The following is a 115343-nucleotide window of genomic DNA, read 5'->3' as shown; positions in this document are numbered from 1 at the left end:
AACCGTTCAGGCATGGCCAGAGTTGAAATTGAACTGCCGGTGATTCTCCCCTCAGAACAAGAATTGCAGGAACATGAGAAATGGATCAAACAATTCGAAGAAAAACATGGAACTGCTTGCCTTTTCTCGAAATAAAATCTACATTTCCGAGCATGCTTTAGGTTAAAAACTACAGTTCTTCAGTTATAGTAAATACAAAGAGGTTCCGCAGCTTTAAGCGGAGCTCATATATAGATAATACTTCAGGAAAGGTGCAGATCCATGTCTTACCAAACCTCTATACATTTTGATCCAACAGCCTTACTGATAATAAAAAATGAGGTTGATAACTCGATCAAGTTAGTCGAATCAGCAGTAAGCACCTTGGTAGAAGATCAGACTTTACCTTTTGGCATTGATGATGCATTAAATCAGTTCGAACAATGTGCCCAAGTTCTGGCACTCATCGACATGTCCAGCCTGGCAAAAGTCGCTCATTATTCAGCAGAACTGATGCGCAAGATTATGGGGAACCCGGCACAGGTCAATACGCAGGACGTCATTGCCTTGAGTGAAGGGACCACCATGCTGAAACGCTATATCGAATTTATCTGCCTGCGTGAAGTAAAAATTCCACAGTTCCTGCTCGACACCCTGAACCGTCTGGAAATTGCGCTGGGTAAACCGCTCACCAGTGAAGGTCAGCATATTGAATCCCTGCTCGATCTGATCACGCCTGACTTTCAGTTACCACAAGCACCCGGTCTGGAAAAATCCAAATATGTTCAGCGCCTGTACAAGCTGTCCCTGAACAAGCTGCTCAAGCAGGAAGAAAGTGAACTGGATCTGCAGGCGATTAAACTGGTGGGGGCTTATCTGGCTGGGCTCGCTCAATCGCACACCAGCAAACAGTACTGGAATCTGGTTTTCGTTGCATTCAGCAATATTGATCACTTGCTGATTAATGAGCCACGTCTGCGCACTCTGGTGAGTATCGAGCGCAACATGGCACAATATTTTGGCGCGCCGGACAGCTTCAAGGCTTCACTTGCAGACCTGGCCAATGTCCTGAGTCTGTGTATCAGCCAGGAAGATGATACTGCACAACATATCCGCAGTCAGCTCAATATTGGTGAAGACCTGCTGACCGATATGCAGTTACAGGTCTTTAGTCGCCACCTGTATGGTCCAGACTTTGAAACCATGCATACCATTAGCGAACTGGTGACCACAGAAATGGCGCAGATTCGTAATGACATCGAGTTTAACTATCAGAACATGAGTCCTGAAAAAACTCAGGAATTGCAGACACAGCTCAATAATCTGGCCAACATCTTCAAGGTATTGAACCTGAATGAAGCCTATCATGACCTGAACCGTCAAGCTACTTCACTGAGCCAGACTGAAATCCTGAAAGATCCGGGTTTTGCCCAGCAGTTGATGAATGTGATTCTGTCTGCCATGAACTCGATTGGGGTACTAGAACGTCATCACACCTCGAGCCGTTTGCAGCTGCGCGTCAACAACATGAATATTTCTCTGGACCGCCTGGATGAAGCACATGCTGCTTTACTCACTGAAACCAAGGCCCTGATCGAGCTTTCCAGCCAGATTCTGAGCAACTATCTGCAAGATCAGGACTTGGCTGCACTCGAACCTGTGCCAGTACAATTCTGTGAAATTGGCGGGGCGATGCTGTTCCTGAATGCAGAACATGTTCGTACTGCATTCACCACCACTGCAGCATTCATCAAGAACCGTATTGATCTATCAATGGCATTAACGCCGGAAGAGATTCATCGTGCTCTGGATACTCTGGCGAGTGCCGACATGATGATTGATAACTTAAAGAACAAACAGCCTGTTTTACAGGCTATGTTTAAGGTAGCATTGGACAGTAGTGAAAAACTCAAAATAGTTGCCTAATGTCCAAATTATCACTTGCTTATATTTTTCAGCAGCAGCAACTGCTGGTCGATCAACATTTTCAGCTTCCACAGGTTGAAGCCCTCGCAAGTGATTTGTTACTCCACACGGGTGATCAAGTGATTGCCCGTGACCTGCTTCCCGATGAGCCGATTCCTGCAGGCTTGCAACTGGTACCCATCCGCCAGTTATTACAGTTCTGGAATACCCAGCAATTCGAACAGGCCAGCCGTGCGGTACAACTTTTAGAATGGCGCCGGAATCACAAATTTTGTAGTCATTGCGGTACGGCCACCGAAGCACATCCGCTTGAACATGCGATGCTCTGTCCATCCTGCAATTATCGTCAGTATCCACGGGTTCAGCCTTGTGTCATTACTGTCATTACCCGGGGTGAAGACGAAATTTTGCTGGCCAAAAACGCGCGTAATACCAAAAGCCAGATGTATGGCCTGATTGCCGGTTTTGTTGAAGTTGGCGAAACGCTGGAAGAGGCAGTACGTCGTGAAACGCTGGAAGAAGTCGGTTTAGAGCTCAAGAATATTCAGTATCTGGCTAGCCAGCCCTGGCCGTTTCCAAGCAATCTGATGATTGCCTTCAAGGCTGAATATGCCGCGGGTGAAATCGAATTACAGCAAGAAGAAATTAGCGATGCGCGATTCTTTAAATTCGATCAGCTGCCTGAAATTCCGTTCAAGGGCAGTATTGCCCATGCCATGATTATGCATGTGACTCAAGGTACGGCTGTCGCAGACGATACCAAGACCTGGCTCTAGCTCTTATTGAGCTCAAGTTTGGCTGAACCAATAAAAAAAGAATCCAAGGGAGATAATCTCCTGGATTCTTTTTTATGCCTTACTACTGGGTTAAATCCCGCTATCAGTCTCGAGATCTAAATGCATCCTCGAGTGCCCAAAGCACCTGCGCTTTGGTCTGGAAATAGCGACTGAACAAACTAGATAATGAACCTACGATTGTAATATGGCCAAGTTTCGGAATATGAATCAAATGGCTATGATTGCCCTTTTCTCGCAATACCCGATCTAGATCCTGACTATTAAAATGGCCAACGATGTTGTCCTTTTCGGCAATAAACAGATAATGTCGGGTTGGGCTATTTTTAACAAAATAATAAGGCATGACCTGCTGATATGGCACCGTCTGATCAAAAGCATCAGCACAAATCGGATCATTTTTATAATCAAAATGATAAGGCCCCGCCAGACCAATAATCGCACGGATTAGACTGTGGTCAATGCTGGCAGATTGCGGATGATACAGTGCAGACATGACATTGAATGCCCCAGCCGAATGTCCCATCAAAACCAGGTTTTCAGCACAGATATCTAACCGGCCGGCAGACTGCTGCAAGTGGTTCAATAATAAATGCAGATCATGAATATAGGCTGGGAAAATATGTTGTGGTGCCAGATGATAATTCATCACCACCACATCATAGCCTTCTTTGGCAAAGGCCTCACCAATGAACTGATAATCCTTTTTATCCCCATGCAACCACGCGCCGCCATGTACAAAAACAATCAGGGGGCGATGGGGCAAAGGCTGCTGGCTACGGAACAGATCAAAGCGTTGCCGTGATTTTAGACCATAAGCCAGCTGAGTTTCGATCGTGTAACCCTGTTTAGGCGTTAAACGATTCAACGCATAACTGCCAAAATCATAGAGTCTAAATGCTTTATAGCGTTGCTGGACTTCCAGAATCTGATTCGACAATTGGTTTTTAAAATGACCGACCTTATGGAGCATCGGTTGGTTCAACCGTATCAGGATCTATCGCAACCGGCGTCTGTTCGATACCGGGCTGTGCATAAGCAGGTGCTGCAAAGTTCTGACTGCTCAGATTTGAAGACTGTTCAACATTATCAATCAGGGTCACAATTTTGGTGACATTGCCCACTTGCTGCAATACCTGATTCAGGTCAGCAATTTCTGCGCTGTTCAAACGTCCCATCACATACAGGACGCCATCTTCAGTATGTACATGTACTTTACTGTCCGCAACCACAGTGGCTTTCATGATCAGGCCGCGAGTATTCGCTGTGACCGCAGTATCCTGCATGATGGTGCTATAGCTGATCTGGTTGCCTACAGTAATAAAATTATGTACCGCTTTGACATCGCTCATAGATTTGACATTGTCTTCTGCCAGCTGCTTGAGATGTGCATCGGGCACCTGACCGGTCAGCAAGACATTGCCATGAAAACTTTCAATATTGACCCGAGCCTGTTTGAAGCGCGAATCTAGTTTATAAAGATTAATTTTTGCAGTACGGACAATCGAGGAATCAATAAACACCTGCCCCAAGGTACGCGCCCCACTCTCAGTTCCTACAGGAGCCGTACCTGTGCCGCTAGAAATAAAACTGGCACAACCTGATAAACTTGCGACACACAGCATTGTTATTGCAATACGCTTAACCACTCAGCAAGACTCCTTCATTTTATTACGTCTTTTTCAATCTAATAATCTGTCTTTAAGCTCAGATCATGGCAACTCTGCTTGAACTTTACAATGATCTTGAGGCAAATATAAGCATCTTTAGACCTTATTTTATTCACAGATTAATAAACTCTTGATCAAAAGTAAAAGCATTTTCAATCCATTCCAGATCATAAGGGTATTGCGAAAAGTCATGCTGTAGGGTTTTTGCAAATTGCTGTTTAAAATCAAAACAAATCACGTCAAAACGATAGTAATAGTGTGCAAATTGTGGATTTTTCTGAATAAAGCACATTGCCGTCTTGAGCATCTTGCCCTGTTTTGCTTTCGACACCGACTCGATCGCTTGCGCATATCCGGTGTGTGCACGAGCTTTGACTTCAACAAAGATCAGCTCCTGTTCACGTACCAGAATCAGATCCAGTTCACCATAACGGCTGTGATAATTGGCTGTAAGCAATTGAAATCCCTGCTGCTGCATCAGTTGGGCGGCTTGCTGTTCTGCCCATGTACCTAATTGCTGTCGCATTATTCTCTTTCCCTGTTAGAGCAGCTTTACACCTGTGCCACTGTACTGAAAACATTGCGGAGTACGCTGGACACCGTGTTCAGTGATCTGAATCCGGCCGGTTCTGCCCTGAAATTCAATCGTTTGCAGCCGCGGCTGAGATAAATACTGCTGGGTGATGTGCCAGGCATCGCCGCCAAAAGCAATCAGGCGCTGATAAGACAGATTAACCGGTTCCTTGGCATAAGCTTGCAGCACATCCGGCCAATCCGCTAAGTAAAGCACTGGAACATCACAAAACTTGATCCCTTGTGGCAGCTTGTGCTGTTCGCTCATGGCATTGGCTACGGTATACATCCGTGAACGATTTAATTCAGGCATGACAGCCATCCATTCTGCATTGCCCAGAAACAATAATCCCTGCTTGGGCATTAAAAATCGTGGTGGTTTATCTACGATTTTAAATTTCAGATCACTCTGGCTCAGCAAGGACATCAACAACAGTTCATGCTCCGCTTCACTGCCCGGCTGGCGTAAAATCAGCAGTTGCCGAATCCCGTCTTTGAATAAAAGTGCTTTTAAGGCAGCGGCATCATCTTTCTTGGATAGACTGAACTGCCAGACATTGGGAGAGACATCAGCCACTTCATTCAGGCTGAGGGTACGTACTTTGGGTTTGCTGTGCAGCAGTTGTTCCACGTCGCTACGTGCCAATGGCCCCACCACCATTCTGGTCTTTTTATTGACATGCTGTTTAAGTAGCTGGGAGATATTTTTCTGATTGGCATTGACCCATTTCAGCGGAATCTTGTGTCCTGAAGCGGTATAGGCACTGAGAAAACCCTGTTTGATACTCGATGCAGCTCGCGCCAAAGGCCCGGATTCGGGTAGAATGATCAACACTTCTGCTTGAACGCTGCTGATGCAGCTGACTAAACACAAGCCTAATATTTTATTTTTCATCTTCCATTTTTTATTATTCAATTTATTCCACATGGAGAAACCTATGAGTGCTCAGTTATTTGTTGTTGCGACTCCAATCGGGCACTTAGATGATATTAGTTATCGTGCAATTCAGGTGTTGAAGTCGGTGAGTCTGATTGCTGCTGAGGATACACGAACTTCGGCACAGTTGCTTAAACACTTTAATATTCAAACACCTTTGACTGCATGTCATGAACATAATGAAAGCAACAAAATTGAGCAGCTGATCCAGCGTCTGCTCAATGGCGAAGATATGGCCCTGATCAGTGATGCTGGCACGCCCCTGATTAGCGATCCTGGTTTTAAATTTGTTCGGGCTGCTCAAGCGCATAATATCCGTGTTATTCCTGTGCCCGGTGCTTGTGCTGCGATTGCGGCCTTAAGTGCGGTCGGCTTGCCGAGTGACCGTTTCAGTTTTGAAGGCTTTCTGCCATCCAGACAAAGTCAGCGCCTGCTGAATCTGGAAAAACTCAAAGATGAAACCCAGACCTTAATTTTCTATGAAGCACCGCACCGGATTCTGGAATGCGTTAAAGATATGGCGAGCATATTTGGAGCAGACCGTCCTGTTGGCTTCGCGCGTGAAATTACCAAGACTTTTGAAACCATCAAGAAAATGACTTTAGGTGAACTGGTCGAATTCATTGCTAATGATCATAATCAGCAAAAAGGTGAAATTGTTCTGGTGATTGGCGGAGCAACCGAAGAAAAAGATCTGGATCAGGAAAAGCTGGATAAATTATTGAATCGCTTATTACAGGATCTGTCAGTCAAAGCAGCTTCACAACTGGCAGCAGATTTAACCGGTATCAAAAAGAAAGTGGCTTATCAACGTGCTTTAGAACTGACATCAGCCAACGATTAATATTCTAGCTATCTATCACTTTTATTTTTGCAAAAAAAACACCACAACTGATGTGGTGTTTTTTTATAAAGCCAAGTCAAGGAATGACTTATTCTTTAGCTACTGACTCATCTGCCGGTACTTCAACGATACGGCCGCCACTTGCGAGAAAAGCCGCAATTTCGTCTTCAAGTGCCTGACGCTTCTTTAACTTTGCAGTCACTGTCAAAGTTTCAGCTTCTGCAAGATCGTTATCATTGACGACCTCTGTACTCTCTGTTGCGCCTTTTTCAGCTGCTTTTGCTTCATCATCGTCAACGATTGAATCTTCAACGTCGTCGTCATAATCATTCATGTCTGTCATTTGCATCTCCCCCAAAATGAGCGCTCGCTTTGTATTTAAAGCCAGGTGTCGAATTAAGTGAAATTTAGCAATCTATGTGGCATTCGCCTAGTACCAAATATTAAAAAATCGTATTTTTTTTAAACAAAATCGTTACTCTTTATGGATGTTTGTTTAAAAAATTTACATTTCAACGTTAAGCTGCATAGCGTGTGTCTTTAAGTAAACTCAGACCATTGGCCTGTGCCATAAATGCATCTTTTAACATTGGCTGATTTTCTACCTGTTTCAGACCGAAATTACGTGCCCAAACCATCGGGAAAAATGAAGTCGTTTCCATCCAGCCAATCGCAGACATGCTGTGCATCATGGCATCGTTTTGTCCTTTACGGCGGTGCTCATAACGCTTCAGGCTTTGCTCATGTGCCCAAACACCACGTGACTGATCATGCAGCAATACATCACAGAGCACGGCAGCATCCAGACAGCCAATATTCACCCCTTGACCTGCCAGCGGATGAATCACATGGGCAGCATCACCAATCAAAGCCAGACCATCTTGAACATAGTGTTGGGCGGCACGTGCTTTTAATGGAAAAGTCGCACGTGGTGTCGCTTGTACGACCTCACCGAGCATATGATGACTTTCACGGGTCAATAGCTGTGTAAAGTCAGCATCTGACAACCCTGCATATTCTTCAGCATAATCATCCGGCAAAGTCCAGACGATGGATTGCCAATGTCCCTGCTCTTCTTTTTTTAAGCTGGCCATCGGTAAAAAAGCCAGAGGGCCAGTTTCCAGAAAAATCTGGCGCGCCATATGCTGATGGGGCTGTACAGTTTGAATCGCACAGCTGATCCCGGCCTGTTTATAGTCCAGTACATCAATATCGATGAAAGCTTGCTCACGGACAAAGGAGTTGGCACCATCTGCACCAATCACCAGCTTGGTTTTAAGCTGTGTGCCATCGGCCAGATGAATGATCCAGACACCGACTCCGCGTTCTACCCGGCTGACTTTAACTTCGGTACGGTAATCCTGTACAGCGTCAAGCATCTTTTGCTGAATAGCCAGATTCAGGATACTCGGTTCCACCATCGAACCTAAGGCCTGTTCTACTGAGGGTATTTTTTCTGAAGGCTGGCCGAAATTAATATCACCATAGCCATTTTTATTCCAGACCTGCATACCGGTATAAGGCTGCTGACGTGCCAGTTTTTCCCATACACCGACTATTTTTAATAGGTGAATGGTTGCCTGACTCAGCGCCAAAACACGTGGATTCGCTACACCTAATGCCTTATCTGCATCTAAAATTGGGGCAGCGTCTAAAACTGTAGGCTGCACACCACCTTGCGCCAGCAGAAGTGCAGTCAGTCCACCAACCAGTCCACCGCCAATAATGACCACATCCAAGATTTCGTTATTTTGATTTAAGCTCATGCTTTTAATCCCATGGCATAATTCGCAACCAGGGGTTTAATGCCTGGAATATTTTCAAAGCAGATTAAGCCTGTGTTACGCATCAGTTTGAGGAATGGATTCTGGTTACTAAAACCGCGTACCACTGAATCACAGAATTTAATGACCCGCTGCTGATCTTTCAGGCGTGATTTTTCGTAGTCCTGTAGCATGGCTGCATCACCTAAATCAGCACCCTGCTCAAGCTGCTCTGCCAAATAGCGATTAAGCACATAAGCATCGCGCATACACAGGTTAAAGCCCTGTCCGGCTACAGGATGGATGGTATGTGCAGCATTGCCCATCAATACCACACGGCCAACGGCCTGTTTTTCTGCCAGGACTTGAGACAATGGGAAGCTAAAACGGCGACCGGTTTTCTGGAATTTTCCGGCACGATCGCCATAGGTCTCTTGCAAGGCATCAAGAAAATGCTGATCATTTTCATCGCCCAACCATTCACCTTCTGTGCCTTTTTTTATCGGCCAGACAACGGAACGGCGATATTCACCCGGCAATGGCAATAACGCCAAAGGGCCTAAATGACTGAAACGCTCAAAACCGACATGACCATGGGGCTTCGAGGTTTGTACTGTAGTCACGATCGCGACCTGATTATAATCGTGTTCTGAAGTACCAATGCCCAATGCTTTACGGCAGAAAGAATCACGACCGTCTGCGGCAATGACCAGTTTAGATTGTAAAGTCAGCTCAGACTCACCACGCTGCGCCTGAATATAAGCACAATCGGCATCTTGGGTCAGCGATGTGACTTGTACACCATCAATCAGTTCAATCAGCGGCTGTTGTTTCACTTGGGTCAGCAGCACACGGCCGAGCCAGGCATTTTCAATCACCTGACCGAAACTTTCGACTTTTTCCTGTTCTGCTTTTAGGCATGCCTTACCAAAGCTGCCTTGTTCGGTAATATTGACTTCCAGAATTGGTGTGGCATGTTGCTGTAGTGCATCCCAAAGGCCGAGTTCCTGATAGATCTGTACACTACGGCGCGACAAGGCACTGTTACGCGCATCAAAACTGGAATGATACGGGGCAAGATGTTCATCATCATAATCTGGATATTTGATGGCTTCCAAAAGTTTGACTGCAATATTGGTTTTCGCCAACATCAGTGCGAGGCTTAAGCCCACCATACCACCACCGACAATGATGACTTCTTGTTGCATGCTGTAATCCTTTCAATGTCGTATCTAAGTCAATAGATACTTATAATCATGATGGATTTTATATTAGCTCAAAAAAATTCTTTTTTATAATGAAATAGCGTGTCTCGCCTCTGATGTTTATTGTTTCCGGGTGGCCAACCAGCACAGAATTGCTCCAGCCGTAACCATTGCCACACCCTGCCAAAAACCAAAAGACAAAGACGTACTCAGCAATAATGCTGCAAATAAAGCAGATAACACCGGAGTAAAATAGGAAGCACCCGCCATTAATGTCATGTTTCCAGAAATAATTCCAATATTCCAGGCACCATATCCCAAACCTAAAGCTCCGGCTGCCATAATCAAAGTGACGGTATTATCATAAGTAAAATTAAGCGCTGCTCCATTCATCAGGAAATATTTGATCCAGAGCACAACCGCAGCAAGGGCAAAGAATATCGTGACCAAGTTTTTACCTTGAGAAGTTTTTACGGTCACGGAACAATATGCAGCCCACAAAACCGCTGCAGCAAAAGCTAAACCATAACTAAGAGGATTAGCTTTCAAATTGCTCCATATTTGTAAGAGATCAAAGCCGGTATCTCCGCCTAAAACCCAACAAATTCCAACCAAGGCCAATAGGCAACCAGGAAGAATTAAGAGATTGGCTTTAACGTTGTTAAAAATGATTGCAAATAATAAGGTAAAAGTCGGCCATAGATAATTAATCATCCCTACTTCAATGGCTTGCCGACTATTTTGAGCATAACCAATAGAAAGGGCAAAACATAATTCATAAGCAACAAATAAAAGACTTCCCCACCATAAATAAGGCTTTGGAATAGTAGAAAGCTTGGGTAGACTGATGGTAAAAAATAAAATAATGGATGCCATACTGTAAATCAGGGCAGCACCTGCGACCGCTCCAAAACTCTCACTGACACTACGAATTAAGCCAACATTCGTACTCCAGAAGATGACCGCAGAAAGACCAATTAAAGTCGCGACATTTCGATTAAATACCGGTAGAGCGTTTAAGAGCATGGGCTATTTACTCAGAATCAAAGATATTCAGATATATGCTTTTGTAGTTTTAAAGATTAATTTTTCGACTCATTCAGATCATGCAATGAATCAGAATGATAGTAAATAATGCAGACTTAAATTTTAGATAAGAACTGTAACTTTCAGCTAAATTTATAGTTTTGTATGACTAAAATTGGCACAACATTTATTTTTTTAAATCGTCGCTTAGCTTTTAAGGAGAACTAAGATCTACAGCTTGGAGGTAAAAAAATCATTTGTTTATGGACGTTTTTTCCTCATAACTCCGCTATTTTATGGCTATCCAAACACCCAAAATGCCGTCTCTGTCAGCCAGTCATCTAGCTCAAATCACCATAATAAAAACGGAGCCTCAGCTCCGTTTTATTGATAACTATTCCATCCACTCAAGCCGAATTTTAATTATTTAAAATCAACCTTGTAGGGATGTAAGTCATATAGATTAATCGTTGGCGTATTAACGCACCACTCGGCTATGCGGCTCAGTGTGATGCACTGTTTTTCCTAATTTCGTACCGGTATAGATCAGGTACAATGCCGACAAACCAACCAGTACATAAACAATTCGAGAAAGCGCAGTCATATCACCAAAGATTGTAGCAACCAAATTAAAGTCGAATGCACCAATTAAACCCCAATTGATGCCACCAATAATTGTTAAAGCGTAAGCAATCCAGTCAATCGTATTTAGTCTCATAAGTCTTCTCCTGCTGTTCTTTAAGTTTATTTAAGGATCAGAGAAAGTATGAGAAGCAAAGCGCATTTAATATGTAGCTTTGATGCTAAAAACCGATTTTCTGTGTTGAATTCCTGTCAATTTTTAAGCTGCAAATTTTAACTGGGTGAGTTTTATTTGACTTGTTCGTGATAAATGTAATTGAAATCTTTTTTACTATCGTTGCGCAATCTCTCAAAAGATCTGGCTTCAAATCTATTAGAGCAGTCATAAAAAAAGCCGATCTAAGGATCGGCTTTTCATGTCTCTAAAATTAAGCAGCCTGTGCTTTCGCCATTAATGCTTCAATGTCTTCTACCGTTTTCACGACTTTCGCGGTTAACACCAACGGGCCATTTGCAGTGGCCACGACATCATCTTCAATCCGGATGCCAATGCCACGCCATTTTGCATCCACAGTTTCATCATCAGGTGCAATATATACACCCGGCTCAACGGTGACCACCATGCCTTCTTCATACGGACGCCATTCACCATCGACCTTATACGCGCCAACATCATGCACATCCATACCAAGCCAGTGACCCGTGCCATGCATGTAGAACTGGCGGAAAGCTTCTTTTTCTATAATGTCGTCGATATCACCTTGCATCAAGCCAAGATCAAGCAGACCTTGCACCAGGATGCGCACAGCAACATTGTGCGGTTCTTTATAGGAGTTGCCAATTTGCACGGCATTGATCGCAGCGATTTGAGCATCCAGTACCACATTATACAAGGCTTTCTGTTCCGGACTGAATTTACCATTCACTGGAAAGGTACGGGTAATATCTGAAGCATAAAGCTGATATTCAGCCGCGGCATCAATCAGTACCAAATCACCATCTTTCAGTGCCTTATCATTTTCTACGTAGTGCAGGATGCAGGCATTTTCACCGCCACCGACAATACTGTTATAGGCCGGAACACCGCCATTCTTGCCGAAAATATAATTCAGCTCGGCTTCGAGTGCATATTCCATCATGCCCGGACGTACTGCTCGCATCGCTTGAGTATGTGCATCTGCCGAAATATCTGAAGCAATTTGCATCAGTTCAATTTCATTGTCATCTTTATGCAGACGCATTTCGTCAATAATACGATCCAGTTGAATCACTTGAGCAGGTGCAGACGTACCACGCCGGCTTTCACCACTTGCAGTCGCAATCCATTTCGCTACACGTGCATCAAAATCCGCGTTGTGGCCAATGCGATAAAATAACTGGTCTTTATTTTGTAATTTTTCCAGAATTCCTTCATCTAGCAGATCAATCGGATAGGCTTCATCTGCATCATAATCCTGCATCGCCCCATCAATCCCTGCACGATAGCCATTCCAGATTTCCATTTCCCGGTTACGTTCCCGGCAGAATAAACTATAGCTATAGCCTTCTTCTTCAGTGTCAAAGGTTTCAATCACAGCCACAGCTTCAGGTTCTGAAAATCCAGTTAAATAGAAGAAACTACTGTCTGCACGGTATTTATAATCTGCATCACGGTTACGCATCGCCACCGGACTGGTCGCGATAATCGCAATACTGCGTAAACCAATTTCCCCTGCGAGAATACTGCGACGTTCCTGAAAATCAGCTTGTGTTAATTTCTTCATTACACCTTACTTCTTGTCAATTCATGCTTTTATTGAAATTTTCTCTTGAAAACAGAACATATATTCTAATGAAACAGCAAAATATATGCCTGATTTCAAGCAGTGTGATGACATAGCTAACTATTTAGTTAGCTTGGACGTTTAGGCGAGAAAATTTCGACCACGCTTTGCGCCTCTGTAGCAGAAACCTGAGGCTGCACTTTTTGTGTCAATTGCTGCAAGAGTGGCGTTTCCTCAACCTCCACTTTCTTACGTCCCAAAGACAGGCTCACTGGAATCAGGCGCACAAATTCATACAATTCCTGATAGCTTTCTTCACCTTCGGCATCATCGTCTGAGTCTTCAAATTCAACCGCTGCAACATCTTGTAAATGTTCAATCAGTTCTACTTCGTCCTGACGAATATGACCAGAAGCCAGACCAAAACCTAACACCACGCCTGCGCACCAGTCCGCCAATGCCTGCACACGTTCTGAGAGCACATGCTCATCATCTGGAAGCAAAGGTAAATAATCCAGTTCATCTTCAGACAATGCATGGAAAACATCTTCAGCTTCGCCAGTCAACAGTTCTAATGCTTCGGCATCCAGTTCAGGCACATCCAGTGTTTCTAAAATCTGTAACCATTCTTCACTGCTCGGTGCCTGGGTGACACAAACAATCCCGGTCAGCAAACCATGCAGTTCACTCGGGCTAGAAATTTCCTCAATTGAAGAAAAATTGCGGTGCCATTCGGTCCAACCTGAAATATCGTCTTGCATTCGTTTATCCAATCTCTATACTGCTTATATATTACCTCTGTTTGCAACACTGTGCGACCTCGATATGTTAGAAGAATTACAGCGTCTACAAGTGCAGATTGGCGTGTTAAAAACGCGACTCGCACGGCTTGAAAGTGAGAATTCCAGTTTGCGCGAAGAGCAAGACTCTTCCATGGTGCAACATCAACAGCAAATTGAACAAAAGAACAGCGTGATTGCGCAAAAACAACAAGAAAATGAACACCTGACCGAACAGCTGACAGATTCTCGTGCCCAGTTTCAACTGCTCAATAATGATGCAACTGCACTGGCAGACCGTTATGGCCGTCTGGAAAAAAGCTGTACCGATCTGAAAAACCGTTTTCAGGAAATTCTGGCTGAACGAAATGAACTGCGGGTTTTGAAGGAAAAGATGCTGATCGAACAGCGTCAAGCCCAACAGGAAATTCAGCGCCTCAATCAGGAATCTGAGCGTTTAACCCAGAAAAATGAAAATGCCAAAGCCAAAGTTGAGGCGATTATTCAACGTCTGGCAATTCTCGGCACTGCGCAGGATCATCATGCACAAGAAATCCAACAACTGGCCCATCCGACTGAAGTAACTGAGGAAGCCTCATCATGAGTGAACAAATTGCAATTGATCTCAGAGTATTGGGGCATAGTTTCCGTTTGGCCTCTACTCCTGACAAGCAGGAAGAATTAGAGCGCGCGGCACAGTTATTGAATGATAAATACGATGAATTTCGTCGTAAAGCACCACGCATGGAACCCAGCAAGCTGATTATCATGGTGGCACTTGAGCTGATGCAGGAAGTCTTGAACATGAACAGATCACTTCAACAATATGCGCATTGCGAGCGTTTGTTACAAACCATTTTAGAAGAAGTTGAGGAACTAACAGAATAATCTCATATTCTGTTTAAACTTCGGCCATTTGGCTGAACTGTTTACAGTTCATGAACAGCATAGAGTTGCCACACCGACATTATCGTTTATAATTAACTTATCTCTGAGGTGTTCGCCAGCGGGTCTATATCCCTGCCGATACTTATATCTCCGGATGCGTTCTGCATATTTAGAGTGTATGCCTGCCTTCGTGCAGGAAACCCAGCAAGTATGCGTCGCGTCCACCTTGAACTCATCGGGTTCAGGGTAACGACATGCAGCGGCATCTTCGGAGTACTTTAATTTTTTGCTTAAAATATACTTATAATTCTCTTAAAATCCTTTCTAAACTTTCTCTCAGTTTTATATTTCAGTATTTATCTCGGTCATTTCTCAAAGTTCATTTTATTCATACCATTATCTGGTAGGCCTATAAAATGCTTAACAAGAAAATCGCTTTAACTTTCTTTTAAATACACATTGAATTTTCAAGTTATTTGATCTCGATCTAAAATAAACATGGCCCAGATTGCGGCAGGAATCCAGCCTAAAATTGAAATCTGCAGCATGAGACATATTGTTGCTTCAACCGGTTTGTGAATGGTCATAAATAAGGACCAGGGGAAAATAAAGGCAATCATCAACTTCATTTTAAATACCCTCTTGTGTTCGTGTTTGCAATTTTAATATCCAGTTTTTACTGGACTCTGTGTTCGCTCTTTTTAGTGTTATCAAAAAAAATATGCATGCTGTATCATTCTAAAAAACATCTCAAAAGCCTAATTCAGTTAGCTTAAATGCAGCTTAAAAATTATTTTAAATCAGCTTGGCGAACTTATATTTTCAGTTATCGTCTTGACGTTTTTATGAAAAAGACCTTGCTTTCACTCGCGCTGCCCAGCAGCTTTCACTCGACTGAAACCCCTCATCTTTGGGCTGTTTAGGTGAAAACTGATTGCTACTTGGCAGCCGTATTCAAGGGTGATACCCGCCAAATCACGTCACCGACATCATCAGCCACTAAAATAGCGCCTGCAGAATCTACGGTTACACCAACAGGGCGCCCAAATGCTTTGCCCTGCTCGCTTAAAAATCCGGTTAAGACATCTTGAGGCTGACCGAAAGGCTGGCCATTTTGAAAGGGAACAAAAATCACTTTATAGCCACTATGCGGTTTGCGGTTCCATGAGCCATGCTGGCCAATCAGTGCACCATTTCGATAATGAGGCATTAGATCTGCTGTATAAAAACTTAAGCCCAATGATGCTGTATGATTACCCAAAGCATAGTCTGGTGGAATTGCCCGTGCCACCCGTGCAGGGTTTTGCGGCTTGACCCGTGTATCTACATGTTGGCCATAATAACTATAGGGCCAGCCATAAAAAGCACCGTCTTTAACCGAGGTGAGATAATCTGGAACCAGATCATTGCCGAGCTCATCACGCTCATTGACTACCGTCCAGAGTTTGCCACTCTGTGGTTGCCAGTCCATACCATTCGGATTACGAAGTCCGGTTGCAAAAGGTCGTGCTTGAGTATTGGCCAGGTCAAATTCCATGATCAGTGCCCGACCTTCTTCTTGATCCAAGCCATTTTCAGCTACGTTACTGTTGGAACCTACCGTAATATAGAGTTTGCTGCCCGTAGGATCGGCAATGACATTTTTGGTCCAGTGATGGTTTAAACGACCCGCCGGTAAATCCAGTACTTTGGTGCCGGTTGCAGTAATTTGAGTAGCACCTGCTTGATAAGGAAAGCGCATCAGGGCATCAGTATTGGCCACATACAACATATTGCCGACCAGTACCATGCCAAATGGAGAGTTGAGATTCTGTAAAAATACAGTTTTTTGTTCAGCGACTCCATCACCATTATTGTCACGAAGCAGACTAATGCGGTTAGCACTCGGATGCGATGAGCCGGCTCGCTGCATTACCCATTTCATGATTTTGCCTTTAATTCCTTTGCTATCATCAGGCTTAGGTGGTGCATCGGTTTCGGCCACCAGCACATCACCATTTGGCAATACATAGAGCCAGCGCGGATGCTGCAACCCTTTGGCAAATGCCTGAACTTTTAAACCTGTAGCCGGAGTGGGTATTTTGCCCTCAGGCCAACCTTTGGCAGGTGCAATATTGACTGTAGGCAGCAAGCTGGATTTTGGTTTGGGTAACTGTGGCTGGGAACCATAACTGTCAGCAATTGGCGACTTGGATGGCATAGTACAAGCCGTCATCGCCAGCAGAAGTGCCAAGCCTGCACCAGGCAAAAAAAAGTGAACCGGCTGAATAGGCATTTTTATCTCTTGTTATTTTTTATCGTCATCGACTTACTTTAAAAAACAATTAGAGATGCCACTAGTGGCTTGATGTTTTTTCTGGTTATGAATTGGTTATCAGTTTTGAAGTAGATTTGTTTTTTTGTCGTAGCAGCATGATACACAAGAGCTAAAAGAATTCTGATCAGTCATTCGATTCAGGGATTGTTGTAGTTCATCCAAGCACAGCTCCGTTTTAAGGTTTCATATACTGTTCAAAATAAAAGCCCATCTTTTGATGAGCTTCTACGTGCAGATTAGACCTGAATGATCATAAACCTAGAGAATCTATGAATAAGAGAGTCGGATATTCGTCTGAAATACTTCAAAAACAATTAAGGGAAGTCCTCCAAACAGCTGGGTAAGATTGTGCTACACAGCCAGATCCACTGGAATGAAAGATAAGATCCGTGGCTCTCAACCACGAAATGCCGCTTCAATCGCGGAGATGTCAATTTTCTTCATGGTCATCATTGCATCAAAGGCGCGTTTGGCGGCGGCACGGTCAGAACTGGTCACTGCCTGAATAAGCACAATTGGTGTAATCTGCCAGGAAATGCCCCACTTGTCTTTACACCAGCCACACTCGCTTTCCTGACCGCCATTGCCAACAATTGCATTCCAGTATCGGTCGGTTTCTTCCTGATCTTCAGTTGCCACCTGAAATGAGAATGCTTCGTTATGCTGGAATGCCGGGCCACCATTTAGTCCAATGCAGCTAATACCCAGCACCCTAAAGTCAACGGTGATGACATCGCCTTCTTTTCCAGAAGGATAGTCTCCGGGTGCAAGGTTGATCGCGCCAATTGAGGAGTCAGGAAATGTCTCGGCATAAAATCGTGCAGCAGCTTCAGCGTCGTTATCATACCAGAGGCAGATGGTGTTCTTCGCAATATTCATCATGTTCAATCTCCATTGATTTAGGTCTTACGCGCTCTGCCTAGGCACAATGTGTTAGATCTATTGGGTTAATCAGAGATCTGATCCCTTATCTATAATTCACTCAAAAACACAAAAAATCGATTTTAGATTTGTACCTTTATTAATCAAAATCTGTTTCATGATCATCAAAATGATGACTTAAAAACGCATGCTTCACAGAAAATAAAAAAATTATGACATTTTAAGCAGCCAATAATTCAATGCCTTTAATTGACCAATTTTAATCAAGTTTTTAGAGATGAGATTCATTATGAAATTTGCTGAACTTAACCAAGTTGCTACCTCGTCATATGAGAATCAAGATCACAATTATTTTTTACTTTTCCCGAATTCCCACTTAGACTAGAGCACACTTTTGTCAGATCTGCTTTTGCCCTATGACCATTCAAGAATTAAGAAGATACCTGCGTAAAACACGTCGTCATCTTTCTAAATTTGAGCAAAGGCAAGCTGCACAAAAAGTTTTAAATCGCCTTATACGTAGCCCGCAATTTATTCATGCCAAGCACATCGGCATTTATCTGCATGCTTTTGGTGAGATTCATACCCACACCATTATTGAACGCTGCTTTAAACTGGGCAAACAGGTCTATCTGCCTGCGATTTGCGACATGAATCAACAGCTGGTCTGGATCCGAATCAGCCAGCATCAATATCGCAACAAGCGCTTTGCCTATCATCGGCTGGGAATGCGGGAGCCCATGACGACACGTGGTACTCATGTTTCTAAGCTGGATTTATTGATCATGCCGCTGCTGGCCTGTGATCATTCAGGGACACGCATTGGGATGGGTGGCGGTTTTTATGATCGAACCCTGGCTTCTGCGCCCGGGCTTCCATTCCGTCTGGGACTGGCGCATGACTTTCAACTGCTTAGCCAGTCCTTAAAACGGGAAAAATGGGACCAACCCTTGGATGCTCTTATTACCCCGACAGTTTTTTTAGCTTTCAAACGCTAATTTCTCAACTTCCCTGTTGTGAACTACTTTAAAATCACATAATTAGTCATTTTTCATACAATTTAATCTTAACGCCCCTTGTATTTTTTAAATTACCCATCACTATTAAAACATGGCAACACCGTTGTCACTCATTAGGAGTGCTCATGTCTGAAATTATTATGAATCAAGAAACCTTAGAGCCTCAGGTTCCAAGTGTACTACCCCTTTTGGCGCTGCGTGATGTGGTGGTTTATCCGCATATGCAAATTGCGCTGTTTGTCGGTCGTGAAAAATCGATCAATGCAGTTGATGTGGCTCGTAACAGTGACAATCTAGTATTTGTAGTTGCGCAAAAAGATTCGCTTACAGAAGAAATTGATCACGACAATTTATATCAATACGGTACTGTCGCGAAGATTGTGCAAGTTGTGAATCACGAAAATGATGAAAACTGTATCAAAGTCCTGATTGAAGGACTGCACCGTGCCAAACTGAAAACCATCATTGACGAAAATGAGTATCTGACAGCAGAACATGAACTCAGCCCAATGACCGTTACGGTGGATGAAGACACTCAAGCCGTGCGCTTGCAAGAATTACGTGCGCTTTTTGCTCAATATGCAGAAGCGAAACTTCGTAATGCGCGTGAACTGATCACCGCAGCCAACAAAATTGAAGACCTGTTACAGTTATTATTCTTCGTGGCGACCCGTGTTCCATTGAATATTGATGTCAAACAAAAATTCCTGGAACATGATGAATTCGAAGCGCATTTAACTGAGCTGATGACTTATCTATTGCAACAATCTGAAGAACAGCAGATTGAGCAAACCCTGCATGACTCTGTTAAACGTCAGATGGAAAAGAACCAGCGCGAATACTTCCTGAATGAAAAAATGAAAGTCATTCAGCGTGAGCTTTCCGACATGAACGGCGGCGCGGAAGATGATGTCGCTGAAATTGAAAAACGTCTTGCTGAAGCAGATCTGCCTGAGCATGTACGCAAGAAAGCTGAAAACGAATTCCGTAAACTCAAAGCGATGCAGCCTGCCTCAAGTGAAGCAGCAGTTGTTCGCAACTATCTGGAAGTGATTCTGGATACACCGTGGAATAAAGCCAGCAAAGTCAGCATTAACCTGAACAAAGCACAGGAAATTCTGGATGCAGACCACTATGGTCTGGACGATGTCAAAGATCGTATTGTGGAATATCTTGCGGTTCAGTCGCGTGTGAAAAAATTGCGTGGCCCAATTCTATGTTTAGTCGGTCCTCCGGGTGTTGGTAAAACCTCACTGGGTGAGTCGATTGCTAAAGCAACTGGTCGTGAATTTGTGCGTATGGCCCTTGGTGGTGTACGTGACGAAGCCGAGATTCGTGGTCATCGTCGTACCTATATCGGTGCGATGCCAGGTAAAATCGTGCAGTCATTGACTAAAGTTGGGGTGAAAAACCCGTTGTTCCTGCTCGATGAAATCGACAAGATGGCGCAAGATTACCGTGGTGATCCGGCGTCTGCGATGCTCGAAGTCCTCGATCCATCACAGAACAACAAGTTCAGTGATCACTACCTGGATCTGGATCTAGATCTGTCTGAAGTAATGTTTATCTGTACCGCAAACAGCATGAACATTCCTGAAGCCTTGCTGGATCGTATGGAAGTGATTCGTCTTCCGGGTTATACCGAAGAAGAAAAAGTCAATATTGCAGATCGTTATCTGGTACCAAAAGCCATTAAAAATAATGGCCTGCGTGCTAAAGAATTAACTGTGCATGAAGAAGCGATTCGTGACATCGTGCGCCGTTATACCCGTGAAGCCGGTGTACGTAGCCTTGAGCGTGAAGTATCCAAAATTGCACGTAAAGTGGTCAAAGAAGCGGTGAGCAAAAAAGCCAAAAACCTTCAAATTGAAGTGACAGCAGGCAATCTTCCAGATTACTTGGGCGCACATAAATTTGACTATGGTATGGCGGAAGAAGAAGCACAAATCGGCCGTGTCAATGGTCTGGCCTGGACTTCGGTGGGTGGCGAATTGCTGACCATTGAGGTTGCAGCCGTTCCAGGTAAAGGCAAGTTCATTACCACCGGTTCTCTTGGCGATGTCATGAAAGAATCGATTACTGCTGCCATGACTGTGGTGCGTACCCGTGCAGATGAGCTTGGCATCGAAGCGTCCCGCTTTGAAGAAACCGATGTGCACGTGCATTTACCGGAAGGTGCGACACCGAAAGATGGTCCATCCGCAGGTTTGGCATTGACCACTGCATTGGTATCTGCATTTACCGGGATTCCGATTCGTCCGGATATCGCGATGACAGGTGAAACCAGTCTGGGTGGTCGTGCATTACGTATTGGCGGTTTGAAAGAGAAACTTCTTGCAGCCCATCGTGGTGGCATCAAGCTGGTCTTCATTCCACAGGAAAACGTACGTGATTTGGCGGAAATTCCTGAAAATGTAAAAGATGGTTTAGAGATTAAAGCCGTGAAATCGATTGATGAGATTTTACCGCTGGCCCTCATCTCTTTGCCAAAAGCCTTGGTGAAAGCCCCGATTGTAAAAACCAAAGAAGAAGCGAAAGCAGCCCGTCATTAAGATGAGCTGATTTGCCAAAACCCTGCTCCGGCAGGGTTTTTTATTGTGTAAAGAAATTGTTTAAGGTTGCAAGGCCATCGCTACCAGCCCATCAATCACATAGGTCATCTTTTTCAGATCCAGTTTATCCAAGGTGTCCAGCTCAGTATTATAATAAGGGTTACGATAATGCGCCGTATCAGTAATTAACATGGTCGAATAATTGAATTTGGCATAATTCAGATAACCAGAAAAATTCATGTCCTGAGCAAAAGTTGGACTGATAAAACGTTGACATTCCAGACGGTTAAGACTTTGCATGGCAGTACAATAATCTCCGGTCATTCCGGTCGAGGCCAAATGACCAATCGCGGCAATAAAGTTCCCATGATCTGGATAAATCCATTTCAACCCCACCGGATAAGTCTGCACCAGATTTTCATCAAAATAGCCAATTGAATCCAGAATCACCACACCTTTCAGCTTCTGCTTTTTTTTCTTGAGCGACTTGGCATGAATATAGCTGCCCATATGTTCTGTCTTGAAAAAAGGCGGCTCTTCCAAGGTATAAAAAGCAAATTCGATCTCATGTTTGAGCTTGGATTTTTGCAAGGCCAATAATCTTGCGGTTTCCAGTAAACCTGCCACTCCCGAGGCATTATTGTCAGCACCATATCGATCACTAAAGACATCATAATGCGTGCCCATGACCATTTTGGTTTTGGCCTGAGCATTTAAATGGCAAATGACATTTCGATAGCTTAGGCTATTAACTACATAGACCTGAAACTGACAGGGAATGCCAAAACGCTGCATCTGTCCTTTAATCCATGCAGACACTCGATTCAGTTCTTTAACATTCTTGTAATTTCGAAATTCATCGACACTCATGATCTGGCTGAAAAATAATTCCAGATGAGAAATTTGAGCGCGTGTGTTGGTATTGGCAGCACTGAAACTTGAGCCGATTAGACCGGTGACCAACAGCAGCAAAGTACAACATCCTTTTATGATGACCTTAGTCCGCATTTATTATTATCCATTCCTTTATCAAGCGGAGACTTGAACTCAGGACATTAAAGCAGCACTAAATCCTTCATTTCAATTTCAATTTGTTTCCTGACTCAACTTCGTGTTGTTTGATCGTTATAATGAAGTATCCAATTATTGATCTGTCTGTATGAAAATCCGTATCCTGACCATTGGTCAAAAAATGCCAGCATGGGTGCTGACTGGTTTTGAAGATTATTTCAAACGTATTCAGCCCTTTGTACAGACCCAGATTATTGAACTGCCCATGGCCAAGCGCGGCAAAAATGATTCTGAAGCGGATATCCTGAAATATCGAAATATTGAGGGTGACAGCATTTTAAATGCACTCAAGCAGAACGAAATTCTGATCGCGCTAGAAGTGGGTGGACGTGAGTTCAGTACCGAAAAACTGGCTGAAACCATGAAAGGCTGGATGCTGGAAGGCAATGATGTGGTACTGGCGATTGGCGGGCCAGATGGTCATTCGGAAGCAGTACGTAAAGCTGCTGCATGGCATTGGTCCCTGTCTAAGCTCACACTCCCCCATCCCATGGTTCGGGTGATGCTGATTGAACAACTGTACCGTGCAATGACCATTAACCATAATCATCCCTACCATCGTGCAGGTTAATGACGTTGCTGAAGCGTTCTTTTTATGCAACGTTTTGTTGAATAATTCCCCCTGCTTTTTTCGTTATTTTTAATGCATTATTGAGACATCTTCCAGATGTGGTTTGACTTATGAACTTACAAACGTTGCCCGGCTTATTTATTTCTCATGGCTCTCCTATGCTGGCGCTGAATCCTGAGCAAGTGGGTCCTGCCTTGCATCGTTTAAGCGAAAACCTGCCACGCCCGGAAGCGATTATTATCATGTCAGCGCACTGGGAAAGTGAGGCACTGGAAGTCAGTAGCGGTATTCGACCAGAGACCTGGCATGATTTCCGTGGTTTCCCGCCAGAGCTGTATCAATTACGCTATCCTGCACCGGGAAATCCTGAACTGGCCGAGCAGATCTTGGGTTTGCTGGCCAATGCCGGTTTTGCCGCACATGCCAATAGTACTCGTCCACGTGATCATGGCGTGTGGATGCCGCTGCTGCATATGTATCCGGATGCGGATATTCCAGTGGTTGAAATTTCCTTGCCCATGTCGATGAGTGCCGATGAAATCTATAAAATTGGTCAAAGTCTGGCACCGCTACGTGAGCAGCAAATCCTGCTGATTGGTTCAGGCAGTATCACGCATAACCTACGTGAACTGTCTTGGGATGGAACGGCGGCTGATGTACCGGTATGGGCATCAGATTTCCGCAATTTTGTCGTCCATAAACTGGCCCATAGCGATTATGATGCGATACTGGACTGGTCCAATATTCCACACATGGCGCGTAATCATCCAACACTGGAGCATTTTGCCCCGATCTTCTTTGCGATGGGGACCGGAAGCCGTTTTAGTCTGGTACATAGCAGTTTTAGCATGGGTTCTCTGGGCATGGATGTTTACCGCTTCGATTAATCTTGATTGAAAACTTAAAATTTTAACTTTTAAATTTGGATACATTTTGCAACCAAAATCTGCGATATGTATCCATATCTTTTAGAAATGCATCCGTTATCATTTCAATTCTTTGTTCTTTATTATAAATCCATGAAATTAAAATTTATTGTACTGGCATTATTACCTTTAACTTTTGCAGCCTGTCAGTCGGGTGATATCCAGCAGGCTGGAGATCGTACAGTGGCTACCCTACAACAAAAAAGTGCAAATCAGCTTCTTTCTGCCTACCACTGGCAACTAGATCGCGGGCTGGAACGGCCAATCGTGCTCAGTTTCGATGCTCAAGGCCGCCTGAGTGCCGTGACGGGCTGTAATGGACTCAGTACAAACTGGTCAGTGAAAGATAATATTATCAGCACCAGCGAAGTCATAGGAACCGAAATGGCCTGCGATACCGCACTGATGCAACAGGAACGCTTTGTCAGCCAGCTTTTACAAAAACGTGCAATTCCTTTTGCGCTCAATACCACGAACCTTGACCAGCCGACCCTAACGCTTTCCGCTGCCGATGGTCAAAAATATGAATTTACCGGGAAAATGACTCCGGAAACCAGATATCAGGGGCAAGCTGAAACAATTTTTCTGGAAATTTCCCCAGATACCAAATCATGTACCGGTGTGGCTCAGCAAAGCTGCTTGCAAGTTAAACAGGTTAAATATGATCAAAACGGTCTGAAGACCCAGGTCGATAAGGACTGGACATTATTCTATGACCAGATTGAAGGTTTTCAGCATTCACCGAATGAACGCCAGATTATTCGGCTAAAACGTTTTGAAATTAAGAACCCTGCGGCAGATCAATCTAAATATGCTTATATTTATGACATGGCAGTCGAGCGCGAAGCCGTGAAAGGTTCATTATAAAATATCTATCCATAAAAAAACCGAGGCTATGGCCTCGGTTTTTTTAAAGCGACACTCAATCAGACTTAGAATACGCCTTGAGCAAGCATTGCATCAGCCACTTTTACGAAGCCTGCAATGTTGGCACCGTCTACATAGTTCACAGTACCGTCTTCTTTGGTACCGAATTTTACGCAGTTACGGTGAATTTCTTTCATGATCGCATGTAAACGCTCATCAACTTCCTCAAAGGTCCAGCCTAAACGCAATGCATTTTGCGACATTTCCAGACCAGAAGTGGCAACACCACCTGCATTTGATGCTTTACCTGGCGCATAAAGCGTTTTCGCTTCAATGAATTTCTCTACAGCAGCCAAGGTTGAAGGCATGTTTGCACCTTCAGCGACACAGATCACGCCATTTGCGAGAAGCTTTTCAGCATCCTCCGCATCCAGTTCGTTTTGAGTCGCGCATGGCAGTGCGATATCACATGGAATACCCCAAGGACGTTGTCCTTCCAGATATTCAAAACCATGTTTAGAGGCAAATTCTGAAATACGACCCCGTTTTACGTTTTTAAGTTCCATCACTTCAGCAAGCAATGCTTCAGTGAAACCGTCTTTGACGTGAACCGTACCCGCAGAGTCAGAAAGTGAAACCACTTTCGCGCCCAGATACAACGCTTTGTCAGCAGCATATTGCGCAACGTTACCAGAACCTGAAATTGCGACAACTTTGTCTTTGAAGCTTTCGCCACGAGACTTGAGCATTTCCTCAGCGAAATACACAGTACCGTAACCCGTTGCTTCCGGACGCGCCAATGAACCACCGAAGGTTAAACCTTTACCGGTGAATACACATGCAGTGTCGTTACTTAATTTTTTCATCATGCCGGCCATATAGCCCACTTCACGACCGCCCACACCAATATCACCTGCAGGGATATCTGTGTTCGCACCCAGGTGACGATATAGCTCGATCATTAAAGCTTGGCAGAAACGCATGATTTCGCCTTCTGATTTGCCTTTAGGGTCAAAATCAGAACCGCCTTTACCACCACCCATAGGAAGTGTGGTTAAAGCATTTTTAAATGTTTGCTCAAAGCCTAAGAATTTTAGGATTGAAAGATTCACTGAAGGGTGGAAACGCATACCACCTTTAAATGGACCGATCGCTGAGTTGTATTGTACGCGGAACGCGCGGTTTACCTGAGTTTGACCTTGGTCATCTACCCAAGAAACTCGGAACTGGATCGCACGTTCTGGCTCAACTAGACGTTCTAGCAAACCATGTGCTGCGTATTGTGGATTCTTTTGAATGAATGGCCACAAACTGGTCATCACTTCTTCGACAGCTTGAAGAAATTCTGGTTGGTGTGCATCACGTGATTTTACGTAATCTAGGAACTCATTAAGTGTGTTGTATTTCAACGCTTAATCCTCAGCAGAAAATGGATCAAAATTGGTCAAATTTACAATCAATGTTAAATTTTGGCGCAAAATATTAAATATCTTTTGTAACTAATCTACAATACTTTTTTTGAAAATACTTTAAAATTAATTTGATAACAAATATTTATATTGATTATGAATATTTTTTCTATGTCAGGAAATGCCAATTGAATCAAGGCTTAGATTCAGATTTATGCCTAGTAATAAGGCATAACTTGACCCTTAATTGCGCACGACTTAGGAGTTTAAAAATATGTTAAAATACATAACTCGACATATTTTGTTTCACTTACTGCAAAGCTCAGCATGAGCAGCTCTGGTTATTCATGAATTCGCCAATTTCTCTGGTCCAATCGATTGATGCTTTACTCCCTCAAACCCAATGTGGACTCTGTGGTCATCGTGACGGATGTTTACCTTATGCCCAGTCGATTGCTGAGGGTGAAAATGCCAATAAATGTGTGCCAGGCGGACAGCCTGTTGCCGATGCTTTGGCTGCATTATTAAATCGTCCTGAACTTGTGGCAGAAGAAAGTGTCTGGCCCATTCAAGCCGACGGTCGCCCGCAGCGCATCAAAGCCGTAATTCGTGAAGATGAATGTATAGGCTGTACCAAATGTATTAGCGCCTGCCCGGTCGATGCGATTATTGGCGCCGGCAAACTGATGCATACAATTCTGACCGATCTGTGTACTGGCTGCGAACTGTGCATTCCACCGTGTCCGGTTGACTGTATCGATCTGGTCGAAGACCCACAGCCTTTGCCGACTGAAGCACAGCGTATTGCTGAGCAGGACGATTTACGTCAGCGCTATTATGCGCATATCCAGCGTGAAGAAAAACGCCGTACTGACCGCAAGGGCCCAGTCGTCCGTGCAGAAATCAATACTGCCCTGTTTGCCCAGTTCTCTGCTTTAAATGAGCAGCTTCCTGTGATTGAAGTTGTGAATAAGCCGGCGAATACTCCGATTACGCTAGATTCTAAAACCACGATTGAACTGGCAAAACTACGCACCCAAATTAAAAAGCTGGAAAAACAGCTTTCGGTTCGTGAAGATGCCAGCAAACGCCTGCAACTGACAGAATTAGCTGAAAAATTACAGACCTTACAGGGATAAGTACATGACCACTGCGAGCACAAAACCTGTAAAAAACATGACCAAAAAACAGATTCAGACCTTTTTTGAACGCCTGCGTGAACAGCGCCCCAATCCGAAAACCGAGCTGAATTATGCCAATCCCTTTGAATTACTGGTCGCCGTGACTCTGTCTGCCCAAGCCACCGATGTCAGCGTGAATAAGGCCACGGACAAACTGTTTCCAGTCGCCAATACACCGGAAACGATTTATGCGCTTGGTGTGGATGGTTTAAAGGAATATATCAAGACTATTGGTTTATATAACTCAAAAGCAGTCAACGTAATTAAAGCCTGTGAGATGCTGATTCAGAAGCACAACAGCGTGGTACCGGATAATCGTGCGGATCTGGAAGCCTTGCCGGGTGTGGGACGCAAAACGGCCAATGTGGTGCTGAATACTGCCTTTGGTCAACCGACCATGGCGGTGGATACACATATTTTCCGGGTTGGTAACCGTACCGGGCTGGCTACAGGTAAAAATGTGCTTGAAGTTGAGCATCGACTGGTCAAAGTGATTCCGAAAGAATTTATCATTGATTCTCATCACTGGCTGATTTTACATGGCCGTTATTGCTGTATTGCCCGTAAACCGAAATGTCATGAATGTGTGGTCGCCGATGTGTGTAACTGGCCTGATCGTTTTGAATTTGGTGCAGCACGCGCAATTGCAGTGAAGAATATCGCTATTTCTGAATAGAATTGCAGAACTAAACTAAGACCGAAAAAAAGGTGATCAATACCTCACCTTTTCTACAATTTTCAGCATACCGCTTTTATTTAAAACTGGACTCAGCTTCCACTGAAGCATGCCGAATTATTTATTCTGATCGTGTTCAGCCTGTTCCTGTTCTTTTTTGCGCTGTTCAAGCTCCGCCTGCAATTTCGGGTGCAACTGGCGTTGTGGATGCTTGGCTGCATTTTCTGCACGTTCTTCCTGACGTACTTTATTCAGTATTTTAAAACTCATATAGAACAGACCCATCAACACTGCCAGAAATATAACCATTAATACCAACACGCCAAATTTCATAGCCATAGCACCTGTTCAAATACGCAATAAAAAAGAGCCCTAATATGACTTAGGGCTCTTCGATTGTCAAAATCATCGTTAGCCGATTATTTTGCTTGATCCAGAATCGCGAAAAGCTCAGTCTGAACCTGATCGATTGGACGCAGACCGTTTAACTTGTTGTAAGTCGGTGCATTTTCACCTGATGCTGCACGGCCTTGGTAGAAGCCCACCAGTTGCTCCGTTTCAGTATGGTAAGAACCTAAACGTTTACGAATTGTCGCTTCCAGATCATCTGGACGCTGAACCAGATCTTCACCCGTTTCGTCATCTTTACCTTCCACTTTTGGCGGGTTGTAAACGATGTGATACACACGGCCAGATGCCGGGTGCTGACGACGGCCAGAAAGACGTTGTACGATCTCTTCATCTGGAACATCGATTTCAATCACGTGATCGATGTTGATACCTTCGTTTTCTAAAGCTTCTGCTTGAGGAATGGTACGCGGGAAACCATCAAAAATACAGCCATTTACACAATCAGGTTGCGCAATACGCTCTTTGACCAGACCAATGATCAACTCATCAGAAACCAAACCGCCATTGTCCATGACACTTTTAGCTTGTAGACCTAATTCAGTTCCTTCACGAATTGCAGCACGGAGCATATCACCGGTTGAAATTTGTGGGATATTGTAGCGCTTACAGATCAACTGAGCTTGTGTACCTTTACCTGCTCCAGGTGGTCCGAGTAAGATAATGCGCATATATAAACATCCTCATTTAAACAATATGTATGACGCCACGACCACAATCGCCCGATTGTGTCCCCCGGCATCTCATTATAAGAAAGCCACAAACAAATGGATTAAACCCGCGACAAAACCGGTTACCCCACCCAATAAAATCAGAATCCATTCATCTTCCTGAAATGCAGGACGTAACAGATTCTGAAACTCCTTCGGAGTCAACTCGCGTATGCGGTCTCTAAACATTTGATAGATTTTCTGTGCACGGCTCGCATTAAATGCTGGGTCGCATACAGGCACCATCGTAATTTCAATCGAGCGATCGATCAAGTCCGTCTTGAGTTTTGCATACTCTTTTGGCCCTAAAGACAGCTGTAAAGAGGTCCGAACCAGGGGTGTTTCCATAATTTCATTAATATGACGTTTGACAATGCGGCGGGTTTTGTCTTTTTTCCCGCCATACATCATCTCGGTCATGATCGATTTTAACGTAATCAGATCTTCTGTGACTACACTTGCGAAAACATCAGAGACTTCATCCTGACGTTTCATAAATGCGCCTTGTATGTTATAGGTGCCAATACGCGGAATGACAGGTTTAATCCATGGAAACTTGCGACTTGTGGTACGGCTAAAGAATTGCGGGTACTTTACCGGGTGCGGATAGAGCGGGTTGAATACCATCCAGATTGCAATCCAGTTGGTCAAAAAGCCCCAGATGGCAGCCCAGAACGGAACAGTCCAGTGCCAAGGCACCACGAACCAGACAATCATCTGGAAAATACCAAAGAACATGCCGATGAGTGCACTGATATGCCAAATAAAATTGATTTCTTTTTGGCCCACTTTCAGAAACATGCGCACCATTAACCGACGGTCACCTTCCATCTGGCTGACCACCATTTCACGCATATCGACAAGTGACTCGACGTTCATGGTCAGCTCGGTCACCAATTCACGCAAAATTGCCGGCATTTGTTTTTGTGCCTGTGCATAAATTCTGCGTTTGATGGCAAAAGGCAGGTTTTCCCAAAGGACTGCATTACGATCCATCATCACTTCATCAATCAGATGTTCCAGTTCGAAACCGACCTGTTCACCAATGATCCGTGCCATATCATCTGGATCCATGGCCTCTAAAAATTCGCGGATGGAACCTAGTTTAGACAAAGTGTTATCGGTAATAATGCCTGAAATACGGCCAGCTTTGCGTGGCACGATCCCCTGCCAGCCGACAGGTACAGGACCGAGATGGACACCCCAAAAATTGATCGGATAAAACACCATTTTCAGTGCCATCCAGACGTGAGCCCACGTTACAAATGCGGTCACCGGAATAATGCTGAGCACAGCCCAAAAATCCGGGCGATTCACAAAGGTTTGCCACAATTCGTTGACGTACTCAAGCATGCATAAGTTCCATATTTAATTTTTTGTTCACAGAATACACATATTTATAAGGTCAAATATTTTGTCTATAAACCGATACTTAAAGTATAGGAAAATTGTAGTCGCGGTTCAGTTTCGGCCACCACACGACCATTTCGATCTTCAAATTTCTCTCCGGCACCAATGCCGACACTAAAACTGCTGATTCGCTCTGAACTCAACAAAACATAGGCCAAATCAATTCCAGCACCTAAGCGGGCCTTGTATTCATTGTCGACGCGTTTGCTTTCAATATGACCCGCATAGCCTCCGACATAATACCCATTTTTATCCTTGCCGGTCAGATGTGCAGGATAACGAAAGCCTACTTGTCCCCCTATCGTTCGATCATCATCCAGAAAAACCCCACCTTTCACATAAGCAATCCCATAAGGATTAACCCATTCAGTATTTAAATGTACCAGCTTCCGGGTAAAACCAGCCCCAACATTAAAGGCTTTTGCCTGAGTAGCTTCTACTTTATCTGCAGTATTATTGATTTGATCATGTGCATAGGCCCCGTTCGCCCACAATGCAAACGCCAACAAAGGGTAAACCTTGTTCATTCCTTCACCATCTTCCTTAATTATAGTTTTTGGTATAGTCCTATTTTTATTCGATTTTACTGTATCAGAATTATCACAACTCTTATATACAGCACTTTACAATTTTCATGTCTGCAAAGTCAAAGCTTAAAGGAACTGATCGTAATGGCAGTTTTTCATTATCAAATCAAGTCCAGTTGCGTTAGAATATTCCACTTTGATTCTTTCCTCCTTTCCTCAGGTCTCAAGTCGATCGCGTATGAAGCAGCACTTTCCTTTAAAAAATGCACAACAAGAAAAGCGCATCTATCGTAGTCGAGTATGGATTTCTGTTGGAATAGTCATCTTTTTTATGCTGCTGCTGGTTAGCCGCTATGCCTATTTACAACTCTTTAATTTCGAGACCTTCAGTACCGCTTCTGACCAAAACCGGATTCGTCTGCAACCTCTGCCTCCAGCGCGCGGTTATATTTATGACCGTAACGGCGTATTGCTGGCCGATAACTACCCAGTTTTTACCGCAACTTTAAGCCGCGCCGATGTGCAGGATATTGACCAGACTTTGGAACGTCTGAAGCCTATTCTGGAGCTGACTGAAGAAGATATTGAACGCTTCCAAAGCCGGATCAAAACAGCACGTAGAACCGAACGGGTTTCGATCAAGCTCAACCTGAATGAAAATGATATTGCCCGTTTTAGCGAGGTCAAATATCAGTTTCCGGGCGTGAATATTGAAACCCAGATGACCCGCTATTATCCGCATGGCGACCTGTTTGCCCATGTGATTGGTTATGTGGGCCGGATTAATGACAAAGAACTCAAAGCCATTGACAAGGATCTGTATGCCGGGACCAACCTGATCGGGAAAATTGGGGTAGAAAAATCCTATGAAGAACTTCTGCATGGGGTGCCAGGAAATGAATCGGTAGAAGCGGATGCTTTTGGTAATGTGCTACGGCATTTGGGCCGTAAGGATCCGGTGCGCGGTAATGATCTGTTCTTGTCACTGGATTATGGTTTGCAGGTGGTGGCTTCAGAGCAACTGGCTGGACGCCGTGGTGCGATTGTGGCGATGAATCCGAAAACTGGGGAAATTCTGGCGCTGGTTTCCAGCCCAAGTTTCAATCCAAATCTGTTTGTGACCGGTATCAGTCATAAAGATTATAGTGATCTGCGTGATAATCTGGATCAACCTTTATACAACCGCGCCGTGCAAGGGGTTTATCCTCCTGGTTCAACCATTAAACCGATGTTTGCATTGGGCGGCCTGCATTATGGTCTGGTGGACTGGGATACCACTATTTCTGATCCGGGCTATTTCAGTCTGCCGGGCGATAGTCACCGCTTCCGTGACCATAAAAAATCCGGGCATGGCGCAGTCAACATGCACAAAGCTCAGGTCGTTTCTTGTGATACTTATTTCTATGTCATGTCCTACCGCATGGGCATTGAGAAAATGAACACCTGGATGCGTCAGTTTGGTTTTGGTGAAAAAACCGGCGTGGATTTACCAAGTGAAAGCTCAGGACTGTACCCGAACCCGGAATGGAAGATGCGTACCCGTAACGCCAAATGGTTACGTGGTGAAACTATTTCGGTGAGTATCGGTCAGGGGGCTTTCACTTCAACGCCGTTACAACTGGCCATGGCAACGGCCATTACCGCCAACCATGGCAATAAAGTCATTCCGCATGTGTTACGTGAAAGTCGCGGTGCCAAAGCGTTCAAGGTACATAATGGTACCCACGGCAAGATCGATTTTAATGGTCAGGAAGAAGACTGGATCAAGATGCGTGATGCCATGGTCGACGTGATTCAATCTGGTACAGGCCGAGGCATCAAAAGTGGCTTACAATATTCCATTGCAGGTAAAACCGGTACAGCTCAGGTGAAGAGCATTGCTCAAGGCAAGCGTTATAATGAATCCTTATTGACCGACCGTCAGCTGGATCATGGCCTGTTTGTCGGTTTTGCACCTGCTGAAAATCCTGAAATTGCGATTGCGGTCATTCTGGAAAATGGTCGTGGCGGTAGTGCAGCCACTATGCTGGCTCGTCCGATTTTTGATTATTGGTTGCTGCATAAAGATAAGAAGCCGGTACGCCCGCAAGGTCATCAGCTCAGTGGTGGTCTGATGACAGCCGGAATCAAGCCTGCTGAATTGCCAAGTGGTGCAGGCATGTTGAGTCAAGATGCAGCAACTGTAGCTCCAGCCAATATTCAGCCACCAGATTCTGCCACCAATCCATCTGCAAATGCAGCTGCTCCAGCTGTAGCACCTCCTGCTCCCACACCGGTAGAACGAGACTAAAATGAAAAACCAACTTCGAATTATTGGGGGTGACTGGAAACGTCGTCAACTACCTTTTGCCAGCATTGAGGGTTTACGCCCGACGCCTGATCGAGTACGCGAAACCCTGTTTAACTGGCTTATGTGGGACGTACAAAATGCACAGGTTTTGGACATTTGTGCAGGATCTGGTGCCTTGGCTTTTGAAGCCTTATCGCGTGGTGCGGCCTCAGTCGTCATGATTGAACCAGATCGTACTCAGGCACAATTCCTGACCCAGAATCTTGAACTATTACAAGTCACCAAAGCACGCGCCCAATTGAAAATAGCAACGGCGCAGCAAGCTTTAACCAGCCTGCAAACACAATTTGATCTGGTTTTTCTCGATCCACCGTATAGCCTGAACTTATGGGAAGAGCTGGCATTACAGGCAGATCATCTGGTGAAAAATAATGCTTATATTTATGTGGAAGCAGACCGTGATCTACAGTTGCTTAAATTACCAGCGTCATGGCGACTCATTAAAAATACCAAAGCCGGCACAGTGCGTGCAGGGCTTTATCAAAAAAGTGTTTCTTAAATAAAGTCACAATTAAGACCTATTAAAAAAGGATTCCGCGATGGAATCCTTTTTTGTCAATAATAGTCAAACTGAAAGATGCGAGAATCATTTTAGTCACGATCACGGCGCCAATCACGGTTGTCACCTCTGTCACGCTTCCAATCCCGATGATCTCTATGCTCCCGATTTTTCCAGTCACGATCCTTGTGGTCTCGATCATAATGTCCGTTGCGATCCCGGTGATCACGAGAACCATCATCCCATGGATCAACCACACAACCAGTTAATGACACTGCCAATACAGAAAGTAAAATCGCTTTTTTAATCATGTCCCTAATCTCTTTACTGCACCCTATCAGTATCAGGCGAGTTCATGGAGACTAAACGAACTCATTGTTGCTCTGTTGTAGTGATTTATGCATTTTTTATGCAGGAATAAAAAACTCATTCCTTATTTTCGTTTTAATATTTTACGCACATTTGAACTTTAATTTGCATAAATACAGCTAACTAAAAGCTTGGCTTTTGCCCTGATCTTTAGAATACTGCTGCCTTTCCTTCTGACCTTACCTTTATGACCTGGCTGTTATTTATTCTTGGTGCAATGGTCGCTGGTTTCGTACAGGGGCTGACCGGTTTTGCCTTTGCCCTGATTGCCATGTCATTCTGGGTCTGGGTATTGGCTCCGCAACTGGCAGCGCCCTTGCTGGTATTTGCTTCCATCTGGAGTCATTTAATTTCACTGACGCAGGAACAGAAACCACCCATATTATCTAAACAGTGGCTACTGCCTTATTTAGTAGCGGGTCTGATTGGCGTACCGCTCGGCACTTACCTGCTGCACATCATCCAAGCTGATACATTTAAACTGGTTTTGGGCATTTTTCTGGTGCTCTGGTCTCCGCTGATGCTGCTCAATCCACACATCAAAACCATTCAGCGCTCGGGAAAGATAGCCGACAGTAGTATCGGATTGATGGGTGGAATATTAGGCGGACTTGGTGGTTTTTGTGGAGCCGTCCCTTCAGCATGGGTGATGTTGAAACAACTCCCGAAAGCCCAGCAACGCTATATCTTGAGGCATTTTAATTTTGCAGTTCAGGTCTTCGCACTCGGTACCTATCTATGGCAAGGTATGATCGATCAAAGTCATTTACCCTATATGGCAGTGTTAATAGTTTTTGTCAGTATTCCGGCCATTTTAGGGGCAAAACTCTTCTATAAAATTTCTGAACTGCTGTTTAAACGTATTATCCTAAGTTTGCTGTTCAGCGCCGGCTGTTTTCTTATAGCGTCCCAATTCATTTAAGCCCAATCTCATGCAGAGTTGGTTTACTTTGCCTCAGGCTTGAATCCGCTGACATAACTGCTATGTTAGGGCCAATATTTCGTAATATAGATCATCATTATGAAGATTCGTGATCAGATTGTTCTCGTTACCGGCGGAGCACGTGGCTTGGGCTTGGCGATTACTCAAGCCCTATTGGCAGAAGGTGCTCGCGTCGTCGTCAATTATCATAGCAGTCAGCAAACCGCCGAACAGCTTGTGCAGCAGTATCCCGAGCAGATCTTTATTTATCAGGCCGATGTCACTCAGGCTGATCAGGTACGGACTTTATTTGCTGCGGCAAAAAACCATTTCGGGGAAGCGATTCATGCGGTCGTCAATAATGCGCTGATTCAGTTTGAATTTAATGGGGATGATCGTCCTAAGGTTGAAGATTTGACTTGGGAGACCATGTCACATCAATTCAGTGGTGCAGTACAGGCCGCCCTCAATACCACACAAGCCGCACTAGATGATATGAAGCACGCGGGTTTTGGCCGGATCATCAATATCGGCACAAACTTAGTGCAAAATCCGGTGGTTCCTTATCATGACTATACCGCAGCAAAAGCGGCTTTATTGGCCTTTACCCGCACTACGGCGCAGGATTTGGGACAATATGGTATTAATGTCAATATGCTCTCTGGCGGCCTGTTACAAACCACAGATGCCAGTAAAGCCACACCAGACTTTGTTTTTGATCTAATTGCTCAATCAACTCCTTTACGCCGCGTGATTACACCAGAAGAGTTTGCTGCTGCAATCCTGATGTTTTTATCGCCTTATTCACGTGCCGTGACCGGACAAAACCTGATTGTGGATGGTGGCTTGGTTAAAGGTTAGATGACCAGAGAATAGACCGGGATTTTAGATTCTATTGTTCTATTTTTTGACCATCTGGTAGATTAAAAAGGTTTTGTGACCGGATTTTACTTCTACAATACGGTGTTCCCATAAAACCTTTTGTCTATTTTCTATGAAATTTATCACGACATTGCTCAGTACCTTATTGCTGGCAGGTTGTATGTCTAGCGATCTGAAAAAATCGGAACAGCTGCTGCAAAATTTCCAGTGCTCCCAGATCGAGATGTCACAGATGTCGCATACCAGCATGACCGATTATTATCAGCATTCGCTCTATAGCACAAAATCCAAGGCCGAAGCGTATATCGAGCATTATCACCAAGGTGAAAAGTTATTTGATATTCCCCTATCGGAAGTTGTGCAACAGCAATATGAGCTGTATAAAAGTGCCTGTCAAAGCCTCGGTGGAATTTTACCCGCTTCTGAAAACTAAGTAGTATTTGTCTGATATTCTTAATTCTTAGACAATAAAAAAGCAGGGAAAATACCCTGCTCTTTTTACAACGCAATTTTAATTCTGATAATAACGCTGATCGACACTGAAACATTCAGGGAATTTTGGCTGAATATCTGCATAAAATGCCATGATTTCCGCCATATCTTTTTCATAATCCCCTGTCGGATAAACGATTTTACCTACGCCAGTTTTCTTCTTGGCATAGTCCATATAGGCCAATGCAATCGGCACACCGGCATTAATCGCAACATGATAAAAACCGGTTTTCCACTGTTCCTGTTTGGCACGCGTTGCTTCTGGTGTGACCAGCATGACCAGTTTGGGATGGGTCTTAAATAAATCCGTCATCACCTGTACCATGCTCGGACGCGGTTCACCCGGCTGCTTAGGTCGACGGTCAATCCCGATTCCGCCCATCGCCCGTACAAAAGGCCCCAATGGAAATTTCATATAACTGTCTTTAATGGTTAAGCGAACATTTACGCCCAATGCTTTTAAGGCCAGTCGCGCATACAGTGCATCCCAATTACTGGTATGAGGAGCAGCAATCATGACACATTGGTCTAAATCTAGGGGCCAATGGTTATCAATTTCCCAACCCATCATGTTCAGACTTTGTTCTGCTAACTTCTCAAACACCTTATGCACCAGTTCTATTCAAATCTGCGCAGATTCTAGCAATCTAAGCAAATATAGATAGTGCAAATTGCACAACAAATAACCAATTAATCTATATTTGTATAATTAGATTTTTCAAATAAAAAATGAATTAAACACTTATACATTTCAACTTAATTTACCCATCAAGCAGCACTCAGGTTTGACTACCTCGCTCCATCAACGATGATTGTGAAATAAATTCAAGAGTTTATTCACTGAAATGCTCCTAACCTCCTCATTTTGGGATATGGCAAAACATCACGTCTTTTTATACTTCCCTGACATTATAATTTCAGCAAGATTCTGATGAAAAAGACTTTAATTTGTCTTGCTTTAACGGGGTTAATCACGGCATGTGGCGGTTCGGACAATGATTAAGCCATATGAAAATATTCTTCGACAGCACTCAATTAAAAATTTCGGAAGCCCAAAATCCAGATGAAAGTGCAATTTTTACGAAAATTACCCCTCATAATTCGGGAATTATAGGTGCCTGGAGCTTAGGTTCGGGTAAACAATTATTCGTTTTCAAGGCAAATCATACATATACGCTAGTTGATGCTATCGGGCATGATCAAGTCGAAAGTGGAGATACATCTTGTAGTGGAGCGGGAATCGAATATGGTAACTACCAGATCCGAGATAGTAAATTATTTGTAGATTGTTCAGATCATTGATACCAACGGTTGTGCAGGTCTTTCCGAGACTCATGCACATTTAGGTTTGTCAGGTACAATTGATGCTATTATCCTCACATTGACGGGAAGTGGCGAAGGTGGTTTTACACTCTCTCGACTCAACTAAAATAAAATCAACTCAGACAATCCCATCAGAAGATGGCGTTATTTTAATCAATATGTTCAAACTGAATCGTACATCCCATTAATAAGTGCATCAGCTCAATTTGTGAGGTGCAGTTGGGAGACTGTAAATTAAATTGTGTAATTGCCTGAATTTGCTATGTTCATATTCACAACGGAGTCAGGCAACATGATGAACGAACAAAAACTAAAAGACCTTGCAGCAGAATTTGCTAAAGGAATCAAAACAGAAGACGATCTCAATCAATTCACCCGATTGTTGACTAAACTCACTGTTGAAACGGCTCTCAATGCCGAACTTACCGAACATCTCGGACATGAAAAGAATGCTCGTAAGAACGGTTCAAATGCTCGTAACGGTTATTCCAGTAAGACCGTGCTGAGCGATGATGGTGAGATTGAGATCACCACACCACGAGATCGTGATGGCACATTTGAGCCACAGCTAATTAAAAAGAATCAGACTCGTATCACGCAAATGGATAGCCAAATTCTATCCCTTTATGCCAAAGGCATGACTACCCGTGAAATCGTGGCTACTTTCAAAGAAATGTACGATGCTGATGTATCGCCAACGCTTATTTCCAAGGTGACTGATGCTGTTAAGGAGCAAGTCGCTGAATGGCAAAACCGTCCGCTGGATGCACTCTATCCCATCGTCTATATGGACTGTATTGTAGTTAAAGTCCGTCATAATGGCAGTGTTATCAACAAGGCTGTATTCCTTGCCTTAGGCATTAATCTTGATGGACAGAAAGAACTGCTCGGCATGTGGATGGCTGAGAATGAAGGTGCAAAGTTCTGGCTGAATGTCCTGACTGAGCTTAAAAACCGAGGGTTGCAGGATATTCTGATCGCCTGTGTGGATGGACTAAAAGGCTTTCCTGATGCCATTAACAGCGTATACCCGCAAACCCATATCCAGCTGTGCATTATCCATATGCTGCGTAACAGCTTGAAATACGTATCATGGAAAGATTACAAGGCCGTCACTCAGGATTTAAAAGCCGTTTATCAGTCACCTACTGAAGAGGCAGCCTTGATGGCCTTGGATCAATTCGCCCAAACATGGGATGACAAGTACCCACAGATCAGCAAAAGCTGGCGTACACACTGGGAGAATCTAAATACCTTCTTTGCTTATCCAGCCGAGATACGCAAAGCCATCTATACCACCAATGCGATCGAATCATTAAACAGCGTAATACGTCAGGCGATCAAAAAGCGTAAAGTCTTTCCAACGGATGATTCTGTACGTAAAGTGATTTACCTGGCAATTGATGCAGCGTCTAAAAAGTGGAATATGCCTATTCGCGACTGGCGTTTAGCCATGAGCCGCTTTATTATTGAATTCGGTGACCGCTTAAGCAATCACCTTTAAATTTATGAAAAGCAATTACACAAAATTATTTACAGGCTCGCAGTTGGTCTTTTCATAAATATTTTTAAAATAGGTTCGAACTGAGCTTAAGGTAATGCCACATTGCTCTGCAATATCTTCCAGCTTATAGCCATTAATTAACAATTCACATAAATCAAATTCTCGCTTTGACAGATGGTAGCACTGCTGTAGATAAGCTCTAGACAGTGAGTAATGCTGGTTCTTGTCGGTCATAAATAATGCAATCTGGTGCTGATCTGCTTGTAAAGGTTGCATATTTTTTAATTTTTTAAACGGCACGATTGTGAGCATTAATTGAGACCCCGTACTATCACTCAGTGCCAAGACTCCACCGACCTCAGCCTGAACCGTTGTAGCATCCAGTAAAGCACTTTCTAACAACTGATCAAGACGTGCCTGCTGAGAAGGATGGATTTTTAGATGATTATGTCTATCCAGATCCAGACATGAACTTTGATGAATCATCTGCTGTGCCACAGGATTGGAATAACTTAAACACAGGTTTTGATCGAGCAGTACAATCCCGGTTTTTAAACTATCCAATACGGTATACAAGCTTAAATTATCTTGCTGAATCAAGTTGATTTGCCGGTGAATTTGCAAAGCCCGGCGTAAATGAATACTGATACGTCTTAGAAAATCCAGCTCAGGCTGTTCAAAAGGCTGTACTTCAGGTGCACGATGAATGCCGAGTACTGCCCAGCGATAATGACCTCGATCTAGCAACACGCCCGCCAGATAACAGACTCCCGTCGGCTTCAGGCACTTTTCATAAAATATATAATGATCCGTACCAGGCAGCTCGGCATAATGCTGACAGTTTTGACTTAGCGCATCGCCTATCTCAATGCTATTCCATAATGGCATATGCAGTTTCATATCAATCACCCGGATACGTTCATCTTGATAGGCACTCAGGCTTTTATTCGGGATATTGTGCGTATAAACAAAATCATAGCCAGGATTGAGCTGATCCAGACCGGTAAAGATGGCGCTCTTACTTTGGGTATAGCTTACGATATCTTGAATCACCTCAAGCCACAAAGCCGGTAATAATGCAGCATCATAAATTTTTGCAATAAGATTATTTTCTTGTTCTAATTTCATTACTGCCTCATTTTTTATCATTCTTTCTGCATCATAGCGCCAAGCACAGTCCGCTGAAACGACATAAAATGACTTAAATATTTTACAAAAACTCTTTAAGCCTACTGATTGATGAATAAATTTGGTCTAATTCACCTAATGAATCAAACTTTAACAAGACTGCCCTATTTATCCATACAGACTACTTTTAATGTAATGTCTAATAAAGAAATCTACAGGGTCAGAACAATGAAGAAAGTGATACTCTCTGCTGCAATGGCAGTTGCTCTTGCAGCAACGTTGACAGCATGTTCGAAACAGAATGACAATGAGCCAATGAATCATAATGCACAATCCAGTCCGGCAATGATGGAGCAAAATAACCCCGGTACCAATCTGACTCGGGCTGATAGCGCAGAGACCTCATTAGATTGGGCAGGTGAATATGAAGGTGTATTTCCTTGTGCCGACTGTGAAGGCATTAAAGTCGAGTTACAGCTTAATTCAGATAAGACTTATGAACTGAGTGAAGAATATTTAGGGAAAGCTAATAATAATGAATTTGAACTCAAAGGCAGTTTTAGTTTTGATCCTCAGGATCCGTCACTCATCACATTAGATAACAAAGCTGAAAACCGTAAATTCTTTGTTGGCGAAAATTTTATCGAAGCACGTGATGTTGAATCAGGTAAAAAAATTGAGAGTAATTTAAATTATAAATTAGTTAAAAAGTCTTCATCATAATTTTGTAAAGAATAAAAAAATCCCCGCTATTGCGGGGATTTTTTTAAGATCGGATGATCAACATGAATTACATCATGCCGCCCATACCACCCATGCCGCCCATATCAGGCATTGCAGGCTTGTCTTCTGGAATATCCGTGATCATACATTCAGTTGTCAACATTAATGCAGCAACAGAAGCAGCATGCTCAAGTGCAGAACGCGTTACTTTTGCTGGGTCAAGAATACCCATTTCGAGCATATCGCCATAAACACCTGTTGCCGCGTTATAACCGAAGTTGCCTTCGCCATTTTTCACAGCATTGATCACCACTGAAGGCTCATCACCCGCATTCGATACGATTTGACGAAGCGGCGCTTCAATCGCACGACGTAGAATGTTGATACCTACGTTTTGGTCATCATTCGCGCCAGTTACGTTATCCAATACTTTCGCTGCACGTACCAGTGCAACACCACCACCTGCAACCACACCTTCTTCAACCGCAGCACGCGTTGCATGAAGGGCATCGTCTACACGGTCTTTCTTCTCTTTCATTTCAACTTCAGTCGCAGCACCGATTTTGATCACTGCAACACCGCCTGCCAATTTAGCAACACGTTCTTGAAGTTTTTCTTTGTCATATTCAGACGTAGATTCTTCAATTTGCGCACGGATTTGCTGAACACGTTCAGAAATTTGACCTGCATTACCCGCACCATCCACAATCACTGTGTTTTCTTTAGATACAGTCACTTTATGTGCAGTACCTAAATGTTCAAGTGCAGTTTGATCTAGCTGCATGCCAATTTCTTCAGAAATCACCGTACCGCCAGTCAAGATCGCGATGTCTTGCAGCATCGCTTTACGACGATCACCAAAACCAGGCGCTTTTACTGCACATACTTTGATGATGCCGCGCATGTTGTTGACAACCAAAGTTGCCAACGCTTCGCCTTCAACATCTTCAGCGATGATCAAAAGCGGTTTACCTGTTTTCGCAACTGCTTCAAGCACTGTGATCAACTCACGAATGTTGCTGATTTTTTTGTCAACCAGAAGAATGAACGGATTTTCAAGCTCCGCAGTTAGTGTGTCTTGCTTGTTTGCGAAGTATGGCGAGATGTAACCGCGGTCAAACTGCATACCCTCTACCACATCTAGAGAATCTTCAAAGCCTGAACCTTCTTCTACAGTGATGACGCCTTCTTTGCCCACTTTTTCCATTGCTTGCGCAATCAGTTTACCTACAGTGGTGTCAGAGTTTGCAGAGATCGAACCGACTTGTTCAATCGCTTTAGAATCAGACGCAGGTTGAGCAGTTGCTTTAATTTCAGCAACCAAAGATTTAACTGCAATATCAATACCGCGTTTCAAGTCCATTGGGTTCATACCCGCTGTAACTGACTTGATGCCTTCGTTCAAAATAGCTTGTGCCAATACTGTTGCAGTGGTTGTACCGTCACCTGCGATGTCATTGGTTTTAGAAGACACTTCACGAACCAGTTGCGCACCCATGTTTTCGAATTTGTCTTTCAGGGTAATTTCTTTGGCAACCGTTACACCATCTTTGGTGATGTGCGGCGCACCGAAAGAACGGTCGATCACAACGTTACGGCCTTTAGGACCTAGTGTTACTTTCACTGCATCTGCAAGGATGTTCACACCAGCAATCATTTTGCTGCGCGCTGAATCACCAAATTTTACGTCTTTAGCTGACATTTTTGACTCCAAATACTTTTAATATCTTTTAAATTCTGATGAACATAAGACGACTTTAAACGGAAATTAAGCAAATACCGCTAAAATGTCAGATTCTTTCATAATAAGAAGTTCTTCGCCGTCAACTTTCACAGTTGTACCCGCATACGTACCGAACAATACTTTATCGCCAACTTTTACATCTAGTGCACGTACACCATTGTCAGTGATTTGACCATTACCTACAGCAATGATTTCACCTTGAGCTGGTTTTTCTGCAGCAGAACCAGGAAGTAAAATACCGCCAGCTGTTTTAGTTTCTTCTTCAACACGACGAATAACAACGCGGTCATGTAATGGACGAATGTTGCTCATATTTAACTCCATCAGACTAAGTCTTTTTAGGTCACTGATGACGACTTAATTATTCCATGGGTCATCATCAAAAATTTTTGATGTCACTTTTATGGAGATGGAATAAAACGCTTCAAGGGCAAAAATGAAAAAAAATTGCTTTTTTTTAACGAATACTGATTTTTCGTCTATTTATTCAACATATCAGGCTTTAACAGAAAGGACTGGGTCACGTCATCGAATAAATACTGGGAAATTTTTCCTGATGCATCAATCAGATTAAAACTATTTGGCTCTTTTTTATGTAGCCGATGCGAGGCTGAAGTACCTGCATGTACATCATAAACAGGATGATCTGCCCCCAACTCAAAGATCAGGTTCAAATCATAAACCGCAGGTTGATGCAGATGTCCATGCAAGACTGCAAACAGGCCATGTGCTGCCCAAGCCTCTAAAGCAATTTTGGCCATCAATGGACTATCCTTAAAACCGCGCTTATTTTGAAAAGGCACATAGAACGGTTGATGGCTGACAATAATTTTTAATTTGGAAGAAGGTGCTTGGCCTAATTTCCGATCAATACGCTGAATCTGCTCAAGCGATAAATGCCCTTTGGTGTGATAGCGGCGCCGGATTGAGTTCACCCCCACCAGATAAAAGTTGTCTGTTTCAAGTGTGGGTTCAAGTTCACCAAAAAAAAGCTGATAACGGGTAAATGGATTGAACAGCCGATTCCACAAATGATAGAGCGGAATATCATGATTACCCGGAATTACCAGATAAGGTGTCTCAAGCTGATCTAAAAACCGCTTACAGGCCAAAAACTGACTTAAACGTGCGCGTTGGGTCAGATCACCACTGACGACGACCGCTTCCAGAGGATGAGTCTGACAGAACTGTCGAATTGCCTCTAAACACTCGGGTTTTTCTGTCCCAAAATGCAGATCAGACAGATGCAGGATCATGCGGCACCCTTACACTCAGGCTGTTTTTTAGAACAGAAATATTGAGGGGCGGTGCCATTTCTGCGATTTCGCCATCAATCGCCACCATCAATTTCTTGGATCTAGATTCGATACGGACTTGATCGGCAGCAAAACTGTAAACATCCGAAGCCTGATCAATCTTGCCACGAACCAACTGATACACAAGCTTAAACAAAGTTAGCTTATCACTTTTAGAAACCACTACTCCTGCGACTTTACCCTGCTCTGCTGCTTTGGCAATCTGCATTTTCATATCTGCCAGTTGCAAGGGATTGTTGCCAAAAAAGATCAGGGGTGTTTTTACCGGATATTTCTTGTGATCTACCCAGATTTCCAGTTTCAGTTCCTTACGGTCGCGAATCAGCACATCCAGTGCGGAAGTATAGGCATGTAACGGCAATCGACCAAACCGCCGGTTATAATCTTCACGTTTTTTGATAAATAAGGGATACAGGCCCAAACTGGCATTATTCAGATAAATATCCTGATTAATTTGGGCTACATTGATACGTTTAGATTGTCCCGTGGCAATCACTTTAGCGGCTTCAATTAAATCCAGAGGAATATCTAATAATCTGGCTACATAATTAAAAGTACCCAAGGGTAAAATTCCAACAGAAATTTGCGTATTCAATAAATGTTTGGCGACTGTATTTAAAGTACCATCCCCACCTGCTGCCACCACGATACCTGCTTCATCCGACGCTAAATGTCGTGTCAACACCTCCGCCATAACGTGATCAAATTGCTGTGAATCATTGATTTCATAAGCTTTAGTCTGATAACCTTGCGCTGAAAATATTTCAGTCAATTGTTCATAGATCCCTTCTGGCCCTTGTATGCGAAAACCAGCATTATGATTATAAATAAGCGATAAGGGTTTAGATTGATTAGACATTTTTCGCACAACTTTATGAAGCCTATTGGCATTTTGTCCAATTCATAGACAATTAACAGTAGCTTTATGTAAAATTCAAATGGCAACCATTTATTTAATCAATAACGAATATGAGACGTGCTATAAAATTAATAAATTGATTTTATTAATAATTTTTAAAATAAATACCACCCATAATTAAAATAAATAACCAAGGTAATTCAAATATTTAGTTTTATCTTATTGTTTTCATTATATTTACAAATAAAATAGCATTATATGCCAAAAGAAATCTAGTGCTTCTTTGGTCTTATTTTTTTTATCATTTTATGCTTTAATACAGCCACTTTTTTTCATATATCATCCGGGCAACATTTTTATTGTTCGGATTGTACTTTGTACATCCTTTTTGTACACATTTGAGATAGGCCTCACCATGACCCAAGTGAACGCACCAGAATTCGTTCGTCACCCTAAGCTTATTGCTTGGGTGGAAGAGATTGCTAAATTAACAAAACCAGCAAAAATTGAATGGTGTGACGGTAGCGCAGAAGAATATCAACGTTATATCGACTTGATGATCGCTAACGGCACAATGCAAGCACTGAATCAAGAAACTCATCCTGGTTCTTATCTTGCGAATTCTGATCCTTCTGACGTTGCGCGTGTTGAAGGGCGTACCTTTATTTGTTCAGAAAACAAAGAAGATGCTGGTGCAACAAACAACTGGGAAGCGCCTGCTGAAATGCGCGCTCGCCTAAACGGTTTGTTTGATGGTTCTATGAAAGGTCGTACTTTGTACGTTGTGCCTTTCTCTATGGGTCCTTTAGGTTCTCATATTGCACACATCGGTATCGAATTAACAGATTCTCCTTACGTTGCTGTAAGCATGTCTAAAATGGCACGTATGGGTAAAGCGGTTTATGACGTTCTAGGTACTGATGGCGAATTCGTTCCATGTGTACACACTGTGGGCGCTCCATTAGAAGAAGGTCAAAAGGACGTTGCATGGCCTTGCAACCCTGAAAAATACATCGTGCATTACCCAGAAACTCGTGAAATCTGGTCTTACGGTTCTGGTTACGGCGGTAATGCATTGCTTGGTAAAAAATGCCTAGCATTACGTATTGCATCTTATATGGGTCGTCAACAAGGCTGGTTAGCTGAACACATGCTGATCCTTGGCGTGACTAACCCACAAGGCGAAAAACACTACATCGCAGCTGCATTCCCATCTGCTTGTGGTAAAACAAACTTCGCAATGCTGATTCCACCAGCGGGTTACGAAGGTTGGAAAATTGAAACTGTAGGTGATGATATTGCTTGGATCAAACCAGGTGAAGATGGTCGTCTATATGCAATCAACCCTGAAGCTGGTTTCTTCGGTGTAGCGCCTGGTACAAATACCAAGACCAACCCGAACTGTATGGCAACGCTTCACAAAGACGTGATCTATACCAACGTTGCTGTAACTGACAACGGTGAAGTTTGGTGGGAAGGTCTTTCTAAAGAAGTACCTGCTAACCTGACCAACTGGAAAGGTCAACCTCACACTGGCGAAGAAAAAGCTGCGCATCCAAATGCTCGCTTCACTGTTGGTGCTGGTCAATGCCCTTCTATCGACGCTGACTGGGAAAATCCAGCAGGTGTTCCAATTTCTGCGTTCATTTTCGGCGGTCGTCGTGCAGACACAGTGCCTCTAATTTCAGAAGCATTCGACTGGGTTGATGGCGTTTATAAAGCTGCAACTATGGGCTCTGAAACAACTGCTGCTGCTGTTGGACAACAAGGTGTTGTACGTCGCGACCCATTTGCGATGCTCCCATTTGCTGGTTACAACATGGCTGACTACTTCTCTCATTGGTTAGAAATGGGCGAAAAAGTTGGTGCAAAAGCTGCGGCTGCTGGCAACAAGCTTCCTGGTATCTACAACGTGAACTGGTTCCGTCGTGATGCTGAAGGCAATTTCGTATGGCCTGGTTTCGGTCAAAACATGCGTGTTCTTGAGTGGATCATTGACCGTTGTGAAGGTCGTGCTGATGCTGTTGAAACTCCAATTGGCCGTGTACCAACTTATGAACAGTTGAACTGGACTGGTTCTGACTTCACTAAAGAACAATTTGACCTTGTAACTTCTCAAGACAAAGATCAATGGATCAAAGAACTTGAAAGCCACACTGAATTGTTCAATAAACTTGGTGACCGTCTGCCAGAAGCGTTGAAAAAACGTCAAGCTGAACTGATTGAAGCTGTTAAAAAATCTGCATAATTGCTGATTTAAAATTAAAAGAGGTCGCGTAAGCGGCCTTTTTTATTAAATGGATAAACAATTGATCACAATTGACCAGAGCAGCAGTTGAAGCAAACTATGGCATAATTAGCGCAAGACTTTAGGAAATATAAATATGAAAAGAACAACAGTCATTTTAGCTCTGGCTGCAAGCAGCTTCATGTTGAGTGCGTGTCAGACTGCACCACATCAGTTCAACGGAAAAAGTGGCTATGAAATTCTGGAACGTTCAGGCAATACAGCAACCTTGAGCTATACGCTTTCAGGACGGCCTAATCAGGATGAAAGAAAATTGCAGGCAGCCTGTCAACAGACTTTGGGCGGTTCAAAAACCTATAATATTCAGATTTTAAGCACTAATGAAATTTCTAATCCACTTGCGGAGCAGGAACAATATGGCCGCCAATTAGGTAATAGCCGCACGCAAATCAGCTTAAGCAATACCCCAGATCTATATAATAGCGAGAATCTCGGTGCACGCGAAGCCTTAGACGCCCGCCCAACCACGATGCGTGTCATTCGTTATACTTGTTCTTAATATCCGATATATTCAAAGTAAGACAATCAAAAAGGGCTAACTGCCCTTTTTGATTGTCCAACTTTAACGTGTTTTATAGAAACTGACATTACGAAATTCTGGTGATTCCTCCAGATCCGGCCAGGTCGTCGCACTGCGCTCATCCAGTTTTTCATATTGAGGATGACTAAAGTTTTTTACTCGACTATCTGCAACCCAGACTTCAGGTGCAAATTTTAAAAACTCATCCAGGAAGAAACGGTTGCATTGATCATAGAGCACATCTGCGGCTAACAGAATGTCTAGCTGCTCTGCCTTATACAGGTCATCCAGATATTCCAGCTCAACTTCATTTAACTCAGCATTGGCACGACAGGCATCCAAACTGACTTGATCGATGTCACAGCAGATGACGCGTTTTGCGCCTGCCATTTTCGCTGCAATGGCAACTACGCCCGATCCAGTCCCAAAATCCAAAACTACTTTGTCTTTGACATGATGCGGCTCTGCCAATAGCCACTGCGCCATCGCCAAACCTGATGCCCAACAAAAGATCCAGTATGGTGTATCATTCCAGATGCGACGAATCACTTCATCATCCAGTTTATCTGTTGGAAATACTGGCGGAATCAGCCACAGGGAAATGGGTGTATCCGGCAATTGCTGTGCATGCAGCTCACAGTATGGAATCACATTATGCAAGGCTTTTAGTAGATGCTCAGGGGCTTTAGGGAATTGGAAAGTACAGCTCATTGGTTTTTATTTTTGAATATTCAGAATTTTAGTTTCAAACACGAAACCCGAATTAATAAAGAAAGTTCCCTCTCCTTTATTAAAGGAGAGGGCTAGGGAGAGGATTATTTATAAAAAATCTCCCTCATCCTAGCCTTCTCCCTGAGGGAGAAGGAACACTGTAGGAATTAACCCAAAGCCTTCTCAGCAGCTTCAACAGTTTGACGAATCAAAGTGGTGATGGTCATCGGGCCCACACCACCCGGAACCGGGGTATAAGCAGACGCAATTTCTTCAATGCCTTGCAACTGGATATCACCTACCCCACCGCCATCCCGTGGATGGAAACCTGCATCAACTACCACTGCACCTGGTTTGATCCAGTCTTTTTGAATCAATTCCGCTTTACCGACCGCACCAACAATAATATCGGCTTGTTTTACAAATTCAGGTAGGTTTTGAGTGCGTGAATGGCAAATGGTCACAGTTGCGTTGGCTTCAAGCAGCATTGCCGCCATTGGTTTGCCCAAAATTGCAGAACGACCGACAACCACCGCATGTTTACCAGCGATTTCAATGTTGTTTTCTTTCAGAATCGTCATGATCCCGGCAGGCGTCGCTGAACCATAGGCAGCTTCGCCCATCGCCATACGCCCGTAACCCAGGCAAGTGACGCCATCGACATCTTTTTCAAGCGAGATCGCATCGAAACATGCACGCTCATCAATTTGCGCAGGAACCGGATGCTGAAGCAGAATACCGTGTACATCTGGATTGGCATTTAACTTTTCAATTTCTGCAAGAAGTTGTTTAGTTGTGGTTTCGGTTGGAAGCTCAACTTTCAATGAATCCATACCAACACGGCGACAAGCATTGCCTTTCATACGCACATAAGTTGCAGATGCGCCATCGTCACCTACCAAAATCGTCGCAAGAATTGGAGTACGACCTGATTTTGCTTTCAGCGCTTCTACGCGAGTAAACAAGTCAGCTTCAATTTGCTTCGCCAATGCACGACCGTCTAGAACTAATGCCACGGCATTTCTCCCAAGTGTTGATATGAATCAATTTTGCACATTCTACATGAATAATTTAAATATTTTCCGCCAGATGCTGTTTTTATGCGCATACAAATGAATATGCTATTGTTTTTTTTTCAGGGCTTGATAATATACGCATCAACAAGACGTGGCGGGGTGGCAGAGTGGTCATGCAGCGGACTGCAACTCCGTGGACGCCGGTTCGATTCCGACCTCCGCCTCCATCTTGTTAAAGCCCGAGTGGTGAAATCGGTAGACACAGGGGATTTAAAATCCCCCGCCCACAAAGCGTGCCAGTTCGAGTCTGGCCTCGGGCACCATTTTAATCCTTGTTAAAATGGTGCAATAAAATCTCCAGCATTAAGCTGGTTTTTTTATGTCTGAAATTTAGAAAATAAGTCAAACTATCAATCAAGCCATCTTATACAGACGTGCGATTTTATCCCGCAGAACGTAAATAACGTTCTAAATCTTGCTCCAGTTTCTGCTGAAAATGTACAGGCTCAGTAATCTTGATGTGGGGCATCCAGTAACGCACCAAAGGTAAAAGCTGCATTTCATGGCGAATCTGACAACTGATTAACAACCCTCCCGATGCTGACTCTTGCTCAATCTGTTGTTCCGGAAATAAACGACGCTCTTTAAAAAACATGGCGACTTCTGGCTGAATTTTTACCCAGACTTGTTGTTTCTGCTGCCCAAACCAGATCCCTTCTTCATCCTCCAGAATTTTTAATATTTCAGCCTCATGTTCAAAGGGCTTCAGATCAAGCAACAATTCAACTTGCTGAATCTGACTGAGACGGTAGGTGCCTAGTTTTCCCTGATCTATACCCGCCAGATACCAAATGCCATGATGATGGATTAAACGATAAGGCTGGATATTTCTGGATTCTTCACGATAACGTAAATGAATATAATAACGCTTATGAATAGCAGCGGCTAAAGTTTTAAAATGCTCAGCAAACTGTTTGGTGTCTTCAAAATGATAGCCTTTGGCAGAAAAAACCAGATTGGCGCGATCATCCAGCAATTCACGTAAAAAGGACATATCTAGTGCGGGATACAGCTCACTGATCCCGGAAAGCTGGGCAAAGGTCTGAATATCCTGCAATTTAAAGCGCCCTAAATAAGAGGGATCCAGATAATATCGTTTCTGTTGATCTTGGCGTAAAGGCAGATAAGAGTTTAATCGGTCAAAATCACGTTCAATGGTGCGGCTACTGACCTGAAATTCTGCAGCTAGCTCTGCAGCCCGGAGTTGATATCCGACATTTAATTTGGTCAAAATTCTGGCTAAACGCTCTGCAAGACGCTCATGTGTTGAAGCTGGGCGCTTCATAAATCCCCACTTAATACATTCACATGTACTTATTTATCGCTAGATACTTAATGATTATACTCAATCTCAATAAGTGAATCATATTAGGATAAAGTCTAAGATATTCTTTTACCTCAGATCTTGACCCTTTATTCATCCCAAAAATACAAGACCTTATTTGGATTTTCTGGATGCTTTCTTGCTTAAAGGACGATTCTGGAGCGTTAATCTTTCCATATAACGCTCCAGATGCAGCATCGCTCGATACATTTTATGTAACTCTGCCCAACTCATGCTTCCGCGAATAATCATTTTATGAATACGATGCAATGCTTTTAAACTATGTTTTGAACTATATACTATTGGAATAATTTTCATCTTATTTTCCCTCTCACATTCATGTGAATGTTGAACCAATTAGTCGGAATTATCGATAGATGCAATTTACGTGGCATTCTTGACAGGTTGTGTCGAACAGTTAACATTTTTTAATTTTTATTCAAAGTTTTATATATTTATTTGTAATAAGATTTTACTCAAAATTAAAAAAGCCAGTAAAATTACTGGCTTTTTTAAATCATTTATCTCGTATTAAATAATTTCAACCACAACTTTACCCACATGTTCTCCCGTATCCATTGCGGCATGGGCATCTTGAATTTGATCAAACTTAAACGTTTTATAGATCATCGGCAAACATTCGCCTTTTGCCCATAATGGTGCAATCTGCTCTTTCAGACCTTGTGCAATTTCCGCTTTTTCAGCGGTGCTTCGTGCTCGCATGGTCGAACCGGTAATGGTCAGACGTTTCATCATGATAGGACCTAAATTAACCTCTTTGGCTTTACGACCGCCCAAAAAGGCGATATACACCAGACGTCCATCACGACGCAGCAAACTCAGGTTCCGCTCTAAATATGGCCCACCCACCATATCCAGAATGACATCGACCCCGCCATTGTCAGTTGCTTCATTAATCACTTGCTCAAAGTCTTGCGTTTTATAGTTAATCGCATAAGTTAACTCTGAAATAGCTGCAACCTTGTCATCCGTACCGACAGTCGCAAAGCTTTTGATTCCGAGTGCTTTACATAACATTAAAGCAGTAGTGCCAATGCCGCTGCTCCCGCCATGAATCAGCACGGTTTCGCCTGCTTTGGCCTGCCCCATCTGGAACACATTGGCCCACACGGTAAAAAAGGTTTCAGGAATGGCTGCCGCCTGTGTAAAGCTTACACCTTCCGGAATATTCAAGGTCTGGCTTTCTGGTACGACACAATATTCTGCATAACCACCACCATTGGTCAGGCCACAGACTTTATCACCAACTTTAAACTGGCTTACCTCAGCACCGACTGCAATCACTTCACCCGCGACTTCAAGACCCGGGACTGGTGTTATGCCTTTTGGCATTGGATACAAACCTTGACGTTGCAAAATATCTGGACGGTTAATACCAAAAGCATGGACTTTCACCAGAACTTCATCTGCTTTGGCTTCGGGGATTGCAACCGTTTCATAAGCCAATTTATCGATATCGCCCGGTTCTGTAATAATGACCTGTTGCATGCTTGCTTGTGACATATATTTCCCTGCTTATTGAATATTCAAGATACTTGGCTTTATTTGAACATAGTTAAGCTGAGGAATGAAGCCAAGTCGGACTTATGTATAATCAAGTCACTATTCAAAAAATTGATAGGAGATGGATATGAGCGAGATCATTGAGTATAACGAGAATAATTACAGTAATTTTGAATGGTTCGAAGGTTTTGCAGTCATTCGCTTTTATGCCGAATGGTGTAAGCCTTGTATTCAGAATTTTCCGGTCTTTAATGAACTGGCAGCGCAATATGCTGAAAGCAAGCCCGAAATCAAATTTGGCAAAGTAAATATCGACCAATCTCCAGTATTAACCTTGCGCTATCATGTTTATGGTCTACCTTCTACGCTGATTTTTAAAAATGGCACAATCATTAAAAGGATTGCTGGCGCAAAAAGTCTAACGGAGATAAAGACGATTCTATCTCAATCCCTAACTGATTTTTCTGAATAATTGAAGCATACATATCTGAAGATAAACTGTAGAGAAAATTTCGTTTTTACCCCTCGGTAAAATCGGGACTTGGTAATTAACCACGGCTTTTATACTCTTTGACCATCCGATCACTGACATCTTCCGGATAACACAAAGGTGCATGTCCACCCGCCCGATTATATGCACTACGTTTACCACAGCGACTGCCATTACTGGCCGTATTGTAAGGACATGGACAATTCCCCGGATAACGATCAATCGACTGCTGGATAATTTTTTGCTTAATTGCTTCTGTACTGGTCGCCTGTTTAGCGTCCACCCCAAAAGCCAAACACAACCCGATTAAAATAAATATTTTTTTCATAAACACCCCTCAATATTTGTATTATATCGAGAAGAAATTTAAGTGAAAGTTCAACATTCACACGGCTGCACATTATTTACATACTTAAAAGCATCCAAATAAAAAACCCGCTTTACGGCGGGTTTTTTAAATCGACTCAGTCTTATAATCGAACCAATTCTACAATTTTATCAGCAAGCTCTTCGACTGCTTCCACAATTAAAGTGGTGTCCGTACCTTCAGCAGTATCGGTAATCACCACCACACCTGTTTCACGAAGCAATGCAACTTGTGCAGCATCAAGACCCGCTCTGGCAATTGCCACGATGCCTTGCTGAATCAGTAAACTTTCAAGTGCCTGAGCATTTTCCAAAGCTTTTGCCGAGACAGTCAGCGCAGCAGGTTTTTGCCCCAAACGCGCAGCACGCACTTCAGCAGTCACAGGCTCATCATGTGCAGACCATTCAACTGATTCTTCCACCATACCTGCACCAATCGTCACGTTATTTAAACGATCAATGAAGATAAATGAACCGGTATAACGGCTGTCTTGATAACGGTCAAAGACCACGGGCGCATCAAATTCAACAGTCACATTGGCAATCGCATTCAGCTCAAGATTTTCGACCTGAACTTTCTCCAGTGTGTTGACGTTGGTACGGTAATGAATCGCTGTCACTTTTGCAGGAACAGTCTGTGTACCAATCTTAATGTTGTACAGCTTGCCAATCACCAGCGCTTGATCCGCCATCCACACCACAGTCGCTTGAACTGAACGAGAAATATTTGGAACCGCTTGATCGGCACGAATTAACACGTTACCACGTGAAATATCAATTTCATCGTTGAGCGTTAAAGTCACAGCTTGACCTGCAACAGCACGTTCAAGGTTGCCATCAAAAGTAACGATTTCTTTTACTGTTGATGATTTACCTGATGGTAAAGCCGTTACGGTATCGCCAACGTTGATATCACCAAGTGCGATCGTGCCGCAGAAACCACGGAAATCGAGGTTTGGACGGTTGACATATTGCACTGGGAAACGAAAATCTGCTTTTGCCGAAGTACGGTTAATTTCTACCGACTCAAGCGTACCCATTAACGTTTCACCGGTGTACCACGGCGTATTGGCGGACTTGTTCACCACGTTATCGCCATTCAATGCAGAAATTGGCGTAAAGATGATGTTCGATGGTTTACGATCACCCAACTGCGCAACGAATGCTGCATATTCTGCCTGAATTTCATTGAAGCGGGCTTCAGAGAAGTCCACCAGGTCCATCTTGTTGATCGCAACAACAATATTTTTAATACCAAGTAAGCTTGCAATAAAGGTATGACGACGGGTTTGAGTTTGCACACCATAACGCGCATCAATCAAGATAATCGCAAGGTCGCAGGTCGATGCACCTGTTGCCATGTTACGGGTGTACTGCTCATGTCCCGGAGTATCGGCAATGATGAACTTACGCTTTTCAGTCGAGAAATAACGATAGGCCACATCAATGGTAATGCCCTGCTCACGTTCTGCCTGTAGACCATCGACCAGAAGTGCCAAGTCAGGTGCATCGCCTGTGGTACCGACTTTTTTCGAGTCACGGGTGACGGCTTGCAATTGATCTTCATAAATCAATTTTGAATCGTAAAGCAGTCGACCAATTAGAGTCGATTTACCATCATCTACGTTACCGCAAGTCAGGAAACGCAACAGGTCTTTATTTTCATGTTGTTTCAAATAGCCCAAAATATCTTGGCTAATCAGTTCTGATTGATGAGACATTGCCCAAAGCTCCACATATTCTTTAGAAATCGGTTTTGAATCCCTCTAAATCTCCCTTTATAAAAGGGAGACTTCCTCCACTTTTAAGCCCCTCTTTCTCAAAGAGGGGTTTGGGGAGATTTTTAGGGGGAGATTAAATTAGAAGTAGCCTTCCTGCTTCTTCTTCTCCATCGAGCCTGCTTCATCATGGTCAATCATACGACCCTGACGCTCAGAGCTGGTTGCCAAGAGCATTTCTTGGATAATTTCCGGCAAGGTATCTGCAGTTGATTCAACTGCACCTGTTAATGGATAACAACCTAAAGTACGGAAACGTACCGATTTCATTTGTGGAACTTCACCTTCTTTTAAAGGCATACGTTCGTCATCAACCATAATAAGTGTACCGCTACGCTCAACCACAGGACGTTCTGCAGCCAGGTAAAGTGGCACAAGTGGAATACTTTCCAAATAGATGTATTGCCAGATATCCAACTCGGTCCAGTTTGATAACGGGAATACACGAATACTTTCACCTTGATTCACTTTACCGTTGTAAAGGTTCCAAAGTTCAGGGCGTTGGTTTTTGGGATCCCAACGATGTTTATCATCACGGAATGAATAGACACGTTCTTTGGCACGAGATTTTTCTTCATCACGGCGCGCACCACCAAAAGCAGCATCAAACTTGTATTTATTTAAGGCTTGTTTTAAACCTTGGGTCTTCATGATGTCAGTATATTTTGAACTACCATGATCGAAAGGATTGATGCCTGCCTCGACTCCTTCTTTGTTTTGATGCACGATCAAATCAAAACCATGTTTTTTTGCCATGTTGTCACGGAAAGCAATCATGTCTTTAAATTTCCAACCCGTGTCTACATGCAGTAGCGGGAATGGAAGTTTGGCTGGATAAAACGCTTTCAGTGCAAGATGCAGCATGACTGCTGAATCTTTACCAATGGAATAAAGCATGACTGGATTTTCAAATTCAGCTGCTACTTCACGGATAATATGAATACTCTCAGCTTCAAGCTGTTTGAGATGAGTAAGTCTTTCCTCATTTAACGACATGGACAACACCAGCTTAGAAAAACGTGTACTTATGACACTTTTGAAAATTTATATTCATTATAGTGATTTACTTATCTTAGCCATTGCTTGTTTTATGATATTGATATATCAAAAGCTCATATAAAAATTCACTAATAACAAATATCAGTTTTTATGAATCAATAATGAACGTCACCACATCTGACTATTTTTGCTGTATTAATTTTTAAAATCACCCATAAAAGTATAGATAAATAATCTAAAGTAGTGGTTTCCAAGATGCTGAAAAATTAATAGAGTAGGCTAAATTCTCCCTTTGATATATTTTGCTTATGGCTTATAGCGCTTTTGATCTCTCCACTCTAAAAACTCGCCTGGAACAAGCAGAGCTTGCAGGTTACATTTATCAGCATCAGCAACACATTTTAGTCTTACAAGAACCTTTCAGTGAAGACGGCAAGCCTTTAAATATCTATTTGCAACATGAATTGACTGCCGACCAGATCGGATTACAGTTTGGTCTGCGTTTGCAAGAAGGTCATTGGGAATTCTTATTGGGTGTGACGTATAGCAACCAGAATGCAGCTTATGAAATCGGTGCGGGTAATCTTAAAGGTGATCAAAAAGCCTTTAACTTACTCTATGCATTTTACAATTACCCTAAAGCATTCTATCTGGTGGCATTGCCTTTAACCAGCAATAGCCAGATGCTGGAGCAGACTTTGGAACAGCAACTTTTCAGTCAGCCGGATCTGCATTTTCTGGATACTGCGATCAAGGTGAACCCGATGGGTGAACAGATCACATGGATAAAAAACTATATTCTGCAACAGACTCTGGATATGAAAGTCCGGATTCAGACTGCCTTACTCTAAGTCTTTAAGAAAGAAATATAGAGATACTAAGGCACAGTATTTCTATATTTCTCAGAAAAACCAATCCACACAACCTTAAAATTCACACAACATATTGAAAATAATTAATTTTTAGCAGATCCTAAATAAACTTATAGTTTACTATTAACTTTAATAGTTCAATAATTATTAAATACATAATATATTCAATCCTTGTTTATAAGGTTTTTTGTTATTTTTTTGCATACAAAATTAATAATTACTGCTATCGTTATAGCATCAGAGGCTTCCTTACACTTTTCCTAAAACATAATTATAGAGATAAAAAATGTGGGAACTGTTTACTCATCCGTCAAATATCGTATTTAGTATCAGCCTGAGTCTGATGCTGATGTTTGCTGCACTGGAATGCATATTACTGCTGCTCGGTGGCGGCTCGCAGAATATGTTAGAACAGTTTTTGCCTGAAGACCCCCTGCAACCAGAAATTAATCCAGATCAACATCCCGGCTTTTTCACCAAAGTATTTGACTGGTTATATCTGGGACGTCTGCCTTTATTTATCTGGCTCATCATTTTTCTGACCAGTTATGGCCTGAGTGGCTTATTGATTCAGGGAATATTTGAACGCCTGACCAGCCAGCTCTTCAATGTATGGCTAATTTCCCCAGCCTGTCTGTTTCTGTGTATGCCGATAGTGCGCTGGCTTGCCATGACTGCCAGCAAGCTTATGCCTCAAGATGAAACTTCTGCCATTTATAGTGACGAGCTTATTGGGCGTACCGCAATCATTATTCTGGGTGATGCCAAAGTCAACTCTCCTGCACAAGCCAAAGTCCGGGATCAGCATGGCCAGACCCATTATGTTTTAGTCGAACCAGAAACCAATCAAATTTTAAATCAAGGTCAGAATGTCGTACTGACCCATAAAACCAAAAATGGCTTTCAAGCCACTGCACTCTAATTTTATTCAGCCAGAACCAAACTGAGACTTTATAACAATGTTAACTTTTGATTTATATAATATTTTAATTATTTCTGGAATTATTTTTGCAGCACTGGTGACCTTCGGTCTCATCATTGCGCGCCTATACCGCCGGTCCAGTAAAGAAATCTCCTTTGTGCGTACCGGTTGGGGTGGTGAAAAAGTGATTTTGGGCGGAGGCGCAATCGTGCTCCCAGTCTTGCATGAAATTATTCAAGTCAACATGAACACTCTGCGTCTTGAAGTGCGCCGTGCAGATGATCAGGCACTGATTACCCGTGACCGTATGCGCGTGGACGTCATGGCCGAATTCTATGTGCGGGTCAAACCTACTGCTGATTCAATTGCAACAGCCGCACAAACGCTCGGGCAAAAGACCATGTCACCGAATGAATTAAAAAATCTGGTCGAAGGCAAATTTGTCGATTCACTGCGTGCAGTAGCAGCAGAAATGGCCATGGAAGAACTGCATGAAAAACGGGTCGACTTTGTACAAAAAGTACAGCAAGTGGTTTCAGAAGATTTGCATAAAAATGGTCTGGAACTGGAAACCGTTTCCCTGACTGGCCTGGATCAAACTGGATTTAAATATTTCAATCCACAAAATGCCTTTGATGCTGAAGGCCTGACCAAGCTCACTGAAACCATTGAAGATCGTCGTCGCAAGCGAAATCATATCGAGCAGGATACCGACCTGGCGATCAAAACTAAAAATCTGGAAGCAGAACAGGCGCGCCTGCAAATCATTCGTGAAGAAGAATATGCCAAGCTGCAACAGGAACGCGAAATTGCCATTCGCCGTGCCGAGCAACTGGCTGAAATTTCTGCTCAGGAAGCCGGTAAAAAACGTGAAGCAGAAGAAGCACAAATTGCTGCTGAACGAGAAGTCGACCTCAAGCGTATTTTAGCGGCCCGTGATGTAGAAAATGAGAATATCCAAAAAGCGCAGCTGATTCAAAAAGCCCAAGTCGAACAAAAGAAAACTATTGAGCTGGCCGAACAGGATCGTGCCATTGCCATTGCAGAAAAATCTCGCGCCGAATCTGAAGCCAAAGCGCAAGCCGATCAGGCACGTGCACAAGCGGTAAAAGCGGAAGAAGAAGTCATCACTGTACGCCAAATCCAGCAGGCAGAGCGTCAAAAAGCGGTTGAGCTGGTCGCAGCCAAAGAACACGCGGAAAAAGATGCAATTGCGATTACGGTTGCCGCTGAAGCCGGAAAACAAGCCGCAGCAGATGATGCCGAAGCAGTACGTATTGCTGCTGAAGCTGAAGCCGAAAAGGTTCGTCTTAAGGCCAAAGGTGAAGCGGACGCAAAAATTCTACTGGCTCAGGCGATGGAAAAACAGTATCAGGTCGATGCAGAAGGTACCCGTGCAGTCAACGAAGCCAATAATGTGCTGTCACCTGAACAGGTCGAAATGCAGATTCGCCTAGCCATGTTGAAATACTTGCCTGAAATTATCCGGGAAAGTGTTAAACCGATGGAAAATATTGATGACATCAAGATTCTTCAGGTCAATGGCCTGCATGGCAGTCATGCCGGTTCCTGTCAGACAGATGCACATCATGAAAATGGCAATGTTGCCCTGTCAGATCAGGTGGTAAATAGCGCCCTGCGTTATCGCAGCCAAGCACCCTTAATTGACAGCCTAATGAATGAACTTGGTATTCAGGGTGGTGATATTAATGGCATGACCCAGAGTCTGAAAGCTAAAACTTAAAAATAGAATGAGATATAAAAAAGCTCCCAACTGGGAGCTTTTTAGTGCATGTTTAATCTATAAATCAAACCAAACCTTTATCTTTCAATACTTGCAACATGGTTGAACCAAGTTCCGCAGGACTGCGGGTATATGCCATACCCGCACGCTCAAAGGCAGCAAATTTTTCTTCAGCAGTTCCTTTACCACCTGAAATAATTGCACCCGCATGCCCCATACGCTTGCCTTTAGGTGCGGTAACACCTGCAATATAACCGACCACAGGCTTGGTGACATGAGCCTGAATATATTCCGCTGCCTCTTCTTCTGCGGTACCACCAATTTCACCAATCATAATAATGGCTTCAGTCTGAGGATCGTCCTGGAACAGTTTCAAGCAGTCAATCTGGTTCATGCCCGGAATCGGATCTCCCCCGATCCCGATACAGGTCGACTGACCCAGTCCAAGCTTGGTGGTCTGCGCTACGGCTTCATAGGTCAAAGTCCCTGAGCGCGAGATAATTCCAATTTTACCCGGCTGATGAATATGACCGGGCATGATCCCGATCTTACATTCACCCGGCGTAATAATGCCCGGACAGTTTGGCCCGATTAAACGCGTGCCATTACCATTGGTTTCCAGATAACGCTTGGCTTTAAGCATGTCGATGGTCGGTACACCTTCAGTGATCACCACAATTAACTCAATGCCCGAATCAACCGCTTCAACAATAGAATCCAGCACAAATGGTGCAGGAACATAAATCACCGAAGCATCTGCGCCAGTTTCTTTCACCGCTTCGCGCATGGTATTGAATACTGGTAATTCCAGATGGGTTTGACCACCCTTACCCGGTGTTACACCACCGACAACTTTGGTGCCGTAAGCCAAAGCCTGCTCAGAATGAAATGTACCGTTTTTTCCTGTAAAGCCCTGTACCAATACTTTGGTGTCTTTATTCACTAATACGCTCATGATTGATACTCCTTAAGCTTTTACAGCAGCAACGATTTTTTCTGCAGCGTCAGCAAGACCATTTGCAGAAATCAATTTCAAACCTGATTCATCCAGTAATTTTGCACCCAGTTCCGCATTGTTGCCTTCGAGGCGAACAACCACAGGAACGGTCACATTTACTTCCTGAACCGCCGCAATAATTGCTTCTGCAATCATGTCACAACGTACAATTCCACCAAAAATATTAATCAACACACCCTGCACAGAGTGATCTGCCAGAATAATTTTAAAAGCTTCAATCACGCGCTCTTTGGTCGCACCACCACCGACATCGAGGAAGTTGGCAGGTTGACCACCATAAAGCTTGATAATATCCATGGTTGCCATCGCAAGACCGGCACCATTCACCATACAGCCAATGTTCCCTTCCAATGCCACATAGTTCAGATCAAATTCAGATGCTTTGAGTTCACGTTCATTTTCCTGAGACTTATCACGTAGCGCAGCCACTTCAGGCAAACGGTACAGTGCATTCGAATCAATCCCGATTTTGGCATCCACACACAGAATATCGCCATTTTCACGTACCGACAGCGGATTGATTTCAAAAAGTGCAAAATCATTGTCTACAAATGCCTGATAAGCAGCAGTCATGACTTTAACAAATTGATTAATTTGGCCATCTTTGAGTTTTAGGGCAAAAGCCACTTCGCGAGCCTGAAATGGCATGAGCCCCACTAAAGGATCAACTTCAACTTTAATAATTTTTTCAGGGGTTTCTTCGGCCACTTTCTCAATTTCAACACCGCCTTCAGTCGATGCCATAAAAGTAATGCGGCGGGTTGAACGATCGACCACCGCACCCAAATAAAGTTCGCGCTCAACAGGATAAACATCTTCAGATACTAAAATGCTATTTACCGGCTGACCATTGGCATCGGTCTGATAAGTTACCAGGTTTGAACCGATGATCTGGTTGGCATATTCAGCAGCCTCGGTAGCCGATTTAACGACTTTTACACCACCGGCCTTCCCACGACCACCTGCATGCACCTGAGCTTTCAGTACTGCGAACTTTCCACCTAACTGCTCAAAAGCATGTACCGTTTCATCGGCATTGGTGGCAAGTATCCCTTCCTGTACCGGCATACCATATTTTTTTAATAGCGCTTTTGCTTGATACTCATGTAAATTCATTCAATAACCTTTTATTACTTCTTTGCCTTGTTATAAACCCACCAGTACCCAGACGTCCGTCAAAGCAGTACCAGCATTTCTTAAAATCGTTATCTTTATTTTTAGATGATTGTTCCCATAAAAACAACCATGAAATGTAAAAAGAGCGACCTAAGCCGCTCTTTTTTTAATTTTATTTACGTTTGCGTTGAATCGCATGAATCGCACGACCATCGACCGCAAGTGCAGCTTCGTGTACCACTTCAGAGAAAGTTGGATGACCAAAAGTCATCAACTGTAGATCTTCAACTGAAGATACAAACTCAAGTGCAATCATACCTTGGTGTACGATGTCAGACGCAGCAGGTCCAATCACGTGCATACCCAATAGACGATCTGTTTTCGCATCAGCAACAAACTTCACAAAACCAGCATTTTCGCCAGCAGCCATTGCACGGCCGTTTGCAGCAAAACCGAATTGACCGGTTTTCACTTCGTGACCTTTGTCTTTGGCTTGCTGTTCTGTTAAACCAACCCACGCCGCTTCCGGATGGGTATAGATGACAGAAATAATCGTGTCGTAGTTGACTTGAGCGGCATGACCGTGAATACGTTCAACGGCCATTACGCCTTCTTCCATGGCTTTATGCGCAAGCATAGGACCACGAACCAAGTCACCAATTGCGTATACGCCGTCCACAGACGTTGCACACCAATCGTTCACTTCAACCAGACCACGCTCAGTCAGTTTAATGCCGCAATCATCCGCCAATAAACCTTCAGCATAAGCACGACGGCCTACACATACGATTAACTTGTCGAAAGTTTGAGTCTTGTCTTCACCGCCCTGAGTGTACTTCACAGTCACTTCAGAACCGTTCACTTCAGTACCAGAAACTTTCGCACCAACGCGAATATCAAGACCTTGCTTAGTCAACAGTTTTTGGTAGTCTTTTGCCAAGGCTTTATCAGCCATTGGTAAGAATGCATCCATTGCTTCAAATACAACAACTTCAGCACCCAGACGACGCCAAACTGAACCTAATTCAAGACCGATAACGCCCGCACCAATTACGCCTAATCGTTTCGGTACTTCTTGGAATTCAAGTGCGCCAGTTGAGTCAACAATAATGTTTTGATCAACAGGTGCAGATGGGATATTGATTGGCACAGAACCAGTCGCAAGAATCACGTATTTTGGTTCTAAAATTTGAGTTTCGCCTTCATGAGAAACGAACTCAACTTTTTTACCGGCAAGTAATTTACCTGTACCTTTTAACCATTCGATGCCGTTGCCTTTCAGCAAGCCATCAATACCCATGGTCAATTGGTCAACGATTTTGTCTTTACGCGCTAAAAGTTTAGCAAGATCAAATTTCACTTCACCCGTGGTAATACCGTGATCATCTAGATGCTGCACTGTATCTTCGTAACGGTGAGAAGAATCAAGCAAAGCTTTAGACGGGATACAACCCACGTTTAAGCAGGTGCCACCTAAAGATGGCTTGCCTTTATGAATACGTTTTTCGATACACGCAACTTTGAAACCAAGTTGAGCTGCACGAATTGCTGCTTCGTAGCCGCCCGGGCCACCACCAATTACGACTAAATCGAATTGAGACATGTTTATCTCCAAATAATCCCCTTTAATCTCCCTTCAAAAGGGAGACCTAAGCCCTCTTTTTAAAAAGGGATTAGGGAAGATTCTTAATAAATAAATTACAGATCAAGGATAAGACGCGCTGGCTCTTCTAACAATTCTTTGATTGTTACAAGGAAACCGACTGCTTCTTTACCATCGATTAGACGGTGGTCATAAGACAATGCAAGGTACATCATAGGCAAAATTTCTACTTGACCATTCACTGCCATCGGACGTTCCTGGATTTTATGCATACCCAGAATCGCAGTTTGTGGCGTGTTCAAGATCGGAGTAGATAACAATGAACCGAAAGTACCACCATTGGTAATCGTGAATGTACCGCCAGTCATGTCTTCGATGCCTAATTTGCCATCACGCGCTTTCGCAGCGTATGCACGAATACCGTTTTCAACTTCGGCATAGTTCATGCGGTCTGTATCACGAAGTACAGGAACCACCAGACCACGCTCAGATGAAACTGCAACACCAATGTCATAGTAACCGTGATAAACAATGTCATCGCCATCGATTGATGCGTTCACTGCCGGATAGCGTTTTAGCGCTTCAGTTGCTGCTTTAACAAAGAATGACATGAAGCCAAGACGTGCTCCATGACGTTTTTCAAACACATCTTTGTATTGAGCACGCATTTCCATGATTGGTTTCATGTTCACTTCGTTGAACGTGGTCAACATTGCAGTTTCTTGAGTCGCTGCAAGTAAACGTTCAGCAACACGCTTACGAAGACGTGTCATTGGAACACGTTTTTCGATACGTTCGCCCACAGCAACGCTTAATGGCGCAGCAGCAGGAGCAGCTGGTTTCGCTTGGTGGTTTGCCACATCTTCTTTGGTGATGCGACCGCCACGACCTGTACCCGCAACATCAGCTGCTGCAACACCAGATTCAGTCAATGCTTTACGCACTGCTGGCGCTTGGTCTTGTACTTGCTGACGTTCAACGATTGGTGAATTACCTGCTTCAGTATTCGCCGCAGCTTGTTCAACTTTCTCTTCAGACTGAACTGCTTGAGTTTGAGCAGCGCCAGAAACAGCACCTTCTTCAAACTGTGCAATGACTTCAGCTGAAAGTACAGTGTCGCCTTCATTTTTAATGATAGAGGCAATTGTACCGTCTGCAGGAGCAACAACTTCTAAAACAACTTTATCAGTCTCAATATCACAGATCACTTCATCACGTGATACTGCTTCACCTGGTTGTTTGTGCCAAGTTGCGATCGTACCGTCCGCAACTGACTCTGGGAATACCGGTGCTTTAATTTCGGTTGCCATTACTTAGAATCTCCTGGATTATTCAGCGTCGATCGCAAGCGCGTCGTTGATGAGCTGAGCTTGTTGTTTTGCATGCAAATATGGTGAACCACAAGCCGGTGCAGCAGATGCTTCACGGCCAGCGTAGCTAATACGGACTTGTTTATCCGCTTTCATCACATCGTCATATAGACGCGGAGCGATGAACAACCAAGCACCTTGGTTTTTAGGCTCTTCTTGTGCCCAAACCAGTTCTTTCACATTTGGATATTGTGCAAGGACTTCTGTCAGGCGTTTTTCTGGGTATGGATATAATTGTTCAATACGCACAATCGCAGTATTGTTCAATTCTTTTTCACGACGTTTTTCAATCAGGTCGTAATACACCTTACCACCACACAGAACCAGACGGGTTACATCTGACTTGTTGATGTTGTCCACTTCATCAATCACGGTCTGGAAGCTACCGTTTGCAAGTTCTTCTAGCGTAGACGTTGCAAGTTTGTGACGAAGAAGAGACTTCGGTGAAGTCACGATCAATGGCTTACGGATTGGACGAATCGCTTGACGACGTAAAGCATGATAAATCTGTGCAGGTGTGGTCGGTGTGATCACTTGCATGTTGTCTTCAGCACATAGCTGTAAGAAACGCTCTAAACGTGCAGATGAATGTTCCGGACCCTGACCTTCAAAACCGTGTGGAAGAAGCATGGTCAAACCACAGACACGTTCCCATTTGGTTTCACCAGACGAGATGAACTGGTCAATCACAACCTGCGCACAGTTCGCGAAGTCACCGAATTGCGCTTCCCAAATGATCAAGCTCTTAGGAAGAGTCGTCGCATAACCATATTCAAATGCCAATACCGCCATTTCTGACAACAATGAGTCATAGATTGCAGTACGCGGCTGGTTTTCTTTCAGGTTACACAGCGGAAGATAAGTTGAACCATCGACCTGGTTATGCAATTTTGCATGACGGTGCGAGAAGGTACCACGACCTACGTCTTCACCGGTTAAACGAAGCAAGTAACCATCATCTAGTACAGTTGCATACGCCAGAGTTTCAGCAGCACCCCAGTTCAGTGGCATTTCACCCGTTTGCATTTTCAGACGGTCATCGATCACTTTCGCAACCTGACGCTGCATCACGAAGCCTTCAGGAAGTTCGCGCATTTTCGCGCCAAGTTCTTTTAGACGCTCGATCGGGAAAGTCGTATCCCATTCGTCTGTGTAGTCATGACCCAAGTAAGGCGTCCAGTCCACAAACATTTTCTTGTTCGGTTCAAGTACCAGCGCATTGGCAACGTGATTACCCGCTTCCAGATCTGCACGGTAATTTTCAACCATTTGATCTGCATTTGCACGATCAAGAACACCCTGTTGTACCAGTTGATCCGCATAAAGCGTACGCGTGGTCGCTTTCTTGCTAATCACTTGATACATCATTGGTTGAGTTGCAGCTGGCTCATCCGCTTCGTTATGACCACGACGACGGTAGCAGAACATGTCAATCACAACGTCTTTACGGAAAGTATGACGGAAGTCATGTGCCAATTGTGAAATGAACACCACAGCTTCAGGATCATCCCCATTGACATGGAAGATCGGCGCCTGAATCATTTTCGCGATATCAGTACAGTATTCTGTAGAACGCGCATCACGTGGATCAGAAGTGGTGAAACCCACCTGGTTATTAATCACAATGTGCACTGTACCACCCACGGTATAACCGCGAGTTTGTGACATCTGGAAAGTTTCCTGGTTGACGCCCTGACCTGCAAATGCAGCATCACCATGTACGATTAATGGCAATACGTCATCGCCGCCAATGTCTTTACGACGTACTTGACGTGCACGTACCGAACCCTCAACCACAGGGCCAACGATTTCCAAATGTGACGGGTTAAACGCCAATGCCAAGTGAACTTCGCCACCTTGGGTCATCACGTTTGAAGAGAAGCCTTGATGGTACTTAACGTCACCAGAACCTTTCTTGTGAATAGATTTACCTTCAAACTCACCAAACAGGTCAGCCGGGTTTTTACCCATGATGTTAACCAGAAGGTTTAAACGGCCACGGTGAGGCATACCGATTACAACTTCTTTACAGCCAACAGAACCTGCACGCTGAATAATTTCGTTAACCATCGGGATGAATGATTCACCCCCTTCAACGCCAAAACGTTTTGCGCCAACAAACTTATTACCTAGATATTTTTCCAGGCCTTCAGCTGCGGTTAAACGTTCAAGGACATGTTTCTTTTGTTCAGCATTAAAACCATATTGACCGCGTGCACTTTCCAGACGTTGTTGAATCCAACGTTTCTCTTTGGTGTCCACGATGTGCATGTATTCAGCACCGATTGAACCACAGTAAGTGGCTTCCATTGCCTGAACCATCTCAGCCAAAGTCGCTTCTTCTTTACCGATCGCCAGGTTGCCAGTATTGAATACCGTATCTAGGTCCGACTGAGTTAAACCATGCGCAGCAAGATCTAGATCAGGCACAACTTCACGTTTCGCCAAACCTAATGGATCCAGTTTTGCTTTCTGGTGACCACGATTACGGTATGCAGCAATCAGCTGTAACACGCCAATTTGGCGACGTTCATGCTCTGAGCTGACAGTTGATTGAACAACAGGCTGAATACGGCTTGAATTACGACCTAAAAGTAGGAATTGCTCACGTACATTACTGTGTGGTTGATCACCTTTTGGGAATTTACCGAAGTATTCTTGCCAGTCAGCACCTACTGAATCCGGAGCCGTCAAATACTGCTCATAAAGTTCTTCAATATACGCTGCACTATCAGCGCTAAGTTCAGTGTCAAGACGCAGAGCGTCAGCAACTTCTTGCATTTGTGGACCCATTTCCTATTGCAAAAACATTTTCAGGATGCTTTTTAAGCAAAACCCAGGATTATTAGCGTCAGATTGGTAATATGACACTAGTCCCCCATAAGGCATAAGCCATGAGGCGTTATCACCACACCAAGAAAATCTTGATATGTTTAATGAACAATAACACCCCTCAGCGGTATCATTACTCATTGAATACCCGATCGAAACCGGGCAATTTTTTGCAAATCGACTTAGAAAAAAACAAGTAGGAACAAAGATTTTTTCTAAAGCGACTCAAGCCTACCTTTATATACCAGTCCCTGGTTATGCAATGTTTAAAAAATGTACCTGAAATGGCATTTTCTAAAGATAGTCATAGGCTAAATGCTAACATGTTCTCAAGTTTTCAATTGATTTTTTTGACACATACCTTTCATAAATTGGCTAAATACAGTTCAGATATTTTACTCTAACCTATGGTGCTTTATCTCAAAAATAGATTCAATGTAGACTTAAGTCCTAAGCATTTCCGATAAATAAAAAGAGAGCAAACCTTTCAATCCACTCCCTCCTTAAATTTCCGTTATATAATAACATCGTTCTTGTTATTTTTCAGGTCAGTTTTACAGCTAAAAATCATAAATACCCCAAATAATTACATGTTCTTCTTCTATGGCACTTAACATCACCCGTCATTTCCTGACTACCTGACTCAACTTTATACATTTTAAGTATAGTATCTTTATTTTTATCTGATGATTTTTTATTTTGCTTCAATGGTTTGCACAAAAAAAAGCACACCTTGTGGTGTGCTTTTTTCCAAACTGCTATCAGCAGCCTATTAACCTGCCATATCTAAAAGCATATTACGGATGTGACCGATTGCTTTAGTTGGGTTCAAACCTTTAGGACACACAGATACACAGTTCATGATGCCTTTACAACGGAACAATGAGAATGGATCGTCAAGACGAGCCAAACGCTCTTGTGTTCCAGTATCACGCGAGTCAATGATGAAGCGGTAAGCGTTCAACAATGCTGAAGGACCTAGGAACTTGTCCGGATTCCACCAGAATGACGGGCATGAGGTTGAACAACATGCACATAGAATACATTCATACAGACCATCAAGATGCTCACGCTCTTCAGGAGACTGTAAACGTTCCTTTGGAGGCGCAGGCTGGTTGTTGATCAAGAATGGATGGATCTTGTTGTACTGATCGTAGAACTGGTTCATGTCAACCACCAGATCTTTCACTACAGGAAGACCAGGCAATGGACGAACAGTAATTTCATTGGGTAAATCGTTCAGGTTCCAAAGACACGCCAAACCATTTTTACCATTGATGTTTACACCATCAGAACCACAAATACCTTCACGACATGAACGACGGAACGTTAAAGATTCGTCTTGTACTTTTAATGCTAGAAGTGCATCAAGCAACATACGGTGCTTGTCAGTCAATTCCAGTTTAAAAGTCTGCATGTACGGTGCTTTATCCTTGTCAGGATCATAGCGGTAGATATGAAATGTACGAGTACCTCTACTCATCTGAATTCTCCTGATTAGAATGTACGTGGTTTAGGTGGAATCGCGTCAACCGACAATGGACGGTAACGAACTGGCTTGTACTCAAGACGGTTGTCCACAGAGAACCATAATGTGTGCTTCATCCACTCATCATCACGACGACCATATGGATAATCCGCATGATCCGGTGACAATTCGAAATCTACCACAGTATGCGCACCACGACATTCTTTACGCGCAGCAGCTGAAATTAAGGTCGCTTTTGCAACTTCATACAAGTTTTCAACTTCTAATGCTTCAACACGTGCAGTGTTAAATACTTTAGATTTGTCTTTCAAATGAATATTACGAACACGTGGCTCAATTGCAAGAATCTGTTTTACACCTTCTTCAAGTAGTGCTGATGTACGGAATACACCTGCATGATCTTGAACAATGTCACGAATCGCATCTGCAACTTCCTGAGCATTCTCACCTGTTGTGGATTCGTCAAGTTTACGAATACGCGCAACCGTTTGCTCAAGTACAGTTGTTGGTAGTGGCTCGTACTCATCACCGTGATGTTTAGTCACATAATCGATGATGTGTTTACCCGCAGCCTTACCAAATACCACCAAGTCAAGCAGTGAGTTGGTACCTAAACGGTTGGCACCATGTACAGATACACATGAACATTCACCAATTGCATAGAAACCTTTCACTGGCTTAGTGAAATCACGTTCGGCTGCATTGGTCGAATAAACATCGGTATCTTTGTTGTAATGTGCCGCCAGCGCTTCAGTTTCGCGTGACTCAGGCACAACAACCTGACCATGAATATTGGTTGGAATACCACCCATTTGGTAATGGATTGTTGGTACTACTGGAATTGGTTCTTTGGTGATATCCACGTTCGCGAATTTCTTGCCAATTTCGAATACCGATGGCAGACGCTTCATGATTGTATCCGCACCTAAATGCGTCATATCAAGCAGGATATAGTCACCTTTAGGACCACAACCACGACCCTCTTTGATTTCCTGGTCCATAGAACGTGATACGAAGTCACGTGGCGCCAAGTCTTTCAAAGTTGGAGCATAACGCTCCATGAACGGTTCGCCATCTTTGTTACGAAGGATTGCACCTTCACCACGACAGCCTTCAGTCAGCAATACACCTGCACCCGCAACACCCGTAGGGTGGAACTGCCAGAATTCCATATCTTGCAATGGAATACCTGCACGCGCCGCCATGCCAAGACCGTCACCAGTATTGATATAGGCATTGGTAGATGCACGGTAAACACGACCCGCACCACCGGTAGCAAACAATGTGGCTTTACCTTGGAATACAGCAATTTTACCAGTTTCCTGGTCAATTGCAGTGACACCAAGTACGTCGCCTGCTTCGTTACGGATCAAATCAAGTGCGATCCATTCTACGAAGAATTGTGTACCCATTTTCACGTTGCTTTGATAAAGCGTGTGAAGAAGTGCGTGACCTGTACGGTCGGCAGCAGCACATGCACGTGGCACCGCTTTTTCACCGTAGTTCGCAGAGTGGCCACCGAATGGACGCTGGTAAATTGTACCATCAGCGTTACGGTCAAATGGCATACCCAAGTGTTCTAATTCGTATACCACTTGAGGTGCTTCACGCGTCATAAATTCGATTGCGTCTTGGTCACCTAACCAGTCCGAACCTTTTACTGTGTCGTAGAAATGGTAGTGCCAGTTATCTTCTTGCATATTACCAAGAGATGCACCAATACCACCCTGCGCTGCCACAGTGTGAGAACGGGTTGGGAAAACTTTGGTCAGTACCGCAACTTTCAAACCAGCTTGAGCAAGTTGGTAAGACGCACGCATACCTGAACCACCACCACCCACGATGACTGCATCGAAGGTTTCGTGTGGAATATTTGTGTAATCTTCTTTAGGGTTTATAGCGCCCATGATTGTTTCCTATCAATTCGCCCAAAAAATCTGGATCGCCCAGATTGCATATGCCAACACAGCAATAATCACTGCTGAAGTCAGTACAATACGCAAACCATTCGCAGAAGGACCCATTTGACGAGTCGTCACATAGTCTGTGAAAACTTGCCACATACCAATCCAAGCGTGTGCAACAAGAGATAAGACTGACAATAAAGATAGAATCTTCATTGGAGTTGTCATCATGAAGCCATACCATTGTTCATAGCTGAATCCACTGTTACACAGGATCCAACCCAAAATAACAACGGTATAAACAGCCAAAATAACAGCACTAACACGTTGGAGAAACCAATCGCGAGAACCTGAACCTGTTAAACCAGTAGCGCTTTTCATTAGAGTACGATCCATACAAATGCTGCAACAATACCGATTGCAGACAAGATTAATGCGATAGTAGATGCGACACGGCCACTTTCTAATTCTTCAGCAACGCCAATGTCAGCAAGTAAATGCTTAACACCCGCAATAAAGTGAAAAATCAAGCCGGCGACAAATACCCATACAATGAAACGAACAATGAAACCATTCATGATTTCTTGAACTTGCGCAAAACCTTCAGGTGAAGACAGTGATTTGTCTAAAATCCAGAGAAGGACCGGTACGAGTAAGAATACGATAACACCTGAAAGACGGTGTAGAATTGATGCAATAGCCACGGGCGATTTTAAGTTTACTTCTAAAACTTGACCCATGGACAAATTGACAGGTCTGTTGCTTTTCACAGCGGGCATCCTGTAAGTAAAAACTCCATCCGGAGTTTGTTGGAATTAATTCGAAGGAAAGCTGGCATTCTTAGGCAAATACATGCCTAAAATCAAAACGACACTGAATTATAAAACGTCAACTATTAAAACACAAACAGATGGATTTGGCTTTTTCAAGAAAAACCCTTTAAATAAGAATCATTAACAACAACATATGAGGTTCTTTAGCGACTAAGAATCCACTAACTTTCATCTATATAATTGTTTTTAAATAATTAACTTGATCAATTTACTCTGTTATTCTTTTTAAAGCCAATTCCCGCTATTTAGACTAAAGATGCACAGTTGCAGCACAAATCTTATTTAAAATCTCGATTTAATTTAAATGGAAATCAAGCTCATACAGGTAGTGCAGCAGTTATTAAGATGGGTCTGCTTTCAGGTATAATTATAACCTGAGCTTAAAGAGTCACTTAGACTGCACTCGATGATGGATTTTTTGATCGCTTTAGAGGATTTGGATTCGAAAAATCACTCATTTATTTTTAGACTGGGGACCTTTGCTGCAAAGTTGGCCATTTATTAAGCTATTTTTTAATCAATTGAATCAAGTCAAAAATTTAATTAATTGCTTTTATTTATAATTCTGCATGTGCAAAGGAAATGAGTAAAAACCATGTAAGTTATGAGATTTATATAGTTTTAACAACTCCCAATAAGATCAGCGATACTTTTTCGCAGCATTTCTTAGTCTGAAAAAACGCTTACAAATAATTCAGGCCCTCTATTTTTTTCTGCACCTCTGTTTAAATTTGACTTATTATAGAGGTTTGATGCTGTGATTTTACTGAACTTTTTATACCAAGATGGTGTGACTAAGCCGCTGTGCAAGCGTCATTTTTTCATCCATAAGTATAATTGACAAAATTTCAGTACTCACTAATCTTATAGCAAATTTTTGATCCATCCGTTTTGTGCATTAAAAGATTGATAGACAACTCGGATATACATTCACCAGGACAGGAGATCTATTGAATGTCTGAAGCAACTGGCAAGAAAGCCGTTTTACAGCTTGATGGCAAAGAAATTGAACTACCAATTTACAGCGGCACATTGGGCCCAGATGTAATCGACGTTAAAGATGTGTTGGCTGCAGGTCACTTTACTTTTGATCCTGGTTTTATGGCAACAGCGGCGTGCGAGTCTAAAATCACCTTCATCGACGGTAACAAAGGTGTACTTTTACACCGTGGCTACCCAATTGATCAATTGGCGACTAAAGCTGATTACCTAGAAACTTGCTATTTACTTCTTAATGGCGAACTTCCGACTGCTGAGCAAAAAGAAGAATTCGACGCTAAAGTACGTAACCACACAATGGTTCACGACCAAGTTAGCCGCTTCTATAACGGTTTCCGTCGTGATGCGCATCCTATGGCGATTATGGTGGGTGTTGTTGGTGCGTTATCTGCGTTCTACCACAACAATCTGGACATCGAAAATGTTGATCACCGTGAAATCACAGCGATCCGTTTAATTGCGAAGATCCCTACTTTAGCGGCTTGGAGCTACAAGTACACAATCGGTCAACCGTTTGTTTACCCACGTAACGACTTGAACTACGCTGAAAACTTCCTTCACATGATGTTCGCGACTCCTGCTGATCGTGATTACAAAGTTGATCCTATCCTTGCTAAAGCAATGGATCGTATCTTCACGCTTCATGCTGACCATGAACAAAATGCCTCTACGTCTACAGTACGTTTAGCTGGTTCTACTGGTGCTAACCCGTATGCATGTATTGCTGCTGGTATCTCGGCACTTTGGGGCCCTGCTCATGGCGGCGCGAACGAAGCTGTTCTTAAGATGCTTGATGAAATCGGCTCTGTAGAAAACGTTGCTGGCTTCATGGAAAAAGTGAAGACTAAAGAAGTTAAACTGATGGGCTTCGGTCACCGAGTTTACAAAAACTTCGATCCACGCGCGAAAGTCATGAAAGAAACTTGTGACGAAGTTCTTGGTGCGCTTGGCATCAACGATCCACAACTTGCTTTGGCTATGGAACTTGAACGTATTGCGCTTTCTGACGAATACTTCATCAAACGTAACCTATACCCGAACGTAGACTTCTACTCAGGTATCATCCTTAAAGCGATTGGTATCCCGACAGAAATGTTTACTGTGATCTTCGCGCTTGCACGTACTGTTGGCTGGATCAGCCACTGGTTAGAAATGCACAGCGGTCCTTACAAGATCGGTCGTCCTCGTCAGCTTTATACTGGTGAAGTTCAACGCGATATCGCTCGTTAATTCGAACGGCGTTGCAAGACAGAAAAACCACCCTTTGGGGTGGTTTTTTTAGTGCTGACAAAATCCTACATATAGCCTCTTTAATCCATTTTAAAATGCATGAACCTCGACCATATTCATAGATTGAAAACTTGAACAGGATCTGTGCTTGATGTTGTTGTATGCCCTACCGTTTATTTTAAGATTCATCCGTTTTGAACAGTTTAAGTGCCGTAACTTAACGGCCGGTGAAATCAGAATCTGTCAGCAGGTATTTGGCAATCTGATTGACTATTCGGCAGTCAGAATCATGAATCACCCTTATTTACCCTGGCAATCCAGCCATGTGATTATGGCGCCCAGTGGTTATATCCATGCACGAAATTTAAATTATCGGGAAGACTATTCATGTGAAAGCTTGGCCTATCAAGCACTGTTTATTCATGAGATGACCCATATTTATCAATACCAACAGCAGATTAATGTGGTTTTAAAAGGCGCATTTCTACAAAGTGCTTATTTTTTAAGCTTAGGGAAATATAATCCTTACAAATATCAATTTAATCCCAACAAATCATTTTCACAGTATAATATTGAACAACAAGGTGATATTGCCCGAGATATTTTTCTTAAAAAAATACCCAATATTATTTTAGATAGCCAAACAATTGTTTGATATATAATCATTTTTATTCAAAATATCATCTTGATTTGGCATTTTGAAAATTAAGGCCATGAATAAATGATTTAAATCCTGAGATTTATTCATGTGCAGAAAACCTACATATTCTTTATTTTTGGATAATAACTTTTCATTTCAACATTCATTCTCGCAAAACAGCTCTAGCTTCTGGATTAAATTTCGATAAAATAACCCAAGTATGATATTTTAGCTCGCAGATCAAGATTTAACGATCATGTGATAAAGACGTTTTTTCTTTTGCCATTTGGCATTTTTTTAAGTATCAAAATGCACTCAGCTGGATAATTAGAATTATAAAAATCAGTGATTTAGTGTATTAACCTATAGGAATAGGATTTAATTGGAATGAAAAGTTTTAAAATTGCGATTGCTCAGCTCTCTCCACATGTGGGCAATTTGGATGCAAATACTCAAAAAATGATTGATCAGGCCAATCAGGCTAAAAAAGATAAGGCTGATCTGATTATCTTCCCTGAGCTTGCAATCTTGGGCTACCCTGCAGAAGATCTATTAATTCGTCCAAGTCTGGCCAAACGCACCAAAGCTGCTTTTGAAAAACTGACTGAAGTCAAAGATATTGTGATGGTCTTCGGTTTTGTAAATCAAACTGAAGATGGCCAGCGTTATAACTCAGCAGCCGTCATGAAAGATGGTGAGGTGCTGGGTATTTATAACAAACAGGTGTTGCCAAACTATGGCGTATTTGATGAAAAGCGTTATTTCGGTGAAGGTCATCAACATCTGGTATTTGAATATCTCGGACACAAATTTGGTGTGCTGATTTGTGAAGACGCATGGTCTTTAGCTACTGTACAGCAGCTGGCAAAACTCAATATCGAAACTGCTCTGGTACTGAATGCCTCTCCATATGAAGTGGGTAAACCACAACACCGTATTGAGACCATGGCAGCTCTGGTAAAACAATTGAATATCAATCTGGTCTATTGTAACCAGGTCGGTGGTCAGGATGATCTGATCTTTGACGGTACCAGCTTTGTGTTAAATAAATCTGGCGAAGTCGCGCTACAGGCCCCAAGTTTCCAGGAAAGCCTTTCTATCGCAGAATATGATGCTGAACAGCTTCAATTTAGCAAAGGTACAATTACACCTGCGCTGGACACCATGGCTGAGATCTATCAGAGCCTGGTGATGGCAACCCGTGATTATGTACAGCGTTCTGGCTTCCCCGGCGTGATTCTGGGCCTATCGGGTGGGATCGATTCTGCCCTGACCCTTGCGATTGCTGCAGATGCCATTGGTGCAGACAAAGTTCAGGCGGTCATGATGCCTTATACCTATACCGCGCAAATCAGCGTAGAAGATGCGGCTGAACAAGCAAAAAATATGGGGGTAACCTTTGGTATTGCCGAAATCAATCCGATAGTAAACGGCTTTATGCAGGTACTCTTCCCGTTCTTTGGAAGCGCCCCGGCAGATGCGACTGAGGAAAACCTGCAAGCACGTTCGCGTGGCACTTTATTAATGGCGCTTTCCAACAAGTTCGGCAATCTGGTGCTTGCGACCGGAAATAAATCTGAACTGGCTGTGGGTTATTGCACACTGTATGGTGACATGGTCGGTGGCTATGCCGTCTTGAAAGATGTGTACAAAACCATTGTGTTTGAACTGGCGAAATATCGTAACAGTATTTCAGAAACACCCGTGATTCCAGAACGTGTGATTACTCGTCCACCATCAGCAGAATTGCGTCCAGATCAGGTCGATCAAGACTCTTTACCTTCGTATGACATTCTGGATGCCATCCTGTATTCATACATCGAAGAAGACATGAGTCAAGACGATATTATTGACAAAGGTTTTGATGCCGAGGTGGTGAAAAAAGTCATCCGTCTGGTCGACATGAATGAATACAAGCGCCGCCAAGGTGCAATTGGACCACGAATCAGTTCACGTTCTTATGGGCGCGAACGTCGTTATCCAATCGTCAATGGCTGGAAAGCAGGTAACTAAGCCCTTTTCTTAGTCATTTAAATCAAATCGCCCGAGTGAATACTGGGGCGATTTTTTTATATCAACCATCAAAGTAGAAAATTAATCAACAATCACAGAAAAATAATTTTGGAAATATCTGAAAATTTACTGGATGCTTCAAATAATTTTTATAATGCGCCATACTTTTTAAAAGACAAAAAAAGAGACCAAGCTGAGAGCTTGGTCTTTTAAAATGGTGGCTATGACGAGACTTGAACTTGTGACCCCCGCATTATGAGTGCGGTGCTCTAACCAACTGAGCTACATAGCCGTAAACTGTGTGCGCATTATCGTAATTTCAGGTGCTATCGTCAAGCATTTTAAAACACAAATGTTCAGTCTTTATGCAAATGAAGAATAAACTCTTAAACTTTAAACAATATTAGATTTTTTATTTGGTATTTCACATATTCTTATGAAGAACTTTAATGCTTGGAGCTTTCACCGATGTACAAAATTAACATACTGATTCTTTTGCTCAGCACTTTAGCAATCACCGCCTGCCAAGTGATTTCTCCTATTTTTGTCAACTACAATGGAGTACGTCGCGATGTGGCACAGTGGATTAATCATCAACAATTCATGAGCATGCAACAGAAACGCACCTTGGCGCAATTAAGTCGGGCTCAACAGCAAATCAAGCGTTATCCGGAATATGATCAGACTCAACGACTGGCCATTGCCAAAGAAAATCAGATTGCATTCTATTGTGCACGTTTGCATGTGAACGAACATAAAATCCAGCAACTGCAACAACAAATTTTCGCACCTGAGACGCAGGCGATTTTAAATCAATATGAACAACTGGCACCACAAATCAAATTGGACCCGGCATCCATTCAATGTGATTGACAATCAGCTTGAATATTTCTATAAATCCATATAATTCAATTACTTAAAATCAATAAACCATGAAGCTTAAAACTCAGAAATCTGCGTTTAACTGTTTAATCTATTAGACATTATACCTATGTATTTACTTGGTTTTATTTTTATACAATACAGGCTATGATCAAAGTATAAACAACTATTCGTACTCGGTTTAACGCGTCATCATTTTTATAACACTTAATTCCCAACAGGAGAATTCTAATGCCTTTTGAACATATTTTAGTTCCTATTGACGGTTCGGAAACATCTTATGCTGCCGTTGATAAAGCAGTCGAAGTTGCCAAAGCATTTAACAGTAAAGTGACAGTGGTACAGGTACTGACACTCGACCCTTATATTGCTGCGGAATATATCTCTGCAGCGCAAACCAACGACCTGATTGAACGTGCTCGCACCTCGATCTTAAAAACTCTGGATGAAGCCAAAGCAAAATTCTCTGGTGCAGGTGTTGAAGTAGATACCCAGCTACTTGAAGGCCAGGTGATTTATAGCGAGATTGTCAAAGCAGCGAAAGATTTAAATTCTGACCTGATCATAATTGGTTCACATGGCCGTACTGGCTTCAAGAAACTGTTCCTGGGCAGCGTAGCTCAAAGCATTCTAGGTCAGGCCGATATTCCAGTGATGGTTATTCGCAAGTAATCCGTGCATCAAACTTAAAATCCCCACTTTCTAAAAGCGGGGATTTTTTATATCTAGACCCAACCATCCCACTGATAGCGTTTTAAATCCACACGATCACCGTCAAGTACAATCCCTTCCTGTATCAGCTTTTGTTGCTGAATATTCTGGCCAGATGAATCAAGCTTGTTCAGACTGATTTTAGCTTGTGCATTGATCACCCGATACCAGGGAATGTCGGTATTTTCTTCCAGATGACTTAAAACCCGACCCACTAAACGTGCATGTTGAGGTAAACCGACCAGTCTGGCAATCTGCCCATAGGTTGCAACTTTTGCATAAGGGATCTGACTGACCACAGTCAAAATCATCTCTGCCATTTCCTGACTGGCTGAACTTGTCTTGCTGCATTTCATCTGTTCAATAGTACCTTTAAATAAAAGATCACGCCCTGATCCCCCTATTAACAGCTATAGGAAAATAATCACGCCTGATTAAATGCTGATTCAAGCGATCTCATTTCACTATTAAACATAATCCAGTAGCGCTTTATCTTCTGGATTTTATCTTTAGAAATTATCTGGATTTTCCAGCCGTTTTACCTCTTGAACTTTGTCTGGATGATGTACGGTAGCAACACCATCGATATCTTTCTGATCAATCAGAATCTCTGGCTGAAAAATAGTGATGGTTTCATTTCCTTTGACATCTTCTCCGACAATATATTGAAAACCCTTACGGTTCAGCTTGTGGCACATACGCTGGTACCAGCCTTTAAAGCCCTGTGTGTCTTCCTCGGGATTATAGTAAAAAGCATTCATCACTGCAGGTAAGCCCAGACCACACACCAGACCCGACAAGAGCACCACAATAAAGGTATAGCCCACCAAGATACTGCTATAAGCCTCTAGCTGAGGAATATTGGCCACCGCCAGAATAAGCGCCAGGGAAATCCCGCCACGCACACCGCCCCAGGACAAAATCGTTAAACTGCCGTTATAGCTTTTTCGGCGTATTTTGGGGAACATGGCAAATGCCAAGTGATTGGCAGCAAAGCGGGCTAAATGTAAAATAATAAATGCCACAATCCCGCCCAAGACCAGACTGGTACTCAGGTCAAGAATAAACAACTCCAAACCAATCAGAGTAAACAGGAAGGAGTTAATAATCCCTTCAACCGTATGCCAGAAATGGTTCACGTCACCAATATCGGCATCGGCCAGAATTTCTTTCCATTTATTACCGACAATTAAGCCACCAATGACACAGGCAATCGGTGCTGAAGCATGGGCCAATAAAGCAATAAGATAAGAGCCACATGCCAATAAAGCAGTGGTCAGAATCAGTGACTCCATTTCATGCTTGCCACGCAAGATTCTTAATATTGCAAAGCCAAATCCCAGACCAATCAGTACGGCCACCACAATCTCATACAATAAAGTTTGCATGACAGCCAGCACCGTAAAGTTTTCGCCTTGCAGAACATTGAGCAGGGTCATAAATAAGGCGATACACATGGCATCATTAAATAACGATTCGCCTTCCAGCTTGACAATCAGATGATGCGGTGCGCGAACTGAACTCAATACGCCTTTAATGCCGATCGGATCAGTCGCCCCCAAAGCCGCACCAAGTAATAACAACACCAGTAAATCCACATGATTACCAATCAGGAACTGATAGCCATATAAAACGGCACCAAAGAACACCGCACAAAAGACCAGCGCTAAACTTGCCAAAATACCAATCGGTCGCCAATGATTACGTAAATCTGAAACCTTAAACTTCAGTGCAGATGAGGTCAGAATAAAGCAGATCACCCCATTGATCAGAAAATCATAAAAATCGATATTACGAACAGCCTGCTCGATATTGTCAATATTAATACTAAAGAATGGATTACCTTGTAATAAACTGGCGCCCCATTGCAAAATAAAAACAAAGATGGCCGAAACAATCGGAACACCGATCGCTTGCGGAAAACCTAAAACACGCTTATTAAACATAGTGGTGGCAATGGAAAGTGCAAAGACCACCGTGAGTAGCTGAAGAAAAAAGAAATTTCCCATTCGGTTTCCTAAAGTCGGGCGAGATGGAGCAATATGCGCCGAGCGGCATGGTCAAAATAGAGATTTGAATAGCAGAGCATTAATAAAAAGGCATTCTAGCAAAACAAGTTTAATCCTCTTTTTATCGAATTGAGTTAAGTTTCTTTTCAGTATTTCCGAATGATGATTTAACATACAGATCAGCACTCGGCTTTTGCTTTCCCATCTTTCTATTTTGAATTTTTCTCCCATGCACCAAACTGTCAAAACCATTTTTCGTCTTTGTTTTGCGAGCGTGATTTTTCTGATCACCTTATCCTTATGTTTTACCTGCTTCGCTAAAATTCAGGAGATTCTGCAGGCAGAACAGCATTATCAGCAGGCAACCCGTATTCCCTTGAAAAGTACAACTGGCGAACAGTATGTTTTGGTATCTAATAACCAGCGACCGGACAATGCCATTTTTATTCTGATTGCAGGAAATGGTTATGTGGCCAAAATCAATTGTGAGCATTACAGTGCTTTATGTAGTGATGAGGACAATCAATCACATACCCGTCAAATCCAGAGCGTCCACCTAATTAAAGCGGGAAATCTGTTTTATATTGAAAAAATTCAATTTAGAGATAGCCGGACTGGCAAAGTCACGGCTCTCGAATATACCAACCATGATATGCAGCAGTTCTATCAAAATGACATCAACAATCTCAAATATACGGTCTTTGCCATTGCCTTGTTTGCTTTGGCCGCCTTATTTGTCAGTATCAAGATATTAAGAAATTTCCGGCGTTTTCTGCATAAATAAAAAAGGATTGCCTGCTCCACAGCTGCCCCACAATTGAATTAAGTAGATTTTGGAGATGCGAGTGTGACAAGGAGGTCACACCTTAGCCATCACGACAAGCATGTTGTGTATGGCGAACAAAAGACTTTTGCCTGCTTTTGACCTGTCAAAAGCAGGATTTCATGACGTCATAGATTCAAACTATAACCAAAGTTAAAATGATGAGAAGCAGTGGTACCTGCTCCTTTTTTATCTGGAAACAAGCTAAATATTTTGGTTAAAGGTATCGCAATTCGAAACCTGACCCGATTTCAAGCCGGTATTAAACCACTGTACGCGCTGCGCACTGCTGCCATGGGTAAAGCTGTCCGGTACCACCTGCCCGCGAGCACGTTTCTGTAAATAGTCATCACCAATTTTATGTGCGGCATCCATAGCTTCCTGCACATCTCCCTGTTCCAGAAACTGGGTGCGCTGATGATTATGGTAGGCCCAGACTCCGGCCAGACAGTCTGCCTGCAATTCTTGGCGCACTGAAAGCTGGTTACTCTGTACTTCGCTTGCCTGCTGACGTGCCTGCTGTACTTGAGAGGAAATCCCCAAAATGGTCTGGATATGATGACCTACTTCATGGGCCACCACATAAGCCTGCGCAAAATCTCCGGCCTGATCATTACGGGAGAGTTCGGTGGCATTCTGTTCTCCACCAATCCCCATCTGAGTACGCATATCTTTAAAGAATGCGGTATCGATATAAACTTTCTGGTCTGCCGGACAGTAGAAAGGCCCCATCGCCGCCTGAGCCGTACCACAACCCGAATTCACAATGCCATTGAACAAAACCAGTTTTGGGGGAACATACTGCTGATTTAACTGCTGCTGAAACACCTGAGTCCAGGTATCTTCAGTATCTGCTAGTACGGTGCCGACAAAATCAATCGACTCCTGCTGTTCCGGCGTAGGATTTTCCAGACCCCGTGTTTCCGCCGCACCCGATACGCCTTGGGTGACCTGTTTGGTGGTTTGATAAGCTTGCTGTGGATCGACGCCGAAGAATTTCCAGGCCACAAAAGCCACAATCAACCCGACAATACTGATACCACCAGCTTTGGCACCACCACCGCGACGGTCTTCTACATTACTACTGACACGACGACCTTTCCAACGCATAGTTTTTTTCCTTTTCTTCATCTGCTCAATTTGCAGATATTTTTGCATCTTAAGCTTTTGATGATTTGGGCCAGATTTTTTTAATCAGGCTGATGACCAGCATCACCAGCAGACCCGCTAAAATTCCCACGGCGAAATTAATCAAGGTCGGTGTTACAGCACCTACAATATTTCCGATACTGGGAATATCCTGTACATAGCTAACACTATCTTCAGTAAAGTGGTGAATAACAGGAATAGCATGATTAATAATTCCCCCACCGACCAGGAACATCGCAGCAGTTCCAACAACTGATAAAATTTTCATCAGAATCGGGGCAAATGCCAACAAGCCGCGTCCTATTTGTTGTTTAAAATCGGACTGCTGCTCGGTCAGATGCAGACCGATATCATCCAGTTTGACAATCAGGGCAACAAAACCATAGACCCCGATGGTCATCACGATCGCGATCAGGCTTAAAACGGTAACTTTGGTCAGCATAGAGGCTGCTGCCACCGTCCCCAAGGTAATCACGATAATTTCAGCCGAAAGGATAAAGTCGGTGCGAATCGCGCCTTTGACTTTTTCATTTTCAAACTGGTGCAAATCTGTTTCAGTCTGGATCAGTTGCTCACGGGCCTGTTCAGCATCCTTGGCCTTCGGTGTATACAAGGTGTGTACGATTTTTTCCACGCCTTCATAACACAGAAACAAACCACCCAGCACCAATAAGGGGTTAATCAGCCAGCCGGCAATAAAGCTGATTAACAAGGCCAGCGGCACTAAAATCAGCTTATTGACAAAAGAACCTTTGGCCACTTTCCAGACTACTGGTAATTCACGATCTGCCCGTACGCCTGACACTTGCTGTGCATTTAAAGCCAGATCATCACCGAGGACTCCTGCTGTTTTTTTGGCTGCCATTTTGCTCATCACAGCCACATCATCCAAGACCGTCGCAATATCATCTAATAATAGTAATAAACTGCTCGCCATACTTATTATCCTTATCATATTTCAGTTTATTTTAATCAAAATTCTTAAAAATATTGTATTCACTTGTTTAATTAATAAGATTTTTTTAATACAGCTTTTTTTCTGGCTGACAATCAAAAACAGAATACCGTACAATATTGCCATTCGTTAAAATACAGCTGTAGTACTGACTACCCTTTGGAATAAATAATGAGTAATCAAGATAATCGTCCAGTGATCTTGACGGGCGACCGTCCTACCGGACAACTTCACCTCGGCCACTTTGTCGGTTCATTACGCTCTCGTGTAGGCCTGCAAGATTCTCACCATCAACACTTGTTACTTGCTGATGCTCAAGCACTCACCGATAATGCCGATAATTTTGAAAAAGTACGTCGTAACATTATTGAAGTGGCAACGGATTATCTGGCTGTCGGTATTGATCCAACTAAAACTACAATTTGTGTTCAGTCATGTTTACCTGCCTTAAACGAACTGACGATGCTTTACCTCAATTTCGTGACTGTTTCACGTCTTGAGCGTAATCCGACCATTAAATCTGAAATCCAGATGCGTGGTTTTGAGCGCGATATTCCAGCAGGTTTCTTGTGTTACCCGGTGGCTCAGGCTGCCGACATTACAGCATTCAAGGCCACTGTTGTTCCTGTGGGTGAAGATCAGATTCCAATGATCGAACAGACCAATGAAATCGTGCGTCGTCTGAACCGTCAAATTGGTCATGACCTGTTACCAGAATGTAAAGCGCTACTGTCTAATGTCGGCCGCCTCCCTGGTTTTGATGGCAAAGCGAAAATGTCAAAATCTTTGGGCAATACCATTGTGCTGGATGCGACAGATAAAGATATTAAAAAAGCCGTCAATGCCATGTATACCGATCCGAATCATCTTCGTGTGGAAGACCCAGGTCAGGTTGAAGGCAATGTAGTATTCACTTATCTGGACGCTTTTGATCCAAACAAAGAAGAACTGGAAGAGCTTAAGGCATACTACCGTCGTGGTGGTTTAGGCGATGGTACAGTGAAAAAACGTCTGGAAGGCATTCTCAAAGAATTGATTGGTCCAATCCGTGAGCGCCGTATTGAACTGGCTAAAGACCCTGACTATATTATGGATATTTTAAAGACCGGAACAGATAAATGTCGTGATATTACCCAGGCGACTTTAGATGAAGTGAAAACCGGTTTAGGTGTATTCCGTTTCTAAACATAAAATGACCACCTAAAGCTCTTCATATGAAGGGCTTTTTTATTGCGAGGTGTTTATGCACGATAAAGCAGCAAACTCGCCCATAGAATCTCCATAGTTTTAACCTTAATTAACATCTATTAACATGAATACTGCTGAGTCAAGCCTTACCGGGTCGTATTATAGCTACATACAGTAAGGAATCAAATTTAACTCTCTCCACAGTTAAGCTTGATGTAGTTTGAAAAAACATTCCTTTTTCTACGCAATGATCACCCCAATCATTGCGTTTTTTTTGTCTTTAATTTTTTAGTATAGCGATTTAAAGCATAAAAAAACCCGCCTAAGCGGGTTTTCTAAAATTCAGCACTTATGCATTTTTATGACGCATATGCGGGAACAAGATCACATCACGGATACTTGCTGCATTAGCAAAGATCATCACCAGACGGTCAATACCAATACCTTCACCGGCTGTTGGCGGTAGGCCATATTCCAGTGCTTCTACAAAGTCTGCATCATAATGCATCGCTTCATCATCACCCGCATCTTTTTCCGCAACCTGTGCCTGGAAACGTTCCGCCTGGTCGATTGGATCATTTAATTCCGAGAAGCCATTTGCCAGTTCACGACCACCAATAAAGAATTCAAAACGGTCGGTGATGTGCGGATTATCATCATTACGACGTGCCAATGGAGAAGTTTCCGCTGGATATTCCGTAATGAATGTTGGTTGACGCAGTTTGGTTTCAACTGTTTCTTCAAACACAATCGTTTGCAGTTTACCCAGACCAAAACCTGGCTTCACTTGCTCTTTCAATTCTTCTTGAAGGAATTTTGCCAGGAACTCACGGTCATTGACATTTTCCGGAGTAAATTGCGGGTTATTTTCCAGAATTGCATCAAACATTGAAATTTTCTTGAATGGCCCTTTGAAGCTATACACTTCATCACCATAAGGTACATCGGTCGAACCCAAGATATCCAGCGCCAGTTTTTCCAGCATCTGCTCGGTCAATTCCATCAGATCTTTATAATCTGCATAGGCTTGATAGAATTCAATCATGGTGAATTCTGGGTTGTGACGCGTAGATACCCCTTCGTTACGGAAGTTACGGTTAATTTCGAACACACGTTCAAAACCACCCACTACCAAACGTTTTAAATAAAGCTCTGGCGCAATACGCAAGAACAATGGCATGTCCAGTGCATTATGATGCGTTTCAAACGGACGCGCAGAAGCACCGCCTGGGATCACATGCATCATTGGCGTTTCAACTTCCATATAGCGTTTTTCAGTCAGGAAGGCACGAATACCTGCAACCACTTTGGCACGAATTTCAAACGTTTTACGGGTTTCTTCGTTCACGATCAGATCAAGATAACGTTTACGATACTTTACTTCAGTATCATTCAGACCGTGGAACTTGTCTGGCAGCGGACGCAATGATTTGGTTAATAATTCAAAATGTTCGATGTGTACATACAGATCGCCTTTGCCTGAACGACCGATATAACCTTCGATTGCAATAATGTCGCCAAGGTCTAAACCTTTGATGGTCGCAAGTACATCTGCAGCGAGTTCTTTACGGGCGACATAAAGCTGGATACGACCTGTCATGTCCTGGATCACAATAAATGAACCACGGTTTAACATCACACGACCGGCAACTTTGACGTAGACCTTTTCGCCTGCTTCAATTTCTTCTTTAGATTTATCAGCGAACTGGTCTTGTAAATCTTGGGCATAATGCTCACGCTTAAAGGTATTTGGCCATGGGCTTTTACCAGTTTCTTGTGCCTGAGCTTCGATTTGCTTTAACTTGGCATGACGCTGTGCAATTAAATCGTTTTCGGAAATGATTTGTTCAGAAGTCGATTGAGCGTTAGTTTGCGTCATCTCTGCCTCGAATAAGATTAGTTAAAAAATAGAAGTTGCATAGAATAGCAGAAATCCTACCCAAATCGTAGCTTAAACACTCTCAGGAAGCGGCTTTTCTTTGGAAAAATCCACTATCTTGGCATTTTCCCAACCTTATCCCGTCAATCTAATCCACTCTACCAATACAATTCAGCTCGATTTGGGACCGATTATGCGATTACTTAGATGAAAGTCCTAGTGTGTGACGAGGTAGAGCCAATCACTGCACAAAAAAATGCTGGCTTAGACCAATAGCTAACTGCCTTGAATGTCCACACGTTCTACAATGATGCTCAGATTGAAGATGATGTGCCAATCAATAAATACCAATATGGCATGCCCCATAAAAATGAGTAAGATTATGTCTAAGATTTTGTTTTTACATGGCTTAGATTCCTCCAGAGAATCCACCAAGTTTCATGCAATTGATGTCGTGCATAAATATTGTATTGATGTCGATTATCGTAATCTGAGCTATAATTCGGTCGCCAGTTTTTATCATGAGATGATTGAAACCATCAAACCGGATATTCTGGTGGGTCATAATCTTGGCGGCTATTGGGCACTGAAAATGTCGCAGGCTTATCACCTTCCCTGTGTGGTGGCGAATCCCATTTTGCAACCCAATTTCAGAGATGATTATCCGGCAATTTGTCATGGCGATTTACAGCATGATATTCCGCAGTTTGCCTATCTAGAACTGGGCGATGAAATTCTGGATATGCATGCGGTTCAGGCACAGCTGGAAGATTATATGCAGATTCAGGCAGTTGATGGCGGACATCATCGTCTGGAACACCCAGAACAGGTGAACGAGCTGATTCAGGAAATCGAATATCATTTTATCCGACAATAAAAAAGCCCCAATATCCGGGGCTTCTTTATATGCTTTAAGCTTAGGCTACCGCAGCTTCAGGCTGAGATTTATCATCCAGTACTGACCAGATATCCAGACCTAATTCAGCATGCAAATCAGGAAGATCAAGAAAGATACTTGCACCTAGTACTTCATGCTGACATTTGAGTGCCAATTCATTTACCGCTTTTAAAGTTCCGCCTGTTGCCAGAACATCATCAACAATGATGACTTTCTGAGACTGAACTTCCGCAGACATTTCTAAACGATCCAGACCATATTCCAGGCTATAACCGACACCCACGACTGGAGGCGGCAATTTTCCTGCTTTACGCACCAATAACAAACCTTTTCCAGTACGTTGTGCCAACAGGCTCGCCAACACAAAACCACGTGCTTCCACTGCGATAAAGCTTTCTACTTCTGCCAGTTTGTCAGCAGGAATGCTGGCAATCAGGGCATCAGTCAATGGACCAATATTGCTCATGAAAAGTGGGGTCAAATCATAAAAGCAAATTCCTGGTTTTGGAAAATCTTGGACCGTACGAATGTGAGACCACAAAGAAGTAGATAAATTGCTCATGGGAGATCTTAAAAAAAGAAAAGGAATATGCGAATTTTAAACCTATTTCCAGCCAATGAACAAGCCGAGCTGTATAATAAAAACTCAATATTTAAGCACAAGTTATTGATTTTATTAAATTCATTTATTATAAAAATATTTAATCCAGACTTTACTGATTCTAAATTATATAAAAACCTCAGTTTTTACTGCACGACTTTGGTCTATAACGCCTCATTTAAGCTAAATTTTGCCACAGCAGCCGCTTCATCACTCCACAGCATTTGCCAGCAAAGCCGATTTGACTCATTTTCAGAGAAATACTGAATCCCAAAGTCATTCTGCTGCTAATTTCGCTGATTAAGCTTTTATTCACTTTACTTTCTGAATAGAACTGCGTAAAAATTTAGCCAAATATGTTCACTGTTAAAAAGTCATATTCTTTTAGAGTCTTGCCATTTTATGGATTTTAAGCTGACGGTTACACTTGCTCAGTTTTGGAGAGTTACATGAAAAAGTATCAATGCATCGTTTGTGGATGGATTTATGACGAGGCGGAAGGTTGGCCTCAAGACGGCATCGTGGCGGGAACCAAATGGGAAGATATCCCGGATGACTGGACCTGTCCAGATTGTGGCGTGTCTAAAGTCGATTTCGAAATGATCGAAGTCTGAGCACGCCCAGTTAAAGACCATGTCGATATGGTCTTTTTTTATGTCCTTTTTATCCTCATATAAAACAGCATGGAGAGCCCTACAGCATGGAAACGACTATGCATCCTATCGTTATTATTGGTTCAGGTATGGCAGGTTATGCTGTAGCACGTGAATTTCGCAAACTTAATCCAGAGCATGAACTGCTGATGATTTGCGCGGATGATGCGATAAATTATGCCAAACCTACCCTTTCCAATGCTTTGGTTGGCAAAAAAGCGCCTGAACAGATTGCATTGGGCGATGCTGCAAAAATGTCGGCACAACTGAATATGCGGATTGAACAGCAGACTTGGGTCAAAGCCATTCATCCGGAAGATCATCAGCTGGTACTTGAGAAAGATGGTCAGGAAAGCACACAGAATTATTCCAAACTGGTCTTGGCGGTCGGTGCCAACCCGGTACGTTTAGCCATTTCCGGTGATGCCAGTGATGACATTCATGTGGTGAATAATTTAAGTGACTATAAGACGTTCCGCAGCAATCTGGCGGCACGTGAAGATAAACGCGTGGTGATTTTAGGCGCAGGCCTGATTGGTTGCGAATTTGCCAATGACCTGCAAAATACCGAGCATCAGGTCACAGTGATCGATCTAGCACCTCAACCGCTGGGCCGTTTATTACCTGAACATGTTGCAACGGCCTTCCAGAAAAACCTTGAAGAAACCGGCATTCATTTCGTCTTGGGCACCACAGTCGAGAAGGTCTCTCGTGCTGAAAATGGTGACTATTTGGTCATGCTGGCCAATGGTCAGTCTCTCGTTGCTGATGTGGTTTTGTCTGCGGTAGGTCTACAGCCGAATATTTCTTTGGCCAAACAGGCAGATGTTCATACCAGTCGTGGAATTTTAACCACGGCGCAACTGGAAACCAATCATGCCGATATTTATGCCGTAGGTGACTGTGCTGAAGTGAATGGTACCTTATTGCCTTATGTCATGCCCATCATGCAACAGGCGCGCGCGCTGGCAAAAACCCTGAATGGCGAACATACGGCTGTACATTATCCGGCTATGCCAGTGGCAGTGAAAACGCCTGCTGCACCTTTAACTGTCCTGCCTGCACCAGTCGATGTTGAGGTCACCTGGGAAACTGAAGAGCTGGAAGATGGCATGCTGGCCAAAGCCATCGACGGTAGCGGCACTTTACGTGGCTTTGTACTCTTGGGTGCAACTGCGGGCAAACAACGTCTGTCTTTGACCAAGCAGGTTCCTGACTTGATTCCTGCTGTGGTTTAGATGTTTAATACTCAGGATATTTTTTAAACAAAATATCCTTTAATTAGGACAGCAATTATGCACAGCGCATTACAGTTTAATCTTTCTCCATATAGTTCTTTCATGCGTGAAACCAGAGTTGATCTGGGTAATGGTGTGGAATTACATGTCGAGGTGGGCGGAAATCCGGAAAATCCTACGCTGCTCCTGATTATGGGACTGGGTGCGCAGGTGCTGTACTGGCCTGACTTTTTTTGCAAATCATTGATTGATCAAGGTTTCCATCTGGTACGTTTTGATAATCGCGATATTGGCCTGTCTTCAAAAATCCATAACAAGGGTCCACGCCTGAACACCCTGAAAATGATGAGCCGTTTTGTGCTCGGTCTGGGCAATCAGGGTGCACCTTATGACCTGTATGATATGGCTGAAGATGTCAGTCTGCTGATTGAAAAAATGGGGCTGGATCAGGTTGATGTATTGGGTGCATCCATGGGTGGCATGATTGCCCAGATTCTGGCGGCACGCTATCCGGACAAAGTCAAAAAACTGGGTTTACTGTTTACCAGCAACAATCAGCCGCTGTTGCCACCGCCCTTTCCCAAGCAACTCTTTAGTTTGATTGACAAACCGGCTTCAACAGATGAAGATGGTATTGTAGATCATAGTCTAAAACTGTTTAACATCATCGGTTCGCCAGGTTATGTCAATCATCTGGAAGCGGTGCAGACCGCACGTAAATTATATAAACGAAGTTACTATCCTGCCGGTGTACTTCAACAGTTTTTAGCAATATTATGTACAGGTTCATTGCTGCAACTGAACAAGCAAATCAAGCAAGAGACCCTGGTGGTTCATGGTGCTCGTGATCGATTGCTGCCTCCTAGTCATGGCAAGGCCGTTGCAAAAGCGATTCCAGGGGCTAAATTTGAATTAATTGATGGAATGGGGCATGATATCCCACCGCATTTTATTCCATATCTTAGCGAATTATTTGCTGATCATTTTAAATCATAAACATTAGGACACTATGGCTGCACTACCCTCCTTAAGACAGCTGTCATACCTCGTAACACTGTCAGAGACGCTACATTTTACAGAAGCTGCTCGCCGCTCATTTGTCACCCAGTCAACTTTGTCTGGCGGCATTATGGAGCTGGAGCGTTTACTCGGTGGCGTACTTGTTGAACGCGACCGCCAGAATGTTCGTTTAACGCCTCTTGGTGAACAAGTGGTTGCACGCGCACGTGTTCTACTGGCTGATGCTCAGGACTTGATGCGCTTAAGTCGTGAGATGAGTGAACCCTTAACCGGTGATTTACATCTTGGCGTGATTCCTACGATTGCTCCCTTCCTGCTGTCACAGCTGCTAGAAGAAGTGCATAAACAATTACCAAAAATCCAGTTGCATCTGCATGAAGCACAAAGCGAGAAAATTGTAGAAAAACTGGAACATGGCAACCTGGATATGGTGGCCTTGGCGCTGCCTTTCGATACACGTGGCCTGAAAGTGGCCGAGATTGCCAAAGAGAATCTGTATCTGGTTTATCAAAAATCAGATCAACACGCTGCACAAGCGAATTCTCTGGAAGATCTGGATCTGTCTCGCCTGATGTTACTTGAGGAAGGTCATTGCTTACGTGATCATGCCCTGAGTGCCTGCCCGATTGGCGAGCGTAAAAATGATCATCGTTTAAAAGCTAGCTCTTTGCCGACTTTAATCGAAATGGTCTCTGCAAATCTTGGTTTTACTTTATTGCCAGAAATTGCGATTTATACCAATATGATCAAAGCCAATCCTGAGATTCTGGTCAAGCCAATCAACTCTGCACCAAGCCGCACCCTGGCATTGGTGACGCGTAAAAGTACGCCGCTACAAAGCGAGTTTGATGTGTTATTACAGATTTTCCAAAAAATCACTCAGCACAATGCTGCTTGAGCTAAAATTTTAGATGATTAAAAGGAGCACACCCGTTGCTCCTTTTTTTATATCTCAAAGTGGATATAGCCAACCATCATAGACCTGCTAAAGTCTCAAACTGACTGTTGCTGTCATCGGTTTTAATCTGCAATAAATGCTATTTAAGACGAAGATGAGGTGATTATCGTTAAATCCCTATTTTTTGGGATATTCATTTTATTTTGCTTCATCCACAGTATAGCCTTCTCTCAGAATCAACAGGATTGAGCTTATTGGCTGCCCTCTTGCCTGCACCGGTTTTAGTCATCGCTTCATCTACTGACCTGGACCTGTCCAAAACTCAGACTGTGCTGCAACAACTGGGCTATCAACCAGATATGCTGCTGTATGCAGACAATTTCCAATCTGCACAAGAGATGATTGCCGAACATCTGCCTAACTTGATTCTTTATCACCTGACAGAAGCCTCACAGATTCATTTCATCGGCCAGATGAAACGGCATACCCCAAGTACACCTGTAGTTGCCGTACTCAAGAGTGAATCCACAGCACTCATTTATTCAGCAATCTTATCTGGTGCAAATAGCTATATCCAACCTCAGGCTTCATTCATCCAGTTTGCTGAAAGCCTGAAAATTGTCTTGCGCGGCGGTGCCTATATCCATGCTGAACTGGCAGAACATATCCTGTACCAGCTCACTGGGAAACCCTGTCTCAAGGTAACCGAATTGCAGCTCTTACGCTTACTCAGCCAGCAAAAACCCCCAGTAGACATACAGCACCAGCTCCAGCTGACTGATTATCAAATGTATGCCCAGGTCAAACAGATCTATCGCAAAATGCTGATATCCTCTGATTAAAACCCTTGAATGCTATTTTCTGGATAGAAAAGAGGCTGAATTTTCAGCCTCTTGAGAGCATTTATTTAAACAAGTCCAATAAAATGCGTTGAGCATTATGTGGCTTTTCACCTTCTTGCAGCTGTGCCCGCAGCCAGGTTCCATCCCCTTGTAATAACCAGGATTGCTGATTATCTTTCAGATAGTTAAGTAGCCCCTGTTGATAGATGCGTTTTTTCAACGCTTCATCTTCTACTGGGAAGCAGGCTTCGACCCGGTTAAACAGGTTACGATCCATCCAGTCTGCGCTTGAACAGTAAACCCGTGCATTACCGTTATTGCTGAAATAATACACGCGGGTATGTTCCAAGAAACGCCCGACAATCGAACGTACCCGAATATTTTCAGACAAACCTGGCAATCCCGGACGCAAACTACAAATCGAGCGGATAATCAGGTCAATTTGTACCCCCGCCTGAGAAGCTTCATAGAGTTTATTGATCAACTGCATCTCGGTCAGCGCATTAACTTTGACAATAATCTGCGCCGGCTTGCCTGCCTTGGCATTCACGATTTCATTATCAATATAATTAATGAGTTGGGTATGTAAGGTAAATGGCGCATGTAACAGCTTTTTCAGCTTGGCCATTTTTCCCATACCGGTCAGCTCCTGAAAGATACGGTGCACATCTTCACACAGGTCTTTATCCGTGGTGAGCAAACCATAATCGGTATAGATTCGCGCATTGCCGGCATGATAGTTGCCGGTTCCCAGATGCACATAGCGCACCAGTTTATTATTTTCCCGGCGTACCACCAGAATCATTTTGGCATGGGTTTTATAGCCAACGATGCCATAGACCACTACCGCACCGGCTTCTTGCAGGACATTGGCCACTTCGATATTGGATTCTTCATCGAAACGTGCACGCAATTCAATCACGGCCGTGACTTCCTTGCCATTGCGGGCAGCTTCCGCCAGCACCTGCACGATTTCAGAATCCGGGCCACTGCGGTACAGGGTCTGTTTGATCGCCAGCACTTGTGGATCACGTGCAGCTTCACGCAACAATGAAATGACCGGTGCAAAAGACTCAAACGGATGATGCAGCAAGATGTCCTGTTTTTGCATGGCACTAAAAATATTTTCAGATTTTTTCAGTACTTTGGGAATGATCGGGGTATGTGAATCATAGCGTAAATGCGGGCGCTTGAAATTAGACAATAAGCGCGCCAGATTAACTGGGCCTGCGACTTTATAAAGCTGCTCTTCTTCCAGATCAAATTCATTCAGCAGATATTCATAAATATGCTGCGGACAGTTTTCTGTCACTTCCAGACGTACAGCACGGCCAAAACGGCGTGAACTGAGTTCGCCTTTAAGCGCCTTAGCCAAATCTTCAACATCTTCATTCAGGGCCAGATCGGCATTACGCGTGACACGGAACTGATAGCAACCGGTCGCTGTCATGCCCGGGAACAGATCCGAAACATGTTCATGAATAATCGCGGACAGCATCACATGATGCTCTTTGCCATCGGTTAATTCATCTGGCAGACGTACCACGCGTGGTAACGAACGCGGCGCTGGCACCACAGCCAGATCAATCTGACGGCCAAAGGCATCTTTACCTTCGAGAGTCACAATAAAGTTCAGTGATTTATTCACCAGACGTGGAAACGGATGTGCAGGGTCTAGGCTAATTGGCGTCAGGACGGGCGCAACCTGTTCCTGAAAATATTTTTTCACCCAGGCCGATTGTGCCGGAGTCAGTTCACCACGGCGCAAGAAACAGATATCTTCCTCACGCAGTTTTGGCAAAATTTCTTCATTTAAAATACGGTACTGGCGTTCAATCGCAGCATGTGCAGTTTTGGAAATCTGTTCCAGCACCTGCTTTGGGGTCAGGCCATCCGGACTGCGACTTTCATTGTCCAAATCTAACTGTTCCATCATTCCTGCGACCCGAATCTCAAAAAATTCGTCCAGATTACGCGAGAAAATTAACAGGAAATTCATGCGTTCAAGCAAGGGATGTAAAGGATCGACAGCCTGTTCCAGGACGCGTAAATGGAAGTCTAAAATAGACAGTTCACGATTTATATAACGATCATTATATGTATATTCGGGCTGTGCTGAAGTAGTGCTGGCTGCCGTATTCATATCAAACCTATGCGGATTTAAAATTGTGCTTATCAGTTCAAGTATGCTTCAAATTGATGACAATTTCATAAAAAAAAGCCCAAAAACTGGGCTTTTTCTTTAAATAATTATTTAAGGCAATTCTGCATAACGCATATAACGCTGAATCATGCGCTTGCGTGCATTTAAGGCAGAGGAGTTGCGATGATCCTGAAAATATTTTGGATTGGTCAGAATGGCCGCCAGAAAGATCGCTTGATCCTGAGTCAGGCTTTGCGCAGTTTTGCCAAAATAATGTTTGGCTGCGGCTTCTACGCCATAGATATTGTCACCAAATTCAATCGAGTTTAAATAGACTTCCAGAATCCGCTGTTTCGACCACATGCGTTCCATCATCCAGGTGGCCACCGCTTCCTGGCCTTTACGTACAAATGAACGCTTATTAACCAGAAATAGGTTTTTCGCCAATTGCTGGGAAATGGTAGACCCCCCAGCCACCACCCGGCCCTGATCCCGGTTTTTATTCAGCGCAGTTTGAATGCCGTCCCAGTCAAAACCATGGTGATGAATGAATTTTCCATCTTCTGCAGTGACAATGGCACGTTTCAGATTCAGGCTGATCTCATCATAGGGACGCCATTGATGTTGAATGGCTTTGGAAGGTTCCGTCCAGTAATCAATCCGCATCATCATGGTGGTATTGACCGGATTGGTTCGCCACCAGGCCAGACTGGCAAAGATCCACAATTGAATCAGTAAAATCACACTGACGATGACTAATATCGTGCGGATCAGAAAGGCTTTCATGTCAGTGCGTTACTCCTGAAAATTTGATTTTTCGTGTTAAGCTTATTCGAAATATACAATCACAGCAAAAAAAATAGCATGTCTAAATACGCTCCCCCTGTCGTACACCGCAAACTTGAAATGCAGCTCTGGTGGATCACGGCCATTTTAATCGCGATTAATGTCGGATTATTTGGCTGGCAGGCCATCAATGGTATGGATATCAGCCAGCCGAGTACCCGAGATGCGATTCTCTGGGGTGCCGATTATGCACCTTTAACCTATTTAGCGGAACCCATGCGTTTGTTTAGCAGCATGTTTTTCCATTTTGGCCTGATTCACCTGATGTTGAATATGTGGGCCTTGTATATTTTTGGTAGTGTTGCCGAACAACTGTTTGGCCGGATGTATTTTATTGGCTTATACCTGTGTGCCGGCTTAATGGGCAGTTTGCTCAGTGGCTATATGAACATTCAGGACAGTTATGATCTGATTGCAGGGGGTGTGGCCAACCCAAGTTTATTGCCGGCGGTCAGTGCCGGTGCATCCGGTGCGGTGATGGGACTCGGCGCTTCACTGACGGTATTGGCCCTGTTGCCGATGCTGCCCCAGCAACGTTTTATTCTAGATAAAAAGACCTTGGTGATGGTGATGGGTCTGAACCTGGCCATGGGCTTTATGATCAGCGGAATCAACAATGCAGCACATATTGGCGGCATGTTGATGGGCGCTTTTTTAACCTTGCTGTGGTATGCCGGACAAAAAATGCAGCATAGCCGCATGATCAATCTGATCGCTTTAGTGATTGGTTTTGGCCTCTGTGTGCTGCTTTATCAACATAACTTGGCCTTGATCGAAGCAATTCGCCCACTGTGGCAAGATATTCTCGACCTGATGCGACAACAATTGCAGCTTTAAATCATTACCGCTTTAAATGCCAGCGAATTTAAAAAGCCATGGAGATGAATCTTACTGATTCATCTCGCGCAAGCTTTGTAAGGGCGGAATGTCCGACAGATAGCTCAGACGATAACGGCCAATCAGCGCACATAACACAGTCATGAAAATCGGCAGGATAATCCAGATTTCCCAGTGTGGCTGAATCATTAAATCCATACGATAACTGGCGATTGCGCTAATCACTTCGGCAAACAGACAGGAAACCACTCCGGCAAACAGTCCGATAAAACCAATTTCCAGACTCATCATGGTTTTCAGTTTTTGTTTGGAGCTGCCAAATGACCGTAGCAAGGCCACTTCACGTTTGCGTTCATCCATGAGCAGGTTCAGACAAGCCATCAGTACCAGAAAACCGGAGATACTAACCAACACGGCCAGAATCGTCACGATCTGCACCAGTACATTCACAATACGCTTGATCTCTTCCAGAATCAGGCTGACATCAATAAACACCGTATTGGAAAATTGCTGGATCACAGACACCAGTTTGTCCTTATCTTGTTCCGGCACATAGAAACTGCCCAGATAACTTCCGGCATTGGCATCCATGCTATTCGGGGCAAAAATAAAGAAGAAATTCGGACTAAAACTTTCCCACTCGACCGTTCTTAAATTGATAACCTTCGCTTCCAGCACACCTTCGGGCAAACTGAAACTGAGCTTGTCGCCAATCTTGATGCCTAATTCTTCAGCAGTATTGGCTTCGACCGATACCGTGCCGACCTGTTGCAAAGCTGCGTCACCACGAATAATCACATTATCCTGTGGATAGCTGTCGGACTGGGTCAGGTTCAGCTCACGTTTTAAAGTATTATTGCTTTTGACTAATTCTGGAGCAAAAGGCTGATCATTTTTGGCCACCAGACGCCCACGAACGTTCGGATAAAGCGGTGTACTTTTCCAGCCATTTTGCTCAATTTGAGCTTTTAGATCTGGCATGTCAAACGGCGGCAAACCATACACAAACTGATTTGGTGTACCTTGCGGCAACTGTTGCTGCCAACGCTCTAATAGATCTGTGCGCAATACGGCTAATACTGTAATCAGACTGAGACCCAAGGCCAAAGCGGTAATCTGTAAGGCTGTTTGAGATGGTGTTCGTACATAGGCTGACAGATTCAATTTCTGATTGCGCAGCAGTTTTAAGATCAACCATACCGTCAGATACAACATTGCACATAACACAATAATCGCGCCAATCACCCAGGCAGTCAGGAGCAGATTTTCGGTTAAAATCACGCTAAAAATAATCAGGCTCAGCGTTCCGGTCAACAGCATCCATAGCATGGATTGCACTGATTTTTCCTGCTGGCGAATTACCCGAATTGGTGGCGTGTTCAACAGTTGCAATAGGCTCGGCATGACAAAGCCCAACAGCACCACCGCACTGGTCAGCATCGCGACTGGTAATGGCCCGAGCAGCATCGCCATAGCAGAGAATTCAATTTCTAAGTTGGGAATCAGTTGCAGCATTAACTGTAATAACCCATAACCCAGACCAATGCCGACCACCGTACCAATCGACATGGCAATCAGCAGTACTGTACCGAGCAAGGCCAGATAAGCCGATAAAATCTGCTGTTTGGTCGCACCGATACAACGCATCAAGGCAATATGATCTTGATTCTGCTGGACATAACGCTGCGCAGTGAGAGCAATCGCGATACCACATAATAGAATGGTCAGAATATTGGCCAGTTGCAGGAAGGTATCCAGGTTGGCAATCGGCTTCATTAAGCGGGTATTGCCCTCACTGGCATTGCGTAACCGGAGACTGCTTTGCTCTTCAAATTCCTGTCCCTGCACTTCTGCTGGCGTTTCAGCCGAGCCGTTTTCGGATTTGAGCTGCTGCTTAAATAAAGCTTCATATTCTTGCGTACTGTCTGGAGAACCCGCCATGAGCAAGCGATATTCAATCCGGCTACCCACCTGAATCGCATTGGTTCGCGCCACATCCGCCTGGGAGATAATCACCGTTGGCGAAAAGCCAGAAAATCCGAGCTCCTGATTAGAATCCTGTTCAATCTTGGCTGTGACTTTAAACGCCGCATCGGCAATATTCAGCTGATCGCCCAGTTTGACTTTGAGCAGGTCCATAGCCCGTGGACTGAGCCAGATTTCACCCGATTGAATCTTCGTTTTTGCAGGTTGCAGCTGCAGCTCGCCACGCAAGGGAAAAGCCTGATCAATGGCTTTGACATTGACCATGACAAACTGTTCATCGGTATAGGCCATGGTGCTAAAGAAAGTGACTTCTGACTGCTGTAAATCCAGCTGTTTGGCCTGATCACGCCATTCTTTTGGTAGAGGCTCATTGTCCGAAAGTACCAGATCACCGGCCAGCATTTCTGCGGCCTGCAAGGCCACTGCATTTTGAATCTGTTCATTGCTAAACTTGAGTGCTGTTGTTGCACTGATCGCCAGCGTTAAGGCAATAATTAACAGATAAATTCCGGTACTTTTAAAACTTTGTGTGAGTAGAGGACGAAATAAAGGGGTCATCTCATCCTCCACTCGGATGTTCAATCAGCTGGCCATTCAGCAGTTCAAAATGTCGCTGGCATTGCTGTGCCAGTTTGCGGTCATGCGTCACCAGCACCAAGGTCGTACCCAGTTCCCGATTCAACTGAAACAAAAGCTGTTCAATTTCCTTGGCAGTTTCACCGTCGAGATTGCCTGTGGGTTCATCGGCAAAAATAATTTTCGGTTCACTGACCAATGCCCGGGCAATCGCGACACGCTGCTGCTCCCCGCCAGACAGGACTTTCGGGGTTTGTTGTGCCTGCCGATCCAGACCAACTTTATGCAGTAGCGCCAAGGCTTTTTGTTCAGCTTCTGCATATTTGAAACTGGGCTGTAAACGCAGTGGCAACATGACATTTTCAAGGGCAGTCAGATGTGGCAAGAGCTGAAAAGACTGAAACACAAACCCGATATTTTTCAGGCGCACCAACGCACGTTGTTCTTCATTCAAGGTAGAAACCGACTCGCCACTGACGATGAGCTGGCCTGAACTGGCCTGATCCAGCGTTGCCAGAATGCCTAGCAATGTGGATTTCCCCGAGCCGGAACGACCGGTAATTGCCACCTGCTCGCCTGTCATAATCTCCAGATCAAGATCCTCAAAAATAGTCAGCTGTTTTTGTGAAAGTTGTATCTTTTGTGTCAATTTCTGGGCAGAAATAATCGCCTGTGGCATGATGTTCGAATCGTTGCTACTTTGAATCATACGTGTCCTATATGAAAGATCTTAATCAGAAAACTCGGGTATTGTCTTACTTGTTTTTGCTCAGTCTGTGCCTGTTACCGCTCGGGGTATCAGCAAAGTCGATTATGATTTTAGGTGATAGTTTAAGTGCTGGTTACGGTATTCAGCCACAACAAGGCTGGGTACATTTATTACAAAAGCGTTTAGAGCAACAGTATCCGAAACAGCATAAAGTGGTCAATGCAAGTGTCAGTGGAGAAACCACCAGTGGAGCGCTAGCCAGACTGCCGAAACTGTTGCAGACGCATCGTCCAGACCTTGTGGTGATTGAGTTGGGTGGTAATGACGGCTTACGCGGACAGCCGCCGCAAATGATTCAAAAAAATTTAGCCAGCCTGATTCAGCAAAGCCAGAAAGCCAAGGCCAAAGTCGTGGTATTTGGTATGAAGATGCCGCCTAATTATGGACAGGCCTATAGCAAGGCCTTTGAAAATAATTATAAGGTAGTGAGCCAGCAATATAAGGTGAAATTGTTACCGTTCTTTATGCAGGGTGTGGCCGGCAATAAAACCCTGATGCAAAAGGATCTGATTCATCCAAATGCCAAGGCACAAACCATCCTGCTAAATAATGCCTATCCATACATTAAAGGCGCTTTATAAAGCGCCTTTAAGTTATTTTAGATTGTATTTAAATAAATTTTGCCTAAAAATCAAAGAACAATACTTCACCTGTTTCCAGTGAATATTCAGCACCGACCACTTTGAGTTGTCCTTGACCAATCAGATTTTCTAATACTGCTGAACCATGACGTAGTTGGTTAACCGATGCAAATACGTTAGAACGCACGGCATGCTTGGACAATTTTGCCAAGTCATTTTTCAGTTCAGTTTGCATTAAGGTTTCAACTGAAGGACGTACTCGATTCACAATCGACATCAGGTTTGCCGACGGCGGGCAATCTGGGCACATTAAGGTATCAATGGTGGCCTGGATCGCGCCACAATGACTGTGACCTAATACAACTACAATCGCGCAGTCATAACGTGCCGCGGCAAATTCAACACTGCCGACCTGGGATGGTGCAACAATATTGCCTGCAACACGAATCACGAAAAGATCGCCGAGACCCTGATCAAAAACCATTTCGGCTGGAACGCGCGAATCTGAACACCCCAAGACAATTGCAAACGGATTCTGGTCCTCTGCCATTTCTGCGCGCTGTTGGTGGCTCAGTTGTTTTGGATGCGAAGTATCGCCGCTTACAAAACGTTGGTTACCTTGTTTAAGACGTTCTAAAGCTTCTTGAGCTGTGAGCATTCTTTTCTATCACCGATGGTTTTAGTTGCAATATCTTACTGCCAGTTTTTTTGAATGTCACTTGCAAAAAATCTTAGCTGCTTAAATTTTTAGCATTTATCTAATTTCATTTCCGCAGGGAATTTATGCGCAATACATCACATTTTCCAGTCATTTAATGCAATCTAGCAAAAAACTAATGAGTGACAAGCGCAAGGATTGATTTAAAATAGGATGAAGAATAATGTTTTTATTTGAATGAAAATTGCAAATTTATAACATGGAAGTATTTTGATTGAGCAATTTGCTCACTGGGTTTGTTTTGGGGAATGGCCAATGAAGAAAATAATAAAATTGCGCTCGAAAATGATCTGCTCGACCTTAGTCGCGTTTACGATGGCATTGCCGAGCTTTGCACATAGTCAATATATGTTTAGCCAGCTGAATGAAAAGCCTGCCAAAATATTACAACAACATCTGCTGCAGGAACGAACACAGGCTGGACTTCAATCCAAGACACTTAAAATCGGTGATGTGACCTGGAGCTACAGTGAAGGTGGTGCCAAGAACAAGCCTTCAATTCTGCTGATTCATGGTCTGGCAGGAACGCGAGATAACTGGAATCGGGTCGCACAGTTTCTGACTCCACATTATCATGTGATTATTCCTGACTTGCCGAGCAACGGCGATACCAAGATTCCAGAGAGTTTCGATGTTTCTGTGCCCAATGTGACTTCTCAGATGCGTTTATTCATTGAAACCTTAAATGTAGACGAGAATTTACATATTGCCGGACATTCCCTGGGGGGATCGATTGCCACGGTCTATGCCTCACAATATCCATTCGATACGCAAAGCCTATTTTTAATCAATAGTGCCGGTCTCTACAAAATGGGCAATACGCCCTATACCAAAGACCCGCAAGCCCTAAAAGACCTGATCGTCAGCAAGCCCGGTGATCTGCAAGATGTCTCCAGACAGCTGATGCAGAACCCGCCGGTGATTCCTTATCAGCTCCAGTATGCACAGGAAAAACTGCTGATTTCACGTTCTGAGCAGACCAGTAAATCGATTGATCAGGTCGTGATGCTGAACCGGATTTATACACCAGAAACCTTTGCCCGCCTGACCCGCACAGTTGAAGCACCGACCTTGATTTTATGGGGCAGACAGGACCGGATCATCAATGTCGAAGTGGTTAAAGAACTGCATGCCCTGTTGAAACGTGCCGAAACGCCCGTGATTCTGAACAATGTCGGGCATATGCCGATTCTGGAAGCAGAAAAACAGGTGGCACAACATTATTTGCCTTTTCTGGCCAAGACCCAGACCCTAAAAAACCCGCTTGCTGATAAACTCATTCCTTTAAATTAAGTTTCAGAGCCGTTATGCAGAAACACCCGATGATTGAGCAGTTGATCGATGCTCAACTTGATTTTCTCGATCAGGCATTTTCTCAATCTGAAACGATTCAAACTGAGTTTCATGCGTTTTATCTGTGTTTACGTAAACAGAACCTGAAAGATCTATGGAGCTGTGATCTGATTCATCAGCTTTTACAAAAACAGATTCTGGATACTGCTGCCAGCAGCTTTCTGATTGAGCAGATTGCTGAGCATATCCGTTTTGCACTGGTACATCCGGCCAACGATACGACCAAAATTGCCGATGTGATTCCAGTCCTGACCGTGGATAAAATCGCACAATATGTTGCCAGTAAAAGTGGCCATCGTCAGCGTCTGATTAAGACCGTCGTGAATAATCCGGCATTTTCGGCCATGATCACGCAACTGATCCAGCATTCCATTCAGGATTATCTGGATAATTCTGTCATCGCTAAAAACGTGCCCGGGGTTTCCCGTTTTATGAAAATGGGCAAGTCGGTACTGGAAAATGTCACCGATACGGATCTGGACAGTACTATTGCGCGTTATCTGCAAAAGAATATTTTAAAACTGAGCCAGATGAGTGAACATGTGCTGAACCAGCACTTTGATGATGAAAAACTCTATCATTTTCAGGCCAATCTCTGGCATAAAATTAAAGATATGCCGGTATCGGTATTGAAAAATTATATTGAGCTTCAGGATTTAAATCAGACAGTCGGTTTAGGACATGAGATCTGGGATCATTTGCGTCAGACGGATTATCTAAAACAGCAAGTTCATGATGGAGTTCATACCTGGTATGTACGCAATCAGGAACATACTTTTGACAGCTTGCTGCGTGATCTGAATATTGATGAAGCCTTAATCCAGCATGAGTTACAGCAATTGTTGAACCCGATCATTCAACAGATGGTTTCACAAGGTCATTTACGTGAACGTACACGCAGATATCTGGAACAGTTTTATTATTCAGAAGATACTTTGAAGATTCTTAAAGTATAAAGCTTAAAAAGCCGCTCGAGAGCGGCTTTTTAAATTGTTTAGAAGTTATAAGTCAGTCCGACAAAGACTTCCTGACGATCCAGATAATAATCATTTGAAGCATTTACTAATTTTTTATCAAATAAATTATTGAGACCACCTCTAACAGTCACTTGATCGTTCACTTCATAATTCGCAGATAAGTTAAATACCGTATGTGGTTTTTGCATCACCACCGTATCTTCAATACTTGCCGTATATTGTTCACCGGTATATTGCGCTGCAAGTTCCAATGAAAGTGGATCAGTGGGAGTCCAGTTGAGTGCACTATAAACGGATAACTCGGGAATCGTTGAAAGATTTCTGCCAGTCACTAAGTTTTTTGATTCAAAATAATAGGTTGCATTGGTCTTCCAGCTTAAATTCTCTAAGAGTGGTAATGCCACACTTGCTTCCAAGCCCCGTACACGCGCTTTTTCAGCATTTTGATATTGTGTCCACCACACCCCATTAATTTCTCCTAAAGCACGATATTCAATTTTATTTTTAAAATCTGTGTGGAAATAAGTTAAACCGAGATCAAAATCATTTTGAGCAAAATTAAATCCAAGTTCATAGTTGGTACTTTCTTCAGGCTGTAGGTCTGCATTACCCGCCATATAACATCCGCCCGATACATAGCCTAAAGGTTTCAAGGATGTACATCCATTCCCCCCTGAACGCGTCGCTGCACCTGCAGTATTCTCTTTGAGTGAAGGAGCTCTAAAGCCCTGAGCAACACCACCTTTAATGGTCAATGCATCATTTGGTTGCACCACCAAATAAGCACGTGGACTATTATGTGTGCCAAATTTATCGTGATGATCAAAACGGTTACCAAGGGTCAAATTGACTTGATCATTAAAAACAATTTTATCTTCAACGAACAATGCCCAGGTATCTCCTTCTAGCTCTGAACCATATTCTTTGCCGTCATAACTTGGAATAGCCAGCCCAATATTACGGGTATTAACCAGTTCTTCTGATTTCCATTGACCTCCCACTGTCGCAACATGCTCCACACCTAATTTAAACGGAATATTGAGATTAGCTTCTACAATGCTTTCCTTGGATTTTTGTGTGGTCGGCCCAGTCTCTGTCACCTGACTTTGATCATAATCATTGTAGTAAGCCGTAATTTTTGAATCACCGAAACCCCATTGAGCATCATGTGATAGAGACACTGAACGATGTTCTAACTCAGATGGGCCCCATGCTAATAAAGCCTGTTCTTTACCATCCACCACCTGAGGCGTAGTCGAGGCATTATTCTCTTGCAAGCCATAACCCAGCTCTAAAGATAAGCTATGAATATCATTCGGCGTATAGTCAAACTTTAAGTTCGCATTCTGATCACGACTACCCGATTGTCCGGTTGCTTTACTTCCTGCCATTCCGGGAAGATTACGGTCAGAGATTTGATAACCTTGATCCGCTTCCTGTTCAGTGATCCCGACTGTCGCACGCATACCTAATGTATCGGTTAAAGGGCCATATCCCACGAGTCCTGATTGAATGGTTCGCCCTAAATCCGAAGATGTCGTTGGCATGGTATGGTTTAAGGTCAATGAGCCACCCCATTCTGAAGGGATTTTTTTGGTAATGATGTTGATCACTCCACCCATCGCATCAGAGCCATATAAAGAAGACATGGGTCCACGTACGACCTCAATGCGTTCAATCATTTCTGGTCTCACCCAGTTTAGATCTTGATGTCCTAGGTTTGCACGATAATTGGTATCTCGAGAAGAGCCCACACGTTTACCATCAATTAAGATCAGCGTGTAATTGTCAGGCATCCCGCGTAATTGTATTTTTGAACCTGCCCCATTTGAACTTAGGCCCCCTGTTACGCCGGGCACGCGTTTCAAGATATCGGCCAGACTTGAAACAGGCTGTTTCTGTATGTCTTCTGCCGTAATGACACTAATTGAAGCTGGCGCAGATTTAACATCAACTGCCTGTCCACTCGCAGTCACCACAATCGTTTGTAATTTGGTCGCATCAGCCTGTACGATTCCCTCTTTTTCTTCAGTAACTTGGTCTTGCGCTTGGACTGAAACAGTCATTGCTGTAAATACTGCGAAAGCTAAAGTTGTTTTTAAGAAGGGCTTATTCATACCTTGCACGTCCTAAGAGTTATGAAGAGATCATGTTTATTCGGTTGCGAAGTGTAACAGGGATTTCCACAAATGCAATTACTATTGATAATTATTATCATTAACATTCATTAAACTTAAAGCCAGATATAAAAAAACCTCGAAAGTTCGAGGTTTTTTAGAATGCGATAAATGAACTTTTTTATAGAACAGCTTATTTCATATACGCACCTTCAGATTGGCTATGATCCGTTTCATCAACGACATGCATCAATTCAGGAATATGCTGCTTTAGCGTGGTTTCCACCCCTTGTTTCAAGGTGATATCAATCGCTGAACAACCCTGGCAACCACCGCCAAATTTAAGCACCGCTGTTAAGCCATGCTCTGGGTCTTCTTTGACTTCAACCAGGGCACAGTTACCGCCATGGCCTGCCAGACCCGGGTTAATTTCAGACTGCAATACATAGGTAATACGCTCTTCTACCGATGCATCTGGCCCCACACGTGGCACTTTAGAGTTCGGTGCACGGAAGGTCAGCTGACCACCAAAACGGTCTTTGTTGTAGTCAATCACGGCATCAAGTAAATACGGAATAGATGGCGAGTCGATAAAAGCAGGGAACTCAGGATATTCCTGCTTATAATCTGTCGGCACAACTTCATCAGGTGCACTATAGGCCATGCAACATTCAGCGCGAGGAGTACCCGGATGTTCTACAAAAACACGCACACCAATACCCGGGGTGTTCTGTTTATCCAGTAAATCCTTTAAATACTCTTGTGCTGTTGGTGTAATCAATAAGTTGGGAATTTCACCAACAACTGGAGTGCTGCTGTTCTCAGTCGACATAACAATAATTTCCTCAAGCTCAGACGGCTATTTTAACTGAAGATCGGGGGGAATTTTTAAAAATCAACTAAAATTGTCGGATTTATTATAAAAGTACAACTTTAGTGCAATTTTAATGGCATGATAATTGGCAAATAGGCACCATTAGAATTACTTTATATGCTTGATTTACCTTTTAATCACACCGTTACCATTATTCTGATCACCTGTATTGTGTCCTTTATTGCCTTCTCTAAAGAGACGGTGATGAATCGCCTGATTTTCTGGCCACCGGCACTGCAACGTGGACAATATGACCGCTTTATTAGCCATGGTTTTATTCACGCCGATGGAACTCACCTGCTATTCAATATGATTACCCTGTTCTTTTTTGGCAGTGTGATCGAGAGCTTTTATCGTCAGTATTTATATGATCTGGGTTTTATTCTGTTCTATCTGGGCGGTCTGATTGCAGCTATTATTCCAAGTTATCTGACCCATAAAAATAATCCGCGCTGGGCCAGCCTTGGTGCATCAGGTGCAGTTTCTGCGGTGCTGTTTGCCTATATTCTGTTTGAGCCGTGGAAGCTGATTTTTGTGTTCTTTATACCGGTTCCTGCAATTATTTTTGCCGTGCTCTATGTGGCTTATAGCATCTGGTCAGGCAAAAAAGGCAATAGCAACATTAATCATAGCGCGCATTTGTGGGGAGCAGCCTACGGCGTGATCATGACCATTATTCTGGAGCCACGCCTGATTCCGCATTTCCTGAATAAACTGATGCAGGTTCCGTTTTAATCAGGGTTATTGAAGGCTAGAGAAATAAGGCTACATATAAGATAAGTCTGATATTTCCGCTAAAAATAAATAAGAGAGCCATGGCTCTCTTATTTATTTGAAACATCTCGTAATATATTAAAAAGTCATGATGTCACTTATTGCCAATCTTGGAGTGAATTTTGCAGCGATAATGTATACATCTGTATATTAATTACTGTCATTTACGAGATATTTTGCATGTCCACTACACCAGACGGTCTTCAATTTCCGCTTCAGTCCAATCAACAAAAACCAAGTAGCTCAAAAACAGGACGCGCGATCATCGCAGCAGCTTTGGCCAATGTGAATCAGCACAGTGCTGCACAGGCACAATCAGAAAAAAACTGGCGCAAACAATATACCGTGCATTTTAAGCAACTGGTCGAGCAAGGGCTAAGCTCGCCTGAAGCCAGCCTGAAAATTGCTGAAGATGGTCTGGCACAGGCGCATCAGACCTTTGAATTTTACCGTGATGGCCAGAAGCATTTACTGAAAGATGCCCTTACCTTGCCCGCCGATCAACTACATAGCTTTAAATTGACGGGAAGCAGTCAGGCTGCACCAGAATGGTATGTGCCCTACCACGGCCAGAAGCTGCAAGGCTATGCCTTATTGGAGCAGATTGAACGTTGGGAAAACCAAGGTATTATGGAAAGCAGCCATGCCAATGCCCTGCGTGAATGTGTGGCGCGCCCAGAATGGTTTGATTTGTCAGATCGAACCATGGTGCTGTTTGGTGCTGCATCTGAAGCTGGCCCTTTGACCTGGCTGGCAAAATGGAAAGCCAATATTGTGGCGATTGACCTGCCCAGCACCCGGGTCTGGGGCAAGATTGTCGATACCATCAGCCAAGGCAATGCCACGCTGTATGCACCCTGTACTGAAGCACTTGCAGAAGATACGCCTGACGATGTTCTAAAAGAAAAACTCGGTGCCAATCTTTTGACTCAGATTCCCGAGATTGCTAAATGGCTATTACAGTTTGAGCCGGATCTGGATCTGGCCGCAATTGCCTATCTGGATGGCGAGAAGCATGTCCGTGTTTCGATGGCGATGGATGCCATCATGAAATATGTCAGCGAACAAAAAGCCAATACCAGCCTGATGTATATGTGTACCCCGACCGATGTCTATGCGGTTCCAAGTGAAGTGATTGAAGCATCAAAAGTGAAATATGCGGAGCGCTCGAAAGCACAGACACTGATTTCCAAAGGTGTATCGACTGTAAGCCGCAAACACTTTTTTCAGAAAAATGCGCATGAGCTGATTCAATCTGGTGACCAGTCTTATGGGATTTGTGACTGTCTGGTGGTAGAACAAGGTCCAAACTATGCACTGGCCAAACGCATTCAACAATGGCGTGCTACTTTAGCTCGCGCTCAGGGTCAACGTGTCAGCATCAATATCGCTCCATCTACAACCACGTATTCAGTCACCAAGAATCCGCTATTAAAAGCCGCGTTCAACGGTGCCAGTCTGTTTGATGTCGAAGCTTTTGCACCTGAAACCACAAATGCACTGATGGCAGCCCTGTGGATTCATGATCTGCGTAATGCTACCTCTGTGGCCAATCCTGAAGTGAAGCTGAATCATCCACTGGAATTGATGATGCAGGGTGCGAATCATGGTGGTTTGTGGCGAGTGGCTTATCTGGCGCGAACTGCATTACCTTTTGCTGCCCTATATGGTTTTGCGACAGAGAAGTTACCCAAGGGATTATTGAGTAAGCTTAAGAAGTAATTGATTTCCTTGACTCTACCCTTCTCCTAGAGTCAATATTATTTTTATTCAAAATTCTCCCCCTCTCCAACCCTCTCCAAGGGAGAGGATTTTAAAAAACTTCATAAAAAAACGCTGCAAAAGCAGCGTTTTTTACTTATCTAATAATATTAGAAAACTTTAAGTAACAACCAGTACAAAGTACCTGATAAACAAATTGTGGCGGGTAAAGTGAAAACCCAGGCAGACAGAATGGTTTTCACCATCTGGAAGTTCAGACCTGACTTATTCGCCACCATGGTACCTGCAACCGCAGAGTTCAATACATGAGTGGTCGATACCGGCATCCCGAAACCATCCGCAGCCGCAATGGTCGACATCGCCACCAGTTCAGCAGACATCCCCTGACCATAGGTCATATGCTGCTTACCAATACGCTCACCGACTGTCACCACAATACGCTTCCAGCCAACCATAGTACCAAGACCCAGCGCCAGAGCAACAGCCACTTTCACCCAGGTCGGGATGTATTGCAAGAATGAATCCAGACTGTCGCGGTATTGATCTACCGTTTTGTCCTGTTCAGCCGTCATTGCTGGTAAAGCTTCTGCTTTGTCCAAACGCTTGAAAGCTGTGGTACTTAAGTACATGTCATTCCGGAATTCTGAAACCTGTGCTTCAGGCACTTCCCTAATGCTGCTATAGCTACCGACTTTTTCACCTAAATGATCTGTGAGGCTCGCCAATGCAGGCACCACTTCAGGGGTGATTTCTTTGGTTTGGATATAAGTCGTGATGATCTGACGCGCTTTTTCATCTTCAATATCCGCATGGTCTGGATAAATCGCATTGGCCGTTTGCGCAGACAATTGACCAAAAGTCTGGATATGCTGTTGATCTAGGTTTTTGTTGAGTGAGTACGCCATTGGTACACAGCCAATTAAAATCAACATGATCAGCCCCATGCCTTTTTGACCATCATTTGAACCGTGCGCAAAGCTGACACCGGTACAGGTAAAGATCAAAATGGCACGAATTAAAGGGGGTGGCGGTTTATTACCTTCAGGTGGCTGGAACAGCTCCACCTGTTTCTTGAAGATTTTTTTCACCAGCAAGAACAGCACAGCGGCAAATGCAAAACCGATTAAAGGCGAAAATAACAGCGCCTTACCGACTTTCATTACCTGCTCCATGTCTATACCCGATGCACCGCTGCTCGCGTGCAGAATGTAGTTCATGATGCCCACACCCAGAATCGAACCGATCAGGGTATGTGAGCTGGATGCAGGAATACCAAGAAACCATGTTCCCAGGTTCCAGACAATCGCAGCGATCAGCATGGCAAACACCATGGCAAAACCTGCTCCGGAGCCGACATTCATGATCAGCTCAACAGGTAACAGTGCAATAATACCGTAAGCCACCGCACCACTGGCCACCATAACCCCAAGGAAGTTACAGAAACCGGCCCACATTACAGCGACAGGCGCAGAAAGTGCATTGGTATAAATGACCGTGGCAACCGCATTGGCAGTATCGTGGAAGCCATTGACGAATTCAAAGCCCAGCGCAATAAACAATGCCGTCGCCAGGAGAATAATTGAATATAAACCCAGTGCAGGAACATGCGCTAAATCGGCAGACAATTGAAAACCGATATAAATAAGAGTAGAGATAATGACAGTTAGAAAAACTGGCATAAAGAATTTTGGTGTCGGCACGTGAACATTGGTCGACTTGTGCGAAGCCGACTCGTGTGCTGAATCTATGGGAGTTTGATTAGGATTCATGCAAGCAGGAATAGAGGATTCAAGAATTCCCCTATTGTTCAGTTAAATTGTGACAATTATATGACAAACTGCTGTCATATGAAGCAATAATTTAGATTTTCTTGCTGCTGTTCGTCCTGTTTAATCCCGAGTAAAACACTGCTGTTTGATTCAATAAATCATCAACTTAAGATAAAATTCCAGCTTTTCAGAACTCAAAAACGTGTCCTGTTTTTGCGCTTAAAGCTTTGAAATTCCATCTACGCTTAAGATGACCATAATTTCTATGTACAGAGCATAGTCAATAAATATGACAATTTCATGAATAAAAGCATCAGCTTAATTTTTCAAATATATTTTTGCCAGTTTTAGCCAGATCCCATTTTAAAGCTGAATACTGCATAGACCGGATAACAAAAACCTGTCTTGTTCTAACTGACTTATCAAATTTTCATATCATGCATATCCATCATTCTGAGAAAGGAGGCGCAGAATTCAAGCATTAATTCTGCTAATATGGACGATGTTTTTTGATTTCTACTGAGAAAGTTTGAATGTCGACACTTGCCACCTTAAAAGAACTTCTTGCCAAGAAAATTTTAATTATCGATGGTGCGATGGGTACCATGATCCAGCGCCATAAACTGGAAGAAGCCGATTACCGTGGCGAGCGTTTTGCTGATTGGGCTTATGATCTGAAAGGCAATAACGACCTGCTCGTTTTGACACAACCACAAATCATTCAAGGTATTCATGAAGCTTACTTGGAAGCTGGCGCCGACATTATTGAAACCAATACTTTTAACGGTACGCGGGTTTCGATGTCTGACTATCATATGCAAGATCTGGTTCCCGAGATTAACCGTGAAGCCGCGCGTCTGGCCAAAGAAGCCTGTGCCAAATATTCAACCCCAGAAAAACCACGTTTTGTGGCAGGTGTGATTGGTCCGACATCACGTACCACGTCTATTTCTCCAAACGTTAACGATCCAGCCTTCCGCAACATCACTTTTGATGCCTTAAAAGTGGATTATATTGAATCAACCAAAGCGCTGATTGAAGGTGGTGTCGACATCATCCTGATTGAAACTGTATTCGATACTTTAAATGCCAAAGCTGCGATCTTTGCGGTGAAAGAAGTCTTTAAAGAATTGGGCTATGAACTGCCAATCATGATCTCAGGCACCATCACCGATGCATCTGGCCGTACCTTAACCGGTCAAACCGCAGAAGCGTTCTGGAACTCGATGCGTCATGCAGAACCGATCTCGATTGGTTTTAACTGTGCGCTTGGTGCAGATGCGATGCGTCCACACGTCAAAACCGTGTCGGATGTAGCGGATACTTTTGTTTCAGCACATCCTAACGCTGGCTTGCCAAATGCCTTCGGTGGATATGATGAAACACCGGAAGAAACTGCAGCTTTCATTAAAGAATTTGCGGAAAGCGGTCTGATCAATATTACCGGTGGTTGCTGTGGTACCACACCGGATCACATCCGCGCAATTGCACAAGCAGTGGAAGGCATTAGCCCGCGTCAAATTCCTGAGATTGCGCCAGCTTGTCGTTTAAGCGGTTTAGAACCATTTAACATCACCCCAGATTCACTGTTCGTGAACGTCGGTGAACGTACCAACGTCACTGGTTCGAAAAAATTCCTGCGTCTGATTCGTGAAGAAAACTTCGCCGAAGCACTCGATGTTGCCCGTCAGCAGGTTGAAGCCGGTGCACAAGTTATCGATATCAACATGGATGAAGGCATGCTGGATTCACAAGGTGCCATGGTGCACTTCCTGAATCTGATTGCGTCTGAGCCGGATATTTCACGTGTGCCGATCATGCTCGATTCTTCTAAATGGGAGATTATCGAAGCAGGTTTGAAATGCGTGCAAGGTAAAGCCGTGGTGAACTCGATTTCCTTAAAAGAAGGTTATGACGAGTTTGTCGAACGTGCCCGCCTGTGCCGTCAGTACGGTGCCGCAGTGATTGTGATGGCATTTGATGAAGATGGTCAGGCCGATACAGCCGCTCGCAAAAAAGAGATCTGTAAGCGCTCTTATGATGTGCTGGTCAATGAAGTGGGCTTCCCTGCTGAAGATATTATCTTTGACCCGAACGTGTTTGCGATTGCGACAGGGATTGTAGAACATAATAACTATGCGGTTGATTTCATTGAAGCGACTGGCTGGATTAAAGAAAATCTGCCCCATGCCATGATTTCAGGTGGTGTCTCTAACGTCTCGTTCTCATTCCGTGGTAATGAGCCAGTACGTGAAGCGATTCACTCAGTATTTTTGTACCATGCCATTCAAAAAGGCATGACCATGGGGATTGTGAATGCCGGCCAAATGGCGATTTATGATGACATTGATAAAGAATTAAAAGCTGCCGTTGAAGATGTGGTTCAAAACCAGAATCAAGGCGAAAGTGGTCAGGATGCAACAGAACGGCTGCTGGCTGTCGCTGAAAAATATCGTGGTCAAAGTGGTACGCAAAAAGCCGAAGAAAACCTGGAATGGCGTAATGAATCTGTTGAAAAACGTCTTGAATATGCACTGGTCAAAGGCATCACGACGTATATTGACCAAGACACTGAAGAAGCCCGTTTAAAATCAACCCGTCCACTGGATGTGATTGAAGGCCCATTGATGGCAGGTATGAACGTGGTTGGCGACCTGTTTGGTGCCGGTAAAATGTTCTTGCCACAAGTGGTAAAATCTGCGCGTGTGATGAAGCAGGCAGTGGCTTGGCTGAATCCGTTTATTGAAGCTGAGAAAACCCAAGCTGAAGCCAAAGGTAAAATCCTGCTCGCGACGGTAAAAGGTGACGTACACGACATCGGTAAGAACATTGTCGGCGTGGTGCTGGGCTGTAACGGTTATGACATCGTGGATCTGGGCGTGATGGTACCGTGCGAGAAAATCCTGCAAACCGCAATTGATGAAAAAGTCGATATTATCGGTTTGTCTGGTTTGATTACGCCGTCTCTGGACGAGATGGTCTTTGTTGCCAAAGAAATGCAGCGTAAAGGCTTTAACATTCCACTAATGATTGGGGGTGCGACTACCTCTAAAGCGCATACGGCTGTGAAGATTTCACCGCAATATCAAAATGATGGTGTGTACTACACAGCTGATGCTTCACGTGCAGTCGGTGTGGCAACACAATTGCTTTCTGCCGAGATGAAACCAAAACTGGCAACGGACTATGCGGCGGATTATGAAAAAATCCGTACACGTTTAGCCAATAAGCAGCCGAAAGCCGCCAAACTGTCTTATGCAAAATCAATTGAAAATGGCTTTAAAATTGATTTTGGTGCACACACTCCAGTAAAACCTAACTTCATTGGTTCGGAAACTTTCACCAATTATCCACTTGAAACCTTGGTGGAATATTTTGACTGGACACCGTTCTTTATTTCTTGGAGTCTGGCGGGTAAATTCCCGAAAATCCTGGAAGATGACGTAGTGGGCGAAGCAGCACGTGACTTGTTTGAACAAGCACAAATTATGCTGAAAGATATCATCGAGAATAAACGTTTCGATGCGCGTGCCACCTTCAGCATTTATCCTGCCAACCGTGTGGCAAGCGACACTGTTGCTGTGGCAGATGAAAATGGCAATGTGACCCATACTTTTGAACATCTACGTCAGCAGTCGGATAAAGTGACAGGCAAAGCCAACTATTCTTTGGCGGACTTTATTGCACAGAAAGATGTGGCTCAGGATTATTTGGGTGGTTTTACAGTTTCAATCTTTGGTGCGGAAGAGCTGTCGCAAGAATACAAAGCCAAAGGCGATGATTATTCTGCAATTATGGCGCAGGCTTTAGGTGACCGATTTGCTGAAGCATTTGCTGAACATTTGCACCAGCGTATCCGTAAAGAATTCTGGGGCTACCAAGCAGATGAACAATTGTCGAATGAAGATTTGATTAAAGAGAAGTATGTCGGTATTCGTCCTGCACCGGGCTACCCTGCGTGTCCTGAACATTCTGAAAAAGTGCCACTCTTTGACTGGTTAGGTACAACTGACAAGATTGGAACTTACTTAACCTCTAGTTTTGCAATGTGGCCACCTTCGTCAGTCAGCGGTTTCTATTATGCAAATCCTGAAACTGAATACTTTAACGTGGGTAAAATCTCTGGCGACCAGTTAGAAGATTATGCGAAGCGTAAAGGTTGGACGCTGGATGAAGCAAAACGTTGGTTAGCGCCGAATTTGGATGATTCGATTGTTTAAGAGTCATCTAGTTTAGATTAGAGAAAATTCCCTCGATTGAGGGGATTTTTTTGTTTTTAGATTTTTCATCTCCCTAAATCCCTCTTTAAGAAAGAGGGACTGTCGCGTATCAAATGAATTACGTGACAACTCCTCCCTTTTTTAAAGGGAGGTTGGGAGGGATTAAACCTTAAATTTTTTAAAATCGTAAAATGATAATAACTTCCTAAAATCAGAAGTGTTTTTATCTTCGAATTCTAATAAAAATTTCTTGAGATCATCTAAGGCTAACTTATCTAGATAAGTTAG

Annotated in this window: 106 protein-coding genes, 3 tRNA genes, 1 other RNA gene and 1 pseudogene (2 of these 111 cut by a window edge); 50 read left to right on the top strand and 61 right to left on the bottom strand. The window is 43.5% G+C overall.

Translation table 11 applies throughout. The annotated features are described in order from the left end of the window. From dnaQ to nudC, 3 genes are all read left to right on the top strand, one after another. A protein-coding gene (gene dnaQ / locus FTU45_RS05045; RefSeq protein ID WP_100328781.1) for a DNA polymerase III subunit epsilon crosses the window boundary here: on the top strand, positions 1 to 135 show its final stretch. 1242 nt of this gene lie to the left of the window's left edge; the window shows 135 of its 1377 coding nt (coding positions 1243-1377); the start codon falls outside the window, past its left edge; its stop codon occupies positions 133 to 135. Between the two features lie 126 nt (positions 136 to 261). After that, positions 262 to 1905 (top strand): chemotaxis protein, encoded by a 1644-nt coding sequence (locus tag FTU45_RS05040; protein ID WP_180076044.1) that lies wholly within the window; start codon positions 262 to 264, stop codon positions 1903 to 1905. Further along, the gene (gene nudC / locus FTU45_RS05035; protein WP_005096369.1) at positions 1905 to 2681 is read left to right on the top strand and encodes an NAD(+) diphosphatase; all 777 of its coding nucleotides are present in this window, start codon (positions 1905 to 1907) and stop codon (positions 2679 to 2681) included. The genes FTU45_RS05040 and nudC overlap by 1 nt, the downstream gene beginning before the upstream one ends. Positions 2682 to 2784: 103 nt before the next feature. Here nudC and FTU45_RS05030 read toward each other — a convergent pair whose 3' ends face one another. The 4 genes from FTU45_RS05030 to FTU45_RS05015 all read right to left on the bottom strand — a co-directional run bounded on the left by FTU45_RS05030 (position 2785) and on the right by FTU45_RS05015 (position 5870). Next, positions 2785 to 3672, bottom strand: coding sequence for an alpha/beta hydrolase (locus tag FTU45_RS05030; protein ID WP_100328783.1), 888 nt, complete (start codon positions 3670 to 3672; stop codon positions 2785 to 2787). Next, positions 3662 to 4348, bottom strand: coding sequence for a BON domain-containing protein (locus tag FTU45_RS05025; protein WP_005096366.1), 687 nt, complete (start codon positions 4346 to 4348; stop codon positions 3662 to 3664). The genes FTU45_RS05030 and FTU45_RS05025 overlap by 11 nt, the downstream gene beginning before the upstream one ends. A 133-nt stretch (positions 4349 to 4481) precedes the next feature. Further along, entirely contained in the window at positions 4482 to 4895 is a 414-nt protein-coding gene (locus FTU45_RS05020; RefSeq protein WP_005096365.1) for a YraN family protein, read from the bottom strand. Between the two features lie 15 nt (positions 4896 to 4910). Further along, a complete protein-coding gene (locus FTU45_RS05015) occupies positions 4911 to 5870 on the bottom strand; it encodes a penicillin-binding protein activator (protein WP_180076043.1) in 960 nt (319 codons plus the stop codon). A gap of 10 nt (positions 5871 to 5880) precedes the next feature. Here FTU45_RS05015 and rsmI point away from each other — a divergent pair, with 10 nt between their 5' ends. After that, positions 5881 to 6723, top strand: a complete 843-nt coding sequence (gene rsmI / locus FTU45_RS05010) for a 16S rRNA (cytidine(1402)-2'-O)-methyltransferase (RefSeq protein ID WP_005096362.1) — start codon at positions 5881 to 5883, stop codon at positions 6721 to 6723. Positions 6724 to 6811: 88 nt separating this feature from the next. Here the strand turns inward: rsmI and FTU45_RS05005 are convergent, their stop codons facing one another. The 7 genes from FTU45_RS05005 to FTU45_RS04975 form a co-directional block, all read right to left on the bottom strand. Beyond that, a complete protein-coding gene (locus FTU45_RS05005) occupies positions 6812 to 7066 on the bottom strand; it encodes a hypothetical protein (protein ID WP_005171865.1) in 255 nt (84 codons plus the stop codon). 175 nt (positions 7067 to 7241) lie between these two features. After that, the gene (locus FTU45_RS05000) at positions 7242 to 8489 is read right to left on the bottom strand and encodes an FAD-dependent monooxygenase (RefSeq protein ID WP_180076042.1); all 1248 of its coding nucleotides are present in this window, start codon (positions 8487 to 8489) and stop codon (positions 7242 to 7244) included. After that, complete coding sequence (gene ubiH / locus FTU45_RS04995; RefSeq protein ID WP_180076041.1) at positions 8486 to 9694, bottom strand: 2-octaprenyl-6-methoxyphenyl hydroxylase; 1209 nt, start codon at positions 9692 to 9694, stop codon at positions 8486 to 8488. The genes FTU45_RS05000 and ubiH overlap by 4 nt, the downstream gene beginning before the upstream one ends. A 117-nt stretch (positions 9695 to 9811) precedes the next feature. Continuing rightward, positions 9812 to 10717, bottom strand: coding sequence for an aromatic amino acid DMT transporter YddG (gene yddG / locus FTU45_RS04990; protein WP_180076040.1), 906 nt, complete (start codon positions 10715 to 10717; stop codon positions 9812 to 9814). A 478-nt stretch (positions 10718 to 11195) separates the two neighbouring features. Beyond that, entirely contained in the window at positions 11196 to 11435 is a 240-nt protein-coding gene (locus FTU45_RS04985; RefSeq protein WP_180076039.1) for a DUF378 domain-containing protein, read from the bottom strand. Positions 11436 to 11727: 292 nt separating this feature from the next. Beyond that, positions 11728 to 13062: a Xaa-Pro aminopeptidase gene (pepP, locus tag FTU45_RS04980; RefSeq protein ID WP_005096353.1), complete on the bottom strand. Its 1335-nt coding sequence runs from the start codon at positions 13060 to 13062 to the stop codon at positions 11728 to 11730. A gap of 128 nt (positions 13063 to 13190) precedes the next feature. Then, positions 13191 to 13823, bottom strand: coding sequence for a UPF0149 family protein (locus tag FTU45_RS04975; RefSeq protein ID WP_005096352.1), 633 nt, complete (start codon positions 13821 to 13823; stop codon positions 13191 to 13193). A gap of 64 nt (positions 13824 to 13887) precedes the next feature. Between FTU45_RS04975 and FTU45_RS04970 the strand changes: the two genes are divergently transcribed. The 3 genes from FTU45_RS04970 to ssrS all read left to right on the top strand — a co-directional run bounded on the left by FTU45_RS04970 (position 13888) and on the right by ssrS (position 15007). Beyond that, positions 13888 to 14445 (top strand): hypothetical protein, encoded by a 558-nt coding sequence (locus FTU45_RS04970; protein ID WP_005096351.1) that lies wholly within the window; start codon positions 13888 to 13890, stop codon positions 14443 to 14445. Next, positions 14442 to 14729, top strand: coding sequence for a cell division protein ZapA (locus tag FTU45_RS04965; protein WP_004279505.1), 288 nt, complete (start codon positions 14442 to 14444; stop codon positions 14727 to 14729). Before FTU45_RS04970 ends, FTU45_RS04965 begins: the two co-directional genes overlap by 4 nt. A 97-nt stretch (positions 14730 to 14826) precedes the next feature. Further along, positions 14827 to 15007, top strand: a non-coding RNA gene (gene ssrS / locus FTU45_RS04960) — 6S RNA. Positions 15008 to 15196: 189 nt separating this feature from the next. On the opposite strand, the gene FTU45_RS04955 is transcribed toward ssrS, so the two are convergent. The 3 genes from FTU45_RS04955 to FTU45_RS04945 all read right to left on the bottom strand — a co-directional run bounded on the left by FTU45_RS04955 (position 15197) and on the right by FTU45_RS04945 (position 17925). Further along, the gene (locus tag FTU45_RS04955; RefSeq protein WP_005096350.1) at positions 15197 to 15358 is read right to left on the bottom strand and encodes a YqaE/Pmp3 family membrane protein; all 162 of its coding nucleotides are present in this window, start codon (positions 15356 to 15358) and stop codon (positions 15197 to 15199) included. 308 nt (positions 15359 to 15666) lie between these two features. After that, the gene (locus FTU45_RS04950) at positions 15667 to 16944 is read right to left on the bottom strand and encodes a sorbosone dehydrogenase family protein (protein ID WP_257223952.1); all 1278 of its coding nucleotides are present in this window, start codon (positions 16942 to 16944) and stop codon (positions 15667 to 15669) included. 498 nt (positions 16945 to 17442) lie between these two features. Beyond that, positions 17443 to 17925 carry a VOC family protein gene (locus tag FTU45_RS04945; RefSeq protein WP_171063357.1) on the bottom strand — a complete coding sequence of 161 codons (483 nt, stop codon included), beginning with the start codon at positions 17923 to 17925 and terminating at the stop codon, positions 17443 to 17445. 419 nt (positions 17926 to 18344) lie between these two features. Between FTU45_RS04945 and FTU45_RS04940 the strand changes: the two genes are divergently transcribed. Continuing rightward, a complete protein-coding gene (locus FTU45_RS04940) occupies positions 18345 to 18926 on the top strand; it encodes a 5-formyltetrahydrofolate cyclo-ligase (protein ID WP_005171883.1) in 582 nt (193 codons plus the stop codon). Between the two features lie 146 nt (positions 18927 to 19072). Next, positions 19073 to 21499, top strand: coding sequence for an endopeptidase La (gene lon / locus FTU45_RS04935; protein ID WP_100328791.1), 2427 nt, complete (start codon positions 19073 to 19075; stop codon positions 21497 to 21499). A 60-nt stretch (positions 21500 to 21559) separates the two neighbouring features. On the opposite strand, the gene FTU45_RS04930 is transcribed toward lon, so the two are convergent. Beyond that, complete coding sequence (locus FTU45_RS04930; RefSeq protein ID WP_180076037.1) at positions 21560 to 22507, bottom strand: M28 family peptidase; 948 nt, start codon at positions 22505 to 22507, stop codon at positions 21560 to 21562. Between the two features lie 151 nt (positions 22508 to 22658). On the opposite strand from FTU45_RS04930, the gene rlmH reads away from it, so the two are divergent. The 3 genes from rlmH to FTU45_RS04915 all read left to right on the top strand — a co-directional run bounded on the left by rlmH (position 22659) and on the right by FTU45_RS04915 (position 24934). Beyond that, positions 22659 to 23141 carry a 23S rRNA (pseudouridine(1915)-N(3))-methyltransferase RlmH gene (gene rlmH / locus FTU45_RS04925; protein ID WP_005096341.1) on the top strand — a complete coding sequence of 161 codons (483 nt, stop codon included), beginning with the start codon at positions 22659 to 22661 and terminating at the stop codon, positions 23139 to 23141. A 110-nt stretch (positions 23142 to 23251) separates the two neighbouring features. After that, entirely contained in the window at positions 23252 to 24028 is a 777-nt protein-coding gene (locus FTU45_RS04920) for a class III extradiol ring-cleavage dioxygenase (RefSeq protein ID WP_005096339.1), read from the top strand. 132 nt (positions 24029 to 24160) lie between these two features. Next, the gene (locus FTU45_RS04915; protein ID WP_034609074.1) at positions 24161 to 24934 is read left to right on the top strand and encodes an META and DUF4377 domain-containing protein; all 774 of its coding nucleotides are present in this window, start codon (positions 24161 to 24163) and stop codon (positions 24932 to 24934) included. Positions 24935 to 24999: 65 nt separating this feature from the next. On the opposite strand, the gene gdhA is transcribed toward FTU45_RS04915, so the two are convergent. Next, entirely contained in the window at positions 25000 to 26343 is a 1344-nt protein-coding gene (gene gdhA / locus FTU45_RS04910; protein ID WP_074383062.1) for an NADP-specific glutamate dehydrogenase, read from the bottom strand. Between the two features lie 347 nt (positions 26344 to 26690). Between gdhA and FTU45_RS04905 the strand changes: the two genes are divergently transcribed. Continuing rightward, the gene (locus FTU45_RS04905) at positions 26691 to 27482 is read left to right on the top strand and encodes an RnfABCDGE type electron transport complex subunit B (RefSeq protein ID WP_100328793.1); all 792 of its coding nucleotides are present in this window, start codon (positions 26691 to 26693) and stop codon (positions 27480 to 27482) included. A gap of 4 nt (positions 27483 to 27486) precedes the next feature. After that, entirely contained in the window at positions 27487 to 28200 is a 714-nt protein-coding gene (gene nth / locus FTU45_RS04900) for an endonuclease III (RefSeq protein WP_100328794.1), read from the top strand. 117 nt (positions 28201 to 28317) lie between these two features. Here the strand turns inward: nth and FTU45_RS04895 are convergent, their stop codons facing one another. The 4 genes from FTU45_RS04895 to FTU45_RS04880 all read right to left on the bottom strand — a co-directional run bounded on the left by FTU45_RS04895 (position 28318) and on the right by FTU45_RS04880 (position 31255). Then, a complete protein-coding gene (locus FTU45_RS04895; protein WP_005096331.1) occupies positions 28318 to 28533 on the bottom strand; it encodes a DUF3149 domain-containing protein in 216 nt (71 codons plus the stop codon). 86 nt (positions 28534 to 28619) lie between these two features. Next, positions 28620 to 29279, bottom strand: coding sequence for an adenylate kinase (adk, locus tag FTU45_RS04890; protein ID WP_005096329.1), 660 nt, complete (start codon positions 29277 to 29279; stop codon positions 28620 to 28622). A 75-nt stretch (positions 29280 to 29354) separates the two neighbouring features. Next, positions 29355 to 30671, bottom strand: a complete 1317-nt coding sequence (locus tag FTU45_RS04885) for a hypothetical protein (protein ID WP_005096327.1) — start codon at positions 30669 to 30671, stop codon at positions 29355 to 29357. Between the two features lie 65 nt (positions 30672 to 30736). Then, the gene (locus FTU45_RS04880) at positions 30737 to 31255 is read right to left on the bottom strand and encodes a hypothetical protein (RefSeq protein ID WP_005096326.1); all 519 of its coding nucleotides are present in this window, start codon (positions 31253 to 31255) and stop codon (positions 30737 to 30739) included. 238 nt (positions 31256 to 31493) lie between these two features. Here FTU45_RS04880 and mrdA point away from each other — a divergent pair, with 238 nt between their 5' ends. Next, complete coding sequence (gene mrdA, locus FTU45_RS04875) at positions 31494 to 33545, top strand: penicillin-binding protein 2 (RefSeq protein WP_180076036.1); 2052 nt, start codon at positions 31494 to 31496, stop codon at positions 33543 to 33545. A gap of 1 nt (position 33546) precedes the next feature. Then, positions 33547 to 34104 (top strand): 16S rRNA (guanine(966)-N(2))-methyltransferase RsmD, encoded by a 558-nt coding sequence (gene rsmD / locus FTU45_RS04870; RefSeq protein WP_005096323.1) that lies wholly within the window; start codon positions 33547 to 33549, stop codon positions 34102 to 34104. Positions 34105 to 34196: 92 nt separating this feature from the next. Here the strand turns inward: rsmD and FTU45_RS04865 are convergent, their stop codons facing one another. Next, positions 34197 to 34415 carry a hypothetical protein gene (locus tag FTU45_RS04865; protein ID WP_005171910.1) on the bottom strand — a complete coding sequence of 73 codons (219 nt, stop codon included), beginning with the start codon at positions 34413 to 34415 and terminating at the stop codon, positions 34197 to 34199. Positions 34416 to 34660: 245 nt separating this feature from the next. On the opposite strand from FTU45_RS04865, the gene FTU45_RS04860 reads away from it, so the two are divergent. The 3 genes from FTU45_RS04860 (at position 34661) to FTU45_RS04850 (ending at position 36710) form a co-directional block, all read left to right on the top strand. Beyond that, complete coding sequence (locus tag FTU45_RS04860) at positions 34661 to 35395, top strand: sulfite exporter TauE/SafE family protein (RefSeq protein ID WP_100328797.1); 735 nt, start codon at positions 34661 to 34663, stop codon at positions 35393 to 35395. A 99-nt stretch (positions 35396 to 35494) separates the two neighbouring features. Beyond that, a complete protein-coding gene (locus tag FTU45_RS04855) occupies positions 35495 to 36256 on the top strand; it encodes a 3-oxoacyl-ACP reductase (RefSeq protein WP_180076035.1) in 762 nt (253 codons plus the stop codon). A gap of 133 nt (positions 36257 to 36389) precedes the next feature. After that, positions 36390 to 36710 (top strand): hypothetical protein, encoded by a 321-nt coding sequence (locus FTU45_RS04850; RefSeq protein WP_005096317.1) that lies wholly within the window; start codon positions 36390 to 36392, stop codon positions 36708 to 36710. Between the two features lie 78 nt (positions 36711 to 36788). Here the strand turns inward: FTU45_RS04850 and FTU45_RS04845 are convergent, their stop codons facing one another. Further along, positions 36789 to 37337, bottom strand: a complete 549-nt coding sequence (locus FTU45_RS04845) for a 1-acyl-sn-glycerol-3-phosphate acyltransferase (protein ID WP_180076062.1) — start codon at positions 37335 to 37337, stop codon at positions 36789 to 36791. Between the two features lie 440 nt (positions 37338 to 37777). On the opposite strand from FTU45_RS04845, the gene FTU45_RS04840 reads away from it, so the two are divergent. After that, entirely contained in the window at positions 37778 to 38071 is a 294-nt protein-coding gene (locus FTU45_RS04840) for a hypothetical protein (RefSeq protein ID WP_180076034.1), read from the top strand. Between the two features lie 170 nt (positions 38072 to 38241). On the opposite strand, the pseudogene FTU45_RS15605 reads toward FTU45_RS04840, so the two are convergent. Then, positions 38242 to 38322 (bottom strand): annotated as a pseudogene (locus tag FTU45_RS15605) (LuxR family transcriptional regulator); the annotation flags it as partial. Between the two features lie 65 nt (positions 38323 to 38387). Here FTU45_RS15605 and FTU45_RS04835 point away from each other — a divergent pair. Further along, positions 38388 to 39596: an IS256 family transposase gene (locus tag FTU45_RS04835; protein ID WP_032028744.1), complete on the top strand. Its 1209-nt coding sequence runs from the start codon at positions 38388 to 38390 to the stop codon at positions 39594 to 39596. A 15-nt stretch (positions 39597 to 39611) separates the two neighbouring features. Here the strand turns inward: FTU45_RS04835 and FTU45_RS04830 are convergent, their stop codons facing one another. Further along, entirely contained in the window at positions 39612 to 40724 is a 1113-nt protein-coding gene (locus tag FTU45_RS04830) for a helix-turn-helix transcriptional regulator (RefSeq protein ID WP_180076033.1), read from the bottom strand. Between the two features lie 228 nt (positions 40725 to 40952). On the opposite strand from FTU45_RS04830, the gene FTU45_RS04825 reads away from it, so the two are divergent. Next, positions 40953 to 41447 (top strand): copper resistance protein NlpE, encoded by a 495-nt coding sequence (locus tag FTU45_RS04825; RefSeq protein ID WP_180076061.1) that lies wholly within the window; start codon positions 40953 to 40955, stop codon positions 41445 to 41447. A gap of 67 nt (positions 41448 to 41514) precedes the next feature. Here FTU45_RS04825 and groL read toward each other — a convergent pair whose 3' ends face one another. The 4 genes from groL to FTU45_RS04805 all read right to left on the bottom strand — a co-directional run bounded on the left by groL (position 41515) and on the right by FTU45_RS04805 (position 45366). Then, positions 41515 to 43149 carry a chaperonin GroEL gene (gene groL, locus FTU45_RS04820; RefSeq protein WP_005096312.1) on the bottom strand — a complete coding sequence of 545 codons (1635 nt, stop codon included), beginning with the start codon at positions 43147 to 43149 and terminating at the stop codon, positions 41515 to 41517. A 66-nt stretch (positions 43150 to 43215) separates the two neighbouring features. Further along, positions 43216 to 43503, bottom strand: coding sequence for a co-chaperone GroES (gene groES, locus FTU45_RS04815; RefSeq protein ID WP_005096311.1), 288 nt, complete (start codon positions 43501 to 43503; stop codon positions 43216 to 43218). 167 nt (positions 43504 to 43670) lie between these two features. Further along, positions 43671 to 44447: a metallophosphoesterase gene (locus FTU45_RS04810; protein ID WP_005096310.1), complete on the bottom strand. Its 777-nt coding sequence runs from the start codon at positions 44445 to 44447 to the stop codon at positions 43671 to 43673. Continuing rightward, entirely contained in the window at positions 44428 to 45366 is a 939-nt protein-coding gene (locus FTU45_RS04805) for a diacylglycerol kinase family protein (protein WP_100357247.1), read from the bottom strand. Before FTU45_RS04805 ends, FTU45_RS04810 begins: the two co-directional genes overlap by 20 nt. A gap of 415 nt (positions 45367 to 45781) precedes the next feature. Between FTU45_RS04805 and FTU45_RS04800 the strand changes: the two genes are divergently transcribed. Both FTU45_RS04800 and FTU45_RS04795 read left to right on the top strand, forming a co-directional pair. Continuing rightward, entirely contained in the window at positions 45782 to 47614 is a 1833-nt protein-coding gene (locus FTU45_RS04800) for a phosphoenolpyruvate carboxykinase (GTP) (protein WP_180076032.1), read from the top strand. Positions 47615 to 47750: 136 nt separating this feature from the next. Then, positions 47751 to 48173 (top strand): hypothetical protein, encoded by a 423-nt coding sequence (locus FTU45_RS04795; RefSeq protein WP_159138049.1) that lies wholly within the window; start codon positions 47751 to 47753, stop codon positions 48171 to 48173. 63 nt (positions 48174 to 48236) lie between these two features. Here FTU45_RS04795 and FTU45_RS04790 read toward each other — a convergent pair whose 3' ends face one another. Both FTU45_RS04790 and folD read right to left on the bottom strand, forming a co-directional pair. Further along, positions 48237 to 48905: a methyltransferase gene (locus FTU45_RS04790; RefSeq protein ID WP_180076031.1), complete on the bottom strand. Its 669-nt coding sequence runs from the start codon at positions 48903 to 48905 to the stop codon at positions 48237 to 48239. A gap of 167 nt (positions 48906 to 49072) precedes the next feature. After that, positions 49073 to 49921 (bottom strand): bifunctional methylenetetrahydrofolate dehydrogenase/methenyltetrahydrofolate cyclohydrolase FolD, encoded by an 849-nt coding sequence (gene folD / locus FTU45_RS04785; RefSeq protein ID WP_100328806.1) that lies wholly within the window; start codon positions 49919 to 49921, stop codon positions 49073 to 49075. A 153-nt stretch (positions 49922 to 50074) separates the two neighbouring features. Between folD and FTU45_RS04780 the strand changes: the two genes are divergently transcribed. Both FTU45_RS04780 and FTU45_RS04775 read left to right on the top strand, forming a co-directional pair. Next, positions 50075 to 50148, top strand: a tRNA-Cys gene (locus tag FTU45_RS04780). A 10-nt stretch (positions 50149 to 50158) separates the two neighbouring features. Then, a tRNA-Leu gene (locus FTU45_RS04775) sits at positions 50159 to 50244 on the top strand. 119 nt (positions 50245 to 50363) lie between these two features. On the opposite strand, the gene FTU45_RS04770 is transcribed toward FTU45_RS04775, so the two are convergent. From FTU45_RS04770 to FTU45_RS04760, 3 genes are all read right to left on the bottom strand, one after another. Beyond that, entirely contained in the window at positions 50364 to 51266 is a 903-nt protein-coding gene (locus FTU45_RS04770) for a YafY family protein (protein ID WP_180076030.1), read from the bottom strand. 153 nt (positions 51267 to 51419) lie between these two features. Continuing rightward, entirely contained in the window at positions 51420 to 51623 is a 204-nt protein-coding gene (locus FTU45_RS04765) for a hypothetical protein (RefSeq protein ID WP_159516433.1), read from the bottom strand. A gap of 213 nt (positions 51624 to 51836) precedes the next feature. Then, positions 51837 to 52829 carry an NAD(P)H-quinone oxidoreductase gene (locus FTU45_RS04760; protein ID WP_180076029.1) on the bottom strand — a complete coding sequence of 331 codons (993 nt, stop codon included), beginning with the start codon at positions 52827 to 52829 and terminating at the stop codon, positions 51837 to 51839. A 127-nt stretch (positions 52830 to 52956) separates the two neighbouring features. Here FTU45_RS04760 and FTU45_RS04755 point away from each other — a divergent pair, with 127 nt between their 5' ends. Then, positions 52957 to 53301, top strand: a complete 345-nt coding sequence (locus tag FTU45_RS04755; protein WP_005171940.1) for a co-chaperone YbbN — start codon at positions 52957 to 52959, stop codon at positions 53299 to 53301. 76 nt (positions 53302 to 53377) lie between these two features. Here FTU45_RS04755 and FTU45_RS04750 read toward each other — a convergent pair whose 3' ends face one another. The 3 genes from FTU45_RS04750 to cysD all read right to left on the bottom strand — a co-directional run bounded on the left by FTU45_RS04750 (position 53378) and on the right by cysD (position 56459). Next, complete coding sequence (locus FTU45_RS04750) at positions 53378 to 53647, bottom strand: hypothetical protein (protein ID WP_180076028.1); 270 nt, start codon at positions 53645 to 53647, stop codon at positions 53378 to 53380. Positions 53648 to 53789: 142 nt separating this feature from the next. Further along, positions 53790 to 55406, bottom strand: a complete 1617-nt coding sequence (cysN, locus tag FTU45_RS04745) for a sulfate adenylyltransferase subunit CysN (RefSeq protein WP_180076027.1) — start codon at positions 55404 to 55406, stop codon at positions 53790 to 53792. Between the two features lie 138 nt (positions 55407 to 55544). Next, entirely contained in the window at positions 55545 to 56459 is a 915-nt protein-coding gene (gene cysD, locus FTU45_RS04740) for a sulfate adenylyltransferase subunit CysD (protein WP_005096294.1), read from the bottom strand. Between the two features lie 311 nt (positions 56460 to 56770). Between cysD and FTU45_RS04735 the strand changes: the two genes are divergently transcribed. The 3 genes from FTU45_RS04735 to FTU45_RS04725 all read left to right on the top strand — a co-directional run bounded on the left by FTU45_RS04735 (position 56771) and on the right by FTU45_RS04725 (position 60000). Then, positions 56771 to 57313: a hypothetical protein gene (locus FTU45_RS04735; RefSeq protein WP_005171949.1), complete on the top strand. Its 543-nt coding sequence runs from the start codon at positions 56771 to 56773 to the stop codon at positions 57311 to 57313. A gap of 307 nt (positions 57314 to 57620) precedes the next feature. Then, positions 57621 to 58256, top strand: coding sequence for a YqiJ family protein (locus FTU45_RS04730; RefSeq protein WP_180076026.1), 636 nt, complete (start codon positions 57621 to 57623; stop codon positions 58254 to 58256). Between the two features lie 37 nt (positions 58257 to 58293). Next, positions 58294 to 60000, top strand: coding sequence for a flotillin family protein (locus FTU45_RS04725; RefSeq protein WP_005096291.1), 1707 nt, complete (start codon positions 58294 to 58296; stop codon positions 59998 to 60000). Positions 60001 to 60064: 64 nt separating this feature from the next. On the opposite strand, the gene sucD is transcribed toward FTU45_RS04725, so the two are convergent. The 9 genes from sucD to sdhC form a co-directional block, all read right to left on the bottom strand. Next, complete coding sequence (gene sucD / locus FTU45_RS04720) at positions 60065 to 60955, bottom strand: succinate--CoA ligase subunit alpha (protein ID WP_005096290.1); 891 nt, start codon at positions 60953 to 60955, stop codon at positions 60065 to 60067. Between the two features lie 12 nt (positions 60956 to 60967). Further along, positions 60968 to 62134, bottom strand: coding sequence for an ADP-forming succinate--CoA ligase subunit beta (gene sucC / locus FTU45_RS04715; protein WP_005096289.1), 1167 nt, complete (start codon positions 62132 to 62134; stop codon positions 60968 to 60970). Positions 62135 to 62306: 172 nt separating this feature from the next. Next, positions 62307 to 63737 carry a dihydrolipoyl dehydrogenase gene (lpdA, locus tag FTU45_RS04710; RefSeq protein ID WP_005096288.1) on the bottom strand — a complete coding sequence of 477 codons (1431 nt, stop codon included), beginning with the start codon at positions 63735 to 63737 and terminating at the stop codon, positions 62307 to 62309. A 95-nt stretch (positions 63738 to 63832) separates the two neighbouring features. Further along, the gene (gene odhB / locus FTU45_RS04705) at positions 63833 to 65047 is read right to left on the bottom strand and encodes a 2-oxoglutarate dehydrogenase complex dihydrolipoyllysine-residue succinyltransferase (protein WP_074383084.1); all 1215 of its coding nucleotides are present in this window, start codon (positions 65045 to 65047) and stop codon (positions 63833 to 63835) included. Positions 65048 to 65065: 18 nt separating this feature from the next. Next, positions 65066 to 67888 (bottom strand): 2-oxoglutarate dehydrogenase E1 component, encoded by a 2823-nt coding sequence (locus FTU45_RS04700; RefSeq protein ID WP_074383181.1) that lies wholly within the window; start codon positions 67886 to 67888, stop codon positions 65066 to 65068. Between the two features lie 823 nt (positions 67889 to 68711). Continuing rightward, positions 68712 to 69422 carry a succinate dehydrogenase iron-sulfur subunit gene (locus FTU45_RS04695; RefSeq protein WP_005171970.1) on the bottom strand — a complete coding sequence of 237 codons (711 nt, stop codon included), beginning with the start codon at positions 69420 to 69422 and terminating at the stop codon, positions 68712 to 68714. Between the two features lie 14 nt (positions 69423 to 69436). Then, complete coding sequence (gene sdhA, locus FTU45_RS04690) at positions 69437 to 71335, bottom strand: succinate dehydrogenase flavoprotein subunit (RefSeq protein ID WP_005171973.1); 1899 nt, start codon at positions 71333 to 71335, stop codon at positions 69437 to 69439. Positions 71336 to 71347: 12 nt separating this feature from the next. Then, positions 71348 to 71713, bottom strand: a complete 366-nt coding sequence (gene sdhD, locus FTU45_RS04685; protein ID WP_005096282.1) for a succinate dehydrogenase, hydrophobic membrane anchor protein — start codon at positions 71711 to 71713, stop codon at positions 71348 to 71350. Continuing rightward, entirely contained in the window at positions 71713 to 72111 is a 399-nt protein-coding gene (gene sdhC, locus FTU45_RS04680) for a succinate dehydrogenase, cytochrome b556 subunit (protein ID WP_074383085.1), read from the bottom strand. Before sdhC ends, sdhD begins: the two co-directional genes overlap by 1 nt. A gap of 1008 nt (positions 72112 to 73119) precedes the next feature. Between sdhC and gltA the strand changes: the two genes are divergently transcribed. The 3 genes from gltA (at position 73120) to FTU45_RS04665 (ending at position 77047) form a co-directional block, all read left to right on the top strand. Then, entirely contained in the window at positions 73120 to 74394 is a 1275-nt protein-coding gene (gene gltA, locus FTU45_RS04675; RefSeq protein WP_005096279.1) for a citrate synthase, read from the top strand. 151 nt (positions 74395 to 74545) lie between these two features. Next, positions 74546 to 75049, top strand: coding sequence for a hypothetical protein (locus FTU45_RS04670; RefSeq protein ID WP_074383086.1), 504 nt, complete (start codon positions 74546 to 74548; stop codon positions 75047 to 75049). A 372-nt stretch (positions 75050 to 75421) separates the two neighbouring features. Beyond that, entirely contained in the window at positions 75422 to 77047 is a 1626-nt protein-coding gene (locus FTU45_RS04665; protein WP_180076025.1) for an NAD+ synthase, read from the top strand. A 215-nt stretch (positions 77048 to 77262) separates the two neighbouring features. On the opposite strand, the gene FTU45_RS04660 is transcribed toward FTU45_RS04665, so the two are convergent. Then, positions 77263 to 77339 (bottom strand) — tRNA-Met (locus tag FTU45_RS04660). 176 nt (positions 77340 to 77515) lie between these two features. Between FTU45_RS04660 and FTU45_RS04655 the strand changes: the two genes are divergently transcribed. Both FTU45_RS04655 and FTU45_RS04650 read left to right on the top strand, forming a co-directional pair. Further along, positions 77516 to 77920, top strand: a complete 405-nt coding sequence (locus FTU45_RS04655; protein ID WP_005171986.1) for a hypothetical protein — start codon at positions 77516 to 77518, stop codon at positions 77918 to 77920. A gap of 240 nt (positions 77921 to 78160) precedes the next feature. Further along, a complete protein-coding gene (locus FTU45_RS04650) occupies positions 78161 to 78601 on the top strand; it encodes a universal stress protein (RefSeq protein ID WP_005096273.1) in 441 nt (146 codons plus the stop codon). Positions 78602 to 78654: 53 nt separating this feature from the next. Here the strand turns inward: FTU45_RS04650 and FTU45_RS04645 are convergent, their stop codons facing one another. Beyond that, positions 78655 to 78951: an MGMT family protein gene (locus FTU45_RS04645; protein WP_180076060.1), complete on the bottom strand. Its 297-nt coding sequence runs from the start codon at positions 78949 to 78951 to the stop codon at positions 78655 to 78657. A 198-nt stretch (positions 78952 to 79149) separates the two neighbouring features. Further along, positions 79150 to 80649, bottom strand: coding sequence for a sodium:proton antiporter (locus tag FTU45_RS04640; protein WP_005171990.1), 1500 nt, complete (start codon positions 80647 to 80649; stop codon positions 79150 to 79152). Between the two features lie 229 nt (positions 80650 to 80878). Between FTU45_RS04640 and FTU45_RS04635 the strand changes: the two genes are divergently transcribed. Next, positions 80879 to 81433 carry a hypothetical protein gene (locus FTU45_RS04635; RefSeq protein WP_005171992.1) on the top strand — a complete coding sequence of 185 codons (555 nt, stop codon included), beginning with the start codon at positions 80879 to 80881 and terminating at the stop codon, positions 81431 to 81433. A gap of 243 nt (positions 81434 to 81676) precedes the next feature. On the opposite strand, the gene FTU45_RS04630 is transcribed toward FTU45_RS04635, so the two are convergent. Beyond that, the gene (locus FTU45_RS04630; RefSeq protein WP_100328816.1) at positions 81677 to 82582 is read right to left on the bottom strand and encodes a neutral zinc metallopeptidase; all 906 of its coding nucleotides are present in this window, start codon (positions 82580 to 82582) and stop codon (positions 81677 to 81679) included. Positions 82583 to 82631: 49 nt separating this feature from the next. Further along, positions 82632 to 83558: a DUF808 domain-containing protein gene (locus FTU45_RS04625; protein ID WP_005171999.1), complete on the bottom strand. Its 927-nt coding sequence runs from the start codon at positions 83556 to 83558 to the stop codon at positions 82632 to 82634. 189 nt (positions 83559 to 83747) lie between these two features. Here FTU45_RS04625 and trpS point away from each other — a divergent pair, with 189 nt between their 5' ends. After that, the gene (gene trpS, locus FTU45_RS04620; protein ID WP_005096266.1) at positions 83748 to 84761 is read left to right on the top strand and encodes a tryptophan--tRNA ligase; all 1014 of its coding nucleotides are present in this window, start codon (positions 83748 to 83750) and stop codon (positions 84759 to 84761) included. 352 nt (positions 84762 to 85113) lie between these two features. On the opposite strand, the gene lysS is transcribed toward trpS, so the two are convergent. Further along, a complete protein-coding gene (lysS, locus tag FTU45_RS04615; protein ID WP_005172002.1) occupies positions 85114 to 86643 on the bottom strand; it encodes a lysine--tRNA ligase in 1530 nt (509 codons plus the stop codon). A gap of 382 nt (positions 86644 to 87025) precedes the next feature. Here lysS and FTU45_RS04610 point away from each other — a divergent pair, with 382 nt between their 5' ends. Continuing rightward, a complete protein-coding gene (locus FTU45_RS04610) occupies positions 87026 to 87520 on the top strand; it encodes a YqiA/YcfP family alpha/beta fold hydrolase (RefSeq protein WP_180001518.1) in 495 nt (164 codons plus the stop codon). A gap of 40 nt (positions 87521 to 87560) precedes the next feature. Here the strand turns inward: FTU45_RS04610 and FTU45_RS04605 are convergent, their stop codons facing one another. Continuing rightward, entirely contained in the window at positions 87561 to 88103 is a 543-nt protein-coding gene (locus FTU45_RS04605) for an adenine phosphoribosyltransferase (RefSeq protein ID WP_005096259.1), read from the bottom strand. Positions 88104 to 88591: 488 nt separating this feature from the next. Here FTU45_RS04605 and rubA point away from each other — a divergent pair, with 488 nt between their 5' ends. The 5 genes from rubA to FTU45_RS04580 all read left to right on the top strand — a co-directional run bounded on the left by rubA (position 88592) and on the right by FTU45_RS04580 (position 92793). Continuing rightward, complete coding sequence (gene rubA, locus FTU45_RS04600; protein ID WP_005096258.1) at positions 88592 to 88756, top strand: rubredoxin RubA; 165 nt, start codon at positions 88592 to 88594, stop codon at positions 88754 to 88756. Between the two features lie 98 nt (positions 88757 to 88854). Further along, entirely contained in the window at positions 88855 to 90033 is a 1179-nt protein-coding gene (gene rubB, locus FTU45_RS04595; RefSeq protein ID WP_074383094.1) for a rubredoxin reductase RubB, read from the top strand. Between the two features lie 57 nt (positions 90034 to 90090). Then, positions 90091 to 91029, top strand: a complete 939-nt coding sequence (gene estB / locus FTU45_RS04590; RefSeq protein WP_005172008.1) for an esterase EstB — start codon at positions 90091 to 90093, stop codon at positions 91027 to 91029. A 13-nt stretch (positions 91030 to 91042) separates the two neighbouring features. Then, a complete protein-coding gene (gene oxyR / locus FTU45_RS04585) occupies positions 91043 to 91951 on the top strand; it encodes a LysR family transcriptional regulator OxyR (RefSeq protein WP_005172010.1) in 909 nt (302 codons plus the stop codon). A gap of 254 nt (positions 91952 to 92205) precedes the next feature. After that, a complete protein-coding gene (locus FTU45_RS04580; protein WP_180076024.1) occupies positions 92206 to 92793 on the top strand; it encodes a response regulator transcription factor in 588 nt (195 codons plus the stop codon). A 61-nt stretch (positions 92794 to 92854) separates the two neighbouring features. Here FTU45_RS04580 and ppk1 read toward each other — a convergent pair whose 3' ends face one another. Further along, entirely contained in the window at positions 92855 to 94936 is a 2082-nt protein-coding gene (ppk1, locus tag FTU45_RS04575; RefSeq protein WP_100355284.1) for a polyphosphate kinase 1, read from the bottom strand. 111 nt (positions 94937 to 95047) lie between these two features. Further along, positions 95048 to 95722: a monofunctional biosynthetic peptidoglycan transglycosylase gene (gene mtgA, locus FTU45_RS04570; RefSeq protein WP_005096252.1), complete on the bottom strand. Its 675-nt coding sequence runs from the start codon at positions 95720 to 95722 to the stop codon at positions 95048 to 95050. 78 nt (positions 95723 to 95800) lie between these two features. Here mtgA and FTU45_RS04565 point away from each other — a divergent pair, with 78 nt between their 5' ends. After that, a complete protein-coding gene (locus FTU45_RS04565; RefSeq protein ID WP_159138416.1) occupies positions 95801 to 96619 on the top strand; it encodes a rhomboid family intramembrane serine protease in 819 nt (272 codons plus the stop codon). A 51-nt stretch (positions 96620 to 96670) separates the two neighbouring features. Here the strand turns inward: FTU45_RS04565 and FTU45_RS04560 are convergent, their stop codons facing one another. Both FTU45_RS04560 and FTU45_RS04555 read right to left on the bottom strand, forming a co-directional pair. Further along, positions 96671 to 99163, bottom strand: a complete 2493-nt coding sequence (locus tag FTU45_RS04560; RefSeq protein WP_180076023.1) for an ABC transporter permease — start codon at positions 99161 to 99163, stop codon at positions 96671 to 96673. Position 99164: 1 nt separating this feature from the next. After that, positions 99165 to 99890: an ABC transporter ATP-binding protein gene (locus FTU45_RS04555; protein WP_100355287.1), complete on the bottom strand. Its 726-nt coding sequence runs from the start codon at positions 99888 to 99890 to the stop codon at positions 99165 to 99167. Between the two features lie 11 nt (positions 99891 to 99901). Here FTU45_RS04555 and FTU45_RS04550 point away from each other — a divergent pair, with 11 nt between their 5' ends. Then, positions 99902 to 100531 carry an arylesterase gene (locus tag FTU45_RS04550; protein ID WP_100355288.1) on the top strand — a complete coding sequence of 210 codons (630 nt, stop codon included), beginning with the start codon at positions 99902 to 99904 and terminating at the stop codon, positions 100529 to 100531. A 43-nt stretch (positions 100532 to 100574) separates the two neighbouring features. On the opposite strand, the gene FTU45_RS04545 is transcribed toward FTU45_RS04550, so the two are convergent. Continuing rightward, positions 100575 to 101189, bottom strand: coding sequence for a carbonic anhydrase (locus FTU45_RS04545; RefSeq protein WP_180076022.1), 615 nt, complete (start codon positions 101187 to 101189; stop codon positions 100575 to 100577). Between the two features lie 315 nt (positions 101190 to 101504). Between FTU45_RS04545 and FTU45_RS04540 the strand changes: the two genes are divergently transcribed. Then, the gene (locus FTU45_RS04540; RefSeq protein ID WP_180076021.1) at positions 101505 to 102542 is read left to right on the top strand and encodes an alpha/beta fold hydrolase; all 1038 of its coding nucleotides are present in this window, start codon (positions 101505 to 101507) and stop codon (positions 102540 to 102542) included. A 14-nt stretch (positions 102543 to 102556) separates the two neighbouring features. Then, positions 102557 to 103558, top strand: a complete 1002-nt coding sequence (locus FTU45_RS04535; protein ID WP_180076020.1) for a hypothetical protein — start codon at positions 102557 to 102559, stop codon at positions 103556 to 103558. A 38-nt stretch (positions 103559 to 103596) separates the two neighbouring features. Here FTU45_RS04535 and FTU45_RS04530 read toward each other — a convergent pair whose 3' ends face one another. After that, entirely contained in the window at positions 103597 to 105696 is a 2100-nt protein-coding gene (locus FTU45_RS04530; RefSeq protein ID WP_074383098.1) for a TonB-dependent receptor domain-containing protein, read from the bottom strand. A 193-nt stretch (positions 105697 to 105889) separates the two neighbouring features. Then, the gene (gene nfuA / locus FTU45_RS04525) at positions 105890 to 106528 is read right to left on the bottom strand and encodes a Fe-S biogenesis protein NfuA (RefSeq protein ID WP_005096238.1); all 639 of its coding nucleotides are present in this window, start codon (positions 106526 to 106528) and stop codon (positions 105890 to 105892) included. Positions 106529 to 106687: 159 nt separating this feature from the next. On the opposite strand from nfuA, the gene FTU45_RS04520 reads away from it, so the two are divergent. Together FTU45_RS04520 and FTU45_RS04515 are read left to right on the top strand one after the other, a co-directional pair. After that, the gene (locus tag FTU45_RS04520) at positions 106688 to 107305 is read left to right on the top strand and encodes a rhomboid family intramembrane serine protease (RefSeq protein WP_005096237.1); all 618 of its coding nucleotides are present in this window, start codon (positions 106688 to 106690) and stop codon (positions 107303 to 107305) included. Positions 107306 to 107524: 219 nt separating this feature from the next. Further along, positions 107525 to 109066: a hypothetical protein gene (locus FTU45_RS04515; RefSeq protein ID WP_180076019.1), complete on the top strand. Its 1542-nt coding sequence runs from the start codon at positions 107525 to 107527 to the stop codon at positions 109064 to 109066. A gap of 149 nt (positions 109067 to 109215) precedes the next feature. Here the strand turns inward: FTU45_RS04515 and FTU45_RS04510 are convergent, their stop codons facing one another. Continuing rightward, positions 109216 to 110835: an inorganic phosphate transporter gene (locus tag FTU45_RS04510; RefSeq protein WP_005096235.1), complete on the bottom strand. Its 1620-nt coding sequence runs from the start codon at positions 110833 to 110835 to the stop codon at positions 109216 to 109218. Between the two features lie 533 nt (positions 110836 to 111368). On the opposite strand from FTU45_RS04510, the gene metH reads away from it, so the two are divergent. Next, positions 111369 to 115055, top strand: coding sequence for a methionine synthase (gene metH, locus FTU45_RS04505; protein ID WP_180076018.1), 3687 nt, complete (start codon positions 111369 to 111371; stop codon positions 115053 to 115055). 162 nt (positions 115056 to 115217) lie between these two features. Here metH and FTU45_RS04500 read toward each other — a convergent pair whose 3' ends face one another. Continuing rightward, a protein-coding gene (locus FTU45_RS04500; RefSeq protein WP_180076017.1) for an SIR2 family protein crosses the window boundary here: on the bottom strand, positions 115218 to 115343 show its 3' portion. 1377 nt of this gene lie beyond the right edge of the window; only the last 126 of its 1503 coding nucleotides appear in the window; the start codon falls outside the window, past its right edge — the gene reads right to left on this strand; its stop codon occupies positions 115218 to 115220.

The sequence above is a fragment of the Acinetobacter sp. YH12106 genome, from assembly GCF_013418995.1.
GTDB lineage: Bacteria > Pseudomonadota > Gammaproteobacteria > Pseudomonadales > Moraxellaceae > Acinetobacter > Acinetobacter pseudolwoffii.
This window is presented reverse-complemented; position numbering and strand designations above follow the sequence as displayed.

Bases quoted from the DNA above. Each gene is read 5' to 3' on its own strand.
- FTU45_RS04735 (WP_005171949.1), top strand. From the start codon at position 56,771: ATGGCTTATAGCGCTTTTGATCTCTCCACTCTAAAAACTCGCCTGGAA.
- FTU45_RS04515 (WP_180076019.1), top strand. From the start codon at position 107,525: ATGTCCACTACACCAGACGGTCTTCAATTTCCGCTTCAGTCCAATCAA.
- FTU45_RS04895 (WP_005096331.1), bottom strand. From the start codon at position 28,533: ATGAAATTTGGCGTGTTGGTATTAATGGTTATATTTCTGGCAGTGTTG.
- sdhC (WP_074383085.1), bottom strand. From the start codon at position 72,111: ATGCCCGCTGTGAAAAGCAACAGACCTGTCAATTTGTCCATGGGTCAA.
- FTU45_RS04625 (WP_005171999.1), bottom strand. From the start codon at position 83,558: ATGGCGAGCAGTTTATTACTATTATTAGATGATATTGCGACGGTCTTG.
- FTU45_RS04965 (WP_004279505.1), top strand. From the start codon at position 14,442: ATGAGTGAACAAATTGCAATTGATCTCAGAGTATTGGGGCATAGTTTC.
- FTU45_RS04550 (WP_100355288.1), top strand. From the start codon at position 99,902: ATGAAAGATCTTAATCAGAAAACTCGGGTATTGTCTTACTTGTTTTTG.
- FTU45_RS04545 (WP_180076022.1), bottom strand. From the start codon at position 101,189: ATGCTCACAGCTCAAGAAGCTTTAGAACGTCTTAAACAAGGTAACCAA.
- ppk1 (WP_100355284.1), bottom strand. From the start codon at position 94,936: ATGAATACGGCAGCCAGCACTACTTCAGCACAGCCCGAATATACATAT.
- FTU45_RS05020 (WP_005096365.1), bottom strand. From the start codon at position 4,895: ATGCGACAGCAATTAGGTACATGGGCAGAACAGCAAGCCGCCCAACTG.
- FTU45_RS04540 (WP_180076021.1), top strand. From the start codon at position 101,505: ATGAAGAAAATAATAAAATTGCGCTCGAAAATGATCTGCTCGACCTTA.
- FTU45_RS05000 (WP_180076042.1), bottom strand. From the start codon at position 8,489: ATGAGCTTAAATCAAAATAACGAAATCTTGGATGTGGTCATTATTGGC.
- FTU45_RS04700 (WP_074383181.1), bottom strand. From the start codon at position 67,888: ATGCAAGAAGTTGCTGACGCTCTGCGTCTTGACACTGAACTTAGCGCT.
- cysN (WP_180076027.1), bottom strand. From the start codon at position 55,406: ATGTCTCATCAATCAGAACTGATTAGCCAAGATATTTTGGGCTATTTG.
- FTU45_RS04940 (WP_005171883.1), top strand. From the start codon at position 18,345: ATGACCATTCAAGAATTAAGAAGATACCTGCGTAAAACACGTCGTCAT.
- FTU45_RS04835 (WP_032028744.1), top strand. From the start codon at position 38,388: ATGAACGAACAAAAACTAAAAGACCTTGCAGCAGAATTTGCTAAAGGA.
- lysS (WP_005172002.1), bottom strand. From the start codon at position 86,643: ATGACGCAAACTAACGCTCAATCGACTTCTGAACAAATCATTTCCGAA.
- oxyR (WP_005172010.1), top strand. From the start codon at position 91,043: ATGGCTGCACTACCCTCCTTAAGACAGCTGTCATACCTCGTAACACTG.
- nfuA (WP_005096238.1), bottom strand. From the start codon at position 106,528: ATGTCGACTGAGAACAGCAGCACTCCAGTTGTTGGTGAAATTCCCAAC.
- FTU45_RS04790 (WP_180076031.1), bottom strand. From the start codon at position 48,905: ATGAGCTGTACTTTCCAATTCCCTAAAGCCCCTGAGCATCTACTAAAA.
- estB (WP_005172008.1), top strand. From the start codon at position 90,091: ATGCACAGCGCATTACAGTTTAATCTTTCTCCATATAGTTCTTTCATG.
- FTU45_RS04695 (WP_005171970.1), bottom strand. From the start codon at position 69,422: ATGAGTAGAGGTACTCGTACATTTCATATCTACCGCTATGATCCTGAC.
- FTU45_RS04805 (WP_100357247.1), bottom strand. From the start codon at position 45,366: ATGTCTAATCAATCTAAACCCTTATCGCTTATTTATAATCATAATGCT.
- FTU45_RS04985 (WP_180076039.1), bottom strand. From the start codon at position 11,435: ATGAGACTAAATACGATTGACTGGATTGCTTACGCTTTAACAATTATT.
- nudC (WP_005096369.1), top strand. From the start codon at position 1,905: ATGTCCAAATTATCACTTGCTTATATTTTTCAGCAGCAGCAACTGCTG.
- FTU45_RS04565 (WP_159138416.1), top strand. From the start codon at position 95,801: ATGTCTAAATACGCTCCCCCTGTCGTACACCGCAAACTTGAAATGCAG.
- FTU45_RS04840 (WP_180076034.1), top strand. From the start codon at position 37,778: ATGAAAATATTCTTCGACAGCACTCAATTAAAAATTTCGGAAGCCCAA.
- FTU45_RS04610 (WP_180001518.1), top strand. From the start codon at position 87,026: ATGTCTAAGATTTTGTTTTTACATGGCTTAGATTCCTCCAGAGAATCC.
- FTU45_RS04850 (WP_005096317.1), top strand. From the start codon at position 36,390: ATGAAATTTATCACGACATTGCTCAGTACCTTATTGCTGGCAGGTTGT.
- FTU45_RS04555 (WP_100355287.1), bottom strand. From the start codon at position 99,890: ATGATTCAAAGTAGCAACGATTCGAACATCATGCCACAGGCGATTATT.
- FTU45_RS04530 (WP_074383098.1), bottom strand. From the start codon at position 105,696: ATGAATAAGCCCTTCTTAAAAACAACTTTAGCTTTCGCAGTATTTACA.
- rlmH (WP_005096341.1), top strand. From the start codon at position 22,659: ATGAAAATCCGTATCCTGACCATTGGTCAAAAAATGCCAGCATGGGTG.
- FTU45_RS04605 (WP_005096259.1), bottom strand. From the start codon at position 88,103: ATGAGCAATTTATCTACTTCTTTGTGGTCTCACATTCGTACGGTCCAA.
- FTU45_RS04760 (WP_180076029.1), bottom strand. From the start codon at position 52,829: ATGTCACAAGCAAGCATGCAACAGGTCATTATTACAGAACCGGGCGAT.
- FTU45_RS04655 (WP_005171986.1), top strand. From the start codon at position 77,516: ATGTACAAAATTAACATACTGATTCTTTTGCTCAGCACTTTAGCAATC.
- FTU45_RS04825 (WP_180076061.1), top strand. From the start codon at position 40,953: ATGAAGAAAGTGATACTCTCTGCTGCAATGGCAGTTGCTCTTGCAGCA.
- groL (WP_005096312.1), bottom strand. From the start codon at position 43,149: ATGTCAGCTAAAGACGTAAAATTTGGTGATTCAGCGCGCAGCAAAATG.
- FTU45_RS04630 (WP_100328816.1), bottom strand. From the start codon at position 82,582: ATGCGTTGGAAAGGTCGTCGTGTCAGTAGTAATGTAGAAGACCGTCGC.
- FTU45_RS04905 (WP_100328793.1), top strand. From the start codon at position 26,691: ATGAATTCGCCAATTTCTCTGGTCCAATCGATTGATGCTTTACTCCCT.
- lpdA (WP_005096288.1), bottom strand. From the start codon at position 63,737: ATGTCTCAATTCGATTTAGTCGTAATTGGTGGTGGCCCGGGCGGCTAC.
- FTU45_RS04535 (WP_180076020.1), top strand. From the start codon at position 102,557: ATGCAGAAACACCCGATGATTGAGCAGTTGATCGATGCTCAACTTGAT.
- FTU45_RS04955 (WP_005096350.1), bottom strand. From the start codon at position 15,358: ATGAAGTTGATGATTGCCTTTATTTTCCCCTGGTCCTTATTTATGACC.
- FTU45_RS04800 (WP_180076032.1), top strand. From the start codon at position 45,782: ATGACCCAAGTGAACGCACCAGAATTCGTTCGTCACCCTAAGCTTATT.
- FTU45_RS04860 (WP_100328797.1), top strand. From the start codon at position 34,661: ATGACCTGGCTGTTATTTATTCTTGGTGCAATGGTCGCTGGTTTCGTA.
- FTU45_RS04930 (WP_180076037.1), bottom strand. From the start codon at position 22,507: ATGCGGACTAAGGTCATCATAAAAGGATGTTGTACTTTGCTGCTGTTG.
- nth (WP_100328794.1), top strand. From the start codon at position 27,487: ATGACCACTGCGAGCACAAAACCTGTAAAAAACATGACCAAAAAACAG.
- yddG (WP_180076040.1), bottom strand. From the start codon at position 10,717: ATGCTCTTAAACGCTCTACCGGTATTTAATCGAAATGTCGCGACTTTA.
- FTU45_RS04765 (WP_159516433.1), bottom strand. From the start codon at position 51,623: ATGAAAATTATTCCAATAGTATATAGTTCAAAACATAGTTTAAAAGCA.
- FTU45_RS04665 (WP_180076025.1), top strand. From the start codon at position 75,422: ATGAAAAGTTTTAAAATTGCGATTGCTCAGCTCTCTCCACATGTGGGC.
- metH (WP_180076018.1), top strand. From the start codon at position 111,369: ATGTCGACACTTGCCACCTTAAAAGAACTTCTTGCCAAGAAAATTTTA.
- FTU45_RS04670 (WP_074383086.1), top strand. From the start codon at position 74,546: ATGTTGTTGTATGCCCTACCGTTTATTTTAAGATTCATCCGTTTTGAA.
- mrdA (WP_180076036.1), top strand. From the start codon at position 31,494: ATGAAGCAGCACTTTCCTTTAAAAAATGCACAACAAGAAAAGCGCATC.
- groES (WP_005096311.1), bottom strand. From the start codon at position 43,503: ATGAGCAACATTCGTCCATTACATGACCGCGTTGTTATTCGTCGTGTT.
- odhB (WP_074383084.1), bottom strand. From the start codon at position 65,047: ATGGCAACCGAAATTAAAGCACCGGTATTCCCAGAGTCAGTTGCGGAC.
- FTU45_RS05005 (WP_005171865.1), bottom strand. From the start codon at position 7,066: ATGACAGACATGAATGATTATGACGACGACGTTGAAGATTCAATCGTT.
- FTU45_RS04510 (WP_005096235.1), bottom strand. From the start codon at position 110,835: ATGAATCCTAATCAAACTCCCATAGATTCAGCACACGAGTCGGCTTCG.
- FTU45_RS04945 (WP_171063357.1), bottom strand. From the start codon at position 17,925: ATGAATATTGCGAAGAACACCATCTGCCTCTGGTATGATAACGACGCT.
- FTU45_RS05030 (WP_100328783.1), bottom strand. From the start codon at position 3,672: ATGCTCCATAAGGTCGGTCATTTTAAAAACCAATTGTCGAATCAGATT.
- FTU45_RS04970 (WP_005096351.1), top strand. From the start codon at position 13,888: ATGTTAGAAGAATTACAGCGTCTACAAGTGCAGATTGGCGTGTTAAAA.
- FTU45_RS04845 (WP_180076062.1), bottom strand. From the start codon at position 37,337: ATGGGTTGGGAAATTGATAACCATTGGCCCCTAGATTTAGACCAATGT.
- FTU45_RS04730 (WP_180076026.1), top strand. From the start codon at position 57,621: ATGTGGGAACTGTTTACTCATCCGTCAAATATCGTATTTAGTATCAGC.
- FTU45_RS05015 (WP_180076043.1), bottom strand. From the start codon at position 5,870: ATGTGGAATAAATTGAATAATAAAAAATGGAAGATGAAAAATAAAATA.
- FTU45_RS04795 (WP_159138049.1), top strand. From the start codon at position 47,751: ATGAAAAGAACAACAGTCATTTTAGCTCTGGCTGCAAGCAGCTTCATG.
- rsmI (WP_005096362.1), top strand. From the start codon at position 5,881: ATGAGTGCTCAGTTATTTGTTGTTGCGACTCCAATCGGGCACTTAGAT.
- FTU45_RS04770 (WP_180076030.1), bottom strand. From the start codon at position 51,266: ATGAAGCGCCCAGCTTCAACACATGAGCGTCTTGCAGAGCGTTTAGCC.
- adk (WP_005096329.1), bottom strand. From the start codon at position 29,279: ATGCGCATTATCTTACTCGGACCACCTGGAGCAGGTAAAGGTACACAA.
- FTU45_RS04725 (WP_005096291.1), top strand. From the start codon at position 58,294: ATGTTAACTTTTGATTTATATAATATTTTAATTATTTCTGGAATTATT.
- pepP (WP_005096353.1), bottom strand. From the start codon at position 13,062: ATGAAGAAATTAACACAAGCTGATTTTCAGGAACGTCGCAGTATTCTC.
- rsmD (WP_005096323.1), top strand. From the start codon at position 33,547: ATGAAAAACCAACTTCGAATTATTGGGGGTGACTGGAAACGTCGTCAA.
- FTU45_RS04650 (WP_005096273.1), top strand. From the start codon at position 78,161: ATGCCTTTTGAACATATTTTAGTTCCTATTGACGGTTCGGAAACATCT.
- FTU45_RS04880 (WP_005096326.1), bottom strand. From the start codon at position 31,255: ATGAACAAGGTTTACCCTTTGTTGGCGTTTGCATTGTGGGCGAACGGG.
- FTU45_RS04950 (WP_257223952.1), bottom strand. From the start codon at position 16,944: ATGACGGCTTGTACTATGCCATCCAAGTCGCCAATTGCTGACAGTTAT.
- FTU45_RS04915 (WP_034609074.1), top strand. From the start codon at position 24,161: ATGAAATTAAAATTTATTGTACTGGCATTATTACCTTTAACTTTTGCA.
- sucD (WP_005096290.1), bottom strand. From the start codon at position 60,955: ATGAGCGTATTAGTGAATAAAGACACCAAAGTATTGGTACAGGGCTTT.
- cysD (WP_005096294.1), bottom strand. From the start codon at position 56,459: ATGTCGTTAAATGAGGAAAGACTTACTCATCTCAAACAGCTTGAAGCT.
- FTU45_RS04755 (WP_005171940.1), top strand. From the start codon at position 52,957: ATGAGCGAGATCATTGAGTATAACGAGAATAATTACAGTAATTTTGAA.
- FTU45_RS04865 (WP_005171910.1), bottom strand. From the start codon at position 34,415: ATGATTAAAAAAGCGATTTTACTTTCTGTATTGGCAGTGTCATTAACT.
- FTU45_RS04975 (WP_005096352.1), bottom strand. From the start codon at position 13,823: ATGCAAGACGATATTTCAGGTTGGACCGAATGGCACCGCAATTTTTCT.
- FTU45_RS04885 (WP_005096327.1), bottom strand. From the start codon at position 30,671: ATGCTTGAGTACGTCAACGAATTGTGGCAAACCTTTGTGAATCGCCCG.
- sucC (WP_005096289.1), bottom strand. From the start codon at position 62,134: ATGAATTTACATGAGTATCAAGCAAAAGCGCTATTAAAAAAATATGGT.
- FTU45_RS04830 (WP_180076033.1), bottom strand. From the start codon at position 40,724: ATGAAATTAGAACAAGAAAATAATCTTATTGCAAAAATTTATGATGCT.
- FTU45_RS04810 (WP_005096310.1), bottom strand. From the start codon at position 44,447: ATGATCCTGCATCTGTCTGATCTGCATTTTGGGACAGAAAAACCCGAG.
- FTU45_RS04855 (WP_180076035.1), top strand. From the start codon at position 35,495: ATGAAGATTCGTGATCAGATTGTTCTCGTTACCGGCGGAGCACGTGGC.
- rubA (WP_005096258.1), top strand. From the start codon at position 88,592: ATGAAAAAGTATCAATGCATCGTTTGTGGATGGATTTATGACGAGGCG.
- ubiH (WP_180076041.1), bottom strand. From the start codon at position 9,694: ATGCAACAAGAAGTCATCATTGTCGGTGGTGGTATGGTGGGCTTAAGC.
- FTU45_RS05040 (WP_180076044.1), top strand. From the start codon at position 262: ATGTCTTACCAAACCTCTATACATTTTGATCCAACAGCCTTACTGATA.
- FTU45_RS04750 (WP_180076028.1), bottom strand. From the start codon at position 53,647: ATGAAAAAAATATTTATTTTAATCGGGTTGTGTTTGGCTTTTGGGGTG.
- gltA (WP_005096279.1), top strand. From the start codon at position 73,120: ATGTCTGAAGCAACTGGCAAGAAAGCCGTTTTACAGCTTGATGGCAAA.
- sdhA (WP_005171973.1), bottom strand. From the start codon at position 71,335: ATGGGCGCTATAAACCCTAAAGAAGATTACACAAATATTCCACACGAA.
- trpS (WP_005096266.1), top strand. From the start codon at position 83,748: ATGAGTAATCAAGATAATCGTCCAGTGATCTTGACGGGCGACCGTCCT.
- FTU45_RS04645 (WP_180076060.1), bottom strand. From the start codon at position 78,951: ATGATTTTGACTGTGGTCAGTCAGATCCCTTATGCAAAAGTTGCAACC.
- mtgA (WP_005096252.1), bottom strand. From the start codon at position 95,722: ATGAAAGCCTTTCTGATCCGCACGATATTAGTCATCGTCAGTGTGATT.
- sdhD (WP_005096282.1), bottom strand. From the start codon at position 71,713: ATGAAAAGCGCTACTGGTTTAACAGGTTCAGGTTCTCGCGATTGGTTT.
- rubB (WP_074383094.1), top strand. From the start codon at position 88,855: ATGCATCCTATCGTTATTATTGGTTCAGGTATGGCAGGTTATGCTGTA.
- FTU45_RS04635 (WP_005171992.1), top strand. From the start codon at position 80,879: ATGCACCAAACTGTCAAAACCATTTTTCGTCTTTGTTTTGCGAGCGTG.
- FTU45_RS04520 (WP_005096237.1), top strand. From the start codon at position 106,688: ATGCTTGATTTACCTTTTAATCACACCGTTACCATTATTCTGATCACC.
- FTU45_RS04560 (WP_180076023.1), bottom strand. From the start codon at position 99,163: ATGACCCCTTTATTTCGTCCTCTACTCACACAAAGTTTTAAAAGTACC.
- FTU45_RS04640 (WP_005171990.1), bottom strand. From the start codon at position 80,649: ATGGGAAATTTCTTTTTTCTTCAGCTACTCACGGTGGTCTTTGCACTT.
- lon (WP_100328791.1), top strand. From the start codon at position 19,073: ATGTCTGAAATTATTATGAATCAAGAAACCTTAGAGCCTCAGGTTCCA.
- FTU45_RS04920 (WP_005096339.1), top strand. From the start codon at position 23,252: ATGAACTTACAAACGTTGCCCGGCTTATTTATTTCTCATGGCTCTCCT.